At 60.5% G+C, this 109,260-nt stretch carries 119 protein-coding genes, 7 tRNA genes and 1 pseudogene (1 of these 127 only partly in view); 54 read left to right on the plus strand and 73 right to left on the minus strand.

What is annotated here, in order from left to right:
* The 3 genes from C1949_RS11170 to C1949_RS11180 all read right to left on the minus strand — a co-directional run.
* A partial coding sequence (locus C1949_RS11170; protein ID WP_146040313.1) for a toxin VasX occupies positions 1-2,296 on the minus strand: 2,296 nt, incomplete at its 3' end.
* Complete coding sequence (locus tag C1949_RS11175) at positions 2,280-3,164, minus strand: DUF4123 domain-containing protein (RefSeq protein ID WP_170063060.1); 885 nt, start codon at positions 3,162-3,164, stop codon at positions 2,280-2,282. The genes C1949_RS11175 and C1949_RS11170, both read right to left, overlap by 17 nt.
* Positions 3,165-3,462: 298 nt before the next feature.
* The gene (locus tag C1949_RS11180) at positions 3,463-3,747 is read right to left on the minus strand and encodes an antibiotic biosynthesis monooxygenase family protein (protein ID WP_104738569.1); all 285 of its coding nucleotides are present in this window, start codon (positions 3,745-3,747) and stop codon (positions 3,463-3,465) included.
* Positions 3,748-3,877: 130 nt separating this feature from the next.
* Between C1949_RS11180 and tusA the strand changes: the two genes are divergently transcribed.
* Positions 3,878-4,111 carry a sulfurtransferase TusA gene (gene tusA / locus C1949_RS11185; protein ID WP_104738697.1) on the plus strand — a complete coding sequence of 78 codons (234 nt, stop codon included), beginning with the start codon at positions 3,878-3,880 and terminating at the stop codon, positions 4,109-4,111.
* Between the two features lie 8 nt (positions 4,112-4,119).
* Here tusA and C1949_RS11190 read toward each other — a convergent pair whose 3' ends face one another.
* Positions 4,120-5,193, minus strand: coding sequence for a DUF3080 family protein (locus C1949_RS11190; RefSeq protein WP_104738570.1), 1,074 nt, complete (start codon positions 5,191-5,193; stop codon positions 4,120-4,122).
* Between the two features lie 14 nt (positions 5,194-5,207).
* A complete protein-coding gene (locus tag C1949_RS11195; protein WP_104738571.1) occupies positions 5,208-6,599 on the minus strand; it encodes an MATE family efflux transporter in 1,392 nt (463 codons plus the stop codon).
* 144 nt (positions 6,600-6,743) lie between these two features.
* Here C1949_RS11195 and C1949_RS11200 point away from each other — a divergent pair, with 144 nt between their 5' ends.
* Positions 6,744-7,277, plus strand: coding sequence for an elongation factor P hydroxylase (locus tag C1949_RS11200; RefSeq protein ID WP_104738698.1), 534 nt, complete (start codon positions 6,744-6,746; stop codon positions 7,275-7,277).
* Here the strand turns inward: C1949_RS11200 and C1949_RS11205 are convergent.
* Positions 7,274-8,170, minus strand: coding sequence for an alpha/beta fold hydrolase (locus C1949_RS11205; RefSeq protein WP_104738572.1), 897 nt, complete (start codon positions 8,168-8,170; stop codon positions 7,274-7,276). The genes C1949_RS11200 and C1949_RS11205 overlap by 4 nt on opposite strands.
* A gap of 416 nt (positions 8,171-8,586) precedes the next feature.
* Between C1949_RS11205 and pdxB the strand changes: the two genes are divergently transcribed.
* The gene (pdxB, locus tag C1949_RS11210) at positions 8,587-9,726 is read left to right on the plus strand and encodes a 4-phosphoerythronate dehydrogenase PdxB (protein WP_104738573.1); all 1,140 of its coding nucleotides are present in this window, start codon (positions 8,587-8,589) and stop codon (positions 9,724-9,726) included.
* Here the strand turns inward: pdxB and C1949_RS11215 are convergent.
* Positions 9,716-9,904: a PA1571 family protein gene (locus tag C1949_RS11215; protein WP_229744428.1), complete on the minus strand. Its 189-nt coding sequence runs from the start codon at positions 9,902-9,904 to the stop codon at positions 9,716-9,718. The two genes, pdxB and C1949_RS11215, sit on opposite strands and share 11 nt — an antisense overlap.
* 81 nt (positions 9,905-9,985) lie before the next feature.
* Here C1949_RS11215 and C1949_RS11220 point away from each other — a divergent pair, with 81 nt between their 5' ends.
* From C1949_RS11220 to C1949_RS11240, 5 genes are all read left to right on the plus strand, one after another.
* The gene (locus C1949_RS11220) at positions 9,986-11,143 is read left to right on the plus strand and encodes an ATP-NAD kinase family protein (RefSeq protein ID WP_104738574.1); all 1,158 of its coding nucleotides are present in this window, start codon (positions 9,986-9,988) and stop codon (positions 11,141-11,143) included.
* A gap of 97 nt (positions 11,144-11,240) precedes the next feature.
* The gene (locus C1949_RS11225) at positions 11,241-11,747 is read left to right on the plus strand and encodes a hypothetical protein (RefSeq protein WP_104738575.1); all 507 of its coding nucleotides are present in this window, start codon (positions 11,241-11,243) and stop codon (positions 11,745-11,747) included.
* A 13-nt stretch (positions 11,748-11,760) separates the two neighbouring features.
* Positions 11,761-12,462 carry an esterase/lipase family protein gene (locus tag C1949_RS11230; protein WP_104738576.1) on the plus strand — a complete coding sequence of 234 codons (702 nt, stop codon included), beginning with the start codon at positions 11,761-11,763 and terminating at the stop codon, positions 12,460-12,462.
* A 10-nt stretch (positions 12,463-12,472) separates the two neighbouring features.
* Complete coding sequence (locus C1949_RS11235; protein WP_170063061.1) at positions 12,473-12,727, plus strand: ribosomal protein L7/L12; 255 nt, start codon at positions 12,473-12,475, stop codon at positions 12,725-12,727.
* A 189-nt stretch (positions 12,728-12,916) separates the two neighbouring features.
* Positions 12,917-14,479: an outer membrane protein assembly factor BamD gene (locus C1949_RS11240; RefSeq protein WP_146040314.1), complete on the plus strand. Its 1,563-nt coding sequence runs from the start codon at positions 12,917-12,919 to the stop codon at positions 14,477-14,479.
* A gap of 104 nt (positions 14,480-14,583) precedes the next feature.
* On the opposite strand, the gene htpX is transcribed toward C1949_RS11240, so the two are convergent.
* The 3 genes from htpX to C1949_RS11255 form a co-directional block, all read right to left on the minus strand.
* On the minus strand, positions 14,584-15,477 hold the full coding sequence (gene htpX / locus C1949_RS11245; RefSeq protein WP_104738579.1) for a protease HtpX: 894 nt from the start codon (positions 15,475-15,477) through the stop codon (positions 14,584-14,586).
* A gap of 161 nt (positions 15,478-15,638) precedes the next feature.
* On the minus strand, positions 15,639-16,064 hold the full coding sequence (locus C1949_RS11250; RefSeq protein WP_104738580.1) for a hypothetical protein: 426 nt from the start codon (positions 16,062-16,064) through the stop codon (positions 15,639-15,641).
* Between the two features lie 5 nt (positions 16,065-16,069).
* Entirely contained in the window at positions 16,070-17,281 is a 1,212-nt protein-coding gene (locus tag C1949_RS11255) for a pyridoxal phosphate-dependent aminotransferase (protein WP_104738581.1), read from the minus strand.
* Positions 17,282-17,423: 142 nt separating this feature from the next.
* Between C1949_RS11255 and msrB the strand changes: the two genes are divergently transcribed.
* The 3 genes from msrB to C1949_RS11270 all read left to right on the plus strand — a co-directional run bounded on the left by msrB (position 17,424) and on the right by C1949_RS11270 (position 18,869).
* The gene (gene msrB / locus C1949_RS11260) at positions 17,424-17,822 is read left to right on the plus strand and encodes a peptide-methionine (R)-S-oxide reductase MsrB (RefSeq protein WP_104738582.1); all 399 of its coding nucleotides are present in this window, start codon (positions 17,424-17,426) and stop codon (positions 17,820-17,822) included.
* A gap of 94 nt (positions 17,823-17,916) precedes the next feature.
* On the plus strand, positions 17,917-18,399 hold the full coding sequence (locus tag C1949_RS11265; protein WP_373289812.1) for a glutathione peroxidase: 483 nt from the start codon (positions 17,917-17,919) through the stop codon (positions 18,397-18,399).
* On the plus strand, positions 18,396-18,869 hold the full coding sequence (locus C1949_RS11270; protein WP_229744431.1) for a MarR family winged helix-turn-helix transcriptional regulator: 474 nt from the start codon (positions 18,396-18,398) through the stop codon (positions 18,867-18,869). Before C1949_RS11265 ends, C1949_RS11270 begins: the two co-directional genes overlap by 4 nt.
* A gap of 1 nt (position 18,870) precedes the next feature.
* Here C1949_RS11270 and C1949_RS11275 read toward each other — a convergent pair whose 3' ends face one another.
* The gene (locus C1949_RS11275; RefSeq protein ID WP_104738583.1) at positions 18,871-21,213 is read right to left on the minus strand and encodes an ATP-binding protein; all 2,343 of its coding nucleotides are present in this window, start codon (positions 21,211-21,213) and stop codon (positions 18,871-18,873) included.
* 138 nt (positions 21,214-21,351) lie between these two features.
* On the opposite strand from C1949_RS11275, the gene C1949_RS11280 reads away from it, so the two are divergent.
* Entirely contained in the window at positions 21,352-22,239 is an 888-nt protein-coding gene (locus C1949_RS11280) for an ATP-binding protein (protein ID WP_373289813.1), read from the plus strand.
* Between the two features lie 25 nt (positions 22,240-22,264).
* On the opposite strand, the gene C1949_RS11285 is transcribed toward C1949_RS11280, so the two are convergent.
* Both C1949_RS11285 and C1949_RS11290 read right to left on the minus strand, forming a co-directional pair.
* Positions 22,265-22,924 (minus strand): glutathione S-transferase family protein, encoded by a 660-nt coding sequence (locus tag C1949_RS11285; protein ID WP_104738584.1) that lies wholly within the window; start codon positions 22,922-22,924, stop codon positions 22,265-22,267.
* Positions 22,925-23,074: 150 nt separating this feature from the next.
* The gene (locus C1949_RS11290; RefSeq protein WP_146040315.1) at positions 23,075-23,839 is read right to left on the minus strand and encodes a hypothetical protein; all 765 of its coding nucleotides are present in this window, start codon (positions 23,837-23,839) and stop codon (positions 23,075-23,077) included.
* A gap of 343 nt (positions 23,840-24,182) precedes the next feature.
* Here C1949_RS11290 and C1949_RS11295 point away from each other — a divergent pair.
* The 4 genes from C1949_RS11295 (at position 24,183) to C1949_RS11310 (ending at position 24,707) form a co-directional block, all read left to right on the plus strand.
* A tRNA-Glu gene (locus C1949_RS11295) sits at positions 24,183-24,258 on the plus strand.
* Positions 24,259-24,275: 17 nt separating this feature from the next.
* Positions 24,276-24,351, plus strand: a tRNA-Gly gene (locus tag C1949_RS11300).
* Positions 24,352-24,538: 187 nt separating this feature from the next.
* A tRNA-Glu gene (locus C1949_RS11305) sits at positions 24,539-24,614 on the plus strand.
* A gap of 17 nt (positions 24,615-24,631) precedes the next feature.
* Positions 24,632-24,707: transfer RNA gene (locus C1949_RS11310), tRNA-Gly, on the plus strand.
* Between the two features lie 107 nt (positions 24,708-24,814).
* Here the strand turns inward: C1949_RS11310 and C1949_RS11315 are convergent.
* From C1949_RS11315 to C1949_RS11325, 3 genes are all read right to left on the minus strand, one after another.
* Positions 24,815-25,216 carry a PA2817 family protein gene (locus tag C1949_RS11315; protein WP_104738586.1) on the minus strand — a complete coding sequence of 134 codons (402 nt, stop codon included), beginning with the start codon at positions 25,214-25,216 and terminating at the stop codon, positions 24,815-24,817.
* 103 nt (positions 25,217-25,319) lie between these two features.
* Positions 25,320-27,788 carry an acyl-CoA dehydrogenase gene (locus tag C1949_RS11320; protein WP_104738703.1) on the minus strand — a complete coding sequence of 823 codons (2,469 nt, stop codon included), beginning with the start codon at positions 27,786-27,788 and terminating at the stop codon, positions 25,320-25,322.
* Between the two features lie 246 nt (positions 27,789-28,034).
* On the minus strand, positions 28,035-29,345 hold the full coding sequence (locus C1949_RS11325; RefSeq protein WP_104738587.1) for a spinster family MFS transporter: 1,311 nt from the start codon (positions 29,343-29,345) through the stop codon (positions 28,035-28,037).
* Between the two features lie 237 nt (positions 29,346-29,582).
* On the opposite strand from C1949_RS11325, the gene C1949_RS11330 reads away from it, so the two are divergent.
* The 3 genes from C1949_RS11330 to queF are packed head-to-tail and all read left to right on the plus strand — an operon-like array spanning position 29,583 to position 32,181.
* A complete protein-coding gene (locus C1949_RS11330; RefSeq protein ID WP_104738588.1) occupies positions 29,583-30,515 on the plus strand; it encodes an ABC transporter ATP-binding protein in 933 nt (310 codons plus the stop codon).
* 2 nt (positions 30,516-30,517) lie between these two features.
* Complete coding sequence (locus tag C1949_RS11335) at positions 30,518-31,294, plus strand: ABC transporter permease (RefSeq protein WP_104738589.1); 777 nt, start codon at positions 30,518-30,520, stop codon at positions 31,292-31,294.
* A gap of 50 nt (positions 31,295-31,344) precedes the next feature.
* Positions 31,345-32,181, plus strand: coding sequence for an NADPH-dependent 7-cyano-7-deazaguanine reductase QueF (gene queF / locus C1949_RS11340; RefSeq protein ID WP_104738590.1), 837 nt, complete (start codon positions 31,345-31,347; stop codon positions 32,179-32,181).
* 43 nt (positions 32,182-32,224) lie between these two features.
* On the opposite strand, the gene C1949_RS11345 is transcribed toward queF, so the two are convergent.
* The 3 genes from C1949_RS11345 to C1949_RS11355 form a co-directional block, all read right to left on the minus strand.
* On the minus strand, positions 32,225-32,503 hold the full coding sequence (locus C1949_RS11345; RefSeq protein ID WP_104738591.1) for a DUF4404 family protein: 279 nt from the start codon (positions 32,501-32,503) through the stop codon (positions 32,225-32,227).
* A 74-nt stretch (positions 32,504-32,577) separates the two neighbouring features.
* Positions 32,578-33,132 carry a phosphonoacetaldehyde phosphonohydrolase-related protein gene (locus tag C1949_RS11350; RefSeq protein WP_104738592.1) on the minus strand — a complete coding sequence of 185 codons (555 nt, stop codon included), beginning with the start codon at positions 33,130-33,132 and terminating at the stop codon, positions 32,578-32,580.
* 66 nt (positions 33,133-33,198) lie between these two features.
* On the minus strand, positions 33,199-33,630 hold the full coding sequence (locus tag C1949_RS11355; protein ID WP_104738593.1) for an acyl-CoA thioesterase: 432 nt from the start codon (positions 33,628-33,630) through the stop codon (positions 33,199-33,201).
* Positions 33,631-33,734: 104 nt separating this feature from the next.
* On the opposite strand from C1949_RS11355, the gene C1949_RS11360 reads away from it, so the two are divergent.
* On the plus strand, positions 33,735-34,463 hold the full coding sequence (locus C1949_RS11360; protein ID WP_229744433.1) for an MlaA family lipoprotein: 729 nt from the start codon (positions 33,735-33,737) through the stop codon (positions 34,461-34,463).
* Positions 34,464-34,483: 20 nt separating this feature from the next.
* Here C1949_RS11360 and C1949_RS11365 read toward each other — a convergent pair whose 3' ends face one another.
* Positions 34,484-34,789 carry a PilZ domain-containing protein gene (locus C1949_RS11365; protein ID WP_104738594.1) on the minus strand — a complete coding sequence of 102 codons (306 nt, stop codon included), beginning with the start codon at positions 34,787-34,789 and terminating at the stop codon, positions 34,484-34,486.
* 229 nt (positions 34,790-35,018) lie between these two features.
* Here C1949_RS11365 and C1949_RS11370 point away from each other — a divergent pair, with 229 nt between their 5' ends.
* Both C1949_RS11370 and rssC read left to right on the plus strand, forming a co-directional pair.
* On the plus strand, positions 35,019-36,209 hold the full coding sequence (locus C1949_RS11370) for a PP2C family protein-serine/threonine phosphatase (RefSeq protein ID WP_104738595.1): 1,191 nt from the start codon (positions 35,019-35,021) through the stop codon (positions 36,207-36,209).
* A complete protein-coding gene (rssC, locus tag C1949_RS11375) occupies positions 36,209-36,697 on the plus strand; it encodes an anti-sigma factor antagonist RssC (protein WP_104738705.1) in 489 nt (162 codons plus the stop codon). The genes C1949_RS11370 and rssC overlap by 1 nt, the downstream gene beginning before the upstream one ends.
* Here the strand turns inward: rssC and tal are convergent.
* Both tal and dusA read right to left on the minus strand, forming a co-directional pair.
* Positions 36,686-37,636, minus strand: a complete 951-nt coding sequence (gene tal, locus C1949_RS11380) for a transaldolase (protein ID WP_104738596.1) — start codon at positions 37,634-37,636, stop codon at positions 36,686-36,688. The two genes, rssC and tal, sit on opposite strands and share 12 nt — an antisense overlap.
* 60 nt (positions 37,637-37,696) lie before the next feature.
* Positions 37,697-38,713, minus strand: a complete 1,017-nt coding sequence (gene dusA, locus C1949_RS11385) for a tRNA dihydrouridine(20/20a) synthase DusA (protein ID WP_104738597.1) — start codon at positions 38,711-38,713, stop codon at positions 37,697-37,699.
* Between the two features lie 406 nt (positions 38,714-39,119).
* Between dusA and C1949_RS11390 the strand changes: the two genes are divergently transcribed.
* The 5 genes from C1949_RS11390 (at position 39,120) to C1949_RS11410 (ending at position 42,970) form a co-directional block, all read left to right on the plus strand.
* Positions 39,120-40,073 (plus strand): endonuclease, encoded by a 954-nt coding sequence (locus C1949_RS11390; protein ID WP_104738598.1) that lies wholly within the window; start codon positions 39,120-39,122, stop codon positions 40,071-40,073.
* Between the two features lie 173 nt (positions 40,074-40,246).
* Positions 40,247-40,984 carry a GNAT family protein gene (locus C1949_RS11395; protein WP_104738599.1) on the plus strand — a complete coding sequence of 246 codons (738 nt, stop codon included), beginning with the start codon at positions 40,247-40,249 and terminating at the stop codon, positions 40,982-40,984.
* The gene (locus C1949_RS11400; protein ID WP_104738600.1) at positions 40,974-42,113 is read left to right on the plus strand and encodes a mandelate racemase/muconate lactonizing enzyme family protein; all 1,140 of its coding nucleotides are present in this window, start codon (positions 40,974-40,976) and stop codon (positions 42,111-42,113) included. Before C1949_RS11395 ends, C1949_RS11400 begins: the two co-directional genes overlap by 11 nt.
* A gap of 49 nt (positions 42,114-42,162) precedes the next feature.
* Positions 42,163-42,567: a DUF7079 family protein gene (locus C1949_RS11405; RefSeq protein WP_308421307.1), complete on the plus strand. Its 405-nt coding sequence runs from the start codon at positions 42,163-42,165 to the stop codon at positions 42,565-42,567.
* A 67-nt stretch (positions 42,568-42,634) separates the two neighbouring features.
* Positions 42,635-42,970 (plus strand): glyoxalase superfamily protein, encoded by a 336-nt coding sequence (locus C1949_RS11410; protein ID WP_211287131.1) that lies wholly within the window; start codon positions 42,635-42,637, stop codon positions 42,968-42,970.
* A gap of 28 nt (positions 42,971-42,998) precedes the next feature.
* On the opposite strand, the gene C1949_RS11415 is transcribed toward C1949_RS11410, so the two are convergent.
* On the minus strand, positions 42,999-44,066 hold the full coding sequence (locus tag C1949_RS11415) for an NAD(P)H-dependent flavin oxidoreductase (protein WP_104738602.1): 1,068 nt from the start codon (positions 44,064-44,066) through the stop codon (positions 42,999-43,001).
* Between the two features lie 74 nt (positions 44,067-44,140).
* Between C1949_RS11415 and C1949_RS11420 the strand changes: the two genes are divergently transcribed.
* The 3 genes from C1949_RS11420 to C1949_RS11430 all read left to right on the plus strand — a co-directional run bounded on the left by C1949_RS11420 (position 44,141) and on the right by C1949_RS11430 (position 47,908).
* Positions 44,141-45,028 carry a LysR substrate-binding domain-containing protein gene (locus C1949_RS11420; RefSeq protein WP_104738603.1) on the plus strand — a complete coding sequence of 296 codons (888 nt, stop codon included), beginning with the start codon at positions 44,141-44,143 and terminating at the stop codon, positions 45,026-45,028.
* Positions 45,012-46,142 (plus strand): YbfB/YjiJ family MFS transporter, encoded by a 1,131-nt coding sequence (locus C1949_RS11425; RefSeq protein WP_104738604.1) that lies wholly within the window; start codon positions 45,012-45,014, stop codon positions 46,140-46,142. Before C1949_RS11420 ends, C1949_RS11425 begins: the two co-directional genes overlap by 17 nt.
* Positions 46,143-46,546: 404 nt before the next feature.
* Positions 46,547-47,908: a spinster family MFS transporter gene (locus C1949_RS11430; RefSeq protein WP_104738605.1), complete on the plus strand. Its 1,362-nt coding sequence runs from the start codon at positions 46,547-46,549 to the stop codon at positions 47,906-47,908.
* A 71-nt stretch (positions 47,909-47,979) separates the two neighbouring features.
* Here the strand turns inward: C1949_RS11430 and pabB are convergent, their stop codons facing one another.
* From pabB to rloB, 3 genes are read right to left on the minus strand one after another with little or no spacing between them, the layout of a single operon-like run.
* Positions 47,980-49,326: an aminodeoxychorismate synthase component I gene (gene pabB, locus C1949_RS11435; protein WP_104738606.1), complete on the minus strand. Its 1,347-nt coding sequence runs from the start codon at positions 49,324-49,326 to the stop codon at positions 47,980-47,982.
* Positions 49,323-50,336, minus strand: coding sequence for an alpha-L-glutamate ligase-like protein (locus C1949_RS11440; RefSeq protein WP_104738607.1), 1,014 nt, complete (start codon positions 50,334-50,336; stop codon positions 49,323-49,325). Before C1949_RS11440 ends, pabB begins: the two co-directional genes overlap by 4 nt.
* Positions 50,337-50,345: 9 nt before the next feature.
* The gene (rloB, locus tag C1949_RS11445) at positions 50,346-51,872 is read right to left on the minus strand and encodes an osmotic stress tolerance membrane protein RloB (protein WP_104738608.1); all 1,527 of its coding nucleotides are present in this window, start codon (positions 51,870-51,872) and stop codon (positions 50,346-50,348) included.
* Positions 51,873-52,174: 302 nt separating this feature from the next.
* Between rloB and C1949_RS11450 the strand changes: the two genes are divergently transcribed.
* The 6 genes from C1949_RS11450 to C1949_RS11475 all read left to right on the plus strand — a co-directional run bounded on the left by C1949_RS11450 (position 52,175) and on the right by C1949_RS11475 (position 59,697).
* A complete protein-coding gene (locus C1949_RS11450; protein WP_229744435.1) occupies positions 52,175-52,882 on the plus strand; it encodes a GntR family transcriptional regulator in 708 nt (235 codons plus the stop codon).
* Positions 52,882-53,766 carry a methylisocitrate lyase gene (prpB, locus tag C1949_RS11455; protein ID WP_104738610.1) on the plus strand — a complete coding sequence of 295 codons (885 nt, stop codon included), beginning with the start codon at positions 52,882-52,884 and terminating at the stop codon, positions 53,764-53,766. The genes C1949_RS11450 and prpB overlap by 1 nt, the downstream gene beginning before the upstream one ends.
* A gap of 71 nt (positions 53,767-53,837) precedes the next feature.
* Positions 53,838-54,995: a bifunctional 2-methylcitrate synthase/citrate synthase gene (gene prpC, locus C1949_RS11460; protein WP_104738611.1), complete on the plus strand. Its 1,158-nt coding sequence runs from the start codon at positions 53,838-53,840 to the stop codon at positions 54,993-54,995.
* 1 nt (position 54,996) lies between these two features.
* Positions 54,997-57,609, plus strand: coding sequence for a Fe/S-dependent 2-methylisocitrate dehydratase AcnD (gene acnD, locus C1949_RS11465; protein ID WP_104738612.1), 2,613 nt, complete (start codon positions 54,997-54,999; stop codon positions 57,607-57,609).
* A 50-nt stretch (positions 57,610-57,659) separates the two neighbouring features.
* Positions 57,660-58,847 (plus strand): 2-methylaconitate cis-trans isomerase PrpF, encoded by a 1,188-nt coding sequence (prpF, locus tag C1949_RS11470; RefSeq protein ID WP_104738613.1) that lies wholly within the window; start codon positions 57,660-57,662, stop codon positions 58,845-58,847.
* Between the two features lie 61 nt (positions 58,848-58,908).
* The gene (locus C1949_RS11475; RefSeq protein WP_104738614.1) at positions 58,909-59,697 is read left to right on the plus strand and encodes an SDR family oxidoreductase; all 789 of its coding nucleotides are present in this window, start codon (positions 58,909-58,911) and stop codon (positions 59,695-59,697) included.
* Positions 59,698-59,764: 67 nt separating this feature from the next.
* Here the strand turns inward: C1949_RS11475 and folD are convergent, their stop codons facing one another.
* Positions 59,765-60,619 (minus strand): bifunctional methylenetetrahydrofolate dehydrogenase/methenyltetrahydrofolate cyclohydrolase FolD, encoded by an 855-nt coding sequence (gene folD, locus C1949_RS11480; protein WP_104738615.1) that lies wholly within the window; start codon positions 60,617-60,619, stop codon positions 59,765-59,767.
* 327 nt (positions 60,620-60,946) lie between these two features.
* Here folD and C1949_RS11485 point away from each other — a divergent pair.
* From C1949_RS11485 to C1949_RS11495, 3 genes are all read left to right on the plus strand, one after another.
* A tRNA-Arg gene (locus tag C1949_RS11485) sits at positions 60,947-61,023 on the plus strand.
* Positions 61,024-61,059: 36 nt separating this feature from the next.
* Positions 61,060-61,135 (plus strand) — tRNA-His (locus tag C1949_RS11490).
* A gap of 55 nt (positions 61,136-61,190) precedes the next feature.
* Positions 61,191-61,275, plus strand: a tRNA-Leu gene (locus tag C1949_RS11495).
* A gap of 126 nt (positions 61,276-61,401) precedes the next feature.
* Here the strand turns inward: C1949_RS11495 and C1949_RS11500 are convergent.
* The 15 genes from C1949_RS11500 to C1949_RS11570 all read right to left on the minus strand — a co-directional run bounded on the left by C1949_RS11500 (position 61,402) and on the right by C1949_RS11570 (position 70,618).
* Positions 61,402-62,571, minus strand: coding sequence for an Arm DNA-binding domain-containing protein (locus C1949_RS11500; protein ID WP_104738616.1), 1,170 nt, complete (start codon positions 62,569-62,571; stop codon positions 61,402-61,404).
* A gap of 92 nt (positions 62,572-62,663) precedes the next feature.
* Positions 62,664-62,858, minus strand: coding sequence for a DUF7696 family protein (locus C1949_RS11505; RefSeq protein WP_104738707.1), 195 nt, complete (start codon positions 62,856-62,858; stop codon positions 62,664-62,666).
* Complete coding sequence (locus C1949_RS11510) at positions 62,848-63,093, minus strand: hypothetical protein (RefSeq protein WP_104738617.1); 246 nt, start codon at positions 63,091-63,093, stop codon at positions 62,848-62,850. The genes C1949_RS11505 and C1949_RS11510 overlap by 11 nt, the downstream gene beginning before the upstream one ends.
* On the minus strand, positions 63,083-63,733 hold the full coding sequence (locus tag C1949_RS11515) for an HNH endonuclease signature motif containing protein (protein ID WP_104738618.1): 651 nt from the start codon (positions 63,731-63,733) through the stop codon (positions 63,083-63,085). Before C1949_RS11515 ends, C1949_RS11510 begins: the two co-directional genes overlap by 11 nt.
* Positions 63,726-64,103 carry an ASCH domain-containing protein gene (locus tag C1949_RS11520; RefSeq protein WP_104738619.1) on the minus strand — a complete coding sequence of 126 codons (378 nt, stop codon included), beginning with the start codon at positions 64,101-64,103 and terminating at the stop codon, positions 63,726-63,728. Before C1949_RS11520 ends, C1949_RS11515 begins: the two co-directional genes overlap by 8 nt.
* Positions 64,100-64,618: a hypothetical protein gene (locus C1949_RS11525; RefSeq protein WP_104738620.1), complete on the minus strand. Its 519-nt coding sequence runs from the start codon at positions 64,616-64,618 to the stop codon at positions 64,100-64,102. The genes C1949_RS11520 and C1949_RS11525 overlap by 4 nt, the downstream gene beginning before the upstream one ends.
* Positions 64,611-65,066, minus strand: a complete 456-nt coding sequence (locus C1949_RS11530) for a DUF2528 family protein (protein WP_104738621.1) — start codon at positions 65,064-65,066, stop codon at positions 64,611-64,613. Before C1949_RS11530 ends, C1949_RS11525 begins: the two co-directional genes overlap by 8 nt.
* A gap of 67 nt (positions 65,067-65,133) precedes the next feature.
* Complete coding sequence (locus tag C1949_RS11535; protein WP_229744438.1) at positions 65,134-65,505, minus strand: DUF7673 family protein; 372 nt, start codon at positions 65,503-65,505, stop codon at positions 65,134-65,136.
* Between the two features lie 157 nt (positions 65,506-65,662).
* Positions 65,663-66,034 (minus strand): hypothetical protein, encoded by a 372-nt coding sequence (locus C1949_RS11540; RefSeq protein ID WP_104738622.1) that lies wholly within the window; start codon positions 66,032-66,034, stop codon positions 65,663-65,665.
* Between the two features lie 12 nt (positions 66,035-66,046).
* Positions 66,047-68,842 (minus strand): toprim domain-containing protein, encoded by a 2,796-nt coding sequence (locus C1949_RS11545; protein WP_188656539.1) that lies wholly within the window; start codon positions 68,840-68,842, stop codon positions 66,047-66,049.
* Between the two features lie 14 nt (positions 68,843-68,856).
* Positions 68,857-69,165, minus strand: a complete 309-nt coding sequence (locus C1949_RS11550; RefSeq protein ID WP_104738623.1) for a hypothetical protein — start codon at positions 69,163-69,165, stop codon at positions 68,857-68,859.
* Positions 69,166-69,237: 72 nt separating this feature from the next.
* A complete protein-coding gene (locus C1949_RS11555; RefSeq protein ID WP_104738624.1) occupies positions 69,238-69,591 on the minus strand; it encodes a hypothetical protein in 354 nt (117 codons plus the stop codon).
* A complete protein-coding gene (locus tag C1949_RS11560) occupies positions 69,588-69,908 on the minus strand; it encodes an ogr/Delta-like zinc finger family protein (protein ID WP_104738625.1) in 321 nt (106 codons plus the stop codon). The genes C1949_RS11555 and C1949_RS11560 overlap by 4 nt, the downstream gene beginning before the upstream one ends.
* Positions 69,905-70,375 (minus strand): YmfL family putative regulatory protein, encoded by a 471-nt coding sequence (locus tag C1949_RS11565; protein WP_096005028.1) that lies wholly within the window; start codon positions 70,373-70,375, stop codon positions 69,905-69,907. Before C1949_RS11565 ends, C1949_RS11560 begins: the two co-directional genes overlap by 4 nt.
* Before the next feature lie 6 nt (positions 70,376-70,381).
* Positions 70,382-70,618, minus strand: a complete 237-nt coding sequence (locus C1949_RS11570) for a DNA-binding protein (RefSeq protein ID WP_096005029.1) — start codon at positions 70,616-70,618, stop codon at positions 70,382-70,384.
* Between the two features lie 84 nt (positions 70,619-70,702).
* Between C1949_RS11570 and C1949_RS11575 the strand changes: the two genes are divergently transcribed.
* From C1949_RS11575 to C1949_RS11600, 6 genes are all read left to right on the plus strand, one after another.
* Positions 70,703-71,056 carry a helix-turn-helix domain-containing protein gene (locus C1949_RS11575; RefSeq protein WP_229744440.1) on the plus strand — a complete coding sequence of 118 codons (354 nt, stop codon included), beginning with the start codon at positions 70,703-70,705 and terminating at the stop codon, positions 71,054-71,056.
* A gap of 92 nt (positions 71,057-71,148) precedes the next feature.
* Positions 71,149-71,298, plus strand: coding sequence for a hypothetical protein (locus tag C1949_RS19425; protein WP_170063063.1), 150 nt, complete (start codon positions 71,149-71,151; stop codon positions 71,296-71,298).
* A gap of 57 nt (positions 71,299-71,355) precedes the next feature.
* A complete protein-coding gene (locus C1949_RS11580) occupies positions 71,356-71,673 on the plus strand; it encodes a hypothetical protein (RefSeq protein ID WP_104738626.1) in 318 nt (105 codons plus the stop codon).
* A gap of 33 nt (positions 71,674-71,706) precedes the next feature.
* Positions 71,707-72,354 carry a BRCT domain-containing protein gene (locus C1949_RS11585; protein ID WP_188656537.1) on the plus strand — a complete coding sequence of 216 codons (648 nt, stop codon included), beginning with the start codon at positions 71,707-71,709 and terminating at the stop codon, positions 72,352-72,354.
* Positions 72,355-72,388: 34 nt separating this feature from the next.
* Positions 72,389-73,276, plus strand: a complete 888-nt coding sequence (locus C1949_RS11590) for an LAPAL motif-containing putative phage structural protein (protein ID WP_104738628.1) — start codon at positions 72,389-72,391, stop codon at positions 73,274-73,276.
* A gap of 241 nt (positions 73,277-73,517) precedes the next feature.
* The gene (locus C1949_RS11600; protein WP_104738630.1) at positions 73,518-73,910 is read left to right on the plus strand and encodes a hypothetical protein; all 393 of its coding nucleotides are present in this window, start codon (positions 73,518-73,520) and stop codon (positions 73,908-73,910) included.
* Here the strand turns inward: C1949_RS11600 and C1949_RS11605 are convergent.
* The 29 genes and pseudogenes from C1949_RS11605 to C1949_RS11740 all read right to left on the minus strand — a co-directional run bounded on the left by C1949_RS11605 (position 73,907) and on the right by C1949_RS11740 (position 92,893).
* Positions 73,907-75,103: a phage late control D family protein gene (locus C1949_RS11605; protein WP_104738631.1), complete on the minus strand. Its 1,197-nt coding sequence runs from the start codon at positions 75,101-75,103 to the stop codon at positions 73,907-73,909. The two genes, C1949_RS11600 and C1949_RS11605, sit on opposite strands and share 4 nt — an antisense overlap.
* Positions 75,100-75,531, minus strand: coding sequence for a phage tail protein (locus tag C1949_RS11610; RefSeq protein WP_096005033.1), 432 nt, complete (start codon positions 75,529-75,531; stop codon positions 75,100-75,102). The genes C1949_RS11605 and C1949_RS11610 overlap by 4 nt, the downstream gene beginning before the upstream one ends.
* Before the next feature lie 6 nt (positions 75,532-75,537).
* On the minus strand, positions 75,538-78,051 hold the full coding sequence (locus tag C1949_RS11615; RefSeq protein ID WP_104738632.1) for a phage tail tape measure protein: 2,514 nt from the start codon (positions 78,049-78,051) through the stop codon (positions 75,538-75,540).
* Complete coding sequence (locus tag C1949_RS11620; RefSeq protein ID WP_065335926.1) at positions 78,029-78,163, minus strand: GpE family phage tail protein; 135 nt, start codon at positions 78,161-78,163, stop codon at positions 78,029-78,031. The genes C1949_RS11615 and C1949_RS11620 overlap by 23 nt, the downstream gene beginning before the upstream one ends.
* An 8-nt stretch (positions 78,164-78,171) precedes the next feature.
* On the minus strand, positions 78,172-78,519 hold the full coding sequence (locus tag C1949_RS11625; protein ID WP_104738633.1) for a phage tail assembly protein: 348 nt from the start codon (positions 78,517-78,519) through the stop codon (positions 78,172-78,174).
* A gap of 66 nt (positions 78,520-78,585) precedes the next feature.
* Entirely contained in the window at positions 78,586-79,101 is a 516-nt protein-coding gene (locus tag C1949_RS11630) for a phage major tail tube protein (RefSeq protein ID WP_104738634.1), read from the minus strand.
* A 47-nt stretch (positions 79,102-79,148) separates the two neighbouring features.
* The gene (locus C1949_RS11635; RefSeq protein ID WP_104738635.1) at positions 79,149-80,321 is read right to left on the minus strand and encodes a phage tail sheath protein; all 1,173 of its coding nucleotides are present in this window, start codon (positions 80,319-80,321) and stop codon (positions 79,149-79,151) included.
* A 158-nt stretch (positions 80,322-80,479) separates the two neighbouring features.
* Entirely contained in the window at positions 80,480-80,716 is a 237-nt protein-coding gene (locus C1949_RS11640; protein ID WP_104738636.1) for a tail fiber protein, read from the minus strand.
* A complete protein-coding gene (locus tag C1949_RS11645; protein WP_104738637.1) occupies positions 80,713-81,000 on the minus strand; it encodes a phage tail protein in 288 nt (95 codons plus the stop codon). Before C1949_RS11645 ends, C1949_RS11640 begins: the two co-directional genes overlap by 4 nt.
* A 10-nt stretch (positions 81,001-81,010) precedes the next feature.
* Positions 81,011-82,411 (minus strand): phage tail-collar fiber domain-containing protein, encoded by a 1,401-nt coding sequence (locus C1949_RS11650; protein WP_104738638.1) that lies wholly within the window; start codon positions 82,409-82,411, stop codon positions 81,011-81,013.
* Between the two features lie 4 nt (positions 82,412-82,415).
* Complete coding sequence (locus tag C1949_RS19770; RefSeq protein ID WP_104738639.1) at positions 82,416-83,291, minus strand: glycine-rich domain-containing protein; 876 nt, start codon at positions 83,289-83,291, stop codon at positions 82,416-82,418.
* Positions 83,288-83,809: a hypothetical protein gene (locus tag C1949_RS11660; RefSeq protein WP_104738640.1), complete on the minus strand. Its 522-nt coding sequence runs from the start codon at positions 83,807-83,809 to the stop codon at positions 83,288-83,290. Before C1949_RS11660 ends, C1949_RS19770 begins: the two co-directional genes overlap by 4 nt.
* A 4-nt stretch (positions 83,810-83,813) precedes the next feature.
* Positions 83,814-84,467: a phage tail protein I gene (locus tag C1949_RS11665; protein WP_104738641.1), complete on the minus strand. Its 654-nt coding sequence runs from the start codon at positions 84,465-84,467 to the stop codon at positions 83,814-83,816.
* Positions 84,460-85,380 (minus strand): baseplate assembly protein, encoded by a 921-nt coding sequence (locus C1949_RS11670; protein WP_104738642.1) that lies wholly within the window; start codon positions 85,378-85,380, stop codon positions 84,460-84,462. Before C1949_RS11670 ends, C1949_RS11665 begins: the two co-directional genes overlap by 8 nt.
* Positions 85,377-85,721 carry a GPW/gp25 family protein gene (locus tag C1949_RS11675; RefSeq protein WP_104738643.1) on the minus strand — a complete coding sequence of 115 codons (345 nt, stop codon included), beginning with the start codon at positions 85,719-85,721 and terminating at the stop codon, positions 85,377-85,379. Before C1949_RS11675 ends, C1949_RS11670 begins: the two co-directional genes overlap by 4 nt.
* A complete protein-coding gene (locus C1949_RS11680; RefSeq protein ID WP_188656541.1) occupies positions 85,718-86,254 on the minus strand; it encodes a phage baseplate assembly protein V in 537 nt (178 codons plus the stop codon). The genes C1949_RS11675 and C1949_RS11680 overlap by 4 nt, the downstream gene beginning before the upstream one ends.
* A gap of 71 nt (positions 86,255-86,325) precedes the next feature.
* Positions 86,326-86,775, minus strand: coding sequence for a phage virion morphogenesis protein (locus tag C1949_RS11685; protein ID WP_104738644.1), 450 nt, complete (start codon positions 86,773-86,775; stop codon positions 86,326-86,328).
* Positions 86,768-87,283, minus strand: coding sequence for a phage tail protein (locus tag C1949_RS11690; protein WP_104738645.1), 516 nt, complete (start codon positions 87,281-87,283; stop codon positions 86,768-86,770). The genes C1949_RS11685 and C1949_RS11690 overlap by 8 nt, the downstream gene beginning before the upstream one ends.
* Positions 87,237-87,467: pseudogene (lysC, locus tag C1949_RS19670) on the minus strand (Rz1-like lysis system protein LysC); the annotation flags it as partial. The pseudogene lysC and the gene C1949_RS11690, both read right to left, overlap by 47 nt.
* Entirely contained in the window at positions 87,361-87,822 is a 462-nt protein-coding gene (gene lysB, locus C1949_RS11695; protein ID WP_104738646.1) for an Rz-like lysis system protein LysB, read from the minus strand. The gene lysB and the pseudogene lysC, both read right to left, overlap by 107 nt.
* On the minus strand, positions 87,819-88,034 hold the full coding sequence (locus C1949_RS11700; RefSeq protein ID WP_104738647.1) for a hypothetical protein: 216 nt from the start codon (positions 88,032-88,034) through the stop codon (positions 87,819-87,821). Before C1949_RS11700 ends, lysB begins: the two co-directional genes overlap by 4 nt.
* Positions 88,031-88,867, minus strand: a complete 837-nt coding sequence (locus C1949_RS11705) for an N-acetylmuramidase domain-containing protein (RefSeq protein WP_104738648.1) — start codon at positions 88,865-88,867, stop codon at positions 88,031-88,033. The genes C1949_RS11700 and C1949_RS11705 overlap by 4 nt, the downstream gene beginning before the upstream one ends.
* Positions 88,864-89,136 (minus strand): phage holin family protein, encoded by a 273-nt coding sequence (locus C1949_RS11710; protein ID WP_104738649.1) that lies wholly within the window; start codon positions 89,134-89,136, stop codon positions 88,864-88,866. The genes C1949_RS11705 and C1949_RS11710 overlap by 4 nt, the downstream gene beginning before the upstream one ends.
* A gap of 2 nt (positions 89,137-89,138) precedes the next feature.
* Positions 89,139-89,504: a putative holin gene (locus tag C1949_RS11715; protein WP_104738650.1), complete on the minus strand. Its 366-nt coding sequence runs from the start codon at positions 89,502-89,504 to the stop codon at positions 89,139-89,141.
* 11 nt (positions 89,505-89,515) lie between these two features.
* The gene (locus C1949_RS11720) at positions 89,516-89,722 is read right to left on the minus strand and encodes a tail protein X (protein WP_104738651.1); all 207 of its coding nucleotides are present in this window, start codon (positions 89,720-89,722) and stop codon (positions 89,516-89,518) included.
* Positions 89,722-90,183, minus strand: a complete 462-nt coding sequence (locus C1949_RS11725; RefSeq protein ID WP_104738652.1) for a head completion/stabilization protein — start codon at positions 90,181-90,183, stop codon at positions 89,722-89,724. The genes C1949_RS11720 and C1949_RS11725 overlap by 1 nt, the downstream gene beginning before the upstream one ends.
* A 99-nt stretch (positions 90,184-90,282) precedes the next feature.
* A complete protein-coding gene (gpM, locus tag C1949_RS11730; protein ID WP_104738653.1) occupies positions 90,283-90,990 on the minus strand; it encodes a phage terminase small subunit in 708 nt (235 codons plus the stop codon).
* Positions 90,991-90,992: 2 nt separating this feature from the next.
* Positions 90,993-92,003, minus strand: coding sequence for a phage major capsid protein, P2 family (locus C1949_RS11735; RefSeq protein WP_104738654.1), 1,011 nt, complete (start codon positions 92,001-92,003; stop codon positions 90,993-90,995).
* A 56-nt stretch (positions 92,004-92,059) separates the two neighbouring features.
* Positions 92,060-92,893 carry a GPO family capsid scaffolding protein gene (locus C1949_RS11740; protein WP_104738655.1) on the minus strand — a complete coding sequence of 278 codons (834 nt, stop codon included), beginning with the start codon at positions 92,891-92,893 and terminating at the stop codon, positions 92,060-92,062.
* Between the two features lie 148 nt (positions 92,894-93,041).
* Here C1949_RS11740 and C1949_RS11745 point away from each other — a divergent pair, with 148 nt between their 5' ends.
* The 8 genes from C1949_RS11745 to C1949_RS11780 all read left to right on the plus strand — a co-directional run bounded on the left by C1949_RS11745 (position 93,042) and on the right by C1949_RS11780 (position 105,608).
* Entirely contained in the window at positions 93,042-94,799 is a 1,758-nt protein-coding gene (locus tag C1949_RS11745; RefSeq protein WP_104738656.1) for a terminase ATPase subunit family protein, read from the plus strand.
* Positions 94,796-95,809, plus strand: coding sequence for a phage portal protein (locus tag C1949_RS11750; RefSeq protein ID WP_104738657.1), 1,014 nt, complete (start codon positions 94,796-94,798; stop codon positions 95,807-95,809). Before C1949_RS11745 ends, C1949_RS11750 begins: the two co-directional genes overlap by 4 nt.
* Positions 95,810-96,909: 1,100 nt before the next feature.
* Complete coding sequence (tig, locus tag C1949_RS11755; protein WP_104738658.1) at positions 96,910-98,256, plus strand: trigger factor; 1,347 nt, start codon at positions 96,910-96,912, stop codon at positions 98,254-98,256.
* Positions 98,257-98,343: 87 nt separating this feature from the next.
* Complete coding sequence (gene clpP, locus C1949_RS11760) at positions 98,344-98,985, plus strand: ATP-dependent Clp endopeptidase proteolytic subunit ClpP (RefSeq protein WP_104738659.1); 642 nt, start codon at positions 98,344-98,346, stop codon at positions 98,983-98,985.
* A gap of 156 nt (positions 98,986-99,141) precedes the next feature.
* The gene (clpX, locus tag C1949_RS11765; RefSeq protein WP_104738660.1) at positions 99,142-100,425 is read left to right on the plus strand and encodes an ATP-dependent Clp protease ATP-binding subunit ClpX; all 1,284 of its coding nucleotides are present in this window, start codon (positions 99,142-99,144) and stop codon (positions 100,423-100,425) included.
* 186 nt (positions 100,426-100,611) lie between these two features.
* The gene (gene lon, locus C1949_RS11770; protein WP_104738661.1) at positions 100,612-103,011 is read left to right on the plus strand and encodes an endopeptidase La; all 2,400 of its coding nucleotides are present in this window, start codon (positions 100,612-100,614) and stop codon (positions 103,009-103,011) included.
* A 215-nt stretch (positions 103,012-103,226) separates the two neighbouring features.
* Positions 103,227-103,499: a nucleoid-associated protein HU-beta gene (gene hupB / locus C1949_RS11775; RefSeq protein ID WP_065336085.1), complete on the plus strand. Its 273-nt coding sequence runs from the start codon at positions 103,227-103,229 to the stop codon at positions 103,497-103,499.
* A gap of 234 nt (positions 103,500-103,733) precedes the next feature.
* The gene (locus C1949_RS11780; RefSeq protein WP_308421309.1) at positions 103,734-105,608 is read left to right on the plus strand and encodes a SurA N-terminal domain-containing protein; all 1,875 of its coding nucleotides are present in this window, start codon (positions 103,734-103,736) and stop codon (positions 105,606-105,608) included.
* A gap of 260 nt (positions 105,609-105,868) precedes the next feature.
* Here the strand turns inward: C1949_RS11780 and C1949_RS11785 are convergent, their stop codons facing one another.
* Both C1949_RS11785 and C1949_RS11790 read right to left on the minus strand, forming a co-directional pair.
* A complete protein-coding gene (locus C1949_RS11785) occupies positions 105,869-107,086 on the minus strand; it encodes an OprD family porin (RefSeq protein WP_104738662.1) in 1,218 nt (405 codons plus the stop codon).
* Between the two features lie 213 nt (positions 107,087-107,299).
* Positions 107,300-107,899, minus strand: a complete 600-nt coding sequence (locus C1949_RS11790) for an NADPH-dependent FMN reductase (protein WP_104738663.1) — start codon at positions 107,897-107,899, stop codon at positions 107,300-107,302.
* Between the two features lie 191 nt (positions 107,900-108,090).
* On the opposite strand from C1949_RS11790, the gene C1949_RS11795 reads away from it, so the two are divergent.
* A protein-coding gene (locus C1949_RS11795; RefSeq protein ID WP_104738664.1) for a Na+/H+ antiporter family protein crosses the window boundary here: on the plus strand, positions 108,091-109,260 show its 5' portion. The gene runs 150 nt beyond the window's last position; 1,170 of the gene's 1,320 nt are visible here — the first part of the coding sequence; it begins with the start codon at positions 108,091-108,093; the stop codon falls past the right edge of the window.

A 109,260-nucleotide genomic window follows, 5' to 3' on the forward strand; every position in this document is an offset into this window, starting at 1 on the left:
TTGTGGCCAGGCTCGCCAGCATGCTGCTGGCGGCCGTGCTCACTGCTAACTGGTCTTGCCGGTTCCATTTGCCACTAGCGCCGGCTGCGGTCATGGCCTCGTGGAAGTTCCAGATGTTGAGGACGGTGACTAGGCCGGCGAGACCTTGGGCAGCGTTGTTTTTTGTCCATTCGTTTACCCGCTTGAGGTAGGCGCCATAGTCTCGTGCTTTCAGTTCCAGCTGTTGCGCCAGCTCCGCACGGACCAGGGTCTGTATGGAGTAGGTGCGGTGCTCGGTATGAGTACGTAGGGTCTGGGTATTGAGTTCGCCGCTGGCCAGAACCTTGTTTGGCATCTCCAGCATGAGGGAGTCGAGCTGGCGTTTGAGCTGATGGACGTCCCTTACCGCTGCCATACGGTCGTGGGCTCTGCCTATCCTCACGACACGGCTTTGAGCGTCAATGCGGCGAGTGAGCTGGGTGACCTTGCGCATCCAGGCGGCGTGTTTTTGCCGGTATTGACCGTCGATCACCAGAAACGGGTGGGTTTCGTTGGTCAGGCTATGTATGGATACCGAGATAGACGCATGGGCAATGGTTTTCCAGCGCGGTGCATGGCGGCTGCTGATGGCGGGAAGCAGCTTGAATTCGAATGCTTGCCAGGTCTTTTCGTAGTTGGCAGTTGCGATGCGCAGTAAGGTTTCGTAGGCTTTCTGCGCTGGCCTGCTCAGGCGCTGAAAGATCGCGCTGTTGCGGATGGTTTCGTTGCTGAGGACGTCGCTGATTTCCTGTGTGCGCTTGGCGACGGAGGCACTAGTCGCGAGGGATATGCCGTCCTCTTCGACGAACTCCTTGGCCAGTTGCTCGATACCTGAGGCGAGCTCTGCGTCGAAGTTGTAGTTCGCCAGACCAATCAGCGTTTTGGGAGTGGTGTAGTCTTCAATCACCCATTGCTGCGCTTGCTGATCGTGGGCGAGGAAGGACAGCCAGGCGTCAGCGTGGTTGATCAGGCTCAGGCACTGTTCTTCGTCCGTCTGATCGAGGAATAGCCCCAGTGGGTCAGGTCCCAGTCTCTTTAACCAGGTGATCAGGTCTTGCAGGCAGGGCGTCAGTCTGGCGTGTATATCCTCGAGTTCTTGCTCTTTTTCCAGTGCGAAGGTTTGTGATTCCTCAAAGCGCACCTGGTCGCGCAGGGTTTCCCGCGTGCCCCATTGTTCAACCAGACCGTCCAGTTTGGCCGGTGCGTCCTGACCGTATCCGCTAATTAGTTGCTGCTGGTGCTGTTCCAGCGTCTGGCCCGCGGTGATTGCGCTGATTCCATCCGTTGGTCTGTTCAATTCCTTCAGGTAGCGCGCCTTGGCAGTGAGATAGTCCTGCGCCTTCTGTTTGAATGCGTGAAAGGCTTCTGGTGACAGCCCCATCTCTGACTCCAGCGGAGAGAAATCAACACCGGCCAGCAGTTCGATATGTTGAGCTATGGTCAGCTTGTGCAGGTGTTGCTCTTCGAACTGGCTGAGTTCGAGCGCCGGTCCGGCGCTCTGCATGCTGAGGTCATCAAGGATGCCAAGATGATCGTCCAACGCGATGAACAGGGCGGAGTCCTGGTCGGGTACGCTGGCAAGCACGGTGTTGCTGCCCAGGGCCGGTTTGTATGTGGCGTCTTCACCTGTGGCCTGTGTGGGCAGCGTGGTGCTGTCGAAGCGCTGGCCGGGGACGGCTGTGCCGTTGTCGATATCGGCGACTGTCTCGCCCAAGTGCCTCAGCGGGGCGCAGTGGGGTGCCGAGAGCGTTTTGGCATAGGTGGCCAGATCGAGTCCACGCATCCATTTTTCCTGGTTCACCGGCTCCTGCATGCGCTCGTGTGTCCAGGCCGTCCACCGCTCGGCTGAGTAGGCGATATACAGCTGGTGTTGGCGTGGGTACAGCAGATGGCTGAGGCCATTTGAGCAGGCAAGTGGTTGACCTGCAGCACGGGCGCTGCTGGCGACTTTGCTGAAGCGAGCGCCGATTATCTGGTATTCGTCCCGGGTATTGGCGGTGCGGTCGATCACATACAGCCAACCGTCACGCAGTTGCCGCAGGGTATAGCTGCGCTGGTTTAGCACTGGCAGTGATTGGTGGCCCTGCCAGTGCGGTGGAATAGGATTGGGGCCGGGCTGGTCAGAACTGTCCGAGGCCTCATCAATCGCGTAACGCACCGGGAAGATGGCGAGCTCTTGCTGCTGGAGCGGGCACTGAGCAGCTGCACTGACGGGTTTGTCTTCGAAGATGGCCCAGAGGCTTTCCAGTAGTGCCTGTTCTCTATGCAGGATGGTCATGGTTCTCGGCATTCCTTGCGATAGCGCATACGCAGTTGCGGTAGTAGTGCTGCAGTTGTTGGTCGGGTGTTTGCGGGGGCTGCTGCTTAACCTGCGCAAGCCCGCGTTGGAACGCGCCCTGGGGGGCGACTGCAAAGTCGCTGCCATCACGCAGGCTGAGGTCGCACCACACCGCGATGCTGCGCTCGGTGCTGAGACCAAAGGCTTCGGCATCCGCGAGGCGTGCGTCGAACCAGGCATCCAGTGCATGTTTGGGAATCGCCGCAAGGGCTGTTTTTCGGTTTTTTTGCAGCCAGCAGTAAAGGCGCTCTTTCAACTGGTGTTGATAGGCTTGCTGCAGGGCTGACAGCTGCGGGTGCCCGAGTGGTAAGACGGGAAGCGCGTTTTCGGTTGCTCGCGGGGCGGGGCTGAAATCGTGCCAGCACGACGGTTGTTGCGGGAGCAGTGCGCTGGATGGCGCAGCGATACGCCAGCGCGTGATTGGTCCCATAACCGCGCGAAGGGTGTCGGCGTCGTAGCTGTGCAGCCAGAACCAGGCGACCAATGGATCGGCATAACGCAGCAGGGTTTCTCCGCCGGTAACGTCGGAGACGTGATTAAAGCGGCGCAGGTGAATGGCGACAGCGTTCAGGCCCAAGTGACTGCTGAGCTCGGCGGCGCTTGAGTGCAGCGCTACGTCGGTTTCGAATTCAAGGAAAAGACCGGAAGCGGGATCGGCGCTTACCAATAGCGGGCCAAGATCGGCTGCGCCGTGCCAGGGGGTATCGAAATAGAGCGGTTCGACTTCCAGCACTTCATTGCGTTCATACAGGCGCGCGAGCGCATCGGGGTAGCGCGCGCCATCGATCAGCAGGTATCGACGCATCATGTCCTGATACCCGCTGTTGGCGCATTGTGCGCTCGGTCGATGCTGTCCGGGTACAGAGCATGCTGTACTGCGGTAAATAGGGCGAACATCCGTGTTCCTTACTGTGCGATCCATGCGGCGTTCGAGCGATAGCGCTCAGGCCGTGGAGCAAAGCTTAGGGGCGTCGCCAGACAATGGCTGTGAAAAGCTCGGAAAAATTGGAGGCAGTGCGCATTTGCTGACAAAAATGCGCTGATTCAGGCATCACGCCAGAGTCGCCGGATGCTCTCTGGCGTGGTTGGTCGCTACGCTGAACGGATTACAGCGGCTCAAGCAGGGTGATGCGCTCTTCTTCAAGCAGAATGGGAGCGAAGTTGCTGATGGCGTCGCGGCGGGCTTCCGACTCTTCCCAGCGCTGCCAGGAGTGGATGTTCTGCCAGGTCACCATAATGACCCGCCGGTTAGGATGTTCCAGATCCCGGAACGACTCACCCGAGATGAACCCAGGCGACTGGATGGCCGCCGACAGTACGCGCCGGGCTACCTCTTCGTAGGGTACTTCCAGACCTTCTGCAATATCCCTTTCAATCAACACCTTGATCATGCTTTTTCCTTACCCGTTTCGGGGTGTTGCGTCTTGACGACTTTCCCTTCCAGTGTCGGTCGACAGGCTGCGTCTGGCAAGCACTGCGGCATTTCGGGATAATCGTCGTTTTCTGCTGCGGGACCTGCCCATGTCTGATGCCACCGCTACTCTCGATACCCAGGGCTTGATGTGCCCCGAGCCGGTCATGATGCTGCACAACGCGGTGCGCGACATGGCCGCCGGTGAGCTCCTGCAGGTGCTCGCGACGGACCCTTCTACCCAGCGCGATATCCCGCGTTTCTGCAGCTTCCTCGGCCATGAGCTGGTTGAGCAGAACGAGACGGATGGCGTTTTTCATTACCTGATTCGCAAGGTAGGCTGAGCGGCGTCTCAGGGCGTCTGCCAGCCGGCTTGCCCGGGGGCTGACTGGCAGGTACCAAGCACGTCCTGCCAGGCCTGAGTGTGTTCATCCACTGCCTGCCGGTAGCTATCCCACAACGCCTCTGGAGTACCCGCCAAGCGATCCAGCGCCTGCGCTGTGGCAGGTGGGATATGCGCAACAGCACGTAATTGCTCGATCTGCGCGGCCCAGGGTTCGCCGAGCCGTTGCAGTTGCGCCAGATAGGGTTGGATCTCGCCGGCGTAGAACAAGACAAAGACGTTGAGCAGAATCTTCGACCGCTCTGATGGCTGGTTCATCGGGCACAAATAGGTTGCTGGTTGTGCTCGCAGCATCGCGGTGGCCTGCTGCAGGCCGTGACGGGTTTGTGCCAGGGCGGTAATCAGTTGGCTGCTGCGTTGACTGCGTTGCAGGGCCTGGAATAGCGGGTCCAGTTCGCTTACCGGCGGGGGGAGTCGGGCGGGCAGGGCGCTGCCAATCGCCGTCAACTGCTGCAACGCAGGCAGTCCCGCGTCGGTCAGGGCGTCGCTGGAGACGGGCAACGGCTCGGTTGCGAAGCGCAGGTAGTGCTCTGTCTCGCTGCTGGCGTTGATCGCGTTCCAGAACACCTCCGGTAACTGGCTGCGCTTGCGCTCGGCGATGTCGCTCAGTTCGGTCAGCAGCTCCTGCTGCTGCGGATCGTCTGCAAGGCTTTGCCGACAGCTGTCCAGTGCGCGCAGCAGCTCCCCCTCGTAGCCCAGGCGGCTACTCCAGGGCATGACCTTGCCGAGCACGCTGTTACGTTCGGCAATGCGCTGTTGCAACGGCTTGCACTGGTTTACGTCGATCAGCAGGTCCAGCAGGCTGATGCGTTCGGCGGGGATGTCATAGAGCCGATCACGCCGTTCGGGCAGTCGATATTGACTGAGTTGGTCGGGATTGAACGGGGTGAACTGCTGCCTGAGTACGCGGGCGACGCGATCCAGATAATTGTCCATCTGCCGCTCTGCGTCGGGCGTTGGCTGGCAGCCGACACATAGCGCGGTGATGGACAACAGGGCGAGCAGAACGGGCAGTGAGCGCATGGCGCCAGTATGCCCTAGTGGTGAAGCCCGCGCTGGTGAATGGGTTTACGGCTGACGTTGCGCAGCCGCAAGCCGAGAAACAGTGCTGCGCTGCTCAGGCCAACGATCAGTCCGAGCCAGAAGCCGGCAGGGCCTCTAGCCGGCCCCAGCCAGTCGGTCAGGCCGAGTAGGTAACCGGTCGGCAGACCGATCAGCCAGTAGGCGACCATGGTCAGCAGCATTGGCAGGCGGGTGTCCTGGAAGCCGCGCAGCGCGCCCGCGCAGGCCACCTGCACCGCATCCGAGAACTGGTACAGCGCAGCGAGGACGAACAAGCTGGAGGCGAGGGCCAGTACCTGCGGGTCCTGGGTGTAGATCAGCGGGATCTGGTTGGCCAGGGTGAACATGATGATGGCAGCGATGGCGGCAAACAGCAGCGCCAGGACCAGCCCTACCTTCGTCGTCAGCATGGCATCACGGGCGCCGCCGCGCCCCAGGTTGTGCCCCACGCGGACGGTGATGGCCAGCCCCAGACTGAAGGGCACCATGAACGCCAGCGAGGTGAAGTTGAGGGTGACCTGGTGGGCGGCTACCACGATGGCACCGAGACTGCCGATCAACAGCGCGATCACCGCGAACATACTGGTTTCGGCAAACAATGCGATGCCGATCGGGAAGCCCAGGCCGATCAGCTCGCCCTGGGTTCGCGCCTTCGGCCAGTCAAACCGTTCGAACAGGCCGCAGGGCTGATAGAACGACGCGCGCTTGAGGTGCACCAGCAGGCAGCCCAGCATCGCCCACATGACGATCGCCGTGGCGACGCCGCAGCCGACCGCGCCCATGGCCGGGAAGCCGAATTTACCGTAGACCAGCACGTAGTTGGCGGGGACGTTGATCAGCAGTCCGATGAAGCCGATGAGCATCGCCGGCTTGGTGCGCGAGAGACCGTCGCTTAGCCCGCGCAGAGCCAGCATGACACCGACCGCCGGGAAGCCGAGGGAGATGGCCAGCAGGTAGTTGAGCGTCACCGGGATCAGCAGTGGATCGACCTCCATCCAGCCCAGCACCGGTCGCATCAGGTTGAGAAACAGCATGCAGCCGCAGCCGATCATCAGCCCCAGCCAGGCGCCCTGGCGCACCAGCGCACCGGTTTCACTGATACGGCCGGCCCCATTGGCGGCAGCAACCTTGGAGGTGACGATCATCATCACCCCGGTGAGAAACAGCAGGGTCGGAATCCAGAACGAGTTACCCAATGCCACGGCTGCCAGCGCTTCGGCGCTGACGCGTCCGGCCATGGCGGTGTCGACAAAACCCAGCAGGGTATGTGCCAGCTGCGCCGCGATGATCGGGAGCACCAGCGCAATCAGCGCGCGCAGTTCTGTTACAATGCGCGCCCGAGCGGGTAGGGGAGGAGTGCTGGTCATTCTGGCCGGACCTGACGTCAAAACCGCCCATGCTAGCAAGTTGCGGCATATTGTCCAGCTGCACCGTCACGCTGCTTGCTGGTGTTTCGCCCGGGGCCGGTTCGAGCGCTGGCGCTCAGTCATTCAGCACCCATGGTTTTCAGCATGCATCACGACTGTCAGGACCTGATTCGCCTGTTCGACGAGTGTTTTCTCGCCGACCTCAACACCTGTCTGCGGGGCGGCTATCCGGAGCCCGAATACCTGCCGGCCGATGCAGCGCATCCGCGCCACCGTATCCTGTTTACCCGTGATTACTTTCGCAGCGCATTGCATGAGGTTGCACACTGGTGTGTTGCCGGGCCGGAGCGTCGGCTGTTGCCAGACTTTGGTTACTGGTATGCGCCGGATGGGCGCACCGCTGAGCAGCAGCGCACCTTCGAGCAGGTTGAGGTCAAGCCGCAGGCGTTGGAGATGATCTTTTGTCTGGCTGCCGGGCACCGTTTTGACGTGAGTACCGATAACCTGAGCGGCGAGCAGACCGACGCCTCACCCTTCCGGGAGAGGGTGCACGCGCAGGCGCGGGTTTATCTGCAGCAAGGCATGGGCGAGCGGCCAACCCGGTTCGCACACGCCTTGCTCGACGCCTATCAGCCGGGTCGGGCGCTCGATGTCGGCCTGCTGGAGCCGCTGGTCTAGACCGTCATCGGGATGACCTGCGCACCGCGCGGCCTGTGTTGCTCAACTGGCTCAGGGGCGACGAGGGCATCCGGTGCAAGGTACTGCAGCACCGCATCGCGAGTCTGAATCCAGGCTTCGCGGCTCTCCATATCCAGAAAATGTCCGGCGCCCTGTATCGTGGCAAAACTGCTTCGGCGTACGTAGCGGTTGAAATCGCGGGCGTCCTCGACGCTGGTATAGCGGTCCCGGTCGCCGTTGATGAACAGGATTGGCACGTCAATATCGGCGCTGCCGCGTAGATAGCATCGCGTATCCTGGGTCAGTACCTGACTGACGTGGAACGCCATCTGATGGTATTCGTGTTCTTCCAGACTGATGATGTGACGGAAGTTGAAGCGTTTGACCAACGATGGCAGGTATTCACCAATGGTTGAGTTGAGCAGCTCGCCCAGTTGGCGGCGTTCGGCATTGAGCAGCAGGTCGATGCCGCGTTCCAGATAGGCACGCATGGCCGAGTTGATGACCGGCGAAAACGCCAGCACGATAGCTTTTTGCAGCCGCTTTGGGCGTTGAGCCAATGCCAGCAGAGCCGAGGCGCCACCCCACGAAAAGGACATCAGGTGATCGGCTTGATAGTGCTCAATCAGCTCCAGCAGGATTCCGGCTTCCTGCTCCTTGGTAATCGGCCGCCGGTTGCTGTTGAGCGGCTTTGACTGACCCGCGTACGGCTCATCAAATAACACCACATTGAAGTGCGGCTGCAGGTAGCGCACCGTCTGCGCGAACGAGGCCGTGGTGGCCAATGAGCCGTTGACCAGAATGACCGTACCGCGCGGTGCCGGGCTGGCGTAATAGTGGGTGTGGATGCGAAATAGCCCCAGTGTTTCTACAACATCGTGTTCTGCTTTCATGTTCCCTGTCTCCGGAATTGGCTGGACCCGGCCGCCGCTGGCGGGTCATACAGGGCAGTTGCAGGCAAATGGCCGTAAACAAGCAAAATCGCCAGGCAGGTCGATGCGCGACCGCTGTGATTGTGGTTATGGCGACAGGGGTGGTGAGGACAGTTCCGGGGGCGGCGCAGTGGGCAGTGCGTCGATGCTCCCGTTACTCAGGCAGGTCCTGCAAGGTGAGGCAGTGCCTCAAAAAACGCTTGGAATCATTATCAGACCGAAAAGTCACATTCGGACTGTGGGTTTCAGTTAAGCAGCGGCGTTGTCTCGGTGCAAGCGGTTGTTGCAACAAAGCGACAAAATGCGCAGCCGGGTGGACAGCGCTGCCACCGACGCTCGACAATGTTCCGCGTTCCTTCTGCCAAGTGACCCCCCACATGCATATCGTTGCCGACGAAAATATCCCCCTGCTGCAGGCCTTCTTTGCCGATCAAGGTCGGCTGACGACGTTGCCCGGTCGTAGCATCCGCCGTGAGCATCTGCTGGACGCCGATGCGCTGCTGGTGCGTTCGGTAACGCGGGTTGACCCAGCGCTGCTCGAGGGCACGCCGGTACAGTTTGTCGGTACCTGCACCATTGGCACGGATCACCTGGATTTGCCGGGGCTGGCGACGGCAGGAATTACGGTTGCCAGCGCACCGGGCTGCAACGCCCGCGGTGTGGTCGAGTATGTGCTCAGTTGTCTGTTGACCCTGTCGGAGCGAACCGGCCTGCCGTGGCGTGAGCGCCGGGTGGGTATCGTCGGTGTTGGCGAAGTGGGTAGTCGGCTGGCGGCAACGCTTGGTGCGCTGGGCGTGGAGTGCGTGCTGTGCGATCCGCCGCGGGCCGCTCGTGGCGAGGCCGGTTTTGTCGAGCTGGATGCGCTGCTGGCGCAGGTCGACGTGGTCAGTTGTCACGTCCCGCTGACCCGCAACGGCCCGGATGCAACCTGGCACCTGCTGGATGCGCCTCGGTTAATGGCGCTGCAGCACGGGACCTGGCTGATCAACAGTAGCCGGGGACCGGTGATCGACAATCATGCATTGTCTGTGCTGCTGGCTGAACGCCCCGATGTGCAGGTGGCGTTGGATGTATGGGAGCTGGAGCCGCAGGTCGATACCGCATTGCTCAAGCTGTGTGCGTTGGGAACGCCGCATATTGCCGGCTACAGTCTCGATGGCAAGCTACGCGGTACCGAGCAGATTTATCAGGCCTGGTGTCGGCACCGTGGTGAGCAGCCTCGGCTGACACTGCAGGCGCTGGCGCCGGAGGCGGGATGTGCGCAGCTGCAATTCAGCGCCGAGACGCCGGCCCAGTGGATGTTGGAAAAGGCGCTGCGTCAGGTGTATGACGTGCGTGATGATGATGCCCGGTTTCGGGCGATGATGATGCCGCTGGCCGGTCAGAGCACCGGGGCTGCATTTGATACGTTGCGCAAGGACTATCCGTTGCGTCGTGAGTGTCCGCAGGTGCGGATTCTGCACGCGGATGGGGAAGGGCAGGCCGCGCTGATGGCGGCCGCCGGATTCAATGTTTAAAGCGCGGTTGCGCAGCCACCCACTGACGGTCCAGTTGTTCGCAGGCGTGCTGGATCATCTGTTCAGTGATGGCGATTTCACGGCCGTGTTCGTCGATGATGTGGCCACCGACACAGTGAGCCGGGTGAACCAGAATCTCGGCGGTTTCACGACAAGGTTTAAGGGCAGGCACGTTCATGGTTGTCTCCCGTTATCAGTCAGGTTCAGCCGCGTTGGCAGCTGAACGCAGGATATGGCATTGCCATGACGGATTTGTGACATGGAAAACCCGATAGCAGAGCATCACAACACCCGTTTTCGTCTGGGGTTGATTATCAACCCGCTGGCGGGGGTAGGCGGCCGTGCGGCGCTCAAGGGCTCCGATGGCGTGGCCGAGCAGGCGTTGGCCATGGGCGTTGAACCGCAGGCGCACAGCCGCGTCAGGCAGGCGCTGGCATCGCTGCTGCCGCTGCGCGATCGCATCCGATTGCTGGCTGCCCCTGGGGTGATGGGGGCTGATTTGCTGGCCGACATGGGCTTTGAGTGCGAGGTAGTCGGGGCGCTGTCTTGCCCACCGGAAACATCTGCTGAAGACACTGAGACCATTGCTCGGCAGATGAGTGATCAGGGTATTGATCTGTTGCTGTTTGCCGGTGGCGACGGGACCGCGCGTAACATCTGCAACCAGCTCGACGAGCGTCAGTTGGTGCTGGGTATTCCGGCGGGGGTCAAGATTCATTCCGGCGTGTATGCGGTCAATCCGCGGGCGGCCGGCGAGCTTGCTGCGCTGCTGGTGCAGGGCGAGTTGATTCGTCTGCGCGAGGCGGATGTGCGTGACATCGACGAGCAGGCCTTTCGTAATGGCCAGGTGCGCACCCGGCATTATGGCGAGCTCTCGGTGCCGGAGGAGGGGCGTTTCGTCCAACAGGTGAAGCAGGGCGGGCGGGAAGTGGAAACCCTGGTGCTCGACGACATCGCCGCCGGTCTGCAGGAAGAGCAGGATGACAGTACTGGCTGGATTCTCGGCCCCGGCTCTACCACCCTTGGGTTGCTGGAGGCGATGGGGCTGGAAGGGACGCTGCTGGGTGTCGATGTGTTGCTCGACGGTGAGCTAATCCTGCGCGATGCGACCGAGCAACAGCTCTGGGAGCTGGTCCGGCAAGGAGGGGACTGGCGCATTCTGGTTACCGCTATCGGTGGCCAGGGTCATATTCTCGGGCGTGGCAATCAGCAGTTGTCACCGCGCGTCATTCGCGCTGTCGGGCTCGAAAATTTGTTGGTGGTGGCCACCAAAACCAAGCTGCGCAGTTTGTCCGGACGCCCGTTCCTGGTCGATACCGGTGACAGCCAGCTGGACAGCGAACTCAGCGGTCTGCGTCGGGTACTCAGCGGATATCGAGAAGAAATGTTGTATCCGGTCAGCTGGAAGGCGGAGTGAAGCAGGGCAGTCGTCGCCCGATTAGGGTAATTTGCTGATAACGCTCCGCTGAAGACATCGGTCCGCGGGTATTGTCATCTTCCGCTACAAGGCAGCAATGAACAGACGCGATATCAAGAAGGCCCATGAGCAAAGTGTGATTCGTTCCTTCAAACATTACCTGGAACGTGCTGGACGAACGTTGTCGATTGTCGGTTATCCGGACCCGCCGGATGCAGTTGTCGTGCTTGATGGCACGCCCAGCTGGATCGAGATTACCGATGCGTTTATTGGTGCTGACTTTGCCCGTAGCCTGACCAGTTTTGCTGCCGATGATGTGGAGTACATTCCCGTTGGGCGCGGAGTCGCACTCAACCCGGACGAAAGCTTCATCGAGGAGGTCGTTGCGGTGGTTGAGAAGAAGTACGCCAAGGCGTCCATTACTGAGGTGTTTGAGTCCAGCGGTGCGGGTATTTTGCTGGTGGGGCTGTATTCCCCCTTTGTATTTGAGCGAGAGGTTGAGCATATTGTCGGGGTTTTATCAGCCATCAGGCAGCAGCACGATGATCGCTTCAGCGAACTCTACGTCTACAATGCGGCGCATGACTTTTTCCCGGTTCCGTGAGCCCGGTGGCTGCATGAGGTGGCTGCTGTTGGTCCTGTGCGTGCTGTTTCCGGCCGTGAGCAACGCGGATTGCGTGGTGTTGCTGCATGGCCTGGCAAGAACACCTGACTCGATGGATGCGCTGCAGGAGGCATTGGTCGAAGAGGGGTATGCGACCATCAACGACGGCTACCCTTCACGCGACTACGCCATTGAGCCGCTGGCCGAGATGGCCATTGCCCCGGCTATTGCCAGGTGCCCCGCAGACGGACAAATTCACTTTGTTACCCATTCCCTGGGCGGGATTCTGGTTCGCCAGTATCTGGGTACCCATCAGCTGGAACGCCTCGGCAGGGTGGTGATGCTGGGGCCGCCCAATGGCGGTAGCGAAGTGGTCGATGAGCTGGGCGATGTGCCGGGTTTTCACTTCCTCAATGGCGATGCGGGTATGCAGCTCGGCACGGGGACAATGAGTGTCCCTAATACCCTTGGCAAGGCCGATTTCGACGTTGGCATCATTGCGGGCACCCGTAGCGTGAATCTGTTCCTCTCAACGCTGATTCCGGGGCCAAACGACGGCAAGGTGTCCACGGAAAACACCAAGTTGGAGGGGATGCGCGACTATATCGAGCTGCCCGTTACTCATACCTTCATGATGAGCAACCAGAAGGTCATCGCGCAGGTCATTGCTTTCCTTGGGACTGGCAGCTTCGAGCACGTGGATGCGGCGGAATGAAGGCACAAGTATGAAAAGGGAACTGGATGTCCAGGTTGTGAGCGCGCTGCAGGACGGCCGTAAAATCGAGGCAATCAAGCTGCTGCGAGAGCAGCGCGGGATCGGCTTGAAAGAGGCTAAGGAGGTCATTGAGGAGTACTGTGAGCAACATGGACTGAACAGCTCCTCACGGGTGCCGGAAGGAGGCGGTGGGCTGGTGCTGATAGGTGTGTTGGTGGTGCTTGGCTATCTGATCTATCGCTATGTGTTTGGGTCGGCGGTCTGAGCTGGTGGACTATCAAAACAACAAGCGGCTTTTGCAGAAGTGCTTCGTTGCTGTCGAGCCATTTTGTGCACTTTCATCGCCCTGGTTGGTTCTGCACTAGCTAAACGACGGCGTTCACGCGGTCAGGGAGAATCAGGCTTACCATTCCTGATGGGCAACGGTGGTGAGCGCACGCAAGGGAGTGGCTTCATGAGAAAAATCATTTTGGCGGCAGTGCTTTTGTCGCAGCTGGCCGGTTGTTCCAACTCGGAGGAGGAGGCCCGCACGCTGCTCAATCATGCTATTCAAGATTGGGATAGAGGCGAGTTGGCGTCAGCGGTTCAGGCGTTCGACCAGATAGAAGAGCAGTATCTGCATACCGCTGCAGCTACCGATGCCTTGAAGGAGCGAGCAGCGCGGGTTGATAACTACCGCCTTGGGTTCGGCCCGGAAGCAAATCAGCGGCGCAACCAGGGGATGGTGTCACGTGATGTTCTCCAGCACCTTGAAGCGGTACACCAGCGTAGCGGACGTTACCCGGCCGGGTTAAGTGAAGGGGAAGACGCCTATCAGGGCCAGTTTGCCGCGTATCTTGAGCACTGCAGCTACCAGAGCAGGTTACCGCAGTACGGCTACCAGCTTGATTGCAGCAAGGCGGATGTTGCCTATCAACAGGAGCAGATGCGCAACGCGCGGTCCGTCGGTGGTCGGCACCTGCGTCGATCCGGTGATGCTGGGGCGGGCGAAGCCATCAAATTTGCTGGTGATCTGCTGCCCGCAGCCAGCACCTGGGGCTCACGCCTTAACCCCTCTGGAGACATCCCCACCGGGCAGTTTCAGGCTTTCTATATCAATACCAAGCAACCGCAGCAGGTGATTGCCACAGAGACCGTGGATAACATCGCGATCAACTATGTTCGGGACGATTTTCACGGCATCGAATCGGGCGACTTCGGTGGCTATTGGGTAGGCAACCTCATGTTTGAGGAGCCGACTGTGAAGCGGATTTCGGTCAGTCAGAGCTGGGCCAAGTCACGCGTTCTGATTGATGGTCGGGTGCTCTATGAGGGCGGCTCCGATCAGTCGATGCTGTATCGCTTTGAACCGGGTGTGCACAAACTGGAGGTCGAGTACGTCAACAACTGGCATACCACCGAGTTCAACGTGGATATCGGCAGCGAACAGACCTATCTCGAGGTCAGTGAGGTTCGCGCACGCCTGGGTGAAGCGCTGCCGGCGGACGTGACCCTGTATTACGCTGGGGTCTATGAGAGCAGTGCGCAGGACCTGTCCATCGTGCTGAATCTGGAGCGCACAGAAGGGCCGGTCGCGCTGGTCCTGAGCTCCTACAGCCCGGTCAGGTGGTACCTGTCCAATCCGTTTGGTGTTGACGTCAGAGCAGTGGTGTACGGCGCCTACAAGCCGGGCTCCAGGCTGGACGGCGACCTGCCCGAGTCACTGCTCAGATTGCCGGCTAAATCCCGGATCGGCTCCTACCGCGTGCGTGAAGACTGTAGTTGTACTGCTGGTACATTCCATTGTTCCGGCGGAAGTTTGGGGCCGACGCTGAGTGCGCTGAAAGGATTGACGGGCGTGTCGCTGAGCGGATTTTCCGGTAGCTATTCGGCATCCGCGTTGGCGGTTCCAGCCACCCGGATTGACGAGGCGTTTCTGGCTCAATTGGCGGCTGATGAAGGGAACATTGCTTCGCAGCGTGCCGCTTGCAAGGCAGAAAATGACCCTGATTTCGAGACGCTGCTGGGTGAGCCCTGAACGGGGTTGTCATTGGACGAAACGCTTCAGACAGCGCGGGTGGTTTGAAACAAAAAAGGGATCAGGTGAAGCACCTGATCCCTTTCTTTTAGCCGTTCAACAACTCAGCGGTAGTTGCCGGCACGCAGCGCGGCGATGCGCTCATCTAGCGGCGGGTGGCTCATCAGCAGGCCCGCGAGGCCGTTCTTCAGGCCACCGTTGATACCGAAGGCAGTCATCTCGCCGGGCAGCTCAACCGGAATGCCTTGCTCGGCTTTCAGATGCTCCAGCGCTGCGATCATGGCACCGGCACCGGCCAGCTGGGCGCCGGCGGCATCGGCGCGGAACTCACGCTGACGGGAGAACCACATCACAATGATGCTGGCCAGAATACCCAGCACCAGCTCGGCGAAGATGGTGGCGATAAAGTACCCGATGCCGGGGCTGTCACTCTCGTTTTTGAATACCGCGCGATCAACGAAGTTACCGATGATGCGGGCAAAGAACATGACGAAGGTGTTTACCACGCCCTGGATCAGCGACAGGGTGACCATGTCGCCATTGGCTACGTGACCGATCTCGTGCGCCATAACGGCCTTCACCTCGGCCGGGCTGAAGCGCTGCAGCATGCCTTCGGAGACAGCAACCAGCGACGCATTCTTGTTCCAGCCGGTCGCGAAGGCGTTTGGTGCGCGGGAAGGGAAGATCGCGACTTCCGGCATGCCGATACCGGCGGTGCGCGCCAGCTCTTCAACAGTGCTCACCAGCCAGCGCTCCTGCTGGGTTTGCGGCTGTTCAATCACGCGGGCACCGGTGCTGCGCTTGGCCATCCACTTGGACAGGAACAGCGAAACGAAGGAGCCGGCAAAACCGAATACGGCACAGAAGATCAGCAGCGACTGAAGGTTCATGCCGCCCTGGCCGTCGTGGACGCTGCCGACGCCCAGGAGACTGAGAGTGACACTGGCGACCAGGATTACAGCCACGTTGGTAGCCAGAAACAACAGAATTCGCATCATGAGGGTATCTATTCCTATCGAATGAAAACAGGCAGTTGCAGCCGTCTGGCAGAGCCGCTGGCCGCATGCATGGGGCTTATATTGGGCGAAAGCCGGCGTCTTTCAACGGCGACTCTATGACAAAACGTGTCGTACTGAGGTTCCGCAAGAAACGGCTGTGATCAGCGCCGAAAGCACTGCTGCACTGCGTCAAAGATTTCGTTGCTGGAGCCACTGCGCAGGGCGTCGCGCAGGCGTTGGGCAAGGGTTGCCTGTTGGCGCGCGACACTGGCTGGCAAGTCTGACTGTAAACGCTGTGGGTCAGGCGCGGAGAGGAGGGTAAAGGCACGCTCGGTCAGGCAACACTGGTCGATTGCTTCCTGGCGGATGGTGTCGGTGTAACGCAGGAAGCCTTCGTTGGCCAGCCATATCATGGCGCTGAAACAGGCCATGTGGCGTGGTGCGGGAACGCCGAAGGCATCGGGTTCATGCTCGCCGATCAGGTCAACGACAAACAGGCTGCCGGGCTGAGGGAAACGGTTGTAAAGCGCCACCAGGATGCGGGCAACATCCTGGTGGAAGTCCTCGATATGAAGGTCGGCGGCCACAGAGGTTACTGCCGGTAACTCTTGAGGAAGTTGGCGATACGACCGATAGCCATTTCCAGATCATCCTTGCGCGGCAGCGAAACGATACGGAAATGGTCAGGCCACGGCCAGTTGAAGGCGGTGCCCTGGACGATCAGGATCTTTTCCTGCAGCAGCAGGTCGAGCACCATCTTCTCGTCGTTGTGGATCGGATACACCTTCGGATCAAGGCGCGGGAACAGATACAGCGCGCCCTTGGGTTTGGTGCAGCTGACGCCGGGGATGTCATTGAGCATTTCCCAGGCGGTGTCACGTTGCTCCAGCAGGCGGCCGCCCGGCAGGATCAGATCGTTGATGCTCTGGTATCCGCCAAGTGCGGTCTGAATGGCGTGCTGTGACGGTACGTTGGCACACAGGCGCATGGAAGCGAGGATTTCCAGACCTTCCAGGTAGCTGGTGGCGTGCTGCTTCGGACCGCTGATGATCATCCAGCCAGAGCGGAAACCGGCAACCCGGTATGACTTGGACAGACCGTTGAAGGTCAGGCAAAGCACGTCGGGGGCGACGGAAGCCAGCGACTCGTGGACGGCGCCGTCGTACAGGATCTTGTCGTAGATCTCGTCGGCGAACAGGATCAGGTTGTGCTCGCGCGCGACCTGGGCGAGTTGCTCCAGCACTTCACGCGGATAGACTGCACCGGTCGGGTTGTTCGGGTTGATCACGACCATCGCCCGGGTGTTGGGGGTGATCTTGCTGCGGATATCGTCGATATCCGGGTACCAGTCGGACTGCTCGTCGCACAGGTAGTGTACGGGCTTGCCGCCGGACAGGCTGACCGACGCGGTCCACAGCGGATAGTCCGGTGCCGGGATCAACACCTCGTCGCCGTTGTTGAGCAGGCCCTGCATGGACATGACAATCAGCTCGGATACGCCGTTTCCGAGGTAGATGTCGTCAATGCCCACGCCTGGAATATTCTTGGTCTGGGTGTAGTGCATGACAGCCTTGCGGGCTGAGAATAAGCCGCGCGAGTCGCTGTAGCCCTGGGCGGTAGGCAGGTTCAGAATCACGTCCTGGAGAATTTCCTCCGGCGCTTCAAAACCAAAGGGTGCAGGGTTGCCAATGTTCAACTTGAGAATGCGGTGGCCTTCTTCCTCGAGGCGCTTGGCGTGCCGCAGAACGGGCCCGCGAATGTCATAACAGACATTGGCCAATTTGTTGGACTTGCTAACCTGCATGGTGCTTACCTTGTCGATCCAGGGCTGAGTAGGGTGTGTCGGGGAGGCGATTGAAGACTTCCCTGAGCGCGCGTAAAGCGCCCATCATACGTGCTGCGTGGGCGAGTGGGAAAGCCCGATTATGGTTATCCGGAGTGATTTGATGAACAAGATCAGCAAGAGTGAATCCGAGTGGCGCGAACAGCTGTCTGATACCCAGTTTCAGGTGTGCCGCCTGAAGGGAACAGAACGGCCGTTTACCGGCGCCTACTACCGCAACAGTACCCCCGGTGTGTACCACTGCATCTGTTGCGATGCGGCATTGTTCGATACCGATACCCAGTTTGATGCCGGTTGTGGCTGGCCGAGTTATTACCAGCCGGTGCGTCCGGAGGTGGTTGAGGAGCACGAGGACTTCAGCCATGGCATGCACCGCACCGAGGTAACCTGCTCCCAATGTGACGCGCATCTGGGGCACGTCTTCCCGGACGGGCCGCCACCGACCGGGCTGCGCTACTGCATCAACTCGGTCTGCCTGCGACTGGAGCCTCGAGACGGGTAATTGATTGCGCGCAATTTTGTTGACATAAATGTATTTGCGGCTAGGCTGGCTGGGTGATTATTTAATTTCAGCCATGTCTTTTAAGGAAGCCATCATGAGCAAGTTGCTGGATATTCCGTGCACCACCATCGATAACCGCGAGTCGTCCCTGGCAGAGCTGGGCGGTAAGGCTTATCTGGTGGTAAATACCGCCAGCAAGTGCGGTTTTACCCCCCAATACAAGGGCCTTGAGGCGCTGTGGCAGGACTACCGGGATCGTGGCCTGCAGGTCACCGGTTTCCCGTGCAATCAATTTGGCGGCCAGGAGCCTGGCAGCAGCGACGAGATTAGTCAGTTCTGTGAGCTGAACTACGGCGTCAGCTTCCCGCTGTTCAAGAAGGTCGATGTCAATGGCAGCAATGCGCACCCGCTATTCGTTGAGCTGAAGAAGCAGGCACCGGGCCTGCTGGGCAGCAAAGGCATCAAATGGAACTTCACCAAGTTTCTGGTTGATGGTCAGGGCAAGGTGATCAAGCGCTATGCGCCCACCACGGCTCCTGAGGAGTTGCGTGCGGATATCGAGGCGTTGTTATCGTGACTACAGCGCGCAACCCGGACGAGCTGGATGGGCTGCTGGCGCTGGATAATCAGCTGTGCTTTGCCCTGTATGCCGCTTCGCGGGCGTTGATGAGGACCTATCGTCCTCTGCTTGATCCGCTGGGCCTGACCTATCCGCAGTATCTGGTGATGCTGGTGCTCTGGGAGTGGCAGCGCAAGCCGCCCCAGCACCCGGGGGTCAAGGCACTCGGTGAGCGCTTGCAACTCGATTCCGGTACCCTGACCCCGCTGCTCAAGCGGCTGGAAGCTCAAGGTCTGGTCCAGCGAGAGCGAGTCAAGGGCGGCGATGAGCGTCAGCTTCAGGTTAGCCTGACCGCTGCCGGCGAGCGTTTGCGAGAACAGGCCGGCGATGTGCCGAGAGCTTTGATGTGCAGCACGGGCATGAGCAAAGAGCAGGTTATGGTGCTGCGCAGCGGGCTTGATCAGTTGTTGCGGGAGTTGCAGGAGTAACTTATTCGGCCGGTTTTAGCCAGCGCTGCAGTATTGCCTGCAAGTCCTCTCGCTTGACGGGTTTTGCCAGGTAGTCGTCCATGCCTGCGTCCTTGCAGCGCTGGCGATCCTCGTGCAGCGCGTTGGCGGTCAGCGCGACGATTGGCAAGTTCTGCCAGCGGGGGTCGGCGCGCATGCGGCGGCTGGTTTCGTAGCCGTCCATTACTGGCATGTTGCAGTCCATCAGTACCAAGTCATAGTCATGCTCAGCGAGCTTGGTCAGTGCGATTTCGCCGTGCTCGGCCAGATCGACATTGTAACCAAGCCGGCTAAGCATGCCTTTGGCCACCATCTGGTTGACTGCGTTGTCCTCTACTAGCAAAAGCCGCTGGCCATTGCCCATTTGCTGCTGAGCGGAACTCGCCTCGCTGCTTGGCTGGGCTTCAAACAAATTGTCGATAGCGCGCGCGAGACGGTGGCGCGGTGGTGGCGTGGCGACTTGCTGTCTGACGTGGCAGGCTTCGGCGCGGGCTTTGTCGAGCTGCTGGCTGTAGCTGCAGATCAGCAGACGTGGGATCTCCGGCACTCGTTCGCGCAGCTGCTCGGCCAGTTTAGGGCTATCGATCAACCAGCAGCGAGCAGCTGGCAGATTGTCAGGCGGGGCCTGATCAGGAGCGTAGTCGATTCGCTTGCACTGCATCTGCCAGCTTTCCAGCAGGCGCTGCAGGGTACCGCCTTGCAGGTGCCCGCGTTGATTCCAGATTAGGACGGAGCAAGGTTGCGGGCGGGCGTAGCGGGGCGCCTGTTCGTGGCGCAGCAATGGCAGGCGCACGCTGAAGGTGCTGCCGCGGCCCTGGGTAGACTCTACGCTCAATTCACCGTGCATAGCGTCGGTGAGGCTCTTGCACAGCGTCAGGCCAAGGCCGGTACCGCCGAATCGGCGGGAAATCTGGGCGTCAGCCTGAGTGAATGGCGAGAAAATGTCGTTGATGGCCTGTTCGGGGATGCCAATGCCGGTGTCGCTCACACTGATGCAGACGTGCTGCTGTTCGCCCTCGCTGCGCTCCAATGTCAGGCGCAGGGCGACATGCCCATGCTCGGTGAACTTGAGTGCATTGGAGAGCAGGTTGCTGATGATTTGACGGATACGCGTTGGGTCGCCCAGCAGGAGCCCGGGCAGTGCGGGGTCGATCTCGCAGATCAGCTCGATATCCTGTTTTCCGGCGTTCTGTGAGAGCAGGCTGGCGGTTTCTTCCAGCAGGGCACCCAAATCAAACGGAATTTGTTCAAGCTGCAGCTTGCCGGCTTCAAACTTGGACAGGTCGAGAATATCGTTGAGCAGCGCTACCAGAACCTTGCCCGAGTCGTAGGCGATCGACAGCTGCTGGCGCTGCTCATCATTCAGGGTGCTGTCCAGGGTCAGGCCGATCATGCCGAGCAGGCCATTGATTGGTGTACGGATCTCGTGGCTCATGTTGGCCAGGAATGCCGAGCGCGCCCGGGCCATGTCGAGCGCGGCCTCACGGGAGGCTTCCAGTTCGCGATTGGATTCGCGCAGCTGACCGTTGGTGTGCTGCAGCTCGGTCGTGCGTGCTTCGACGATGCTTTCCAGCTCCTCCAGGTACTTGCGCAGACGCTCTTCGGCACGCAGCTTCTGTCGCAGGTTGACGTCGATGCTTTGCAACTGGCGGTTGATCACCTCAACCAACGCGCCGATTTCATCTCGCTCGTGTCCTTCGGGGCAAGGCAGGCGGCTGCGCTCGCCCTCGGTCTTCATGTGCAGCAGATCGTTGATCAGGTGCACGAGCGGCTTGGTCAGCATGGCGTAGAACAGCACCATGAGTATCAGTGACAGCACCAGGCTGAGGACAAACCCGGACAGCATAGTGAGGCCGGCGCGGCGCAGAAAGCTCGCACCTTGATAGAAGGTGTCAACCTCGATGACCAGATGCCCAAGCAACTCGTTCGGGGCATGATCGACGTACAGGGGCTGGGAGTAGTCGCGTCGCCTGCCGAACAGGGCATCACTCACTGCACGGTAGCCGCTGTCTGCCATCGGTCGGCTGACGCTGGCGAGGGCAATGCCATTGTTGTCGATGATTTCGGCACGTACTACTTCCGGTGCCTCAAGTAATCCGTTTACCAACTCCAATGCCAGCTCTGCATCGATGTTGTAGGCGATACGTGAGGCAGGACTCAGGCTGACGTTGATTTGTGCCTGGACCTCCTGATCGATTAGCGCGTCTTCGGAGCGATAGTCGACGATTACCTGAATCAGACTGAGCAGAGTGCCGAGAATAAAGGCAGCGAGAACGCTGAGGCGCGCCTGCTTGAATGACAGTCGGTTGGTAAAGCGAATATCCATGATGGGGCGTCGAATCCGGTGGCGTCCTTTGCAGAGCTTAGCGCAATTGTGGGCAGCGTGATGGCTATTCGCTGCGATGGTGGTGGCAGCTGCGCTGGCGTGGCATTCTTGCACGTTTGATAGTCATAGGAGAAACCCATGTCAGGCGTCAGTAGCGAGCAGTTTATGCAGCGGGTTGTTGACTTCATCGAACGCTTCGAGCGGACCTTGCCTGCAGCGCCCTTGGCGGTCGATTGGGGCAGCACCTTCGCCGCGCGCTGGAGCATGGAAGGACAGCAATGTCAGTTGCGCCCGCTGCAGGTCAGCCTTAGCCTGCGACTGGATGATTTGGTGGGTGTGGAGCGGCAGAAGCAGCTGTTGCAGGCCAATACCGGGCAGTTTGTGCGCGGGTTGCCAGCCAATAATGCGTTGCTTTGGGGGGCTCGCGGTACCGGCAAGTCATCGCTGGTCAGGGCGCTGCTCAGTGAGTACGCGCAGGCGGGCATGCGCCTGATTGAAGTGGACAAGGCCGATCTGGTGCATTTGTCTGCACTGTTGCCGCTGCTGGCCGGTCAACCCTGGCGTTTCGTGCTGTTCTGTGACGACCTGGCTTTCGAGGCGGATGACAGCGGCTACAAAGCCCTGAAGACGGTGTTGGACGGCACCGTGGAAGCCAGTCCGGAAAATATCCTGCTGTACGCGACTTCGAATCGTCGACACCTGCTACCGGAGCACAATAGCGACAACCTGTCTGCCAAGCAGGTTGATGGCGAGATTCACCCGGGCGAGGCGATTGAGGAAAAGATTGCCCTGTCTGACCGCTTTGGGTTGTGGGTATCGTTCTACCCATTCAGTCAGGAGCATTATCTGGCGGTGGTTCAGAAGTGGCTCGGGCAACTGGCTGATGAGCATGGCCTGCAGTGGCAGTGGAATGACGCGCTGCAACTGGAGGCCGTTCGCTGGGCGACTGGGCGGGGTAATCGAAACGGGCGCTGTGCTTATCAGTTTGCCCGTTCCTGGGTCGGGCGTCAGCTGCTGGTGAGCTGACGCGCTCTGTTGGCGGCGGCCTGGCCTAGATTCGGCCGCTGAGCCTGGCGACCAGTTGATGCTCGGCGGGTAGCAGGGCCGAGACGCTTTCGCGGGCGGTAACGCGGCTCAGCAACGAGGACAGCCCAGGCCAGCGCTGTTCGTCGATCAATTCGCCGCCGTGCGCCATGTTGATCAACTGACAGACCACGGCGATGTCGGCTATGCTGAATTGCTCTCCGAGGAAGTACTTACGGTCGCCCAGCTCACCCTCCAGATAATCAAATAGCGGCGGCAGGTGTTTGATCAGCGCGGTCTGCGCCCTGCTTTCGTCTGCCTGCTCGCCGACGCTACAAGCCACAATGCGTGTAAAGAACACGGCGAAGGTGCAATGCGGTGCGAGCTCGTAATCTGCGTACTTCTCAATCCAGCGCACGCGAGCGGCGTCTTCCGGCGTGGTGCCGTAGAGCGAGGGGCCGCCGCGGCTGTCCTGCAGGTATTGGGCGATGACTGCAGAGTCCGCCAGCTTGACGTCGCCATCGACCATCGCCGGGATGCGTCCAAGCGGGCTGATGTCGTAATACCAGTCCGGCTGGCCGCGAGGGGGAATAAAGGTGTGCTCGTAGGGGATCTGGTGCTCAGCCAGCAGGATGCGCACCTTGCGCACGAAAGGCGACAGAATGGCGCCATAGAGAGTCAAGGCCATGTTGTGGCTCCGGAGCTGTTGGGTAATAAGATTGTCAGGGCGGCATTCGCGCGCAGCAGCGAATGGTAGGGGAAATCGCTGCCGCAGTCCCGTGTGTCAGCATACGAACTGTGCAGGCTGCGGTTGCTGGTTGATTCGCGCGCGAATCGATCAGTCGTCGTAAACCGCTTTTTTCTGCCAGTCGGCGTCTTCGGATTCCAGTTCGGCAAGGCCGGCTGTCAGTTCGCTGGGTTGACCTTCGTCGGCACGGTTCTGCTCAACAACTGCAGCCTCGGCACGCTGCATCAGGCGCTTGTATTGTTCCAGATGCTGGGCAAGTGCCGGGTTGTTAAGCCGGGTCAGGAAGGCGATGGCGCGCTCGTACTGTAACTTGGCTATGCGCGGCTTGCCCTGTTGCATACCGAGCTTGGCCGTGGCGTTGAAGGTCTCAAGGGTGGCTGTTATCAGGAAGCGGCGAACCAAGCCCCCGGCCTGCTTAAAGGTGGCAGCGTCGATCAGGCGGTCCTGCTGGGCCAGCTGCAACTGCTTGAGCAGGTTCTCCAGCTGGACACGCGCTTCTTTGCCCTTGGCTTCGTTGTCGAGCTCGACGACGGGATTGCTCGGCAGGTTTCCCTCGGCAATGGCCGCCCGGGTTTGCGCTAGTCGTTTTTCGATATCCGGTGTCTTGCTGATGTTGTAGAGCCGGTCCAGCAACGCTGCTTCAATCTGCATGACTACGCTGACCAGCTCGGGCGGCAGGAACTGGCCGGGAATGCTGCCCATGGCGTGACGGCTAAGCTTGATGCGCGCGCTCAGCTCCGCAGCTTGTCGAGCACGTTCAAGCCGACTGCGCTCCAGGCTATGGCTGATAAATCCTACGCAGACGAGAACGGTTAAACCTCCCGCCAGCAAACCGCCTATAAGTAGTGGTGACACGATTATTGTCTCTCTTATGTAAGTCGGAGCTTTTCGGTAGTCGTTGCCAATACTGGCCTGCATCGCGCCTCAGACCAGTGTCACTTTCGCATCATGGCCGACTCAAATCGGTGGGACAAGCGTTTTTTCCTCCTGCGGAGCGGGGAGGGGGCCGTTGGAGTGTCGTCCTGTGTATTGATTTGCCTTGGTCGTGGCAGGCTGGGAAAGCCAAAAAAACCAGAAAAAATATCAGCTTGAGGGGTTGACGGTGGTTCGGGTGCTGCATAAAATGCGCGCCACTTACAGCGAACAACACGTTGCAGGTAGCCAGAGGTAACACCTCGGCATAGAGAAGTCCGGATACGTCCCCTTCGTCTAGTGGCCTAGGACACCGCCCTTTCACGGCGGTAACAGGGGTTCGAGTCCCCTAGGGGACGCCATTTTCGGCGTCAGATTTGCGGGAATAGCTCAGTTGGTAGAGCACGACCTTGCCAAGGTCGGGGTCGCGAGTTCGAGTCTCGTTTCCCGCTCCAGATTCATCAAAGAAACCGTCCGAGTGGCGGTTTTTTTGTGCCCGCAAGTAATTCGGGTTTTGTTGAAGATGCTGCATATTAGTTGTTGACGAGGTGGCAGGTGGCGCATAAAATGCGCGCCACTTGCAGCGAACAACACGTTGCAGGTAGCCAGGGGTAACACCTCGGCATAGAGAAGTCCGGATACGTCCCCTTCGTCTAGTGGCCTAGGACACCGCCCTTTCACGGCGGTAACAGGGGTTCGAGTCCCCTAGGGGACGCCATTTTCGGCGTCAGATTTGCGGGAATAGCTCAGTTGGTAGAGCACGACCTTGCCAAGGTCGGGGTCGCGAGTTCGAGTCTCGTTTCCCGCTCCAGATTCAACAAAAAAACCGTCCAAGTGACGGTTTTTTTGTGCCCGAAATTCGGGCCAGAATGGAAGCGAGGCAGGCTGCGCTTCTGCGGTCTGCCTCGTGGTCTTGGCTCAGCGGGTCTGCAGCAGCTGCCGAGCCTGTTCCCAGTCGAAGGTTTCGCCGCGCTCTTCAGCTTCAGCGCGATGCTCGTCGAGCAACTGGTACTGGGTGATTTCTTCGTCGGGCATGTAGTGCAGGCAATCGCCGCCAAAGTACCAGAGCAGGTCGCGAGGAATCAGGTGAGCGATCTGCGGGTAGCGGGCGATGATCTGACAGAGAATGTCTTGCCCCAGATAGAGGTCGTCATGATCGCCTTTCTGCAGCTGCGCCAGCAGCTCGTCAAAGCGTTCCATGAACAGCTCGTTGCTTTCCTCTTGCAGTTGCTCAAGCAGCGCAGTCTGTGCGCGGATGGTGTCGTAGAGACTCTGCAGTAGGGCGAGATGGTATTCGTGGTAACTGGGTGGGGTGTTCATGGGGACTCCTGATGTTGCCAGGGCGGGAGTCTATCAGGTTGTGGGCGCTGTCGCGCGGGGAGCCGGTTGAGCGGCCGGCCAGCCTGGCCGGCCGCTCAAGGCATCATTCACTCTCTGATTTTGCCGTCTTGCTGCGGCGTGTTTTGCGTGGCGTCATTTCCTCCTTGGAGAAGTCGTCCACGGTGATGACGGCAAGCCGCGCAGCCCTGGCATCGCGCACCAGTTCGGCTTCCTCCGGGCTGATCACCCCGCTTTCCGCGGCAACAGCGAGGGTGTCGGCATCGCTGTCGTGCTCCAGCTCACCTGAGCGGACAGCCTTGTGAAGCCGCGCCTCAATCGGATCAGCCTGGATTACCTTGGCAAGCGTGCTGTTGAGCAGGCCGGTCACGTCAGTTGGGTCATCGCTCTGATAGCAGCCTTCCAACAGGCGGTCGCGTGCGGCGCCGGGACGCATCAGCCGGCGTGCGATCTCTGCGCCAGTTGCATCGCTGGGTGGTGCGAGTCGGCGTCCAAGCGGAAATACGATCACCCGCAGCAGGCAACCGAGATGCCGGTTCGGGAAGTTGAGCAGCACTTCATGCAGGCTGGTTTCGATGCGGTACAGCAGGTCTTCTAGCCCCCACCGGACAAAGGGCAGATCCTCTTCCGGGCGGCCCTGGTCATCAAAGTGCTTGAGGGTGGCGCTGGCTAGATAAAGGTTGCTCATGATGTCGCCCAGACGAGCAGAAAGACGTTCGCGGCGTTTCAGCTCACCGCCCAGCATGAGCATGGTGCAGTCGGTCAGCGTCGCGAAGGCAGCGGAAAGACGCGTGAGCTGCTGATAGTAGCGGCGCGTTTCCGGGTAGTCTGGCGCGCTGGCAAGCTTGCCGGCGCTGAGGCCAAGCAGCAGGCTGCCAGCTGCGTTGCTGAGCGAGTAACCGATGTGCTCAAACAGCAGGCGGTCAAATTGCTTCAATCCTTCGTTCCGGTCTTCCAGGCCGGCAGCCTGCATCTCCCGCAGCACATACGGATGGCAACGGATGGCTCCCTGACCGAAGATCATCATGTTGCGGGTGAGGATGTTGGCACCTTCAACGGTTATCGAAATGGGTACCGATTGGTAGGCACGACCGAGGTAATTACGTGGCCCCATGCAGATGCCCTTGCCGCCGTGCACATCCATCGCATCATTGATGCACTGGCGCATGCGTTCGGTCAGGTGGTATTTGACGACCGCCGACAGCACCGAGGGCTTCTCGCCCAGATCTACCGCGCCGGCGGTCATGGTGCGAGCGGCGTCCATCACGTAAGTGTTACCACCGATCCGGGCCAGTGCTTCCTGAATGCCTTCAAACTCGCCAATCGGCAGATTGAACTGTTGGCGAATGCGGGCGTAGGCGCCGGTGGTCATGCTGGCCATCTTGGCGGCACCAATGCTGCCGGCTGGCAGCGAAATGGATCGGCCGACCGAGAGGCAGTTCATCAGCATCATCCAGCCCTGACCAATTCGCTCCTGACCGCCGATCAGATAGTCCATTGGGATGAACACGTCGGTACCGGAGTTGGGGCCGTTCATGAAGGCCGCGTTGAGCGGGAAGTGACGTCGCCCAATGTTGACGCCTTCCGTGTCGGTCGGGATCAGTGCAAGGGTAATGCCGAGCGATTCTTCATCGCCGAGCAGGTGATCCGGGTCGTAGGCCTTGAACGCCAGGCCGAGCACCGTGGCAACGGGGCCGAGGGTGATATAGCGCTTTTCCCAAGTGACGCGCAGGCCGATGACTTCTTCGCCGTTCCACTGGCCCTTGCAGATGATGCCCTTGTCGGGCATGGCACCCGCGTCAGAGCCCGCTTCAGGTGCGGTGAGCGCAAAACAGGGAACTTCTTCGCCGCGAGCCAGGCGCGGCAGATAATATTGCTTCTGCTCCTCTGTGCCGTAGTGCATCAGCAGCTCGGCAGGGCCTAATGAGTTCGGCACCATGACAGTGGAGCCGAGGTCGCCGCTGCGACTGGCCAGTTTCATCGCTATCTGTGAGTGAGCGATTGCGGAGAAGCCTTTACCGCCATATTCCTTGGGAATGATCAGGCCGAAGAAGCCATTGTCCTTGATAAAACGCCAAACTTGGGGAGGAAGATCCTGCAGCTCGGTGGTGACCTCCCACTCGTTGGTCATCTGACAGAGTTGTTCCACCGGGCCGTCGAGGAAGGCCTGTTCCTCCTCGCTCAAGCGCGGAGTGGGGAAGTTGTGCAGCTTGCCCCAGTCAGGACGGCCGCTGAACAGCTCGCCATCCCACCAGACCGTGCCGGCGTCGAGCGCTTCCTGTTCGGTATCGGATAGCGGGGGCAGCACCTTGCGAAACCAGCCCAGCAACGGGGCGCTGATGCTCTGTTTGCGCCAGTCGGGTAGGTTGACCGGTATGGCGATACCAAGAAACAGGGCCCATAACAACAGGTCGATTAACCAGTGAACCGGGCCGAGCAGTGTCATTACTGCCAGGTAGGCTGCTACGCCGAGGGTGGCGTTGAGCAAGCTAGTTCGGATGTAGGCAAGACCGCTGATGCAGAGCAGCAGTCCAACCAGCCAAAGCAGGGTCATCATATTGCGCACTCCTTTTCGGTACATCTCTCCAGACCAGAGGATGTGCTGAATAATTCCGTTTGATCTCCGATTTTGCAGCAGGCAGGGCGCGGGTGCCTTTAGGGGCAGGCCGTTGCAGGGCGACTCAGAGGTGGGATCGGAATTGTTCAGTACCCTGTCAGCATAGCTGTTCTGGGCGGCCGAGGTCGTGCGCGTGCAGTGACATGGTGTTACGGGCGCCAGTTGGCGCCCGTAACAGACGCGTCAGGCGTCGACGGTGTCGAGGTCGTAACGGATGGTGCGGCCAGCGAGGTAGTAGTGCGCACAGGCCCAGATATTGACGAATGCTGCGCCGATAAGCGCGTAGCGCAGACTGTCGGAACCGAACGGGCCGCTGACGAGGTCGCTGACGATGCCGATCAGTTGTGGACCGAGGCCAAGCCCCACCAGGTTCAGTACCAGCAACATGATGGCCGATGCCAGCGCGCGGCTGCGCAGCGGGGTCAGGCTCTGGATCATGGCGAAGCTGGGGCCGAGGTAGAAGGCACCGAGAAATACGGCCGGGCAGTAAGCGAGCAGCGCCCAGAAGGTGCTGTCGATCATATAGAAGGCAATAATGAACGGAATTGTCAGCAGCTTGGCCAAGCCCACGATCCAGGCGTTCCAGCTGGCATCACGGGCGGCCAGCTTGTCTGCCAGCATGCCGCCGATCCAGGCACCAAGGCCACCGATAATCCCCATCAGGGGGCCGAGGAAGAGTCCGACCTGGCCTGGGGTCAAACCGTGGCTACGAATCAGGAACGCCGGGTTCCAAACAATGGTGCCGTAGCCGACCAATGCGGTCAGGGTGACCCCGAGAACGACATGGCGGGTGGTACGGACACGCCAAAGTACGGCAAAGCCGGCCTTGACGTTGACTTTGCCCATAGGCGGCGGCTTGACGCCGTCGGCAAAGCCGCGCGGTGGTTCGATCATGGTGAAGCGCACCAGCAGGGCGATCAGGATGCCCGGCAGGCCGACAACGAAGAACGCTGCGCGCCAGCCCCACCATTCGGCAACAAAACCGCCGACGATGAAGCCGATCATGATGCCCAGGTAGACGCCAAGCGCGTAGATGGACATGGCGCTTGAGCGCTTTTCTTTCGGGTAGAGGTCGGCAAGCATGGAGTGCGACGGCGGGCTGGACCCTGCTTCACCGACACCAACGCCGATCCGGGCGATCGCCAACTGCCAGAAGTTCTGGGCCAGGCCGCACATGGCGGTCATCACGCTCCAGATAGCAATGGACCAGGCGATGATATTGCGGCGGTTGGAACGGTCGGCAAAGATCGCAATCGGAATGCCAAGAGTCGCGTAGAACAGGGCGAAGGCGATGCCGGATAGGAAGCCCAGCTGGGTGTCCGACAGCAGCAGATCTGCCTTGAGGGGTTCAATCAGGATCCCGACGATATTGCGGTCGACGTGGCTGGACGTATACGCCAGAACCAGAATCAACAGCGCGTAGCGTCGATAGGCGGGGGTGATGCGGTGACTGACGTCGTTCTGGTCAGCCGTGTTTTCTGGCGTTTGGGCCATTTATTGTCTCCGGCGTTTGTTGTTCTGCAGCGAGAATACGTTGTCCCGTTGTTCGTCACAATCGACCGGCCGCGCGCAATTGTAGCAAAATTGTAAGCCCGTGGTTTCGCACAGCGGTATTATTATTCGCATAAACCATGTCTCAGTATTGATACAGGGGAGTTTCGGTGGCTGACCTTGATTCCTGTCGATCCGCCCTCATAGTTAGGCCTCAACTTCCAAGACGTGAGGCACGGCATGACTGCAGCTATACGTATCCGGGGGCTTGAGAAGACCTATGCAACCGGAATGCGTGCTCTCAAGGGCATTGATCTGGAGGTGCGCGAAGGGGACTTCTTTGCTCTGCTGGGACCCAATGGGGCGGGCAAGTCCACGACCATCGGCATCCTGTCATCACTGGTCAACAAGTCGGCAGGCGAGGTCAGCATCTTCGGTCACGACATCGACCGCGAGCTGCTTGCTGCAAAGCGCTGCATCGGGGTGGTGCCGCAGGAATTCAATTTCAGTCAGTTCGAGAAGGTTATCGATATTCTGGTCAGCCAGGCCGGGTATTACGGCATTCCGCTGGCCCGTGCGCGGGAACGCGCCGAGCATTACCTGAAGCGTCTTGGCTTGTGGGAAAAACGCGATGTGCCTTCGCGGATGCTGTCTGGCGGTATGAAGCGCCGGTTGATGATCGCCCGGGCATTGATTCACGAACCCAGGCTGCTGATTCTGGATGAGCCCACTGCGGGTGTGGATATCGAGATCCGCCGCTCGATGTGGCAGTTCCTGCAGGAGATCAACGCGCAGGGCATTACCATCGTGCTCACCACGCACTATCTGGAAGAGGCCGAGCAGCTGTGCCGCCACATCGCGATTATCGATGAAGGCCGGATCATTCATAACACCAGCATGCGCGCTCTGTTGAAAGAGCTGCATGTCGAAACCTTCCTGCTCGATACGCGCCAGACCCTGACCGACGCGCCAGTGCTGACAGGTTACACGGCGCGACTGGTCGACGAGCATACGCTTGAGGTGCAGGTGGATAAGGCTCAAGGCCTGAATGCGCTGTTTGCGGCGCTCAGTGAGGCGGGAATCGATGTGGTGAGCATGCGCAACAAAAGTAACCGGCTGGAGGAGTTGTTTCTTACGCTGGTCGACGAAAACGCCGAGAAGAAGGGAGCCTGAGCATGCAGTACTGGCAACAGGGCTGGGTGGCCTTTACGACCATCCTGACCAAGGAGATTCGCCGCTTTACCCGTATCTGGGCGCAGACACTGCTGCCGCCGGCGATCACCATGACGCTGTATTTTGTCATCTTCGGCCATCTGATCGGCAGCCGCATCGGCGAGATGGGCGGATTCCGGTACATCGATTACATCGTGCCGGGCCTGATCATGATGTCGGTGATTACCAACAGCTACTCCAACGTGGTCTCGAGTTTTTTCAGTACGAAGTTTCAGCGTTCCATTGAGGAACTGATGGTGGCACCGGTGTCGCCGCATGTAATCCTGCTTGGTTACACCTTCGGCGGTGTTGCCCGTGGGCTGGCGGTGGGGCTGATCGTGACGCTGACGTCGCTGTTCTTCACCAAGCTGCGTGTGGAGCACGTTTGGCTGACCATTGTGGTGATCTTCTTTACCTCGCTGGTGTTTTCGCTGGGCGGCTTCATCAACGCGGTATTCGCTCGTACCTTCGATGACATCTCGATCGTGCCGACCTTTGTGCTGACGCCGCTGACCTATCTGGGCGGGGTGTTTTACTCGATCAACCTGTTACCGCCGTTCTGGCATGCGGTGTCGCAGGTCAACCCGATTCTGCACATGGTCAATGCGTTCCGTTACGGCATTTTGGGGGTGTCCGATATTCCAATCGCGACTGCCCTTATCATCATGGCTATTTTTACCGTCGCGCTCTACAGCGTGAGCTACTGGTTGCTGGTCAGAGGCACGGGTATGCGGCAATAATGGGCGCGGGCCGTCAGCCGGCGGCCCGTTGTCGATTCCCGGGGTATTCCATGACTGATCATCCTGCGACCGAGTCGCCGCTGGGCAAGTCCAGTGCCTACATCAGCGTTTACACGCCGTCGCTGCTGTATCCAATCTCACGACTGCCGAAATGGCAGGAGTTGGGGCTGGATCCGCAGCAACTGCCGTTTCACGGCGCTGATATCTGGAACTGCTTCGAGCTGTCCTGGCTGACACCTTCTGGCAAGCCCGTGGTGGCTGCCGCAGAGTTCGTCTTCCCGATCAAGGCGGCGCGGATTGTCGAGTCCAAGTCGTTCAAGCTGTATCTGAACTCACTCAATCAGACGGTTTTCCGGGATCGTCATGACCTGCTGAAGACGCTGGAGACCGACCTGTCGGTTGCGGCGCAGGGGCCGGTGATGGTGCGGCTGCTAAGTATGCAGCAGCTGCATCAGGCGGGGCTGTTCATGCTGCCCGGGACCTGTATCGACGACCTGGATGTCGAGGTGTCGAGCTACAGCTATGATCCTTCGCTGCTGAGTCTGGCGGCCAGCGCGGGGCCAGTGACCGAGGTACTGCACAGTCACTTGCTTAAATCCAACTGCCCGGTCACGGGGCAGCCGGATTGGGGATCAGTGCAGATCAGTTACAGTGGCCCGGCACTGGATCACGCGTCTCTGGTACGGTATCTGGTCTCGTTCAGGCAGCACTCGGATTTCCACGAGCAATGCGTGGAGCGCATCTTCCTGGATATTCTCAAGCTATTGGGGGAGGGGGCGACGCTGACTGTGTACGCGCGCTATGTTCGTCGTGGCGGACTGGATATCAATCCCTGGCGGTCCACGCAGCCGGGCATGCCGGAAAATCTGCGACTGGCGCGCCAATAGGGTAGATGGGCGACGCTCCACCAGCGGCGGAGCGTCCGGACAGTCAGATTCCCATGTCGGCCAGGCTCTGCATGACGCTGCGCAGTGTGGTGGCAAGGGTGGGATGCCGAGCTTCGAACTGCTCAGCCATCAGGTTGACCCCATCGACAAGGCTTGGGTCTTCCTCTACTTCGACGTCGCTGGCTTCGTTCAGCAACTTTGCTTCCAGGCTGGTTGCCAGCGCCTGTAGTGCCTCGCGCTCTTCGCTGCTGAGTGGTGAGTCGCTTTCATTCAGGGTGTTCTGCAGCGACTCCAGCTGCGACTTCAAACGATCAGTGGGCATGTAACTCTCCTGTCCATCCAGTGTGCTTTTACTATACCTCTAGATGGACAACACGTCCGCTGGTTTTACGGCATTCAAACTTTGGCCTGCCGTAGCTCAATGTCGCGCAGGCAGCTGTCTAGTTCGGAGACGTTGTCGATGACGTAGTGGGCGCCTGCATTCATCAGCGTCATGGTGGCCTGCAGTCGAATACGGTCCTGCTCCTCGGAGCCAAGAGCAGGCCAGTGTGCGTTGCCGTGTTGGTCCAGTGCACCACTCAGCGCGGTGCCGATGGTCCAGAGGCCTGCGTTGAGCCCGGCACGGATTCCATCGGAGGTGCCGCTGACCAGAACGCAGTGTTTAAGTGTGTGCACTTGCAGGCGCAGCGCCAGAGTAACGGGCAGGTCCGGTGCAGGTAGCGGTCGCAAGTGGGGTTCGGTGCAGATTGTCGCGCTGATCAGCGACTCGATCGGCGTAAGTTGGCGGTCATGGCGGTCCAGCAGCAGGCCCGCGCAAATGCCGCTGTGCTGCAAACGTTGGAGTGCTGGCAAAGCCTGTGGCAGCAGAGCCGGTTCGTCGGCTGTCGGTCGGGCTGCAGTCAGGGTGCCGGCAAGATCGAAGAGAACTGCCTCGATCTGATGTGCGGTCATGGTCCGTGCTCCTGGTCGGAAACGCGTGTTGACCGCACATCATCGTATCAAGGTGTTGCAGATTTATTACTGTGCTTCGTCCAGAGGTTCTGCACCCATGGCGACGCGCACACTGTTGGGAACCGGGATTGGTCGCTGATTATTCACCGTAATCCACACCATCTTCACATCACCGTAGCCGATTAGGTCGGGTTGGCCCTTGACGTAAAGCTTGTGTTCCAGCGTCAGGCTGGTTCGACCGACGACGCCCGCGTACAGCTCGACGACGATGGTGCCGGGGTGAAAGGCGGGCTTCAGGAAGTGATGGGTGCAGGTCAGCAGTACCAGGCCCTGGCCAACTTCCCGTCGTGGTGCGCCCAGGCCATCAAGCCATTCGATGCGGGCATCTTCCAGATACTGGTAGTAGCGGGTGTTGTTGACGTGCTGGTTGCTGTCCATGTCGCCATAGCGGATGGGTATTTCGGTGGTGTAGAGCAGGGTTGTGGAACGGTCTGTCATGGCAAATTTCGCTGAAATTGACGGAAGTTATGCATTACACTGACGGGCCGGCAGAGCCCGCGGGCTGCTGCACCTATCAAAAGCGAAGAATGGAGAAACCGCTGATGAATCTGCTGAATACAGGAGCCTTGGCAATGGTGTTGTCGGCGCTGTCGCTGGCCTGTATTACACCTGTTTTTGCTGCCGATGACTACGACGATTACGACTCGGCGTATGTTGACCCCGACCCGTGGGAGACGTTTAACCGCGCTACCTTCCGGTTCAATGACACGGTAGACCGCTATACGCTCAAGCCGGTTGCCAAGGGGTATAAGTCGGTGACTCCGCAGTTCATGCGTGATGGGGTAGGCAACTTCTTCAATAACCTTGGAGAGCCGATGAACTTCCTGAACAACGGATTGCAGGGCAAGTTCAATCGGGCAGGGGTGGATATGTCGCGCTTTCTGTTCAACACCCTGCTGGGTGGCGGGGGCCTGGTAGACGTGGCAAGCCGCATGGGGCTAGAACGCAGTGACGAGGATCTGGGGCAGACTCTGGGGTACTGGGGAGTGCCGAGCGGTCCTTACGTCATGCTACCGTTCCTCGGACCGAATACGGTGCGTGATACCGGCTCAAAACTGCCTGAAAACTTCCTCAATTACACCTATACCGGCTACCTGAATGACATTCGTGCGCGTAACCAGCTGTTTGCGCTGGAGACGGTAGATATCCGGGCCGGCCTGCTGGATCAGGAACGCCTGATCACCGGTGACCGTTACACCTTTATCCGTAACGCATACCTGCAGAATCGCGAGTACAAGGTACGCGACGGAAACGTCCCCGACGAGTTCTGATCGTCGGGGTGTTGGTCGCTTCAGCTCAGGCTGTCAAAGCGCAGCCCGATGCTGAAGCGACCGTCGCTCTCGGCTTGACAGCGCACCACTTCACCCTTGGCCTGCAAGCCCTGCATACCCGGAGTCGGTGAGGGGATGGACAGGGTCGCGACAGTACCCTCCGCCACTGCCTCACTGGCCATTACCTGAGCCCCCTGGTTGGATAGATCGCGGCACAGTACATCGCAGGTGTGATTGTCAGCACCAAAGGTAAGTGTGGCGGCGGTTTCCACTGTCATGCGCATGAAATCACGCTTTTCGCTGTACTGCTGGTCATGAAACGACATCGGCGACTCCGGCTTCGGCAGATACGTCTGTTTTTTGGTTTTCTACTGGTCATCGTAGTTCCGAGTTGGGCCTCCGACAAGCATCCTTCCAGCCTTCTGCAACGGTTGCTTGCAGCAGCGGATGGGAGTAGTGTTTCCCCCTTGAAAACGCCGGGTTATTTCCGGCTCGACTCAGCCACCCTGTGGTCGCCGCGAAAGATGCGCGCTGCGACAATGACGTAGGGATTTTATGCAGCCTCCAGGCACCACACTGCTGGTGATTGACGACGACGACAAGGTTCGCCAACGTCTGTCAGCACTGTTGGAAGGTAATGGTCATGACGTAATCCAGGCCGCTGATGCGGGGGGTGGTCTGGCCCTGTTCGAGAAGCAGCGTCCCGAGCTGGTTCTGTGCGACCTTCACCTTGGTGACAGCCAGGGTTTCGAGCTGGTGCGTCAAATTACCGAATCTGGTCTGGACGTGCCGGTCATCGTGATGTCGGCCGAGGGGGCGATGACCGATGTGGTTCAGGCGCTGCGCCTTGGAGCCAGCGACTTTCTGCTCAATCCGTTAAATGATCCCGAGGTGCTGGAGCACTCGGTGCGCAGGGCGCTGGACCGTTATCGTCTGCGGCTTGAAAACCAGCGTATTCGCGAGCGTCTTGAACGGGCCAACCGCGAACTCGAGATGCATCTCAAGGAACTGCGCGATGATCAGGCTGCGGGCCATCAGGTTCAGCTCAACATGCTGCCGGTCACCCCTTGGACCAGTGGTGAGTACAGGCTTGAGCACAAGCTGATTCCCTCACTGTATCTGTCTGGCGATTTTGTCGATTATTTCCGCGTCTCCGACTCGCAGCTGGCGTTCTATCTGGCGGATGTATCCGGCCATGGCTCGTCGTCGGCATTCGTCACTGTACTACTCAAGTTCATGACAACCCGGCTGATGTACGAGCAGCGCAAGGTCGAAGGGCAGGGGCGTATCGAGTTCAAGCCTTCCGATGTGCTGGGACATATCAATCGCAGTCTGATCAGTTGCAAGCTGGGCAAGCATGTAACCATGCTCGGTGGCGTGATTGATGAACAGGAAAAGACGCTGACCTACAGCATCGGAGGTCATTTACCGTTGCCGGTGATTTACGCCGATGGTGAGGCGCGTTATCTGCCGGGTAAGGGGCGGCCGGTCGGGTTGTTTGAGGATGCCGATTATCAGGACGAAACCATCCCGCTGCCCGAGCACTTTACTCTGACGCTGTGTTCCGATGGTGTGCTGGACTGCCTGGAAGGGACTACGCTGAAAGAGAAAGAGGCGCGACTTCCCGCGCTGATTGCTGAGCAAGGTGGCTGCATGCAAGGTATCATGGCCGCCCTGGGGCTGGATCCCAATAAAACGATGCCCGATGACATATCCGTGTTGGTGTTGAGCAGGAACGCAGAATGATGACGACTGGAAAAATCCAGTTTGCGGAAGCGCAAGGCACCTTTGTGCTCAAGTTCATTGGTGATGTGCGCCTGACGCTATGTGCAGCGCTGGATGCCTATATCGAAAAGATCTTCAGTGTCCTGACGTTCAAGGCCATTGTGATTGATCTGACAGAGACCGAGTGCATCGACAGCACCTCCTTGGGGCTGCTTGCCAAGCTCTCCATTCTGTCGCGCCAGAAGGTTGGCTTTCTGCCGACGCTGGTGTCCAATCATGAAGATATGAACCGGCTGCTGCAAAGCATGGGGTTCGATCAGGTCTTCAATATCGTGCCGGAATCGACGCCGACCTGCGAAGAGCTGCAGGATCTGCCGGCTCAGATGTTGTCCGAAGACAAGGTCAAGCATAAGGTTCTTGAGGCCCATCGCATTCTGATGGACCTCAACGACAGCAATCGCGAAGCCTTTCGCGATCTGGTCAGCGCCCTGGAAGGGTCAGGCAACTGACCCCAGCTTCGCTGCGACCAGCTTCTCCAGCTTGAGCTGATCTGCTGCAAATGCCCGAATTCCCTCCGCCAGTTTCTCCGTCGCCATGGCATCCTCGTTGTGGGCCCAGCGGAACGCGATCTGATCCAGTTCAATGCGCTCGTCGACCACGCCCTGACGCAGTATGGTCGATGGCTGCAGTGTACCTGGCTGCTCCTGCAGGCTTTGCAGCAATTGCGGGCTGATGGTCAGGCGATCGCAGCCGGTTAGTGCTTCGATCTGGCCGGTATTGCGGAAGCTTGCACCCATTACGACTGTTTCGTACATGTGCGCCTTGTAGTAGCGGAAGATGCGCGCCACCGATTGCACGCCCGGATCATCAGTCCCGCTGAAGTCTCTACCCTCGTGCTGTTTGTACCAGTCGTAGATGCGGCCCACGAATGGCGAGATGAGGTAGACCCCGGCATCCGCGCAGGCGCGAGCCTGGGCGAAGGAAAACAACAGTGTCAGGTTGCACTGGATGCCTTCTCGCTCCAGCGCTGCAGCGGCCTGAATCCCTTCCCAGGTGGCGGCAATCTTGATCAGCACCCGATCACGGGTGATGCCAGCGCGTTCGTATAGCTCGATCAGTTCGCAGGCCTTGCGAAAGGTGGCGTCCTGATCAAAGGACAGACGGGCATCGACCTCAGTAGAGATACGCCCCGGGATCAGGCCGAGGATTTCGCTGCCGACGGCGACTGCAAAGCGATCGCAGGCGTTGCTGACTGGTTCTGTACCGCCTGCTGCTTCGCCGATGGCGCGCTCCAAAAGCGGCTCGCAGCTGGTCAGCTCGGCGGCCTTGAGTAGCAGTGACGGGTTGGTGGTGGCGTCGATTGGCTGGTGCTGGCGGATGGCATCGATGTCGCCAGTGTCGGCAACGATCAGGGTGTGTTGTTTCAGACTATCCAGTTTTGAGGTCATGTTACGGCGGTACTCCCTAGTATCCCTCCGACCTTACCTCATAGGCTTTGACAGTCGCAATCAGCCGACGCGTGCCTGCATCTGTTCCAGCAGCTGGTCGTACAGTGCCAATGGCTCATTAGTGCGGTGGATGGTGGTGCTCAGCTCGCGCCGGAAGTGGCGTGCGCCGGGTAAGCCCTGGAATAGCCCCAGCATGTGGCGGGTGATGTGATGCATCTGGCCGCCAGCGTTGACGTGCCGCTCGATGTACGGCCGCATCAGCGCCATCACCTCGATACGTGAAGGCCGCGGATGGTCGTCGCCGAAGAAACGACTATCCACCTCGGACAGCAGCCAGGGGTTGTGGTACGCCTCGCGTCCTACCATCACCCCATCAACATGGGACAGCTGCGCTTGCATGACATCCAGGTCGGTCAGGCCGCCGTTGAGGATGATCTCCAACTGCGGGAAGTCGCGCTTGAGCTGATGTACTACCTCGTACTTCAGCGGCGGTATCTCGCGATTTTCCTTCGGCGATAGCCCTTCCAGAATGGCGATGCGCGCGTGAACAGTGAAGCTGGTGCAGCCAGCTTCGTGAACCGTGCCGACGAAATCGCATAGCTCGGCATAGCTCTCCCGACCGTTGATGCCGATACGATGCTTGACCGTGACCGGCGTGCTGCAGGTATCCTGCATCGCCTTAACGCAGTCACCCACCAGCGCCGGGTGCGCCATCAAGCAGGCGCCAATCATATTGTTCTGCACCCGATCGCTGGGGCAGCCGACGTTCAGGTTGACCTCGGCGTAGCCGGCTTCTTCAGCCAGCGCCGCGCACTGGGCCAGCTCCTGCGGATTGCTGCCGCCCAGCTGCAGTGCCAACGGCTGCTCTTCGGCGCTGTAACCCAGAAAACGCTCACGGTCGCCATGCAGCACCGCGCCCGTAGTGACCATTTCCGTATACAGCAGCGCACGCCGGCTGATCAGCCGCGCAAAGTAGCGATAGTGGCGGTCAGTCCAGTCCATCATCGGCGCAACGCTGAAGCGGCGATTGGGCTCTGGGCGCGAGGTGTTGTTGGGCGAGGAGGCTTGCGGGTTCATGGCTGACTGTCTGCGTGGTGCTAGGGCTATTGGTCCGCCACAGAGTAGCGGTTGTATCGCGCGGCCAGAGCAGATGAGCAGATAACAGCACTGACGCTCGGACTGGATTGAAAGCCGAGCTGCGCGCAGCAGGGGCTGGGGCACCTGGCTGGGTTGGGTATTTTATCAGGAAACACGGGCTTTCGAACGGGGGAGCGGTAAAGCTTAAAAAGGCACCGGCTGCCAGCTTTGCCCGCGGCGACTAGGGTTGCCTGTCGCAGTGTCCTTCTTTGCGTGAAAGCTCGTCAGTCGGTCGCCCTGGTGTATCTTGTTTGCCTCTCTAAGGCCCGTGCTTGAGCCTTAGGCGCTATCGGTAACCGGCGAACATCCCTACAATGCGCGCTTTTTGCCGAGAAAGCTCCGCGTTATGAAGTCGCTGGCTGATCTGTCTGTCGTTGTACTGCTGTGCCTGTTTGTTTCCACCTCCTTTGCTGACACGCCGTCGAGCTTCTCTGCTGCCAAGGCGATTGCCAAGCGAGAAGTCTTTTTTGATGAGCGGGCCGTCAGGCAGGGCGATCTGTATTGTGGGTGCCGCTGGGATTGGGTTGGGCGGTCCGGAGGTCGGGTCGATGCGCGCTCCTGTGGTTATCAGACGCGCGCCCAGCAGACGCGGGCAGAGCGGATCGAGTGGGAGCACATTGTGCCTGCCTGGGTGTTTGGCCATCAGCGCCAGTGCTGGCAGAACGGCGGGCGGCGCAATTGCGTGATGAACGATCCGGTGTTCCGGGCGATGGAGGCTGATCTGTTTAACCTCTACCCGTCCGTGGGAGAGGTCAATGGCGATCGTAGCAACTTCCAGTACGCAATGGTCGGCCGAGCGCCTGCGCAGTACGGTGCCTGTACTTCAAAGGTCAACTTCCAGCAACGGGTGGCCGAGCCTCGGGATGAAGTGAAGGGGCTGGTCGCGCGGATTCACTTTTACATGTACGACCGCTACGGCTTATCGATGTCTCGTCAGCAGCAACAACTGCTGATGGCGTGGAGTCGTCAGTATCCGGTTAGCGAGTGGGAACGGGAGTGGAGTGACCGCACTGCGCGGGTGATGGGCCACAATAATCCCTTTGTCATGGGCGAGCGATCCTGGACGCTTGGGCACAGGCCTACACGCGATGGTGTTGTATCTTCAGTGCCCGCGGTCAGGCACGAGCCAGCCGCTGGCAGCACTGGCGGCATCATCGGTAATCGGAACAGCAAGGTTTATCATCTGCCCTCAGGCTGTCCGAGCTATGACCAGGTCGCAGCACGCAACCAGGTACATTTTGAATCCGAGACCGCCGCGCTGGCGGCCGGGTTCAGGAAAGCGGGTAACTGCAGCGATTGACGTGGCGCTCAGCTTTATCTGGTCGCTGGGCGCAGCGCAGCTGACTGGGTACACTCGCGGCATATTGCCGTTGCCTTCGACTGCAATGGCTGACCAATGGGGAAGGGCAGCACGCTGCCGTGATAGACAGTACGCAAAAATGAGCTGCGCCGGCGCAAGGTGGTTGAGGGATCATGTTTTCAATTCAGGCTCGCTGTTTGGACTGCGCGGAGATTGCTCCCTCGCTGAACGAGGAAATCTGGGCGCTGTATGGCCAGGCGCACACTATCGCATTTGAGCAATTCAGCGAGCGCTGGCAACGGCTGGACAAGGTGGTGCTGTTTCGCCACCGCGCTTCCGGCCGGCTGGTCGGGTGTATTGGCGTGCGTTTCCATGACTTCTTGATTGGCGGCAGCAAGCCAATGCCGACACTGTACTTTGGTCAGGTCTATATCGATCCCGCATATCGCGGACGGATGCTGGTTCAGCGTACGGTGCTTCGGTTCATGCTGCAGGCGAAGTGTCGTCACCCGCTGCGCACCTGCTATTTCTGGACCGATGCTCTGAGCTACAAGCCTTACCTGGTCATGGCCAACAACCTAGCCGACTACTTCCCGCACCCTGACCTCGAAACGCCACCGGAGATACTGAGTCTCAAGGCAGCGATAGGGGAGCGCTACTATCCCGACACCTTTCAGGCGTCCACCAGAACGGTGAGAAAGCCGTCCAATCTCTTGAGCGACAAGAGCGTCATGATTGCCGAGCAGGATTTACATAACCGTTTTATTCGCTTCTATGCGCAATGCAATCCAGGGCACGCCAACGGCGACGGCTTGTTGCTGGTGTGTCCGATGAACATCAGAAATGTAACGTACTTCGTGCGTCGGCTGATTGCCGGAAAGCCGCGCAGGAGTGCTCGTCATGCAGGTTGATAGCGCACAGCTGTATCGCATGCGGCTGCCGTTTCACCAGTCGTTCAAGCATGCCTTGGCCGAGCGTCAATCGTCCGAGTCCCTGCTGCTACACCTGACGGCCAGCGTTGACGGTGAGGTCGTTTCGGGGTTTGGTGAGGCCTTGCCGCGGGCCTATGTATCCGGCGAGACGCTGGAGCAGACTGAGGCAGCAATCCGCCAGTTTCTGCCGGCGCTGAGCCAGGTGGCGTTTCAGTCAGTGGGCGATATCGCACGCTTCTGCGAGGCTTTCGAGTCGCGCTTCGAGCAGCAGCAGTGCGCACGTGCACTGCTGGAGTTGGCGCTGCTGGACCTGCTCAGCAAGGTACGCAAAACGCCGCTTGCGGACTGGTTTGGCGGGTTGCAGGCTGGCCGTATTCAGTATTCGGCAGTGGTATCTGATGAAGCGCCGACGGCGCTCGCCAAGTTGGTGGAGCAGATGCGCGGGTTTGCCGTGGGCCCGCTGAAGCTCAAGGTGGGGCGTGATCTGAAACGAATCCACCAGCAACTGGAGCTGCTGCGCACGGCCTACCCGGACAACGATATTCGTCTCGACGCCAATGGCGCCTGGGAAGACGTGCCCGCCGCTGACGCTGCCCAGATCATCGAGCGTTATGCCATCTCTTGTCTGGAGCAGCCGGCTATCGTGACGGATACCCAGGCCCTGGTCACGGTGCATGGACGGATCAAGAGCCGCTGCGATGTTCGTATCGTGCTGGATGAGCAGGTGCGTTTGCGACCGGTTTTGCAGCAGCTGATCCAGGCCCAGGTGCTCGATTGCCTGAACATCAAGATATCCAAGGTGGGCGGGCTGCTGAATGCACTGCAGTTTCACCAGATGGCGTCTGCGGCCGGCCTGCAATGCCAGTTGGGCGCTAACGTAGGTGAGAGCTCGCTGATGACCAGTGCAGCGCAGTTGTTTGCCGGGTTGACCGGGGATCTGATCTACCACGAGGGAGCCTATGGCACTCTGTTGCTGGAGCAGGACTTGTGCGAGCCCCCGGTGATGTTTGATGCAGCGCTGCAGGCGGACGTGTCGCGTTTCGCCACGGCGCTGGGCTGGGGCGTCGGTCCTCTGGACCTCGCGCATCCGGGCTTGCAAGCGTTATAGCCACCGCGCTGCCCGGGTTGGGGCTGCGACTCACGAGGGAGAGCGTTCGATGTTCAGTTTTTTGCGACAAAGGCTGATGCCCGCACGTGCCGCGCCGGTGTCCATGCCGCCGGTGGATGAGCGTCGCCTGGCCCTGTGGCGAGCGCTGTCCGAGCTTTTTCTGGATACCGAGCCAGATGGCACAGCCTTCGACTATATCGCCCGAGTGGTGTTGGAAAGCGGCTACTTGCCCATGCAGGTTAAACAGGTGCTTTGGGCCGAGCTGTTTCCAGTGCTTGCCGGCAATCTGCGCTCGGTGGCGGGGGAGTGGGCAGGCTGGTCGGATGACTGGTTACTGGCCCATATCAAGCCGGTGACCCAGCTGGCGCGAGTTGGCGGCCGGGGCGGGGTGGCGCGGGAGATCCGGCGCTGCTGGCAGGCGGTAGCGACGCGGCTGCCGCCAGACTTCGGTTAGTATTCCTCATTATTGGTCATCACCGTGACCTGAGGACATTGGCTTGGACTTTCAGACTATCCCGATAATGCGGATTTTCGATGAACAGAAAGCGAGGGACTTCTACCTCGGTTTTCTCGGTATGACCTTGGATTGGGAGCACCGTTTCGAGCCGGGTTACCCGCTGTACATGCAGGTATCGAAGGGGGCACTGGTGCTGCACTTGAGTGAGCATTCGGGCGATTGCTCGCCGGGTAGCAAATTGTTTGTCAATGTCAGTGATGCGCGTGTGTTGCTGGCGGAGCTGCAGGCCAGGAATTACGCATACTGTCGTCCCTCGCTGGAGTTGGCAGCGTGGGGCGACTATGGCTTCCAGGTGGTTGATCCGTTCTCCAATCGTATCTGGTTCAATCAACCCGAATGATCGGCGCGCCAGGGCGCTGATCAACGGATCAGACGCTCTCGCGCCATTCGCGTGCCAGCACGGCAACCAGCTCCGCCGCCGGTAGCTGACGGGCCAGCGCGGCGCCCTGGCCGGCCCAATGCGCGGCAAAGGCGTGATTACCCTGTTGGCTGGCGGCGGCGTGCAGCTGTTTGGCGGCGTCGTAGGCGATGGGGTAGCCCGGCGGCACGGGCGTGTCGGCGCCATCACAGAACCGTATCAGCTCGTTGACGATACCGCGTGCCGGGCGGCCGGAGAACGTGCTGGTCAAGCGGGTGTTCCGGGCATGTTCGCTCGACAAGTTGGCGCGGTAGGCCGCTGGCGCGCAGGACTCCGGGCACAACACAAAGGCGGTGCCGAGCTGGGCTGCAACAGCGCCTTGGGCTAGGGCGCTAGCGACCTGCTGGCCGTTCATGATGCCGCCGGCGGCGATAATGGGCAGCGTTATGTGTTGGCCTAGCTGCGCAAGCAGTGCCGAGGTGCCCAGCTGCTCATCGTCTGCGGAGGGATCAAACATGCCCCTATGACCGCCAGCCTCGATCCCCTGAGCGACGATGGCGTCGATGCCGGCTTGCTCGACCAGCTGCGCTTCGTGCAGGTTGGTCGCGGTCGCCAGCAGGCAGATACCGGCGTCTTTCAGTGCCTTGATGCGCTCGGCAGCAGGCAGGCCGAAGTGGAAGCTGACGACCGCCGGCCGCTGCTCCAGCAACAACTCCAGCGTCTCGTCGTCCTCTACAAAACTGCGGTAGATCTCGCTTAGCGCTTCAGGGGGCTGCGCCCCGACGCTGTGAAACAGGGGCGCAAGATACTTCAGCCAGGCAGCCTCACGCGCCGCGTCGTGCACGGCAGGTGCGTGGCAGAACAGGTTTACGTTGAAGGGCCGAGAGGTCAGGGCGCGGGTTTGCGCCAGTGCGCTGCGGGCCTGCTGAGCGTTGCCGGCACCGATGGCGATGGAGCCCAGACCGCCGGCATTGGATACCGCTGCTGCCAGCTCCGGGGTGGATACGCCTGCCATAGGGGCTTGAATCAGAGGCAGCTCGATACCGAGGCGCTCCAGCAGAGGTGAGGTAGGGCGCATATTATCTCCCGGGTTGTTGATGTGTTCTTTTTTGGAGAATATTATTTAATAAATATTCTTTCAATGAGAATTATATGGACAGCGAAACCCTGCGTATTTTTTCTGCCGTTGCCGCCGAACTGAGCATTACTCGCGCAGCGGCGCGTCTGGGGCGTGCGCCCTCCAACGTCAGCACGCGGATTCAGCAGCTAGAGGGTGAGTTGGGCATCGAGCTGTTCAGCCGTGCTGGTAAGCGCATGTCGCTGTCGGCCGCTGGCGAGCGCTTGGTCGAATATACCGCCCGATTACTGGCGCTGGAGGAGGAGGCGCGACATGTTGTCAGCGCCGGCGGACACGCCGGCGGCTTGCGCATCGGCAGCATGGAGAGCACCGCGGCTGCGCGCTTGCCGGCGGTGTTGGCGAGCTATCATCGGCAATATCCGCAGACGCACCTGCAGCTGCAGACGGGGCCGTCGCGGCCATTATTGGAAAAGGTGCGCAACGGTCAGCTGGACTGCGCCTTCGTTGCTCTGCCGGCGGACTTCGGTGGCCTGGACGGCCTGTCTGAGCTGGGGCTGCAAGGGTGTGCAGTATGGCGTGAACAGCTGTTGCTGGCGCTGCCGGCCGATGCGCTACCAGCGGAGGGCGTGGGTGCCATCGCGCTGCGTTCGCTGGCGGCGTTTCCTCAGGGGTGTACGTATCGCGGCATCGCCGAGCAATTGCTGGGCGTGCCGGGCTCGCTCGAGTGGCGCGTGCAGGAGATGAATTCCTATCACGCGATGATTGCCTGCGTGGCGGCAGGCACCTGTGTCTCGTTGTTGCCTGAGAGTGTGTTAATGCTCAGCCCGGCCCATGGTCAGCTGCAGACGCTGCCGGTGGTGCAGGCCGATACCCTGCTGGTCTGGCGACAGCACTACGCCACGCCCGCATTCGAGCGACTGCAGGCGTTGTTGCCGGAGGTCCCTGATGCACCGACAGTCTGATTTGCGCAGCGCGGCTGAGGCGGCGCTGATTTTGGTGATCGGTATGGGCTTCGGTCGCTTTGCCTTTACCGCGCTATACCCACTGATGGTCGAGGAGGGCGTGCTGACGTTGCAGGGCGGAAGTCTGGCCGCCTCGGCCAACTACGCTGGCTACCTGCTCGGTGCGCTGCTGCTGATGTGGACGCGCAGTCATCGGGCGCACCTGCTGTGCGTCGTGGCCATGCTGGGGACATCGGCTTGCCTGGCGGCGCAGGCCGTGGTCACCGCGACCTGGGGCATCGTGGTTGTGCGACTGCTGGCGGGTGTGCTGAGTGCGGTGGCGATGGTGGCTGGCTCGCTTTGGTTGTTTGAGCATCGCCGGCAGTTTGCCGGTGCGCCGTTGCTGTATGCCGGGGTCGGTCTGGGTATTGCTGTGTCTGCCGAGCTGCTGGTGTTGGGTGGCGCGTTTGGCTTGCACAGCGCAGGTTTATGGTTGCTGCTGGGCGTAGTTTGCTTCGCTTTGAGCCTGCTGGCGTTGCCTGGTCTGCTGCTCGATCGGGCTGTGGTCGCTGCCGCCCCGGGTACGGCGTCAGGGCAGAGCGCCGCGCCGGTCGCAGCCTGGCCCCTGGTGGTGCTCTACGGTTTGGCGGGGTTGGGCTACATCGTGACGGCAACCTATCTGCCGGTGCTGGTGCGCGACAGCTTTCCGGACCTGAACGCAGCCCATGTCTGGGCGGTTTTCGGGTTGGGTGCGGCACCGTCCTGCTTTATCTGGCACCGGGTCCATCAGCGACTGGGATCGCGCGCTGCACTACGGGTAAATCTGCTGATTCAGGCCGGTGGCGTCGCGCTGCCAGCCATGTTGCCGACGACGACTGGCTTTTTGCTGAGCGCCTTGCTGGTCGGGGGCACCTTCATGGGCACGGTTACCATCGCCATGCCGGCCGCGCAGCAGGCTGCCCGTCACGCGAAGCTCAACCTGATGGCCGTCATGACCCTGGCCTACGGGGTTGGCCAGATTGCTGGCCCCTTGATGGCCGACCGGCTGCACACCCTTTTTCTCAGCTTTAACAGTGCGTTGCTGGCCGCAGCGGGGGCGTTGATTGTGGCTGCGCTGTTGACGTTACGCCTTTGAGGTATGACCTGTCAGGCTGTGCTTTCTTGCCCTGAGAGCGCTCGGCCCGGCTGCTGGCGCCTATCGTATTGAGCAACGGGTCGAACAGCCGGTCGACAGTCCGAGCGCCGCGCTGGCGCAGGGCTTCGTCGTTGGGGAGTGCAGCCCAACCGTCAGCTCGTCTTCCTGCGAGGGTATTGAACAGCTTAGCGACGGCTATCGGTGCTACTTAACCTGCGCGTCGTCACAGGGGCGATACGGGCAAGGGGGCGACAGAGACGGCCATTCAGCTAATTGATAGCGCTGTGATCATATGACGCTTATTGGTTTCGGTCCCTGTCGGGATCGGTGAGACTGGTCGAAATGCCCAATCCAGAGGCTCTTCCCTTGCTCTGGCAAGGTTGAATAACAAGAGAGGTCAGCTCATGCAACAGCCACAACAGGCGAAAAACGCCTGGCGGGTACTCTTCCTGCTGTTCCTGGCGAACATGTTCAATTTTTTCGATCGCACCATCCCGGCCATCATTATCGAGCCGCTGCGAATGGAGTGGGATCTGAGCGACTTTCAGCTTGGGCTGGGGGGAACCGCCTTCACGGTGATCTATGCGCTGGCCGGCATTCAGTTGGGGCGTATGGCTGATATTGGTTCGCGCCGCAAGATCATGGGCTGGGGGCTGGCAGTCTGGAGCGGTTTTACGGCGTTGACCGGCGCTGCCTGGAACTTCTGGAGTTTCCTGATCATTCGCATGGGGGTCGGCGTGGGCGAGGCGAGCTATGCGCCTGCTGCAAACTCCCTGATTGGTGATCTGTTCCCGGCGCACAAGCGGGCCCGGGCGATGGGGATATTCATGCTTGGCCTGCCGCTTGGCCTGCTGTTGGCATTCTTTACTGTGGGCGCAATGGTGGAGGCGTTCGATAGCTGGCGCGCGCCATTCTACATTGCTGCTGTGCCGGGGCTGTTGCTGGCCGTGTTTGTCTTCATGATCAAGGAACCGGCACGTGGCGCCGCCGAAGTGGTGCGGACCAGCACCCAGCCGGTCGACAAGCCGATGCGCAAGATTTTTGCTGTACGCACCTTCTGGTGGCTGACGCTGGCCGGTCTGGCTTACAACTTCGCGTCTTATGCCTGTAACTCGTTCATGGTGCCGATGCTGCAACGTTACTTCCATCTGTCGCTGCAGCAAGCGGCTGTTTCTACCGGGGTAATTGTTGGTGTCACTGGCCTGATCGGCCTGACCACCGGTGGCTGGATTGCCGACAAGGTGCATCAGCGCTGGGCCACTGGCCGACTGATGTTTGGCGCGATCAGCATGCTGGTTTCGGCGCTGGCAACCGGTTATGCGCTGCTGCAGGACGAGATTGCGATCAGTCTGTTCATTACCGTATTCGCGATCGGCTGGCTGTTCTCCTACAACTACTTCACCAGCGTTTACACCGCGATTCAGGACGTAATTGAGCCACGTCTGCGCGGTACCGCGGTGGCCCTGTTCTTCGCCTGTCTGTATCTGCTGGGTGGCGGTATGGGCCCCGTTGTGGTTGGTCTGCTGTCGGATCAGTTTGCCGAGGCCGCACGGGTTGCGGCGGGTGCTGCAGAAATGAGTGAGGTCTTCAAGGCGCAGGGTCTGCACGACGCGATGATCTCTATCCCGGTTGCGCTGCTTGCGGCGATGCTGGCCCTGCTGATGGGCGCGCGTCACTTTGTGGCGGACTCGCGGCGAATGGAGGCGGCGATGGCGTCCGATGCCGAACTGGCTGATGCCGAAGATGAGGCGGTTGCTCCGGCGTGATGTGAGCATTGGCAGACAAAGAAGCCCGGTTCAGACCGGGCTTCTTTTTGTCCTTCAACAAGGGGGGCGCTTTACTGGGCTTGGTGCAGGGCATCCAGCAGGTTGCCAACCTTGGTCAGGGTTTCCTGGTATTCGGCATCCAGTTCGGAGTCGGCGACGATGCCGCCACCGCCCCAGCAGTAAATGTGGCTGGCATGACACACAAGGCTGCGAATGGTGATATTGAAGTCCATCTGGCCTTCGCAGCCGAGGTAGCCGACGCTGCCGCAATACAGGCTGCGGCGCACCGGTTCCAGTTCCTCGATGATCTGCATGGCCCGTATCTTTGGCGCACCGGTAATCGAGCCGCCGGGGAAGGCGTGCATCAGCAGGTCGATGGCATCACAGTCACTGCGCAGCCGTCCGGTGATGCTGCTTACCAGGTGGTGCACGTTCGGGTAGCTTTCCAGGCTGAACAGTTCCGGCACCCGGATGCTGCCCGGCTCGCAGCTGCGGCCGAGGTCATTGCGCAGGAGGTCGACGATCATAAGGTTTTCTGCCCGGTCCTTCTCACACTGCTGCAGTTCGTCGGCCAGGGCTCGATCTTCTTCCGGTTCACCGCTGCGCCTGCGCGTGCCCTTGATTGGTCGCGTTTCGACGCGGCCGTCGCGCATCTCGATAAAACGCTCGGGTGACAGGCAGAGCAGCGCACCTTCGGTCGTTTCCAGGTAGGCGGAGAAGGGGGTTGGGCTGCGTTCGCGCAGGGCGCTGTAAGCCGTCAGCGGATCTCCGGTATAGCGACTGCTGAAGCGCTGCGCCAGGTTGATCTGATAACAGTCGCCGGCCTGGATGTAGTTCTGAATGCGGGCAAACGCGTGGGCGTATTGGGCCTTGTCTTGCTCGGCCGAAAACGGGCTTTTGAGTTTGAAAGGGCCACGAGCCGGCGGGCTGCTCTGCAGTCGTGCCAGCAGTGCTTGTTGCCGCACGAGGTCAACCTGCGGGTGGCAGACCAGCCAGCAGCGCTGACGCTGATGGTCGCTGACTAGACACCAGTCATAGAGGCCAAAGTTCAGATCCGGCAGAGCGAGGTCGTGACGGGCATGGCTGGGGAGGGTTTCCAGCTGGCGGCCGTAGTCGTAGGCGAGATAACCGACCAGTCCTGCGCCAAACGGCAGATGCAGGTCATTAGGCCAGCGGGCAGGCCCTAGCTGTTGCAGAGCCGCACGCAGGTGCTGTTGCACCTGTGCGGGAGGCTGGTCGTCGACAATCTGCAGCAGTGGCCCCGCGCACAGCAGGCTGTAGCGGCCCAGTTGGTTGCGCCTGTCTGCCGAGTCGAGCAGCACCGGCGCGCCAAGCGCCCGGACAGCCTCCAGCCGAGGGATCGGATTGGCCTGATAGGGCAGCTCGTGCAGGCGGTACTCGGGAGTGTCTCCGGTCATGCGGTGCTGGCGTTTGCCTCATCGCTGGACATTGGAGCCCCCGGCAGTTTGCCAAAATGCTGCTGGGAGAAGGCAACGCGTTCCTCGGCGGACTCCTCGCGACCCTCCTTCTTGAGCTGTGCGACGTGCCGTTCGACGATGTGGGCACGGGTGGTCAGGCCCGCGTCGTTGGCGATCTGGATGTTGAGACCGGGGCGCGCGTTCAGCTCAAGAATCAGCGGCCCCTTGTCCTGATCCAGCACCAGATCCACGCCGATGTAGCCCAGGCCGGACAGTTCGTAACAGGAGGCGGCCAGGTGCATGAAGCCGTTCCAGTCTGGCAGTTGCACGCCGTCCACCTCGTTGGTGGTGTCCGGGTGCTTGCTGATGATCTTGTTCAGCCAGGTGCCCTTGAGGGTGATGCCAGTGGCCAGATCGACACCAACGCCGATTGCGCCCTGGTGCAGGTTGGCCTTGCCGCCGGACTGACGGGTCGGCAGACGCAGCATGGCCATCACCGGGTAGCCCATCAGGCAGATGATGCGGATATCCGGCACGCCCTCGTAGCTGATGCTTTTGAAAATCTGGTCCGGGGTGACGCGATATTCGATCAGGACCCGGTCACGGTGGCCACCCAGCGAGTAAAGCCCCGACAGGATACTGGAGATGTGGTGACCGATCTCGTCGCGGCTGATGATCTTGCCGCCGACGGTTTTGTACATCCCTTCGAAGCGGTCGGCGATGACAATGATGCCGTCGCCGCCAGCGCCCTGCGCCGGCTTGATGACGAAGTCGCGGTGCTCGGCGACGATGCTGTCGAAGGTGTCAAAGTCCTTCTCGGTTTCGATGATGCCGTACAGTTCGGGCACATGAATGCCGGCGGCGATGGCGCGCTCCTTGGTCAGGATCTTGTCGTCCACCACCGGGTACAGGTGACGCTTGTTGTACTTGAGTACGTAGTCAGCGTTGCGACGGTTAATCCCCATGACGCCCGCGTCGGACAGCGCTTTCCAGGTTTTCCAGAAGAACATGTCGTTTCCTCAGCTCTTGGTCAGCGCCTTGAAGCGCATCAACTCGGTGAGGCGGTAGCCGCGGTAGCGACCCATCGCCAGCATGAAGGCCACCAGAATCAGCAGCACAGCCGGGAAGGTGAAGACGAAGTAGGTCAGCTCCGGAATGGTCATCAGCAGGTGTGCCAGCGTTGCGGCAATTAGGGTGCCGATGGCGGCCTTGAGTGACTGCGCGCCGCCCCGTTCTTCCCAGGTGATGGACAGGCGCTCGATGGTCATGGTCAGGATCACCATCGGGAACAGCGAAACGGCCAGTGCCTTTTCCATCCCCAGTTTGTGGCTGAACAGGCTGATGGCGGCGATGACCAGTACCACAAAGGTCAATACCACTGACAGGCGCGGCAGCATCTGCAACTTGAGGTGTTCAAGATAGGAACGCAACGACAGACCCAGCGCGGTGATCAGGGTAAACAGCGCAATACCCCAGCCGAGTTCGGTCTCGCGGAAGGCGAGGGCGATCAGTACCGGGGTGAAGGTCCCTAGGGTCTGCATGCCGATCAGGTTGCGCAAAATCAGAATGACCAGTACGCCAACCGGGATCATGATCATCACCTGATACACGCGCTGGGCCTGCAGCGGAAGGCCGTACAGCGAGTACTCCAGCAGGGCGGAAGCGCTGTTCTGAGTGGTCAGCTTGGCCAGCCGAAGGGCGTTCATCTCGCTGTTGCTGACGGTCAGGGTGACGTTGGCCTGACGGCCGCCTTCCAGCGCCAGCAGTGGGTCGTTGCCGGTCCACCAGACCAGGCGGTTGTCAGGGATGCCCTGTTGGCCAGTTTCGGGATGGAAATACAGCCAGCGTTCGCCGTTATAGCTGCGCAGCCAGAGTTCCGGGGTCTGGGTGTCGGCGTTTTCCAGGCGAATGGTGTGAACCAGTTCCAGCGGGATGCGCGCGTTAGATAGCAGCAGATCAATGACTCGGGCCTTGTCCATGGCAGTGGTGCCGCCGGCCAGCAGCAGCTTGACGTTATCGTCGGTAATGTCGTTTACCCGGCGAATGGTTTCACTGATGAAGGTCTCGATGTCGGCCGAGTGCTGGCGAATCGGATTGATCAGCGCGTCAGCCGCAACCTGCTCCGGGCCTTCCAGCTGAATCGGTTGCGGTGTTGGCGGCGGCGCTGCCTTGGCTTGCTCTTCGCTGTAGCGTTGGGTCAGCACCAGACGGTAATACAGCGTCTGGGTACCGCTGGCACGACGCGATGACCAGGTAACCCGACGGTTGCCTTTCTGATTGTTGACGCTGACGCCATAGTTGTTGGAGATAAAACTCTCATTCAGGCTGACGTAATCCTGATTGAGCGGTGGAATAAAGAACTGCGCCTTGATCGGGGTGCCGGGTGTTGCGCGAAACTCGACTTTTGCATCCAGGCTCCAGATATCGTCGGTTTCATCCTCGGTAACCGGGATGTCGAGGACGTAGATCTGGTAACCGGTAATAAGTACGCCGAGTGCCACCAGTGTGGCGATCAGGATCTTCAGGTGCAGATTTATTGATTGCATAGTTATCTCAACAACTGTTTTAGGTCGGCCTGACTGTAGAGCACTCCGGCAGGCGCGGCAGGCTGGCGGCATCTTAGCATGTGCGCACGGCGCCTCGTAGATACCCCGCAGAGCCTTTTTTTTGGCCCTCCGGCAGACCTGCCTGATGTCGAGGGGTTCCCTCGGTGTTGCCGACAATGTTGGTGCAAAACGGCTGTTTCAGCATAGAACAAAGCCCGGCTGCTGATGGATTGTTGACAATTCTTGTTGATGGGGCGCAAAATTCTCCTTGTTTCCAACTCCGCAAACAGGATTGTAGACAATTGGCTGAAGCTACTCTTGACGGGCCCACCCAGACACTGTCCGATGGTGCCTTCGAACGTATCCAGGCGGCGATCGTCAAAGGCGAGATCGCACCCGGCACCCGTATTAGCGAGCAATACCTGTCGACCACCTTCGGTATTGGTCGCGGCCCGTTGCGTGAAGCTATCCGCCGGCTTGAAGGGCGACGTCTGGTCGTACGCATTCCCCATGCTGGCGTACGGGTGGTGTCGCTGGACTACGCTGAGCTGATCGAGCTGTATCACGTGCGTGAAGCGCTGGAGGGTATGGCCTGTCGGCTGGCTGCGCAGAATATGACTGAGGATGAGATCGCCGCACTGCGCGACGTGCTCGCCATGCATGAGCAGCACAGTGGTCTGAAAGCCAACAAGTCCTACTATCAGCAGGAAGGCGATCTGGATATCCACTATCTGATCGTGCAGGGGAGCAAGAACCGAACCCTGAGTCACATGCTCTGCGATGAGCTCTATCAGCTGGTGCGCATGTACCGCTACCGTTTCTCGACTACCCCCAAACGGCCGAAGCAAGCCTTTGCCGAACACCACAACATTATTCAGGCCATTGCCGATCGCGATGGCGAGCTGGCGGAAATGCTGATGCGTCGTCATATCAGCGCATCACGCCGCAACATCGAGCGTCGACTGCAGGAGCAGGGCGATGCTGTCACTTCCTCAGGAGGAACAGTCTGATGTCGAAAACCCCGGGTAAACGTTTCCGCGAAGCACTTGCTGCCGAAAGTCCGTTGCAGGTCATTGGTGCCATTAACGCCAACCACGCACTGCTGGCCAAGCGCGCCGGCTTCCAGGCTCTCTACCTGTCTGGCGGTGGTGTCGCCGCCGGTTCGCTGGGTCTGCCGGATCTGGGTATCAATACTCTGGAAGACGTACTGATCGATGTGCGCCGCATTACCGATGTCTGCGACTTGCCGCTGCTGGTCGACATCGACACCGGCTTTGGTCCGAGCGCGTTCAATATCGAGCGTACCGTCAAGAGCCTGATCAAGGCCGGCGCTGCCGCAGCTCACATTGAAGATCAGGTGGGTGCCAAGCGCTGTGGTCACCGTCCGGGCAAGGAAATCGTCTCCACCGAGGAGATGGTCAACCGCATCAAGGCGGCAGTTGATGCCAAGACCGATCCGGACTTCTTCCTGATTGCCCGTACCGATGCCATTCAGGCTGAAGGTGTGGATGCGGCGATCGAGCGTTGCAAGGCGTACGTTGAGGCAGGTGCCGACGGCATCTTCGCCGAGGCCGCCTACGACCTGCCGACGTACGAGCGTTTCGTCAAGGAACTGAACGTGCCGGTCCTGGCCAACATCACCGAGTTCGGTGCCACACCGCTGTTCACCCGCGACGAGTTGGCGTCGGTTGGCGTCGCCATCCAGCTCTACCCGCTGTCTGCCTTCCGCGCCGCCAACAAGGCCGCTGAGAACGTATACAACGCGATCCGCACCGAAGGTCACCAGCAGAACGTGGTTGACACCATGCAGACCCGTGCGGAGCTCTATGATCGCATCGGTTATCACGCGTTTGAGCAGAAGCTGGACGACCTGTTTGCCGCCGGCAAAAAGTAAACCTTGGCACTGGCCCCGCTAGACGAGGCCAACATTCATTTATAAGAACGATCCGTGAGGAGACCAACGCCATGACGTCCAACACCGAGACCCCAACTTTCAAGCCGAAGAAGTCCGTCGCCCTGAGCGGCACGGCTGCCGGCAACACCGCGCTGTGCACCGTCGGTCGCAGTGGTAACGATCTGCACTACCGTGGCTACGACATCCTGGATGTGGCCACCACCTGCGAATTCGAAGAAATCGCTCACCTGCTGGTCCACGGCAAGTTGCCGACCATCGCCGAGCTGACGGGTTACAAGGCCAAGCTGAAGGCGCTGCGCGGCCTGCCGGCTGCGGTCATGGCCGCCCTTGAGCAGCTGCCGCCGTCTGCTCACCCGATGGATGTGATGCGTACCGGTGTATCGGTTTTGGGTTGTGTGTCCCCCGAGAAGGACGATCACAATCACCCGGGCGCCCGTGACATCGCCGACAAGCTGATGGCGTCGTTCGGCTCCATGCTGCTGTACTGGTACCACTTCAGCCACAACGGCAAGCGTATCGACGTTGAGACCGACGACGACTCTATCGGTGGTCACTTCCTGCACCTGCTGCATGGCGAGAAGCCGCGCGAGTCCTGGGTGCGTGCCATGCACACCAGCCTCAACCTGTACGCCGAGCACGAATTCAATGCCTCTACCTTCACCAGCCGCGTGATCGCCGGTACCGGTTCCGACATGCACTCGTGCATCGCTGGTGCGATTGGTGCCCTGCGTGGTCCTAAGCACGGTGGCGCCAACGAAGTCGCCTTCGAGATCCAGAAGCGCTACGACAACCCGGAAGAGGCTGAGGCCGACATCCGCGCCCGTGTCGAGAAGAAGGAAGTGGTCATCGGTTTTGGTCACCCGGTTTACACCGTGTCTGACCCGCGCAACAAGGTGATCAAGGACGTAGCTCGCGAGCTGTCTGTCGAGCAGAACAACACCAAGATGTACGACATCGCCGAGCGCCTGGAAAGCGTGATGTGGGAAATCAAGAAGATGTTCCCCAACCTCGATTGGTTCAGCGCTGTGAGCTACCACATGATGGGCGTGCCCACCGCGATGTTTACGCCGCTGTTCGTGATTGCCCGTACCGCCGGCTGGTCCAGTCACGTGATCGAGCAGCGTATCGACGGCAAGATTATCCGTCCGAGCGCCAACTATGTTGGCCCAGAAGATGTGCCGTTCGTGGCACTCAAGGATCGCAAGTAAGATGAATACCCAATTCCGCAAAGCCCTGCCGGGTACCCAGCTGGATTACTTCGACGCCAAAGAGGCGGTTGAAGCGATCCAGGCCGGTGCTTGGGCCAAGCTGCCCTATACTTCCCGCGTGCTGGCCGAGCAGCTGGTACGCCGCTGCGATCCGGCAGATCTGACCGCATCGCTGGAGCAGCTGGTTTACCGCAAGCGCGATCTGGACTTCCCTTGGTATCCAGCTCGTGTGGTCTGTCACGACATTCTCGGTCAGACCGCACTGGTCGATCTGGCTGGTCTGCGTGACGCCATCGCCGAAAAGGGCGGTGACCCGTCCAAGGTCAACCCGGTGGTGCCGACTCAGCTGATCGTTGACCACTCGTTGGCGGTAGAGGCGGCCGGCTTCGACCCGGATGCGTTCGAGAAGAACCGTGCCATCGAAGATCGCCGCAACGAAGACCGCTTCCACTTTATCGAGTGGACCAAGACTGCGTTCAAGAACGTCGACGTGATCCCGGCCGGCAACGGCATCATGCACCAGATCAACCTGGAGAAGATGAGCCCGGTGATTCAGGCGCGGGGTGGTGTTGCCTTCCCCGACACCTGCGTCGGTACCGACTCGCACACCCCGCACGTTGATGCGTTGGGCGTCATCGCCATTGGTGTCGGCGGTCTGGAGGCCGAAACCGTGATGCTGGGTCATCCGTCGATGATGCGCCTGCCCGACATCGTCGGTGTCGAGCTGACTGGCAAGCGTCAGCCCGGCATCACTGCGACCGACATCGTCCTGGCCATCACCGAGTTCCTGCGTCAGGAGCGCGTGGTGGGGGCCTACGTCGAGTTCTTTGGCGAAGGTGCAGACAGCCTGACCATCGGTGACCGCGCCACGATCTCCAACATGTGCCCCGAGTACGGCGCCACTGCCTCGATGTTCTACATCGACGGCCAGACCATCGACTATCTCAAGCTGACTGGGCGCGAGCCCGAGCAGGTGGCGCTGGTCGAGACCTACGCCAAGGAGCTGGGGCTGTGGAGCGATGCGCTGAAAACCGCCGAGTACGAGCGCGTGCTGCGTTTCGATCTGGGCAGTGTCGTCCGTAACATGGCGGGTCCGTCCAACCCGCACCGCCGTTTGCCGACCTCGGCGCTGGCCGAGCGCGGTATCTCCGACGAGGCCAAGTGGGAGGCAGGTAAAGAGGAAGAGGCTCACGGCCTGATGCCCGATGGCGCTGTAATCATTGCCGCCATTACCAGCTGCACCAACACCTCCAACCCGCGCAACGTAGTGGCAGCCGGTCTGTTGGCCAAGAAAGCCAACGACCTGGGGCTGGTACGCAAGCCGTGGGTAAAATCCTCGTTTGCGCCTGGTTCCAAGGTCGCGAGGCTGTATCTGGAAGAAGCCGGCCTGCTGCCGGAGCTGGAGAAGCTCGGCTTCGGTATCGTTGCTTACGCTTGCACCACCTGTAATGGCATGTCCGGTGCGCTGGACCCGAAAATCCAGCAGGAAATCATCGACCGCGACCTGTACGCCACTGCGGTGCTGTCCGGTAACCGCAACTTCGATGGTCGTATCCATCCGTATGCCAAGCAGGCGTTCCTGGCCTCGCCGCCGCTGGTAGTGGCCTACGCTATTGCCGGTACCGTGCGCTTCGATATCGAGCGCGATGCACTGGGCACCGACAAAGAGGGCAACCCGGTCACCCTGAAGGACCTGTGGCCGAGTGACGAGGAAATCGACGCCATCGTGGCCTCCAGTGTCAAACCGGAGCAATTCCGTCAGGTCTACATCCCGATGTTTGATCTGGGCAGTGTGCAGGAAGCCGAGAGCCCGCTGTATGACTGGCGTCCGATGTCGACCTACATTCGTCGTCCGCCGTACTGGGAAGGCGCGCTGGCGCGCAAGCCGGCGCTCAAGGGCATGCGTCCGCTGGCGATCCTGCCGGACAACATCACCACCGACCACCTGTCGCCGTCCAATGCGATCCTGATGGATAGCGCGGCGGGTGAATATCTGCACAAGATGGGCCTGCCGGAGGAGGACTTCAACTCCTACGCCACCCACCGCGGCGATCACCTGACCGCACAGCGCGCCACCCTGGCGAACCCCAAGCTGTTCAACGAGATGGTGCTAAACGAAGACGGCAGCGTGCGTCAGGGCTCATTGGCTCGGGTCGAGCCGGAAGGCAAGGTCATGCGCATGTGGGAGGCTATTGAGGCCTACATGGAGCGCAAGCAGCCGCTGATCATCGTTGCCGGTGCCGATTATGGTCAGGGCTCGTCCCGTGACTGGGCGGCCAAGGGCGTGCGCCTGGCGGGTGTTGAAGTGATCGTGGCCGAAGGCTTCGAGCGCATTCACCGTACCAACCTGGTGGGCATGGGCGTGCTGCCGGTCGAGTTCAAACCGGGCACCACACGCCTGACGCTGGCGCTGGACGGCACCGAGACCTATGACATCAAGGGTGAGGTGTCGCCGCGCTGCGATCTGACGCTGGTGATCAATCGCCGCAATGGTGAGGTGGTAGACGTGCCGGTGACCTGCCGTCTGGATACCGCTGCCGATGTCAGTGTGTACAAGGCGGGTGGGGTGCTGCAGCGCTTCGCCAAGGACTTCCTTGAGTCAGAACAAGGTTGATCCAGAACCGGGGCGCTTGCGCCCCGGTGTTCTTTTCAGGAGACGTTTTCATGGCTCATGCAGCCCAAGTCAAAATTCCCGCTACCTACATTCGTGGCGGTACCAGTAAAGGCGTGTTCTTTCGCCTTCAGGATCTGCCCGAGCGCTGTCAGGTGCCGGGCGAGGCGCGTGACAAGCTGTTCATGCGCGTGATCGGCAGCCCCGATCCGTACAGTGCGCACATCGACGGCATGGGCGGCGCCACCTCGTCGACCTCCAAGTGCGTGATTCTTTCAAAAAGCAGCCAGCCTGAGCACGACGTCGATTACCTGTACGGTCAGGTCTCGATCGACAGTGCCTTCGTTGACTGGAGCGGCAACTGCGGCAACCTGTCGACCGCTGCGGGTGCCTTTGCCATTCACGCCGGTCTGGTTGATCCGGCGCGAATTCCGCAGAACGGCACCTGTGTTGTTCGCATCTGGCAGGCCAACATTCAGAAAACCATCATCGCCCATGTGCCGATCACCAACGGTGAAGTGCAGGAAACCGGTGATTTCGAACTGGATGGCGTGACCTTCCCGGCGGCTGAAATCGTACTGGAGTTCCTTGACCCGTCCGACGACGGTGAAGAGGGCGGCTCTATGTTTCCCACCGGCAATCTGGTCGATGATCTGGAGGTGCCCGGTGTTGGTACCTTCAAGGCGACCATGATCACTGCAGGCATCCCGACTGTGTTCGTCAATGCGGAAGATATTGGCTACCAGGGCACTGAGCTGCGCGAAGACATCAACAGTGATCCAGCCCAGCTGGCCCGCTTTGAGCAGATTCGTATCGCCGGCGCGCTGCGTATGGGATTGATCAAAACTGCGGAAGAAGCAGTCAAGCGTCAGCACACACCGAAGATCGCCTTTGTCTCGCCGCCGAAGAGCTATCAGGCCTCCAGCGGCAAGCAGATCGAGGCGTCTGACGTAGACTTGCTGGCCCGTGCGCTGTCTATGGGTAAGTTGCACCACGCCATGATGGGGACCTGCGCGGTCGCCATCGGCACGGCGGCGGCAATTCCCGGTACGCTGGTCAATATCGCGGCTGGCGGTGGTGAGCGCGAGGCTGTGCGCTTTGGTCATCCCTCAGGCTCGCTGCGGGTCGGTGCCGAGGCCAAGCAGGTTGATGGCCAGTGGGTTGTCACCAAAGCGATTATGAGCCGCAGTGCGCGTATCCTGATGGAAGGCAGCGTCCGGGTGCCCGGCGACGCGTTCTGATGTGTTGACTCTCATCGCGTGCTAGGCTCGGTCGACTCTGGTAACGCGATGGGGGAATGACATGAATCTGGATCTGTCGGGTCGGCGTGCGCTGGTCTGTGGTGGTAGTCAGGGGTTGGGCGAGGCTTGCGCCCGTCAATTGGCAGCGCAGGGCGCAGAGGTTGTGGTGCTTGCGCGCTCGCTCGACAAGCTACAGCGGGTCCGTGACAGCCTGCCGGCAGAGCACGGACAGCGCCACGATGTCCTTGCTGTCGATGCAACCGATCGCGCTGCCCTGGCCTTGGCGCTTGCCGGTGAGCTGGAGCGCGGTGGTCCGTTTCACATCTGGCTAAACAATACGGGTGGGCCAGCGCCTGGTCGGGCCAGTGATGCGCTGCCGGAGGCCTATGCCGACGCCTTGATGCAGCATATGGTCAATGCGCAGGCCATCCTCAAACAGTTGCTGCCTGGTATGCGCAGCGCCGGGTACGGCCGCATCCTTAATGTGCTGTCCACCTCGGTCAAGCAGCCGCTTGCCAGTCTTGGCGTTTCCAACACCGTGCGGGCGGCGGTCGCGAACTGGGCCAAGACTCTGTCCAGTGAGCTGGCGGCTGATGGCATTACGGTCAACAACGTGCTGCCGGGGTTAACCCAGACCCCCAGGCTGAACAGTCTGATTGCCAGCACAGCCACCAGCAGCGGGCGCTCAGTCGAGCAGGTGGCGACAGGTATGGCGGCCCGCGTACCGGTAGGGCGCTTTGCTGAACCGGCTGAGCTCGCCAATGCGGTCGGCTTTCTCGCCTCGCCAGCGGCCTCCTATATCAACGGCATCAATCTGCCGGTGGATGGCGGCATGACCGGCTCGCTCTGACCGTATGCGCGAAAACAAAAACGCCCGGCACTGGCCGGGCGTTTTTATGTCTGCAGCGGCAGCCTGCTCAGCTGTGCAGATGCTCGCAGGCGTGCAGGGTGTTTTCCAGCAGGCAGGCGCGGGTCATCGGGCCAACGCCACCCGGCACCGGCGTGATCCAGCTGGCGCGCTCGGCGGCTGGACCAAACTCAACATCACCAACCAGGCGGCCATCGTCCATGCGGTTGATGCCTACGTCGATCACAATCGCGCCCGGTTTGATCCACTCGCCCTTTACCAGTCCGGGCTTGCCGGCGGCAACTACGACCAGATCAGACCGGCGGACATGGTCTTCCAGGTTTTTGGTAAAGCGGTGAGTGACTGTCGTGGTGCAGCCTGCCAGTAGCAGCTCCAGTGCCATCGGCCGGCCAACGATGTTGGAGGCGCCGATCACGGTGGCGTCCAGGCCGTAGAGATCAACGCCGGTGCTCTTCAGCAGGCGGATAATCCCCATCGGTGTGCATGGGCGCAGCAGCGGCATACGCTGGGCCAGGCGGCCAATGTTGTAGGGGTGAAAGCCGTCAACGTCCTTGTCAGGGCGGATGCGCTCCAACAGCTGGGAGGCTTCCAGGTGTGCCGGCAGGGGCAGTTGAACCAAAATGCCGTCGATTTCCGGATCATCGTTGAGGTTGTCGATCAGGTCGAGCAGCTCCTGCTGGCTGGTGGTAGCCGGCAGGTCGTGCGAACGGGACAGGAACCCGACTTCTTCGCAGTCCTTGCGTTTGTGCGACACGTACACTTGGGAGGCAGGATCGCTGCCGACCAGAATGACAGCAAGACCAGGGAGGCGCAGGCCGTTATTCTTGCGTTCGGTGACTTTGCTGGCGATTTCCTTGCGGAGGTTGGCGGCAATCTGCTTGCCATCGATGAGTTGGGCGTTCATGGGGTTCCTGACGCAGAAAAAAGTGGCGCTATTGTGGCATGCCGGACCCTGCGGAAAAAGGGCGAGTGGGGCAGGTTGTCGGAAAACCCCGAAGACTGTGCTGAATTGTCATACGGCTATTGATGGTTAGTGCAGGGAATCAGGATAACTTCCTCATGTGATTAAATTTTTTTGTTCTGAGCGTTGACGTGGTGGGCGTCGCTCAGTATTATTCGCCCCGCTTCACAAACACAGCGACACCGGTTTGGAAGGCGACCAGGTAGCACCGGATTAGCGTCACAAGTTGATCTGGACGTCTTAGCTCTAACGGGCGAAAGAATGCACAGGGCGCCCGTAGCTCAGCTGGATAGAGCATCCGCCTTCTAAGCGGATGGTCGCAGGTTCGAGTCCTGCCGGGCGTGCCATTCAGGCAAGGCTGTGTGAACGAGAAGTATGTAGTGGTGGGCGTAGCTCAGTTGGTAGAGCACAGGATTGTGACTCCTGTTGTCGTGGGTTCGATCCCCATCGTCCACCCCACTTATTTTAGAAAATGCCAGGCACTGCCTGGCGTTTTCGTTTGAAGCGCTACAAAGCGGACGTGGTGAAATTGGTAGACACACCAGATTTAGGTTCTGGCGCCGCGAGGTGTGGGAGTTCGAGTCTCCCCGTCCGCACCATATAAGCTGTTGTTTTCATTGGTGAACGCAAGAGGTGCCCCTCTAAAGGGGATCGTTTTGGGAACACTTTGGGAATAACAGGCACGAAAAAGCCGCCTCTTGAGGGCGGCTTTTGTCGTTTTTGGTTCAGAGTTTCAGGGCTGCGGCGATTATGTCGAGCTGGTCGTGCGCACGCCGTGGTATCCAGGTGCCGTAGTGGCGGTGGATCATCGCGGTGGTGGTGTGGCCCATGTATTCGGCGATCCATTCCACCGGTGCAACGCCGGTGCTCAGCACTTGGCTGGCGAAAGTGTGCCGGCAGTTTTTTGGGCTGCGGTACCGCACGCCATGTTTCTCCAGATGACCTACCCACCAATTTTTCAGTAGCACGTCTGAGCTGGTCCAGGCCGCTCGCGTGGTTGTTTTGTGGAACACAAACCGCAGCCGGCTTTTGCGCACGGTACGGTTGTCCCGTTCGGTGACGGCCACCTCAACGGGCGGCAAGTGCCCTGTCAGCTTGAACTGGGCGAGTAGGGCGTCGTGGGCTGGTTTGAGCAGCTTGAGCTCGCGGTTTGAGCGCCGGGTTTTGGTTACCTTGTAGTGGCCGCGTACCTGGGCGCGACGGAACCGGACGATACCGGCCTCCAGATCGATCACGTCTTCCCACGCCAATGAAATGGCCTCAGACACGCGGGGGCCGCTCCACAGCATGAACTGGGCGAGGTTGATCTCCTGCTGTAGGTCAGGGTCTGGGGTGAGGATCTTCTCGATCTCTTCGCGGTTGAACGGGTCCACCTCTTCGGTATCTGGCAGCTTGATGGTGATGCCGGTGGTGGGGTCGTGTGCTGACCTGTTGCGCGAGCGGTAGAGCGTGTAGGTCTGGTGCATGATGTTAACGATGTCGCGGATGGTCTTGTTGTGCAGCTTTGCCATCAGCTCCTGTTGCACCCAGGCGGTTACCTCGATGTGTTCAATGCTCTCGGCCTGCCGGTTGCCCCACTTGGGCCTGATGTGGTTTCTGACCTTGCTGGCGTGCCCCCTGTAGCCCGATGCGGACATTTCATTGCGCTTGATGTCGAGCAGCAGGTCCAGGTAGTAACCCAGCGTGCTGGTTTTCACCTTGGGTGAATTGGGGAAGTGCCGGGCATAGTCGAAGGTGCCCTGTTGAATTTCGTAATTGATGGTGCCCGCCAGCCGCTGAGCGTTGGCGATATTGGCGGGTGTTGCATCACCGCTCACCGCTTCTCGGCACAGTTCCCCTTGATACCTGAAATACACGCGCACGCGGTTACCGCGCACCTCTACACCGTCTGCCATAGCGTCCCCACGCTGTGATGAATCGTCGCCAGAATAACCGCCTGGCAAAAAAACGGCCCCCGCAGGGGCCGAGAAACTGCACTGCTGAATTCTTATTGCATCCACTCGGCCCGGCGGGTCCACTGCCGGCGCATTTCTTCCAGCAGACGCTTTGCCGCGGCGTTGCCGCGTTTGCTGGCGATCAGCTCCTGCAGCTCGGCCACGCGCTGGCTATTGGTGTAGCCTCGGCGCAGCCAGTCGCGTGCCTCGGTTTCGAGTAGCTGGCGGCTTACCTTGTCAGTGCTCACGGCCAATGCCTTTTCCTGGCGCAGGCAGCTCCGGCTTGGACTCAATAAAGCCGGTGCTGTGCTTTCCGCCGGCGGCGTTTATGAACTGGACTTCTACCTTGGCGGAGTCCACCAGCACCTTGCTGATCTCGGTCATGGCTTTTACGCGCTCCAGGTCCACTTTGGCTTCCGGGTCGGACAGGCTCTCCAGCTGGGCGAACAGGTGGTTTCTGAGGTCTTGCATCTTATTCTTCATCTGCCAGCTCCCTAACTTTGCGCTCCAGCTTGCGTTGCAGGCGGATGACCTGTTTAACGTCGGGCGGGTAGCGGTGAATGGTGTTGCGGCTGGCCAGCTCGGCGCGGGTTATCAGCTCCAGCCGATCGATGGTGATGTTTTCGTGCTTGGGCAGGGCGTCTTTGAATACGACGACGTGGCCGGCGGGTATCTCCCCGTGGTGCTCGATCCAGACCAGGCGGTGCACGGCCTGGTAATCGCGCCGAGTGCAGCCGGTGTCCGTCACTTTGCGTTCCAGGTAACCATCTTGGGTGATGCGCTCGGCGCCAACCGGTTGCCAGGTGTGCGGCTTGTGGCCGGGCTTGAACTGCGTTTCTTTGGAGCGACCGCCGACGGTCATACCCTTTTTGCCCTGGTTCCATGGCTTTCGCCCCGGGGCGAATCGACCGGCTTCGCCCTGTGTGCCATTCAACCGGCCGGACAGGTCGCTTGCCTTGAACGCCTCAGACTTGGACAGCCCAAGGCGGCTGGCCAGGCTGTAAACGTGCTGCAGCGGGCGGCCAAGGTCAGCAGCGATGTCCTTTGCCCGCTCGTTGGGGTAGCGGCGGCGCACCTGGTCTACTTCGGCGTCAGTCCATGTTCTGGCTTGATACTTACCCATGTGCCACCCCCTCAATCTCAAATAAGCCCAGGCGCCCAGGGCAGGGCGTGAACGGTAGCGGCTGCGGATTGCGCAGTACCAGGGCGGTGTCGCCGGTGTACCACGGGGAATCAGAGCGGCTAAGGCAGTCTGCCAGCTCAACGCTGCCCACGATGCCGCCGCGCGGCAGCTCGTCGAACTCCGGCAGGTTGTGCACGCCGTTGAGCGCGGCAAACTGCTTGGCGTCCTGGTACTCGCGCTGGGTCATGCCCTTGGCTGCATGCACAAGGAAGCGCCCCCGGTAGTTGGTGCACCAGGTGCGGTTTTCTACGTCTTTGCCGGCGTGGATGATCAGCCACGCCCACGGCTGGCGAATGCTGAGTGCTTTCATAGCGGCGCCTCCGGGTCTGCCAAGCTGGCAAACAGCTCATCCAGCTCCTGGATCATGCTGGCGGACATCCAGAGACAGTCGGTTCTGATCAGCTCCCACTCTTCTTTGGTCAATGCCATTTCGCTTGCCAGGGCGAAGAGGTCGTGTCCGCTGCGTGCATGGAGAAAGCCCTGCAGTCGCTGCTTGGCTTTTTCGATGGATGACAGATTCACGTGTGGGCTGAACTTCCGGTTGACCTCGTTGATATCGGATATCCACTCCGGGGGATAAAAAGAATCTTCCAGTTCGCTTTTAGTGAGCCGCATCACTCGGCCAGCATCAGTCAGGCAGACGTAGACGGTTTTGGCTTCATCCCATCTGGCTTTCTCTGTTGCGATGATGTGGGCATTGCCACAGCGTCTACCGTCGCGGGTTGGTAGGTGCGCTCCGAGAACGTACTCGCCTTTAGCATGGCCGGTGGCCCATTCGGGGAGGTGTTCGTACAGTTCCAGATCGCTGCTATCAGTTTTATCCACGGGCCACCTCCTTCAACTCGAAATCATCGAAGCCGGGCATTTCTACGTCAGCGGCTATAATGCGGATCCCGCACCAGCCAAATGGGGTGTCTTCCTCTCCGCCCCAGCCTTCCTGGGCACGGAATTGCTTTGACCAGATTTCGCCGGCCTCGGGCCTGCCAGAGCCAAAGCTGGCGCCGCCCCAGCCGTCGCTGATGATCATTGCGGCTGCACGTGAGCCGGCCAAGCGGATGACGGCTTTGACCTCGTCGCCTTTCTCTGCGGCAATCCGATCTTCCGGGCTTCCCCAAAATTCATTTATCTCCTTGGCGCGAGCGGGCGTCAGGATGCTGTGGTCTACTTCGAGCCTGACCTCGAACTCGCCGAACGTCTCGCTAACCTTGTATCGCTTGATGTTGCCGTCAGTGGTAGCCTGCTCGGTACCGCTGTTGGGTTGAGTTGCTTGCATGGTGCTCTCCTTTCTGTGGTTAGCCCCGCTGAGTTGCCGCTCACCGGGGCTTTTTTGTGGGTGGGCGTTAACCCCAGCGCGCCACCAGGCTCTGGAAGATGTGGTGCCCGCCCTCGATCAGCTCATGCACCTCTTGCTCGGGTGCCCAGTCCATCATCAGCACGGCCATGCAGTCGCTGTGGATCTCTTCGTCCAGGGCGCGCAGGTCGGTGAGGGGGAAGGGGTGCTCCGGGCCGTTGTACAGCCCCAGCAGAAAGCGGGCGACCACGGCGCTTTGGCCGCTGCTGCGTTGGGCTATGGTGACCAGCCGGCGCAGGGCTGGCAGGCCGGATGCCTGCACGGCCTGGCGTTGGCGCTGCATGGCCTGCAGTTTTTTGTACAGGTGTTCTGCTGTGCGCTGCTGGTCGAGCTGGTTGGTGTAGGTTGCAGTTGCTTGCATGGTGCTCTCCTTGGGGGTGCCGGCGTTGCCGCGCCGGCGGTGTGTTACTGGTGCGCCAGGGCCATGAGCGCGTCAGGGAAGAAGTGGGCCACGGCCAGGCCCAGGCAGATCAGTACGGCGCTGCCGGCCAGGGTGGCGATGTCTTGGGTGCGGTGGCTCATTGCAGGGGCTTCCCGAACAGGCCGCTGAACAGTGCCGCCCGCACGTCATCGTCATGGGTTTGGCGTTTGGCGATGTAGGCCACCCACTCTGGCGGATAGAACAGCTCTTCCAGCTCTGCGCCACTGAGCCAGCGCGAATTGCCCCCGTCGGTTTTCACCAGGTAGTTGGTTTGGCTGGGCGTGCCGTCGGCGTAGTCCACGCCGCAGGTGGCCATGATCTTTGCATTGCCCGTGCGCCGCCCGTCGCGGGTGGGCAACACGGCACCCAGCACGTACTTGCCGTTGGCTGGGCCTGACGCCCAATAGGGCTTGCGCAGGTCCGTGATGGTGAAGTCGTGAAAAAATCCGATGTACGGTTTGCCTTGCATGGTGCTTTCCTTTCAGTTGGTTTCGGCGTTGCCGCGCCGGTTGGGGTTCTCAAACACCCAGCACCGGACGGTGATGGGCTTGAGGTTGTCGAAGCCGCGTTGCTGGTTTTGCCGCTCGCGGATCCGGCTGTTTACTGCGCGTTGGCCCAGGTACTTGCGGCTGCTGCTGTCGGGCAGCCAGGTGCGCAGGTCGCTCGCGCTGGGTAGCTCCTGGCGGTGCTCGGCCGCCAGGCGCACAAAGTCGTTGATGTGGATGGCAATGAGGTTGGGGTCGCGGCTGTGGTTGACTACGCCGTCGTCGCGCTCGGCCTCCAGGTAGTCGTACACCTCCCAGAACTGCGCCACGCCCGGGTGATCTGCGCTGATGGCAAACTGGCGCTCGATGGCCATGCTCACCAGCTCCGCGCGGCACTCGTTGACCTGCTGCTGAGTGAGGGGGCAGACCATTGCCAGGCAGTCGATCAGGGCCATCATCTGCGCGTGGTTTTTGATGATGCGTTCCACGCGGATCTCTTTAACGCCACGCAGGGTGGTTTCGTGGCCCTTGAACGCCTTGAGAAAGCATTCCATCAGCCCGGCCTCTTGGGTCATTACCTTGACCATGAAGTGGCTCAGCTGCTCCACCTGCATTTGTTCCAGCTCTGCGATGGCAACGCGGCTCTCTGGCGTTGTTTCCGCGCGCATCAGTATCACTTTGACCAGACGGGTCAAAATTGCCTCATGCGCGCTTACGGCCGCGTTCTGGCTGATGACGATGCTGCCGCGAAAGGGTGGCTCGTAGGTTTCGTTGCCGGCGGTCTTTACACCGGTCACGCCCAGGCTGCCGCCGTTGTACAGCGGTTTGAGCTCGTCCCAGTCGTAGGCTTTTTTGGGGCGTCCGCCGGCGGCGGCGCTGGGGTCGTTGCGGTCGGCCTCCAGCAGCACCACGGGTTGGTTGGACACTTGCCCCATCCACCGCCGGCGGCCTGACTGGGTGCCCTTGGATGGATCTTTGCCTTCGTCGTCGGCCCGGCCGAACATTTTCCAGATGAAGTTGATCAGCGTGGACTTGCCCGCGCCGGGCTCGCCGGTGAACTCCAGAAACGGGAAGCTCTTGTGCACGCCCCGGATCTGCTCGGCCAGTGTCGAGCCCAGCCAGAACGCCAGCACAATGGCCCCTTTTGCGCCAAAGCACAGCCACAGCTTGGGCAGCCAGTCTGGGTTGTAGTGGCTGGGGCGCGTTTCAATGTGAAGCTGGATAGAGCGCTGCAGCGTCTTGAGGCGGGTTTTGCCCATGTCGAAGTAGTCTTCGTCGTTGGCGTGGTAAACCTGCCCGCCCTTGACCGCAACGTCGGCAAACACATAGGCCTGGTGCTCTTTGCTGTAGCCCATGTAGTCGATGGTTTCGACCACCTTGAGGCCGTACAGCTGCTTACGCATGAGGTGATCGAGCTGGCCACCGCTGCCGGTATACATGGCGCCGGTGGCCACGTGCAGCAGGCGCTTTTTGAACTCGGCCGCAGCGGCCAGTTGGCCGCTGGTGAAGGTGGCTTTGACGGTGCCGCCGTCATGCGGAAAGTCGATGCGCAGGTAGTACCAGGCCTCATCGGTGATCAGGTTGCGCTGGTAGTACAGGGCCTCAAATGCGCAGTTGGCCAGCTCGACAACACCGCCGGCCAGGCGCAGGGCTTTGTCGCGCTTTTGCTTCTCGGTCATGAGGCGGTCTTCTTGCCGCTCGCTGCCGTCCAGCGCTTCGCGGGCGGCGTTGTACTTGTTCAGGTCCAGCTTGAACCAGTAGAGGCAGTTCTCGTAGACAAAGGGGAACTCCTGGCGCTCGTGCCAGGTGTACATGAGCATGGCGTAATCACTGGCGCTTTCAGCCAGCAGCAGGTCGCCGTAGTGGCGCGCCTCATGCAGGTCTTTATCAATACGCTCCTTACGCTTGGCCTCGTCATCGATGTTGGCCCAGCGCAGTTGGTGCAGGTCATTCCAGTCCACCTTGCGGCCGCGCTGCGGGATCTGCGCCGCGCTGCTGCGATAGCCCAGCTCAGCGGCGCGGGGGCCGTACTTGCGGATGCCGGCGCGGGCCGATGGCTCGTTGTCCAGCGCCCAGACCAGGGCGGGCAGTTTAGGGGCTTTGCCGTCTTTGCCTTCCTGCGCCAGGCGCTGGGTGGCCAGCTCCTGCAAAAAGGCCTCGGGGTAGGGCGCGCTGCTCATCATGGAGACGGCGGCGATACCGTGGTGTAGCAGGGCGATGGCGTCGAATATGCCCTCGACGATCCATAGCTCTTTGACCTCCAGCAGATCCACGCACGGCGGCACCCAGCATTTACCCCGGTAGCTCCAGCCGGGTTTGAAGCGGGCTTTCTTGCTGCCAAAGCGGCTGGGCCGGTCGATCAGCCGCTCCCAGTAGCCGCCATCGGGCATGGTGAACCGCACGGTGGTGCTGCCGATGTCCAGAGTTTGGTCCCAGTAGTTCTCCTGGGTGTACCAGCCGCGGATCTGCTGCAGGTCAAAGCCGCGGTTAAAGCTCAGGTACGCATCTGCGCTGGCGGCGGGGTTTTCCGGGGTGGCCGGGTGGTTGCGGCTGACATCCTCGAACAGATCAGAGTAGATGTCTTTGATGTGGATCTGGTGCCGGCATGAGCCTCGGCCGCACATAAGCACCCAGGGCGCTGCGTGGTGGGCGTAGAGCGACGGCTCTTTGCTTTTGCCGCCGTGGCACTCCGGGCACATGCCCTTGCGCAGCCAGCCTGTGCTGCCGGCTGGCACCAAATTGTATTGCTCTTTCAGACGGTGCAGCACCGTTTGGTGCAGGGCTGGCGGCATTTCACGTACTGCACTCACTGGCCGGCCTCCGCTGACAGGCGGCGGCACAGCTGGCCCAGCTCCAGCAGCTCACCGGTAACGCCGCGTTTGCTGTTAAAGCTCAGGCCCAGCAGATAACCGTCAGCACGGGAGGCGTACCAGCTCAGCATGACCTGGTTGCGGGCTGCTGCCTCGGTCAGCATGTGCTGGAGCCAGTCCTGCAGCATGGGGTGGTTGCTGGCGGTGTGTTGCAGCGCCGGCAGGCTGCTCAGATGCTCGCGCAGGGTGGCAGCACAGCGGGGCGCCTGTGGCGGTTGTGGGGGCTGGTGCGTCAGGTTTTGCATGTAGTTCACCGTGCTCTGGGTGCAGCTGCCCCCTACCCACGCAAGGCGGGCAAGGGCTGGGGTGTTTGGGGGTCAGTTGACGGCGGTTAGCCGTTTTCGCTTGGGCGTGGCAATCAAATAGCGCGCGATCAGCTCGGCCGGTATGGCGTGGGTCAGACCGGTGCGGGTGTCCACCAGGGCAAGGGTGTGGGCGCTAGTTGCCTCAAGGTCTACCCGGTAGGGCTGCTCTGCGCTATGCAACTCACCGTAGGCGCGCAGCACCAGCTTTTCTGCCAGCGGGCGGGTTACGCCGAGGGCGCACTCCAGGTGGTCTGCCGCGCGGTTGATCAGCGCCTGGCTTGCGCCCAGGTGCTCTGCCTCGTGCCGTTGCATGTAGGTCAGTGCAGCGGCCTGCATATCGTCCTGATAATCCTGTAAGGCGTTCATGCGGTGGCCTCCTGGTCGAGCTGTTCAAGGAATGTGAGCTGGTCTTTGTTGGCGCTGGGCGCCAGATCGCGCATGGCCTGCAGCCGTTCTTTGGCTGGAGACAGCGGCAGCGTTGCTTGTGGGTTGGGCAGGCCAGAGGGCGACAGGGTGTAATCCCACGTCAGCGAGCCCACATAGCTGGCCCCACACACCAGGTTGTTGCAGCGGCCATACATGGTCTGGAAGGTGGGCGTTTGCTTCTCCGACTTGCGGATAAACATCGGCTCACCGCAGGCCGGGCACAGGCAGCGATAACCGCCGTGGTTTGGGGCAGTCATGGTTTCACCCGGCTGTGCAGCGTGATGGTGGCCAGCACTTGGCCGTGCCGCTCTGACAGGTGCTTGGCGTGTAACGCGAGGATCTCGCGCTTTTCTGCGCTGCTGATCTCGCCGTCGTCCAGTGCTTTGGCAATGTACTGGTCAACCAGCCCCCGCTTGCTGGAGGTGCGCAAGCCGCGTTGGTGCAGCTCGATGTTGTCCAGCAGCTCGGCGGCAGGCATGGGCACATAAAAGCCTGCGTACTGCTGGCAGATGTACTCAGCCAGGTAGGTGGTTTTGGTCACTGCCTCAAGCTGGATGATCTGGCTGTCGTCCAGCGGCCGGTGGCCGTTGTTCTCGTAGGCGTGGTTGTCGAACTGCTTGAGGGTTAGGCCCAGCAGGCCTGCAGCGCCCTCACGGCCACCGGGGTAGGCACGGATAACAGCGCTGACAACCTGGCGGCGGGTTTCAAGAATCTCGCGGTTCATCTTCTGTTACCCCTCTGCTAGGGCGGCGGGGTAGGGTTTCACCGTGCCCCGTTTGATACCCAACAGCACGGCGGCACGATGCGCGTCACCGCGCAGGCACTTCTGCTGGCCGTTGAGCACCGCGTACACGGTGGATGGTTTAAAGCCGTGCAGCTCTGCCCACTCTTTCGATGAAAGACCTTGGGCGATGAGCCTTGCGCGGGCGGCTTTGCGGGCTTGCTCTGTGGGGTAGGCGTTGGGCATAGTGTAAATTCGTGCAATTTCATGTGATGACAGCGCAAGGATGATGCACGAATCTGCATCAGTCAATAGTAGGGATGAAAATATTTGCATCATTCGAGAGCGCAGATAGGCGCCCGCCTGCAAGAAGAGCGGCAGCGGGTAGGCCTGACGCAGGGTGAATTTGCCGAAAAAATCGGCGTCGCCAAGCGCACATTGGCTGGTTATGAAGCCGGTACGGGCGAGATTGGCGCCACAGCGCTGGATGCTGCCCGCCTGGTGGGTGTTGACGTGCTGTATGTGGTCAGCGGGATCCGCGCGCCCACGCCAGAAAGCTCGCTGAGCGAGCCGGAAGCACGGTTGGTTGAAGACTTTCGCAAGATGCGCAGCGCTGACCAAGGGGCTGCACAGCGCATGGTGAGCGCGTTGGCGGAGACATCAGCGGGATGTGATGCCAATTAGCCATCGCGCCCGGAGCGCATTGCTTTGACACTCCCTGCAGGGTGTGTGGTCGGTGCCAAGGTGGCGCCGGACACCCTGACAAGGAGCGAAATATGGAGTACCAGGAAAACCCGAAAACGTCCGTATCTCTGCCGTTGAGCGCACAGGAAGCGGCGCTGCTACAGGGATTTCGCCAGCTAGATGAGCAGGCGCAGCAGGATGTGTTGCGGGTGGTAAGAGCGTTGCTAGGCTTGCCGGCTTAGCGCGCCAGAAAGAGCACCGCCGTTTGGTGGTGCTCCGAAGCAAGGGAGAGCTACGCATTGGAGTTTCTGAAGAACACTCTGGCAGCAGTATTGGTTGCTGTCGCATTCACCTCATCAGGCCACGCCGCCAGCCTGAAAGACGGTGGCTATGTTGGCTGTGTGAGCGAAGAGCACCTCGATCAGTTCATTACGGCGGCGGTAAGCGATGACGCCCGCGCTATGGACTACCTGCTGAACAATATGTTCTGCGTACCGCTCAGCAGCCAGTACCAGATAAGTGTCCTAGATACCGGTTTCACCCAGGTGCAATTCCGGCTCTATGTCGGCAACGACGCTGTTGATCTCTGGACCGTTCGAGAGGCTATTCAGCGGTAGCCCCGCTAATCGACCAAAAACATGGAGGTTGCTGTGCCTGACCTGCACAACGAATTTGCTAAGAGCCGTTTTTTCAACCAAGCCCGGATGGACCGTCGATCAGCCGACGCGCTGGTCGGGCTCGCTGCCGGGATTGTGGCTGATGGTGTAGTGAGCCAGTCAGAGGCGCTGTTTCTGCGTGACTGGCTGGAAGCCAACCTGGTGCATTTGGATGACCCTGTGGTGAATCTGTTGTACCAGCGTCTGAACCTGATGCTTGCAGATAGCGTGTTGGACGCTGAAGAGGCGAGTGAACTGCTGGGCATGCTGCATAGCTTTGCCGGGCTTAGCCTTGAGAAGCCCCTACCTACCGAACACACCTTTACTGCCCCCAATGACTTGCCGCTTTGCGACCCCGCCCCTGATTTGATCTGCGCTGGCCGGTCTTTTGTATTTACCGGCGTCATGGCGTTTGGCCCCCGCAAAGAGTGCCAGCAGATTGTGCTGGACCTGGGCGGCGAGATCGCCAAAGGCGTGAGCAAAAAGGTGCACTACCTGGTTGTGGGTAGCGTTGGTAACGAGCAATGGCGGCACAGCAGCTACGGGCTGAAGATCATGAAGGCGGTGGAACTGCGGGAGGCTGGGGTGCCGATCGCTATTGTGGGTGAGGATCATTGGCAGCGGGTGCTGTTCGGCAGCTAACGCCTATCGTGATTATTTAAATGGATAGTTATTTATGGCTAAGCTTTTCAGCGAAACATTTTCTATTTCTTACGATGACGAAAACGGCGACTACAGTCGTCACGAGATTGACGCGGCTGTACTTGGCAAGGCAATTACTGGGGTGAGCGAATCGGTAAACGCAGTAAACAAAGAGCTGAGCGGCGAAGTGCTTGAGCTGAAGGTCACCACTCCAGCGCGCGAGGGTTCAGTTGAAGTGGTATTTATGGCTGTTGCAACCAGCCCTGCCGCGCTGGCTGCTTTGAAGGTTCTTGGCATTACCGGGGTGATCGGAACAGTCGGCGCGGCTTCTGTGCTGGAAATTGTGAAGCAGATGAAGGGTAAGCGTGTTACCCGCATTGATTTCGATGAAGATGCTGACGAAGCTACCATTGAAGTTGAGGGCGAGCCGCCTATAACCACAACAGCCAAAGTAGGTCGAATGGCGGTTGACAAGAAAGTACGAGCGTCTATTCACGACTTTATTCAAGCGCCAATAGCAAACAATCCCACTGGTGTGGTGCAAGTGCTGGATGCTGCCGAGCTGCCTATGCTTCAGTTTAAGTCAGATGAAACTAAATCATTCAACCCGCTGCCGGAAGGGTCGCTTGAAAGCGAAGAAACAAAACAGTTCGAAACAACCTGTCATTTCACTCAAGTTAATTTTGAGTCGTCTAAAGGTTGGAGAGTAAAGCTAGGGAATGGAGAAGAGCACCCAGTTGAACTGATCGATGAAGCTTTTATGGAACAGGTAAAGCAAAGTAAAAAGTCGTTTACAAAGGATGATCTGTTCGGGATTCTTTTGGAAGTGCATACTCTGCGTAGGCAAACCAGATCAACGCACACTTATACCGTTGTTGATGTGGTGAAACATTACGCACGCGAAGAAAATAGACTAATATAGTTGTTATGGCTGAGTATAAGGCGGTTTCGGAGTTCTTGTTTTGGGTCTCGATGATTATGTTGTTACCGGGGCTGTACTACTTTGTGCGAGCCGCTATCAGATATGTTTTTTTTAGGTTTGTATCGAATGAGAAAGTTGTAATCACTGTCAGGCGCGGCGGTAAGGTCGTGCAGTCGGTTGAGGTTGACTCTACGGGGTATGTTGTTGACCAAATAAGAAAGCGCTTTGAGGCGGGTGAAGTATGAGTAAGTCTCAAACGACACAGGCATACTTTACAGCGGGCATGTCTACTTTGCTCACTTCGATTGGGCTCTACTTCTGTAAGGGTGATGTTGATTTGATGAAGATGGTCGTACCTGCAGGTGCAGTGGTGGCGCCTTTTCTTACGCTGTTTTTGGTGAAAGTTTTTGCATTTCTTAATGTGGATACAAATTTGATCAAATATAAGGCAGCTTTGGCGAGCGATCTGAGGAAGCAAAGAAAGATATTAAAAGATCCGCTAATTGATGAGGTGACGAAAGAAGAGGTGCGCAAGGCGTATGCTCAAACTTCACTGCTGCTTTCATCTGCAAGCCAGGATGTTTTGAATGGCGTAATCACTATTAAGTCGCCTGAAGATAAAATTACGGGTTAATCTGCGCCCTGCAGCCTCCCAAACTCCCGCTTCACCGCCCGCTCTGCACTGGCCTGGCTCGCATACAAGTGAGTCAGGCGCAGAGGGCTGGTCTGATCCCCTTCTGTTACTGGCTGCTGGTTGCCGTCTTTGTCGCGGTACCAGGCAATCACCCCGGTGTATTGCGTCTCTACCAGGGCGGCCAGGTCTTCATCTTCTGCCAGTTGGTTTTCCAACTCCAGGGCAACGGTGTAGCCGCTTTCATTCACCTGGTGCATTACCCGCCGGCACAGCCACACCACCGCGCTGATCTCCGGTTTGATGCCGCTGAGGCCAAAGGTCATTTCCGGTATCAGGTCGGCCCGGCCACGGGCCAGGGTGTAGCTGAGTGTGGCTGCGCCGCGTTGCAGCCTGCGCCACTCACTGCGCACGGCCTGCAGGGCGCTGGCCTGGTCTGCGTAGACGTGGCGCAGGGTTTTGACATTGTCATCTGTGCCGATCAGCGCTTCCAGCCGCTCTGCGCTGTTGGGCTGGTAGTAGTGGGCACGCACGCCGGTGTAGGCATCGCGGTCTGCTTGCAAAAAGCGGTGGTTGTCGCCGCTGGTGCGGGTGAACTGCACGTGGGGCAGGGGCAGGCCGCTGGCGGTTTTGGCGGCGCCCACGGGGGTGACCAGCAGGTGCCCGGCCTTGATGGTGGCGATGGCGTCGTGCTCTTGCGCCAGGCGGGTGAGCAGGTTGGCGTCTGACTCGTTGGCCTGGTCCTGATGGGCGAGGGGGAGGGCGGCCAACACCACGTCTATCACCGGTTTGAGGCTGTAGGCCTCGGCGATGGTGTGCAGCACGTCGCCCAGGGTGACGCTGTGCCAGCTGCGCTCGCGCTTGCGGCTGAGCTCGGCGCGCAGGTCCGCGCTGCGGGCGCGGATGCTGAGTGTGTCTGGTGCGCCGCTATGCTCGGTTTCGTCTACTACGTAGCTGCCTTTGTACACCAGCCCGGTATCTGACCAGCCCAGCCACAGATCAACCTGCGCGCGCCGGGGCGGTATGGCCAGCTGGCCGTCGTGGTCTGACAGGGTGATGTCCAGCTGGTCTGCTTCCAGGCCCCTGTTATCGGTCAGGGTGAGGCTGATCAGCCGCGGGCTGATCTTGCTGGTGATGTCTTGCCCGTTGACGACCACGCGATACGCGGGGGCCGGGTGGCTGCTGAGGTTGATCATCGCAGGATGTTGCCGAGGGTGCTGAGCAGGCTGCCGAGCAGCTCGATCTGGCTGTCATCCACGCGCTGCAGGGTGAGCGTGAACTCAATGCGCCGGGGCGCGCCATCGCGGAAAAACAGGGTGTTGGTTTCTTGCAGGTTTTCGATGATCCATAGGCCGTAGATGCGACCGGTGCCCTCGACAAGGGGCCACGCTTTGCCGCTGTCTGCCATGAGGCGTAGGGCATCCAGCGACAGCCGTTGGCCGCTGATCTCGGGCAGTATGAGCCCGCTCAGGGTGATGGTGTCGTCGCCTTTGCCAACGAACTGGCGCGCGGGCAGAGCGCCTACGCGCGGGTTACTGGGGTGGCGCCAACCGGTTTGCCGCTGCAGTTGTTGGTAGGCGGTGGTGGTGAGGCTGAACACGTAGAGTCCGAGGGCCATCATCATGGGGCGTTACTCCTGGTCATACAGGCTGCTGCGCGCGCGGGCGCCGGCGGCGCGCTCGCGGCGGTCCAGCTCGGCGGCGACGGCGTGGGCGATGGCTTGCGGGCTCATGCCATCAGCGGCGTGAATGTGGATCTCGTAGCGGCTGCCGGTGCTACCGGCGTAGGCCGGGCGGGCCGACAGCGGGCGGCGGCTGTCAAAGCGAATGCCACCAGCGGCGCTGGCCATGCGTTGCGACACGCCCGCCACGGCGGCCAGCGGCTCACCCTGCTGGCGTTGAATGCCCTGGGCCAGGCCCTGCATGGTGAAGCCGCCCAGCTCGGCAAATACACGGCTTGGGCTGTGGATGCCCAGCACCCGCTTTACGCTGGCAGGCAGCATGGATGCGATTTTGCTGAGCGCAGAGACAAGCCCGGGCGCCAGGCGCTTGAGGCCGGCTACCAGCCCGTCAATCAGGTTGCCGGGCAGCTCTACGCCAAACCAGCTCATGACGGCGGCAAAGGCCTTGTAGAACATGCCCAGCGGTGACCAGTTGGCAATGAGCTGGCCCACGCCCAGAATACCGCCGTCAAAGGCGGTGGTGATCTCGACCCAGATGGCTTTTGCGCCCCTGCCCAGATCTGCCCACAGGGCTTTCAGCCCGCCGATGACGCCGTCCCAGTTTTTGTACAGCAGCCAGCCGGCGGTCACCAACAGGGTGATGGCCAGGCCAATGGGGTTGAGCAGCAACGCGCGGCCGAGCCACATGAAAGCGGTGCCGACGGCCTTGAGAATGGGCAGCAGGCCCATGGCTTTGACGCCGAACAGGCTCAGACCCAGACGGATCATGGCGAAGGGGCCGAGGATGGAAGCCAGGGCGATGGTCAGCGCGCCAAACAGCGTAATGAGCGCTGCCAGGCCAATGGCGATTTTGATCAGCGCGCGGGCCAATAGCGGGTTCTCGACCATCCACTGGCGAATGCCACGCACCATCTCAGCCAGTGCTTTAATCATGCCGCGCAGGTCGCTGTTGGCGGTGTCCTGCATCTGGATGCCCAGGTCTGCCCAGACGCTTTTCAGCGCGGCGATATCGCCGCCGAGGTTGTCGCCCATTACCTGGGCAGTGCGAGCGGCTTCGCCCTGGGCGGTGCGCAGCTGACCGATCAGCGTCTGCAGGCCACCGTTGCCGGCCTGCTGTGTGAGCACGGTGAGCGCGCTGCCTGCCTCTTCGCCGGCAATGGCCTTGAGAATGGCGCCGCGCTCTGTAGAGCCCAGTGCGGCGGTGCGGTCGTGGATCTCTTTGAGCAAGTCGGGCAGGGGGCGCATGTTGCCCTCGGCGTCTGCTACCTGCAGTCCTAGTTCGGCAATGGCGTCTGCCGCCATCTTGGGGGGCGCGGCCAAGCGGCTGAGAATGGCGCGCAGCGCGGTACCGGCCATGCCGCCCTGAATGCCGGCGTCGCCCAGCTTGCCGGCTGCTGCTGCCATGATCTCGATGTCTTGCCCGTAGGCCGCAGCGTTGGGGGCGGCGTACTTCATGGTTTCGCCGAGCATTTCCAGCGAGGTGTTGGAGCGGGTGAACGCGGCGGTCAGCACGTCGCTTACGCGCGTCATGTCGCGGGCTTGCAGGTTGAAACCGGTGAGGATGTTAGACGCGATATCCGCCGTGGTGGCCAGCTCCACGTTGCCGGCTTTGGCGGCATCGAGCATCGCCGGCATCGCATCCATGATGGCCTGGGGGGAGAAACCAGCCATGGCCAGAAAGCCTTGGCCCTGTGCAGCCTCGTTGGCACTGAACTGGGTAGCAGCCCCCAGCGCACGTGCCTGGGCTCGCAGCGCTGCCAGCTCGGCGCTGTCGCGCTCCAGCCGGGCCAATGCCTGCACCCGACTGACGTCTGAATCAAACTCAATGCCCGGCGCCAACAGCCGTGCCCCGCTGTACAGCATGGCGCTGCCGGTGGCCAGGCCTGCGGCACCGGTACCGGCCATGGCACCAGTCATTGCCTGGGTGCGCTGGTACTGCTGTTTGGCGCGTGCCAGGCGCTGCTGCTGGGCCGTGACGGCCTTGAGCCTGCGCTCTTGCTCTTGCAGCTGGTTGTTGGTGCTGTCGATGCGTTGGCGCAGGGTGCGCTCATGCTCACCCAGGTTGCGGGTGCTGATGCCGGCTTCATTCAGCTTGCCGCGCAGCCCCTGCAGCTGCCGTTGCTGCTCCTGGTGCTTTTGCTTGAGGGCGTGGGCTTCGCGCACGGCGCGGCGAAAATCGTTGCTCAGTGCACGGGTGGGCGTGCTGGTTTGCGCCATTTGACGCGACAGCTCGCGCACGCGGTCGCGGTTGGCGCTGATGGCTTGCGTGGTTTGCTTGGTGGCGTTGTTCAGGGTGCGCCAGCTGCTGATGTCGCCCTGTTGGCGCTGCAGCTGCTTGAGCTGGTCGCGGGTGGTCTTGAGCTCACGCCCCAGCCCCACGCTGCCCTGGGTGATGGCGCGGATCGGCTTGGTTGCGCGGTCGAGCGCCTGCAGCACGACCTCAAGTTTCAGCTTTTGCGCCATGCACCTGGTTCCATTGCTTGATTGCGCGGTTGCGCCAGTCCATCAGCTCTGGCAGGCCGAGGCGGTCCATCTCGCTCGGCCCCCAGTGATACACCAGGGCGATATCGCCCATGGCTTCTTCTACGCTTCGAGGGAGGCCTGCCGCGCTTTCTTCGTCAGCAAAAAACTGGCCACGGCGACCCCGCACTGCATCAGGTCTGCCGGGTCCATGCGGCCGACCTCAACGTCGGTCAGGCTTGGGGTGCTGATGCGTGGCAGCACTTTGCGCAGGGCTTGCACGTCCATCTGGGCCAGCTCCATGAGGTTCACGCCGCGCAGCTCGCCGGATACCGGCTTGCGCAGGGTTATGCTGGTGATATCGCTGTTGCCGCGCTTGATGGGCTCGTCCAGCTCGATGACCTGGTTGTTGTCGTCAGCGGTGGTGGGCTGGGCTTGCGCCTCGGCCTTGGGGTGTTCTGGGGTGTCCATGGTGCGTTCCTTTGTTGAGAGCGGCCCCGGCATGCGCACCGGGGGTGTGTTGTTGTGGCTCAAGGGTTAGATGCCGAGGGCGGCGCGCTGGTCGGCGAGGATGTCTTCACCGTTGACGATCTCGACCATGTTGAGAATGTCGATCTCGACCAGGACCTCACCGTCCACACTCAGCTTGTAGTAGGTGCAGGTGGTGGTGATGCTGTGCTCGGTATCGCCACCGGGCTCTGCGTTGCCGAAGTCGATCTCTTCATGCCGGCCGCGCATGACTACCTCAACGGCCTGAGTGGCGCCGGTGTCGTCTTGTTGCACGGCGCCGGTAAAGCGCAGGGCCACGGCACTGGCGCTGGTGGCGCCCCACTGGCGGATGGCGAGCAAATCCCAGCCGCCGAGGGTCCATTCCACCTGAATGCCATCGTCGGACAGGCCCAAGTCGGCCTTGACCGGGCCGTTCATGCCGCCGCCCCGGTAGGCCTCCATTTTGCGTGCCAAGGCGGGCAGGGTGATGTTTTTGGCGATGCCCTGGTAGCTGTTGGCATCGTTAAAGATGTTGAAGTTCTTGAGCTTGCGCGGCATGGCCATTGGGGCGCTCTCCAGTAGTTAGCCCCGGTGCGGCCGGGGCTGGGTGATCAGGCGTTGATGCGGCTGGCAAAGTCCGCCAGGTAGCGGTCAGTGATGCGCTGGCGCAGCGTGAGGTTCTCCAGCGGCGGTACCGGCGTGTAGTCGTAGTCGATCAGCAGCTGGCCATCTTTGAGGGTGGCGGCGCTGTTGGCGGCTTCGTCGTACCAGGCGCTGGCGTCAATGATGTAGCCACCGGCCTTGAGCTCGCGGAACTTGGCGTTGATGCCCTCCAGAATGTCGCGCACCAGACTGGGGTGCATGGGCTTGTCTACGGCCCAGAGGTGCGCCTCGGCGATGGTGTCGGCCAGTACCTGGGCGGTGCGGGTGCTGGACTCAAAGGCGAACAGCGGGTCATCGCTGCAGGTACGCGAGCCCCAGAAGCGGAAGCCGTCAGCGCGCACCAGGGTGGTGATGTCGTTTTCGTTGAGGTAGCCGGCGTCGGTGGCGGGGTTTTGCAGATCCCAGTAGACCGGTTTGCTGATGCCGGTAACGCCGTTAACACCGACGTTGGACAGGGTCTTGTGCCAGCCGGTTTGTTGGTCGATTTTGGCGCGCAGACCGAGGGCGAGCGCCACAGCCGGAATGGTGACCTCGGCGTTGGCGTCGGTATCCCAGCCGGTGAAGTCGGGCCAGACGAGCATCAATTCGCGCGCGCTGAAATTCTCGCGGTAGGTGACCGCTTCCTCTTTGGTTTCGCAGCCAGAGCAGCTGGCGTAGGCCATGGCGCGCAGCTGCTGGGCAACGCTGACCAGCTCGGTTGCTACCGGCAGGGTATCCAGCCCCGGTGCGCCGATAATGCGCGGGGTAACGCCCAGCTGGGTTTTGGCAGCCAGCAGCGCCTTGAGGCCGGTGAACTCGCCGCCGGCGGTGACCGTGCCGATGACGTTGCTGTTGGTTTCTGCCTCGTCTGCACCTTCAGCCACGCGCACCACTACGGTGACGGGGCTGGCGTTGGCGGCAATGGCCTTGAGGGCAATGGCCAGCGTGCCCTCGGTACCGGCGCTGCCGATGGCGCTGAGCACGTCGGTAAGCAGTACGGGCTTGTTGAGCGGGAAGAGGGTGGCGTCGGCGTCGTCGGCAGTGCACACCAGGCCGAGCACAGCGGTGCTGACGGTGCGAATGGGGCGAACGCCCTCGTTGATCTCGACGACGCGCACGCCGTGGTGATAAGCGGCTGGCATGGGTGGCTCCTGCAGTACGTTGACCTGTGAGCCTTGAGGGTGACGCGCGGGCGAGAGGGGAGCCAGTTAGCGGCGGTGGTGCGGGGGGCGTTACACGGCGGGCGAAGAACCCCGCCGAAACGGGGGCGCTTACTTCGACCTAAGCGCTGGTGATGCTATCAGGCTTTGATGATGTAGGGCAGTGATTCGCCGCTGCGATCTGGCAGTAGCGGATCTACGCCCGATACGCCAAAGGGGTTGCCTTGGGCGATCAGCAGGTCGCGCAGGTTGTCGGCGGTGCCGGCGGCCAGTGCTGAGCCGTCGCACAGCAGCCAGCCGGGTGGCGGTGTGGCGCTTACGGCATAGACCACTTCAACGCCGGGCATGTGCTCCCACATTTCCAGAACTTGGCTCATTGCTGTTGCTCCTCGATCAGGGCTTGTACGTCTGGGTTGTCCGCCAGAAAGGCGGCCAGCTTGGCGGCGGGGCTGGGTTGCTCGGTTTGCTGTGGGCGGTTGACCAGCGCCCAGGCGGCGCCCGTCCAGCGGGGCCACTTGTCGTCCGGCCATTCACCCGGTGGCGGGATTTCTACCGCGCCGGCGGGCAGCAGGTAGACGCCGGGTTCCAACGGGGATTCGTCGGCCTCAACAGGCCCCAGCAGCAGGCCGGCGCGGTTGGTTTGGTAGACGGTTTTGGTCATGGTGGTTGCCTCAATACTTGATGCAGGCGAGCAGCGCGACGTTGCGCGGGCGGGTTTCGCCGGCGCCGCTATGCACTCCACCAGACTTGCCCATGCTCGGTTTCTGCGCGGTGAGTGAGCGTGTCATGCGGTAGGCCGGATCGTTCGAGGAAGATCCGTAAAATGTCACATAGTCGTTAGCGTCACGCACCGGGTAGCTATTCATGTGGACGATTTCATTTGTGAACAGGATGTGCTCGTGCTCACCAACAGCACCCTGCTGCACGGTGCCAAATACACGCCCGATGTCCACGCCCCGTCCGTTGTCATGCCCTCGGATAAACTCGCCGCGCAGATCCGGCAGTTTGAAGGTGTTGAAGCCATCACCGGCGCCCCAGCTCTCGCCCAGGGCAGCGAATAGGCGAGCATACGCAACGCGGCTGACCAGTGCGCCGTTGGCTTTGAGCCAGCCATTCGGCGGCGTGGGCGTGGCGAAGTACGCGACCTGGCCCGCTGGGGCGAGCAGATCGGATTCCTCTTTGCTGTACACGCCCAGGTGATTACGGCCTGCATCCTTGTCTGGCACGTCGGCCAGGTTGCGGTCGCGTTCCAGCGGGGGCGAGGCCATATTGCTGGGCTCATTCTGCGCCATCAGCACTTTGGTGCCGGCGGGCCAGCTCTTGCCGAGAATGATTGATGCGTCCTCGTCTGCGGGGTTCTTCTCCCACTCGGCCGCCAGCGCGCCCTGGTTGATGCGGACGCCTTCGATGTACACCGCCAGCCCGCGTGTGGTGCAGACAGCCAGGTCGATTTGCGTTTGGCCTGCTGCGAGGGTCTGGCGCTCTTCGATCATATCGACTGTGACGTTGGCGGCGTCGGGATCCTCCCAGTCAACATCGCCGTCAGCGTTGCTCTGTTTGGTGAGCACCTGGCCCGTGTTGCCGCCGGGCAGCAGCTGGGCGCTGGTGAAGTTGTTCATGATCCAGGTGCGGGTGGCAACGATGGCAGAGGGGTCAATCAGGAAGGTCACGTCTTCCGCGTTGGTGACCAGAAACTCCATGCGCACCACGGTATCGCTGTAGGCGCCGTCGGCCTCGGCCGGTTTTTGCGCGTCTGGCAGGTTAGCCACGGCAAACAGAGTGCCGTTGCTGTCGAAGACGCCCACTTCACGCATCACAAAACCGCCAACGCTGACTGGGATAACTAGCTCAACCGTCCAGCGGTTGGGCTCGCCGGGGTGCTGAGTTGCGCTGTTGATTGTTGCCCGGTAACGCTCGCGCACCAGGCCGGTGGTGAGGACTTCGGGTGCAACTGGGTTGCCGTTGCCATCACCCACGGCCATTTCTACCAGGTTGATGGGCGAGCCGCTGGCTTGCGCTGCGGCCATCATGGCCAGGCCGGCGGGGGTGTGTACTGTGCGGTATGCGTTCATGGTGTTAGATCCTGTATCTGATGATTACGATGCCGCTGCCGCCGTTTCCGCCCTTGGGGTTGGTGTCTGATCCGCCACCGCCGCCGCCGCCGGTGTTGGGTAAACCGGCTCCTGCAAACCAATCGCTCCCGGTGTATCTCGCTGCACCTTTACCACCACCGCCTAGTCCGCCAGCCGCACCGCCGCCGCCGTTAGTACCACCACCACCGCCACCAGCGAAATATTCCGGGGTGCCTCTGATAGAAGAGCTTAAACCATCACCACCATAGGAAAGCGGGCTGTTAGTTGCATCGTCCCCGGCCTCACCAGCGCCACCACCACCGCCACCAGTTCGGTAGTTTGTTCCAACTGACTGGGCTAGCGTCCAAATTCCGCCGTCATTACCCTGTCCGCTGGTTCCGGTAGCTCGCACTGGCGGACTAGATTCAGTCCAACGGCCACCACTGCCACCACCGCTGCCGCCCGACAGGCCAGCAGCTGAACTGATTTGTGAGCGACCACCGCCACCGCCACCGTCGGCAATCAAGCCGCCCAAAGCTGAGCTTTCACCATTGACGCCGATACCGTAGGTTGCCGAAGCTATGCCACCAGCCCCCACAACTACCGCATGGCTCCCGGCAGAAATCATGGTTGTGCCTTGCAACATTCCACCGGCACCGCCACCACCGCCGGTATTTGCTCCCCCTCCAGACCCGCCGCCAGCCACGACCAGATAGTCAACCTCGACCGCTGCCCCGGTAACCTCAAAGCTGCCTGATTCGGTAAAGGTGTGAACCCTGTATGCGATGCCGCCAACGTCGATATCCGTGACCGTGCCGCCGGTTGCCGCTGCCCCGGTAGCGGCTGGTGCATTGGCGCTGGCTATGACCCCCCGAATCACGCTGCAGCCTCCAGCGAGCCAAACAGCGTCCACAGATCCGCTCCCAGGCGCTTGAGGGTGACGGGGGAGCCCTTCTTGCGAGTGGTCAATGTCTCTTCGGTGATGATGGTGACGGCGCTGGCGGCGATGGTGACTTGGCCGTCGCCGATCTGCTGAATGTAAATCTCGGTGTTATCCGGCCAGGCGACGGTGGCCTGGGCTGGCAGGGTGAGGGTGACGGCTGCGGCGCTATCCACGGCCAGGTATTGGCTGGCGTCGGCCAGTACCAGGGCGCGGCTGGCGGCGACGGTTTGCACCGGCACCGGGGCGGGTTTGGCCTCCAGCGCGCTGAGGCGCTGCAGGATGGCGGCGGTGTCGAACTCGTCACCCACGGCGGCGCGCAGTTCGGCCATCAGCTTGGCGAAGCTGTCGACGGGGCCGCCTTCGGTTTCTGCCGTGGCGTTCTCGTCGCCGTGGACTATCAGATGCGCCAGGGTGACGTCTGCCTCGAATTGTTCAACGCTGTTGTACAGGCTCATGTGGTTACCAGTAGCCCGGTGCGGGCAGTGTTGTGTGAATGAGGGTGTGCAGCCGGTTGGTAGCGTTTTGCGTCTGCGCTTGGCCGTTGGCCTGCGCCTCCATGAGCAGCGCCAGACTACTCACGGCGTAGGTGACGCCGACGTCGTGCCCGCTGACGCTGACAGCAGCACTGCGCAGCGTGGCCACGGTGGTGGCGCTGAGCTGGGCTAGGGTCATGTGGCTGCGCAGGTTTTTGGATTGCTCCAGCACGGCGATGACACGGTGCAGGTTCTCCAGGGTGACCGGGTACTGGCTCGCGTTGATCAGAAGATGGAAGGTGCCGGGTTCGCCCTGCGGGATCTGCGCGAACCACTCTTGCACGCGCACGTTGATGCCGATGCCGGCCAGCCCAGCGCGTACCGCGCCAATGGTTCCTTTGTGCCGGTGCACGGCAATTGCAGCGGCAATAGCGCCGCGCCGTTGGTCTTCTGCCCAGTTGGTGTCCCACTCGTCTACCGAATACTCCCAGGCCAGCCACGGCAGCAGGGCCTCGGGGGCGGTGTCTGCGTCGTGTAGGGTGCGGTGCGGCACTGGCAGCGCGGTCAGCCGCGCAGCACTGGCTGCCAGCGCACGCTCGGCGGCGCTGGCGTTGGGCGGTAGCAGCGAGGCATCAGACATCAGGCACCTCGGCCAGGGTGATGTTGATGGCAGTGCAATAGGCGGCCTCGGCATCGCTGATGGCCAGCAGCCTGCCCTCGGCATCAGCCGCCGGCGTGGCGCCGATCAGGCGCACGCGCTGAGCGCCAGGCTTGTGCAGTGCGGCCAGCACGCCGGACAAGGTCACGTCGTACCCCAGGCGGTGAACGCTATCCACGTAGGTTTGCAGGGCGGCATGCGCAGCAGCCACAACCAGACCGGCGTCGGGGCCTGGGTAGGGGGTGAGCTCTGCCTCTATCTGGTATTCAACGATGGAAGCCGACAGCACAGTGACCAGGTCTGTCATGGGCCGCACTTGTTCTGCGTTGAGCGCGGCCAGCACGTCTGCCAACAGAAACTCATCAGCAGTACCGTCAGCAGTGCGGGACAGCACATAGACGGTGACCTGCGTAGGTGCGGGGCTGGTGGCTGAAGCGTCGCGCACCTGCCCGCTGGCTGACAGCGCGTGATAGATGTAACTGCCGGTTGAGCCTGCCGTTGTGAACGCCTCAAAGCTGAGCTGGATGCGCCGGCGGAAATCGTCGTCTGGCTCATGGGTGGCGGGCACCGGCGGAATGGCGGCGGCGTCACCGGGGTCTACGACCAGGCGCTCGACATCGTAGCGGGCGCCGATGTGGTCCAGGTCGGCATCGTCGGCAAAGGCCAGCATGGTTGCGAGGGCAGACTCATTAATGCGTTGACGCAGGTGCAGCTCACGATAGGCCAGCACCTCGGCGACTTTATAGGCCGGGTCAGACTCGACCAGGGCGTCGAACTCTGGATACACCCCCTGCAGGTCCGCAAGCACGTTGGCCAGTATGGTCTCAAAGTCCAGTTGCTCGATGACGTCTGGCGGCGGCAGCTGCGACAGATCAACCCCTGTAAACGCGCTCATGCGGCCCCCAGTTGCAGCGGCACTTGCAGACTGACTGCGTTGCCGGTTTCGGTGTTCTCGCCTTCCAGGTCCAGCACGGCGGCGCCGGCGTCGGTATGCGTGATGGCCAACCGGCTCAGGCGCAGGCGCGGTTCCCAGCGCATCAGGGCGCTGGTGATGGCGCTGTACAGCCGCACGGTGGTGGCCGGGTTTTGCGGTGAGTCGATCAGCGACGGCACCAGGCTGCCGTAGTCGCGGCGCATGACGCGGGTGCCGATGGGGGTGGTGATGATGTCGGCGATGGATTGGCGCAGATGCTCCAGCCCGCTGATGGCCTTGCCGGTGGTGCTCATGCCGTTCATGCGGGCGCGTCCGTTAGGCTGTTGCCGCGTTCCACGCCGGTGTGAACGTGGTGCACTAGGCTTTTGCCGCTGGCGATCACGTCTTCGCTGACGGTGACGGTGCCGGTGATGGTGACATCGCCAGTGATCTGCACCCCGGCCGGGGCAGTGATGGCGGCGCTGCCGCCAGCGGGCAGTGTTGCGGTCAGGGTGTGGGTTTCGCGGTTGTAACTGATGACCGCGCCGTCGCTGAAATGGCTGCTGTGCAGGGCCGGGTTGCTGTGCGGGGCGGTGAACTGGTCAGAGTTGATGCCCACCAGTACCAGGCCTGCGGCAATCACGCCGCTCGGGCTGAGTACCAGGCACTGTTCGCCGGCTGTTGGGTGCTCGACATCGCGGCGGGATCCGGCGCGGTGCACAAAGTACGGCAGCCAGTCGGTTAGCAGCTCGCCAGATTTGACACGGCAGCGGGCCTGCGATGCGTCCACGGCGTAGATGGTGCCCGGGCGCAGCAGGTTATCGAGACGGCGGTGCAGTTCGGCGATGGGGTTCATGCGGGCCAGAATTGCCCACCCGCGCGCGCGGCGCACGGGTCGGGTGTCTGAGCGGGGGGCGCGTGACGTGGTTACGTCAGGTGGTCGAGCAGGCGGGTGCGAATCATGTCCAGGTCATCGGCGGTTAGGCCGAGCAGCACGCGCTGGGGGTAGTCGATCTCTGGGCCACCTTTGGCTGCGGTGTCGCGCAGGCCGCGTTGATGCACGCGGGCAATCCAGGCGGTGCGCCCAACAAAGCCGGTGCTGAGGCCGTTGGCGGTGGCGTGGGCTTTGAGGTGCTTGGCTTGGCTGAGGCGGGTAAACATCTTGCGCTGACGGATGCGGCCGGACTTGCTGCGCAGCTGCTTTTTGCGGGGGGCGTAGGGTGTGCCGTCGGGGTTGCGTTGCGCTCTGATGCGTTGCTGCTGGCTGCGGCGCAGGTCACGGGCGATGCTTTGGCAGAGCTGGCGGCGGGCTTTGGGCTCCAGCCGGTTGAGAAGGGCGCCGGCCCAATCTTCCAGGGCTTGCAGGTTGTCAGTCATCTACGGTGCTGCCGTAGCCCGGTGCCGGGGCACCGCTTTGCCACTCGGCCAGCAGCTCGTTGCTGGCGTCGCGCAGCTGATAGGTGCCGGCGGGCAGGAAGGGCTCCTGCTGTGGCTCTGGCGGGTGGCTAACGCTGAGTTCGCCGCCTGGCTCGGCCCTGACGATGGCGCGCTCGGTCAGCGGCAGGCTGATCTCGATGTCTACCAGGTCATTGGCGAGCACCTCGGCATTGAACGCGATGGCGTCCTGGCGCTGCTCATAGTTGTCCAGCAGCTCGCGCTGGTGTTCGCCCACCCAGGCCAGTAGGGGGATGAACACGCCGTCAGGCTGGCCGGCAAAGTCGGTGATGATCAGTTTGAGGGTGTAGCGGTACTCAAACGACAGGCCGGGGGCGCTGGAGCACACCACGTTGCCGTCGTCCATAAACACCAGCACCTTGTCTGGGCTGAGCTGCAGCTCTTTAACGCTGCTGATCAGGTGTTGCTTGAGGCTGCTGGGCTTGTACACGCTGTTGCTCCTGGTGCTGGTAAACCATATCGACCTTGGCGGCGCACTCGGCCCAATCGGCCTCTGTTACGTCTACGTCAGTCAGCAGGTGGCCGTTGGTCTGGGGCTCGGTTGGTGACAGGGTGCAGGGCGTTACGGCGGGACAGCCAAGCGCGATAGTCTGCGGCGCCGGTAATGGCGGGGCGGGTGCGCAGGCGGCGAGCAGTATCAGGCAGCTCAGTGCTAGCCCACTTGCGTAGCTCTTCGTTTTCACGGGTTAGTGCCTCGATCTGTTGTTGGCTGGTGCGCAGCTGCTGCCGGATGCCGGCGTGCTCCTGCTGCAGCTGTTGCTGGGCGCTGCGCTCGCTGGCCAGCGCGCTGTTGAGAGCGGTGATTGTTTGCTGGCGGGCGGTGCTCTGCTGCTCTGCCGTCTGGGCGCGCTCGTTTGCGAGCTTGGTGGCGCCCTGGGCGATCTGCACGCGCTGGTGCTGCATGTACAGCAGGCCGGCCAGCGCCGCGAGCAGGGCGAGGCCGTAGAGGCTTTGGCGCAGGGTGGTCATTTGCGGTACCAGCCGGCGGCGTTCATGTCCGCCTCGGACAGTTTGTCGAGCGGCCCAACAATCACCATTACACGCTGTGGCGGCGTGGCTAGCTCTCGCAGGGTGTCCATGAATTGGTTGATGTCGGACGGGCTTACGTCTTGGGGGAGCACCAAGATATCGCCATCTTCGATCTTCAGTTTGCGGATTGCGTCCAAATGAGCTTCGGTCATGCGGGCACCTCTGCGGTTTGTTCCTGGTAACGCTGATAGGCGCGGGCCAGCTTCACGTCGTACAGGTTGCGGGCGTAGGCGGGGCCGTTATAGCGGCGGGCGAACTCGGTCCAGCGTTTGGCTTTGAGTGCTTTGTGCAGGGCCGGGTCTGCCTCGATGAAGCGGATGAAGGCTTCAAAGTGCTCGTTTTCATCCTTGGCCATGCGTTGGGTGAAGTCGTCAATGCTGGCGTAGCCAAGGCGCTCGGCGTGGTAGCCCATGATCTGGAAGGTGCCCCAGCTGGCGGACTCTGGCGCGCACAGCGCATCGATCATGCAGGCCTGGGCCAGGCGCTGATGTTCTGCGGTACCGCCGGCGTAGCCGCCTGCACGCGGGTTGACCAGGTTGGGGTATAGGGTGGCCAGCTCATCGGCGTGGGCCTTGAGGGCGGCGGCGTCGTCGCTTTCGTGACGCTGCAGGCTGAGCCGCTGGTGCATGACGTGCCGCTCAAACAGAATCTTGGGCTTGCCGTTGCTGAGAAACCCCTCACCCAGGCTTTCTACTTCTGTCACGGCGTAGATGGCTGCAACATCCGCACCCAGCCGCGTGGCGGCCGCCAGTACGGCGTTGTTTTGCAGCAGCCGGCAGCAGTCACCGCCGCCCAGGGCGCGCAATGTGCTGGGGCCGGCAATGCCGTCGGCGACCAGGCCGGCGCGCAGCTGGTATGTCCGCACGGCCTGTTCAGTCAGGGGGCCGTAATGCCCATCAGGAAACAGCTTTGCACCGGCAGCATTGAGCTTGTGCTGCAGCTGCAGGACGGCGCTACCGGTGCTGCCGTGTTTGAGTACGGTCATGGGGTGGCCCTCAGCAGGGCGGCCAGGTTGCCGCGTGAGCGATACACCAGAATGAGCAACAGGATGGCCAGCGAGCCCTGCCAGAGGGTGACCGGCTGGCGGTAGATGATGATTTCCACCGCGTTGCACAGCAGGGTGCCGATCAGCAGCGCGGCCAGCAGTGAGATACCCCGGCGGATCCGCGCGCCGCGCCGGCGGTAACACACCAGGCGCAGTGCGGTGATGATGTGGGTGGCGGCTACCAGGGTGGCGAACAGGGTGCTGAGCATGGTCATTCTCCCTTGCCCCTTTTGAGCCAGCCGGGCACCAGGCTGGCAAAGTCGGTTTTCTCGATGACTTCCAGTGCCTTGAGTGCCACGGGCACAACGAGGACGGCGCCGATAAATGCGGCGGGGGCAGTGCGGGTAATAGGGGTTTGGGTGACGATTTCAGCGGCGCTGACGTAGCCGGCGCCGATGGACACCAGCAGGCCGAGCAGGCGCTGCCAGTATTTCATGTCGCGTTGATTAACGGCGATCAGTGCGGCGCCGATGATGGCGCCAAACAGGGCGTTGCCGTCCAGCTGGGGGATGAAGGCAGACAGGCCAACGCCGGCTACGGCGGTGGCAACGACGGTGCTGGTTGTGGGCTCGGCCATGATGCGTCCTTTCAGTCCCAGAGGTTGAGCGTTTGGGTTTGGTTGGTAGCGGGTTGGTCTGGCAGCTGAATGAGCGTGCCGGTGGCAATGATCGGGCCTTGGTCGGCCAGGCCCGGGTTGAGTTGCAGCAGCTGCTCGACCACGCCGGCGGTGCGGCCAAACTGCCGCCATGCGATGGCGTCCAGGGTGTCGCCTTGCTGGGCTCGGGCGGTGGCCATCAGATGAGCTCGATGGTGGCGTGGCCGGTGCCGAGCAGATCGCGCAGGGCGTGGCGATAGTCGCGGCGGTAGTCGTCGGCGGTGGGCAGCTGCTCTGCATCCTCTCGCACACCGCTGGCGGTGGCGTCGTAGCCGCGATAGCGCTCGGCATGCTCCGCGGCCACCAGAGCTTGCACGGCACGGGTGTACAGCTGCTCAAGGGCGTTGCGGTTGGCGATGGTTGCAGGGTCAACTTGTGCCAGGGCGGTGTGGCCAGCGGCGAGCCACTCAGCCTTCTTGTCTTTGAGCTCGCGGTTGGTGGTGAGCATGGCATCGACGATTGCGGTTTCGAGGCGCTTGTCTGATACGTCGCCGGACAGACGCACGGAGGCCCGCAGGTCAGTGGCGTCGATCTCAGGGAAGAAAGGGTCGTTGCTGAGGACGAAAGGCTGGGTGGCCGCTTGGCCGATGAATCCGCTCATGGGGCTGCCCTTATAGTCGGCGGTGGTCGGGGCGTCACAGCAGGAAAGGAACAAACCGCTGATCAGCCCCGAGCCGCCGGTGCGTGGGGAGACGCTCTGTTAGCCGTTGTTGCCGGCGTGTTTTTTCAGAAGACGGGTGACGCCTTCCAGTGTTTTTTTGCCACCGCACTTGTCGTGCAGTTCGATGGCGCGGGTGAGGTGTTCGCTTGCGCTTTCCAGCAGCTCTGCCTGGTCTTCGGTGAGCTTGTCGCCTTGGATGCCGTGGGCCTGTGCGCTGCCGATGGCTAGGTGCAGTTTGGCGCGTGCCTGGTCTGGCATGTCGTGCCCTTGGGTAATGCGCAGGGCGTCGAGCAGCGGCGCAACCGGGAAGCTGTGGCCAGCCTTGATGGCGCGCAGGGCCAGCTCTGCGGGCTCTTCTGCGATCAGGCAGGCGGCGCTACGGTTGAAGCGGTCGGGCATGGTGAGGTTGTGCTCGAGCACGTATTCACCGATGCGCATGCCGGCGGCGTAATCACCGGCGTCAAAGTGCCAGAGCATGACAGTGGTGAGCACTTCGTCCTGGGCACCTTTGCCGGCGCTGACTACGCCCTCAATGTAGGGGGCGTAGTCAGGCAGAATGCGGCGCTTGAGCTCGGCTTTCTGCTCTTGGCTCTGCACCTGCTTGAGCTGCTGCCGGTGCTGGTGCAGCTGGGCGAGTTGGAGCTCGTAGGCGGTGGCGCCTTCCATGGTTTGGTTCGGGCCAGTCGCAGCGGCCGCGAGTGCGGCGCGCTTGCGTTGCTGTGACCGTTGGGCGGGTGACAGCGGCATGGTTATACCTCGGTGATGTTCTCGACCAGAGCGACCAGGCCGAAGTCTTCGATGACGTAGGCGTCGTTGGAGGACTGATAGTCCGCAACGCGGTCGTATTCCGGTTCATCTTTGATGTGCCGGCGGCGGCCACCTTCCTGCCAGTAGATCGACAGGTTGCTCAGGGTGGTGACCAGCACGGTGTTATCCGGGAAGTAGGGGGCGTCATACGGGCGCAGACCACCCAGGCGGGCCTTGCTGACGATCTCGTCAGCGGCCAGCTCTTCTTCGTTGGACTCGGCACCACGCTCAACGGCTTTCAGCAGCTTGCCGTGCAGCAGGTTGCGCGAAACCATGACTACAAGGTCTGGATGGTTGCGGTGCCACGGGTCGAGCATCTGCACTGCGTCGTACACCAGAGCATCCAGCGACTTGTAGTCACCGGTGGCGCCGATGGTGACTTCGCCGGATGCGTCGACCACTTCATCCATCACGCGGTCCGGCGCGCCAAGGCGGATTTTCTCCAGCCAGCCGATGTTGATGTCCTGCCCCAGCGGGTTGGCGTCGATGTCGGTGGTGACCGCTGCGCTGGTGCCGTTGAAGCCGACCATGATGCGGTCCAGCCCTTGGCGCTTGGCGATAGCGCTGCTCAGTCGTGCCTGGAAGTCTTTGAACTTGGCCCATTGATCCAGCAACTGGTAGGGGAAGGCCGAGTCATAGTCGGTCTTCTTACAGTTGTAGGTGTCTTTGGTCAGGGCGCTGCGATCCTTGGGATTGCGGCGGGTACCGCCAGCGGTGTTGGTGCGGCTGGCAATGGGGCCGTTCACACCCAGCAGCAACGCTTCGCCCGATTGCTCGGTAACGCCGAGGATGTTGATCCGGCCGAGCATGTCGGTGGATTCCTGAATCCCGGTTTCCAGCGATTGCTGGATGGTGGGCTCTACGTTGAACTTCTGCACTGCCTCTGCCACGCGGTTGAGCTTGGCAATCTGGCCGCAGTAGGCGTTGAAGGCAATTCGGGTTTGGTTGCGCATGAGGTGCTCCGTCCGTGCGTCAGGGTTGGTCTGGCAATGTCAGCGTTAGGTCAGGCTCAGTAAGTGGCCAGGATCTGGCCCTCTCCACCAGTCGCCGGCGGGCGCTGGGTGTAGTCCTGATCGGGTTCGTTTTCGAGCTTCTTGAGTTGCTCGGATGCACTCTTGAAGTCGGTGCGCAACGTATCCAGCTCAGCCTTGAGCTGGGTTACCTGTTTGTCCTGGTTCGCCAAGTGCTGGGCGATCTCTTCGACGCTTTGCCCCAGCTCGTTGAAAAGGGTGGCGTCCTTGCCCTCTTTGTCCTTTTGCTTGCCGAGAGCTTCTCGCACACGGGCGAAGATGCCTTCGGCTTTGCTCGGCTCGGCGGGGGTGACGTCTTCGAAGTCGAGCTCGACTTCCAGCGCCTCGGTAAACAGGTTGTCCTTGTGCTGCTTGCGGCCGGCCAGCGGGTTAACGTCAGGGTTCTGAGCGGAAAAGGTCAGCATTTCGGTACCCAGGCTGGCGGGGCTGTCGGTGACTGCCAGGCCTTCCATATACGCCTTGCCGGTATCGGAGAAGCGCGGGTTGATCTCGATGCTGGTGAACAGCTTCTGGCGCTTTTTGTTGATGGCGATCAGCTCGTCGGTGGGCTCGATCTGCGCGAACAGCGCCAGGCGCTTCTGACCGGCAACCTCGACCTCTTCAGTCTTGAGGGCTACCACGTCGCCGTAGGCGCGGAAGGGGCCGTCTGCGGTGATGCTGCGAAAGTGCTCCATCCAGACACGCGCACTGTAGGTGTTGGTGTTGTAGTTGGCGGCGGCATCTTCGAGCCACTGGCGCTCGATCTTGCGACCGTCGGTGGTACCGCCTTCAACGGCGACGCGGAAGAACTTCGAGCGAGATTTGGTTGCCATGCCTTGCGTCCTCAATCCTGAAACCAGATAGGTGTTGAGGGCATGGTCGGCAGTGGGCGCGCTGCCAGCAACGCAGCACAGGTGGGGCGGGGGACGCTACACCGTGGCGGGTGAGCGCAGTACGCGCGCGGGCGTCAGCATCTGCTGCATGAACGCTATCGCACCGCCCCAGATCGACAACCGCCGGCACGCTCGCTTCCTGTACTGGACGGGCTGGCGCGTGTGCGATATCGCCGACTACCTGAACGAAAACGCCAAGACCATCCACAGCTGGAAGGACCGCGACGCCTGGGACCGCGCCGATACTGTAGAGCGGGTGGGCGGTGCATTGGAAGCCCGTTTAGTCCAGCTGATTCTGAAAGACCCGAAGACCGGCGGTGACTTCAAAGAGATAGACCTGCTGCACCGCCAGCTTGAGCGCCAGGCGCGGATCCAGCGTTATCAGGGCGGCGGTACCGAGACCGATCTAAACCCGAACATCGCAGCGCGCAACGCGGGGCCGAAGAAGGCGCCAACGCGCAACGAGCTGAGCGAAGAGCAGATCGAGCAGCTGGTCGATGCCTTCCGCGAAGGGTGCTTCGATTACCAGCTGGACTGGTACCGCGCGGGCAATATGCGCACCCGGATGATTCTCAAGTCTCGGCAGATCGGTGCTACGTACTATTTCGCACGGGAAGCGCTGATCGATGCCATCACCACCGGCCGCAACCAGATTTTCCTGTCAGCCAGCAGGGCCCAGGCGCACCAGTTCAAAACCTACATGCAGGCGTTTCTCAATGACGTGGTGGGCGTCAAGCTGACAGGTGACCCCATCGTCCTGTGGAACGGGGCGGAGCTGCACTTTCTGGGTACCAACTACCGGACGGCTCAGGGGCGCAGCGGCAACTTCTACTTCGATGAGTTCTTCTGGGTGCACGGCTTCCAGCAGATCAACAAGGTGGCGTCGGGTATGGCGCTGCACAAGAAGTGGCGCAAAACCTATTTCAGCACACCATCCACCATGGCCCATGAGGCCTACCCGATCTGGACCGGTGAGCAGCGTAACAAGCGCCTGCCGGCTGACAAGCGGGTGCGCATCGATGTGAGCCACGACGCCCTGGCGCAAGGGCGGCTGTGTGAAGACCGCGTGTGGCGGCAGATCGTCACGATTCTGGATGCTGAGGCGCGTGGGTGTGACCTGTTCGACCTCGAAGAGCTGCGCGAGGAATACGACGCCGACGCTTTTGCCAACCTGCTGATGTGTCTGTTCATCGATGACGGCGACTCGATATTCCCGCTCAAGCTGCTGCAGCCCTGCATGGTCGATACCTGGGAAGTGTGGGACGACTATAAGCCGTTTGCGCCACGGCCAGTGGGTGAGCGGCCCGTCTGGGTAGGGTACGACCCATCGGAGAGCGGCGACAGCGCGGGGTTGACTGTGGTTATGCCGCCGCTGGTTGCGGGCGGGCACTTCCGGGTGCTGGAGAGACACCAGTTCAAAGGTATGGATTTTCAGGCCCAGGCCGAGTTCATCCGCAAGGTGACGCAGCGCTACCGGGTGACCTATATCGGGCTTGATACCACGGGCATGGGCACCGGCGTTGCCCAGCTGGTGCGCCAGTTCTTTCCAGGGCTGACCACGTTCAGCTATTCGCCCGAGGTCAAGGTGCGCCTGGTGATGAAAGCCATGGACGTGATCCGCAACGCGCGCCTGCAGTTTGATGCCGGCTGGACCGATCTGGCCGCCAGCCTCATGGCGATCCGCAAGACGATGACCCCCAGCGGGCGGCAGATGACCTTTGTCGCCGGCCGCACAGATGAGACCGGCCACGCGGATCTAGCGTGGGCGCTTTTCCACGCACTACACAACGAACCGCTGGAAGGGCGCACCGGCGCCAATACAGCGCGCATGGAGATTATTGGATGAGCAACGAGACACCCGAAACCGGCCCGAAGGATGGCATCCAGGCGTTCACCTTTGGCGACCCTATGCCGGTGCTCGATAGCCGTGAGCTGCTCGACCACCTTGAATGCTGGATGAATGGGCGCTGGTATGAACCGCCGCTGTCCTTGGCCGGGCTGGCCAAGGCGACCAGGGCGTCGGTATTCCTGCAATCCGGGCTGATGTTCAAGCGCAACATGCTGAGCCGTTCGTTTGTGCCGCACCCGCTGCTGACCCGTCAGCACTTCGAACAGTTCGCGCTTGATTTCCTATGGAGCGGTAACGGGTACCTGGAGCGCAAAGAGAATCGGCTGCGCGAACCCATGCAGCTGCTGCCGGCGCTTTCCAAGTACACCCGGCGCGGGGAGGACCTCGACACCTACTACTACGTCCGCGGCTGGCAGGATGAGCACGCTTTCAAGAAGGGCGCCGTTTTTCAGCTGCGTGATGCCGACATTAACCAGGAGATTTATGGCGTGCCCGAGTGGTACGCGGCGCTGCATAGCGCGCTGCTGAATGAGTCCGCCACGCTGTTCCGCCGCAAGTATTACCAGAACGGATCGCACGCCGGCTTTGTGCTGTATATCAACGACACGGTGCACGATGAGAAGGACATTGCAGCCATCAGCGATGCCATGAAGCAAAGCAAAGGCCCGGGCAACTTCCGCAACCTGCTGGTGTACGCACCAGGTGGCAAGAAGGACGGCCTGCAGGTGATCCCGATCAGCGAGGTGGCAGCGAAGGATGATTTCGGCTCAATCAAAAACGTCAGCAGAGATGACCAGCTGGCGGCACTGCGGGTGCCGCCGCAGCTACTGGGGATTGTCCCGGTGAACGCCGGCGGCTTTGGTTCACCCAAGGACGCGTCAGACATCTGGACCGCCAACGAGCTGCTGCCCCTGCAGGCGCGGTTTACTGCGCTCAATGAGTGGCTGGGCGAAGAGGTCATCACCTTCGACAACGACCAGGCCCCACCCACGGCACGCCTCAGCTGACCCACCAGCGCATCACCCAAAGCCGCCCCCGAGGCGGCTTTTTCATGCCTGCACCCAAAACCACAGCACGCGCCAGGGCCCAGCGCCACCCCCACGCCCACCACCGCTGGCGCGCGGTCTTCTCCCCACCTCACCTGCGGGCTAAACGTGTGGCATTTTCTGCACCCCTGCAGCGCGCTCAAGCGGCCCAAGAGCAGCGCCGGCGCGCAGGCTATGGTGGGGGCTTGGATTCTTCGGAATTCCGCGCCGTAGGGGGATCTGGCGGCATTCATGAGGTAGCGGAGCAGGGGATGGGACAGGGTTGGATTTTCAAAAAAGGTAATTTCTGTAATCGGTGATCGAAAATGGCCTGTAGCTCCCGTATCTGCTGGGCTGCGCGGATTACAAAGGAGTGTCACTTTACGTAATGTGAAATGTAATTTTTTTGCAAGCTACTGATTTTAAAGGGTTTGTGTTTTCCAAAAGGTTGCATCCTGAAAAGGTAACTTGGTTACGTGAAATTGCGATTTAATCACCTTTAGGTTTGTTGCTTAACTGTTTGATATTGATAGATATTAGGTATGATCAATCTGTGAATTACAAAAATTACCTTTTATTGAAGCCTCAACCTAAATCGAAGCTAGGCCACCCCGGCTGAGCCTCTCAGGAAACCGACACGTTCCCGTTGGGAACACTCTGGGAACAAACGAACACCTCCGGTCGGCGCTAATCAACGGTAGAATGCTGCCTCCAGCGGCGGCCGCTGTGAGTTGGTGGGTTCGAGTCTCCCCGTCCGCACCATCCTTCAGTCGGATTGATGTATGTCCGATGGCTTCAACAAAAACCGCCTCGTAAGGGCGGTTTTTTGTTTTTGGCGTTCGTGGATTTCGCTCACTGCCTTGTGATTGTTTTTATTTCGCTGTTTGCGTTAGCCGGGTCGCTGGAATATGACGGCCGAACGGTCCGTTTTTTTCAGTTGTGGGGTTGTATTGGGGGGCAAGGAGGCGTTGTTTTGCGCTTTATCGCTACGGTGATGACTTCTGCTATTCAAGCGACTAGAATGTCGTCCCTTTGGAATCTACCAATAATCATTTTCTTTGTCTGTTGAACGAGGACTATCCATGCAAGTTTCGGTTGAAACCACTTCCGGCCTCGAGCGCCGTATGACCGTAGGCATTCCTGCCGATCGTATTGAAAACGAGGTCAACAAGCGTCTGCAGCAGACCGCCAAGCGCGCCCGCGTTGATGGTTTCCGTCCTGGCAAGGTGCCGATGAGCGTTATCCGCAAGCGCTTTGGTGCTTCCGCTCATCAGGAGGTTATCGGCGAAGTGATTCAGTCCTCCTTCTACGAAGCTGTCATGCAGGAAAAGCTGAACCCGGCTGGTGCGCCGAGCGTTGAGCCCAAGTCCATGGAAGCAGGCAAGGATTTCGAGTACATCGCTACGTTCGAAGTCTACCCGGAAGTCACTCTGGCGGGTTTTGAAACCATCAGTGTTGAGCGTCCCGAGTCGGAAGTAACTGACGCTGACGTCGACACCATGCTGGAAACCCTGCGTAAGCAAAACACCCGTTTTGAAGCGGTTGAGCGTGCTGCCGAAAACGGCGATCAGGTCACCATCGACTTCGTTGGCAAGATCGACGGCGAAGTTTTCCAGGGTGGTACTGCCAATGGCACCAACCTGGTGCTGGGCTCTGGCCGCATGATTCCAGGCTTTGAAGAAGGTCTGGTCGGTGCCAAGGCGGGCGACAGCCTGACCCTGAACGTCACCTTCCCTGAGGATTATCAGAACCTGGATCTGGCTGGCAAGGCCGCCGAGTTCGAAACTACCGTTCAAGCGGTTGCTGCACCGGCTCTGCCGGAGCTGAATGACGAGTTCTTCGCTCAGTTTGGTGTGAACGAAGGTGGCCTGGAAGGTTTCCGCGCCGAAGTTCGTAAGAACATGGAGCGTGAACTGCGTCAGGCGATCAAGACCAAGGTCAAAGGCCAGGTCATGGACGGTCTGCTGAACACCAACACTGTTGAAGTGCCGAAGGCGCTGATCAGCACTGAAATCGACCGTCTGCGTGAGCAGGCTGTGCAGCAGTTCGGTGGTGCCAACATTCAGGCCAGCCAACTGCCGGCTGAGCTGTTCGAAGAGCAGGCCAAGCGCCGTGTTAGCCTGGGCCTGATCGTGGCTGAAGTCGTCAAGCAAAACGACATCAAGCCGGACAACGATCGCGTTCGTGCGATGGTTGAAGAGCTGGCTTCTGCCTACCAAGAGCCGGAGCAGGTCATCAACTGGTACTACCAGAACGAACAGCAACTGGGCGAAATCCAGTCGGTTGTGCTGGAAGAACAAGTCGTGGATACTGTGCTCCAGAAGGCGCAAGTGACTGATAAGAAAGTCGCTTATGAAGAGGCTGTGAAGCCGGCACAACCTGCTCAGGTTGAAGCTGGTGAGGCCGAGGAAGCACAAGCAGGCGAGTAATTCGCTGCCGCTTTCCGTAAACGCAAGCCAGCCTTCGGGCTGGCTTGTGCGTTTTTGCGACTAGCACATTCGGAGTGACAGGAATCCATGACCCAAAACAGCTTTATGCAGTTGCCCCCAGACGTGAAGGCCGCAGGCGGCCTGGTCCCGATGGTGATCGAGCAGTCTGCTCGGGGTGAACGCTCCTACGATATTTATTCGCGGCTGCTGAAAGAGCGCGTGATCTTCCTCGTGGGTCAGGTGGAAGACTACATGGCCAATCTGGTTGTAGCGCAGCTGCTGTTCCTTGAGTCGGAGAATCCGGACAAGGACATCCACCTGTATATCAACTCCCCGGGCGGTTCAGTGACCGCTGGCATGGCCATTTACGACACCATGCAGTTCATTAAGCCGAACGTCAGTACCCTGTGTATTGGTCAGGCTTGCAGCATGGGTGCGCTGTTGTTGGCTGGCGGTGCTGCCGGCAAGCGATTCTGCCTGCCGCATGCGCGAATGATGATTCACCAGCCGCTGGGTGGTTTCCAGGGGCAGGCGTCTGACATCGAGATTCATGCCCGCGAGATCCTGTTCATCCGTGAGCGTCTGAATAAGGTGCTTGCTGACCACACCGGTCAGCCGCTGGACGTGATTGCGCGCGATACCGATCGTGACCGTTTCATGAGCGGTGCCGAGGCGGTTGAGTACGGTCTCATCGATCAGGTTCTGGAATCGCGTACCAGCGCCGAGTAAAGGTTGTTTAACGCCGGCGTGCCCTGTGCGCCGTACCTTGGCCGTTGGCGGGTATGGTGCTGTATAGCCGGTGCAAGTTGATCGGGTCGCACTTGCAAAGTGGGAATAATGCCCCCATCTTTGTATTTGAGAGCGATTCAAGAGTAGGGGTTTTCGATGACCGATATGACTGGGAAGGGCGACGACAACGGCAAACTGCTGTATTGCTCCTTCTGCGGCAAGAGCCAGCATGAAGTGCGCAAGCTGATTGCCGGCCCCTCCGTGTTTATCTGCGATGAGTGCGTTGATCTGTGCAACGACATCATTCGCGAAGAAGTGCAGGAAAGTCAGATTGAGAGCAGTCAGCAGAAGCTGCCGACGCCGGTCGAAATTTGCTCGATTCTGGACCAGTACGTGATTGGTCAGCAGCGGGCTAAGAAAGTGCTGTCTGTTGCGGTCTACAACCACTACAAGCGTTTGAATCAGCGTCAGGGCAAGGACGACGTTGAGCTGGGTAAGAGCAATATTCTGCTGATCGGTCCGACAGGGTCAGGTAAAACTTTGCTGGCCGAAACGCTGGCCCGGTTGCTGAACGTACCCTTTACCATCGCTGATGCCACCACCCTGACCGAAGCGGGCTATGTCGGTGAGGATGTCGAGAACATCATTCAGAAGTTGCTGCAGAAGTGCGACTACGATGTCGAGAAGGCCCAAATGGGTATTGTCTACATCGACGAGATCGACAAGATTTCGCGCAAGTCTGACAACCCGTCCATCACCCGCGACGTATCGGGTGAGGGTGTGCAGCAGGCGCTGCTGAAACTGATTGAAGGCACCGTTGCCTCGGTTCCGCCGCAAGGTGGCCGTAAGCACCCGCAACAGGAGTTTCTGCAGGTCGATACCCGCAACATCCTGTTTATCTGCGGCGGTGCGTTTGCTGGTTTGGAGAAGGTCATTCGTGATCGCTCCGAGAAAAGCGGTATCGGTTTCAACGCGACCGTGCGCAGCAACGATGCCGGCAAGAAGGTGGGTGACACCTTGAAGGATGTCGAGCCGGACGATCTGGTGCGTTTTGGTCTGATCCCGGAATTCGTTGGCCGTCTGCCGGTGATTGCGACGCTGAATGAGCTGGACGAGGATGCCTTGATCCAGATTCTGACCGAGCCGAAAAACGCGCTTACCAAGCAGTATGCGCGGCTGTTCGATATGGAAGACGTGGAGCTGGAGTTCCGCACCGATGCGCTGAAGGCAATTGCTTCCCGTGCACTGGAGCGCAAGACCGGCGCCCGTGGCCTGCGTTCCATTCTGGAGAGCGTGCTGCTGGAAACCATGTACGAAATCCCCTCTGCTGAGAACGTCAGCAAGGTGGTCATCGACGAGAACGTTATCAGTGGCGATGCCAAGCCGCTGCTGATCTATGAGACGCCGGAGCAGCCGCCCAAGGCGGTCCCCGAAGACTGATCGTCGATGTTGCAACGCCGCCCTCGGGCGGCGTTGTTGTTTCCGGGCTGCCATTGTGCAATCTGTTTGTCATTGATGCTGTTCCCGCGCTTGTAATTTTCCGCAGCAGCCCCCATGTTGAAAACATGACATCTTCAAGTATCGGTGCCGCATTGCAGGGTACCCTTCACCGAGCGAGCCTCTGCCATGACGACTTCTAGCGAATTCCCGCTCCTGCCACTGCGTGATGTGGTGGTGTATCCCCATATGGTCATCCCGCTGTTTGTCGGGCGTGACAAATCCATTCAGGCGCTCGACGCGGCGATGTCGAGTAATAAGCAGGTGCTATTGGTCGCCCAGCGGGATCCGGGTGACGACGATCCGGGTCGTGATGGCCTCTACGAAATGGGCACCCTGGCCACCATTCTGCAACTGCTGAAACTGCCCGACGGCACAGTGAAGGTGCTGGTCGAAGGTGAGCGTCGTGCCCGTATTACCGAACTGGACGACACCGGCAATTATCAGCGCGCAGAGGTCGACCTGCTGGACGACTCCGCACTGGATGAGCGCGAGTCCGAAGTGCTGGTGCGCAGCCTGATGAGCCAGTTTGAGCAGTTCGTGCAGCTCGGCAAGAAAGTGCCGGCCGAAGTCGTCTCTTCACTGTCCAGCATCGACGAGCCCGGCCGTCTGGTCGACACCATGGCGGCGCATTTGTCGCTAAAACTGGATGAAAAGCAAAAGATTCTGGAAGTCCTGCCACTGCGTGATCGGGTTGAGCATGTGCTCGGCGTGCTCGATGGTGAAATCGATCTACTGCAGGTCGAGAAGCGCATCCGTGGCCGGGTCAAGAAACAGATGGAGCGCAGCCAGCGCGAGTATTACCTCAACGAGCAGATGAAAGCCATCCAGAAGGAGATGGGGAATCTGGAGGACGGACACAGTGAGTTCGATGACCTGCGTCGCAAGATTGACGATGCAGGGATGACCGAAGAGGCGCTGGCCAAGGCGAACGCCGAGTTGAACAAGCTGAAGATGATGTCGCCCATGTCGGCAGAAGCCACGGTGGTCCGCTCCTACATCGATTGGCTGACGGGCGTGCCGTGGAAGAAGGCGACCAAGGTCAAGCATGACATCCAGCGCGCCGAGAAGGTACTGGAGACCGATCACTATGGCCTGGAAGAGGTCAAAGAGCGCATTCTCGAGTATTTGGCGGTGCAGAAGCGGGTACGCAAGCTGAAAGGCCCTGTGCTGTGTCTGGTGGGCCCTCCGGGCGTTGGTAAGACGTCTCTGGGTGAGTCACTGGCGCGTGCGACCAATCGCGAGTTTGTGCGCATGGCGCTGGGTGGCGTGCGTGATGAGGCCGAAATTCGTGGTCACCGTCGTACCTACATCGGTTCGATGCCGGGCAAATTGATTCAGAAAATGACCAAGGCCGGGGTGAAGAACCCGCTGTTCCTGCTCGATGAGATCGACAAGATGGGGCAGGACATGCGCGGCGATCCGTCCTCAGCCCTGCTCGAAGTGCTCGACCCGGAGCAGAATCACGCCTTCAACGATCACTATCTGGAAGTCGATTACGACCTGTCTGATGTGATGTTCATCTGCACCTCTAACTCGATGAACATTCCCGCCCCGTTGCTGGACCGGATGGAAATTATCCGCATCCCGGGTTACACCGAAGATGAAAAGATCAATATTGCCCAGCGCTATCTGGTGCCGAAGCAGACCAAGAACAACGGTCTGAAAAAAGGCGAGCTTACCTTCACCCTTGAATCGCTGCGTGACCTGATTCGCTACTACACCCGTGAAGCGGGTGTGCGTGGCCTGGAGCGCCAGATCGCCAAGGTCTGCCGCAAGGTGGTCAAGGAGCAGGCAACTGAACGCAAGCCCAAGCCGGTAGTGCTGGACGAGGCGCTGCTGGAGCATTATCTGGGCGTGCGCAAGTTCAAGTACGGCCTGGCCGAGGAGAGCGACCAGGTCGGTCAGGTAACCGGTCTGGCGTGGACCCAGGTTGGTGGTGAATTGCTCAGTCTGGAGGCGGTTGTGGTGCCGGGCAAGGGTCGTCAGATCAAGACCGGTTCGCTGGGTGACGTCATGCAGGAATCCATCAGCGCGGCGCTGACCGTGGTGCGGAGTCGCGCTGCGAGTCTTGGTATCGCGGCTGATTTTCACGAGAAGAACGACATCCATATCCACGTGCCGGAAGGCGCGACGCCGAAGGATGGTCCGAGCGCTGGTATCGGCATGTGTACCGCGTTGGTATCCGCGTTGACTGGTATCCCGGTGCGGGCAGATGTTGCCATGACCGGCGAAATTGCGTTGCGCGGTCAGGTTCTGCCGATTGGTGGTTTGAAGGAGAAGTTGCTGGCTGCGCACCGCGGCGGCATCCGTACCGTGATCATTCCACATGACAATTTACGTGATCTGAAAGAGATTCCTGAGAAGATCCTCCAGGATATCGAGGTTAAACCGGTAAAATGGATTGACGAAGTGTTGGCTATTGCGCTGCAATACTCGCCGGAGCCCTTGAAAGAAGGGGTTGAAGAGATGGTGGCAAAGGATGACAATCGCGAGACTGATGAAAAGGGACGCATCAGTACTCACTGATAGGACCATCAGAGTTTGGTGGGTGATGGATTCCGCTGTGGATGCTTTCACTGACCCGTCCAGAGTGCCATTGGCACTCCTTGACACGGTTTTTGACCGCTTGCTATAAAGCGGCTTCGACCTATGCAGGTATGCTGACTGGCCACAGCTTTGCTAAGACCAAAAGCTTACATAATGACTAACAACTCATTGAACTAGATATAAGGGGACTTAGAGTGAACAAGTCTGAACTGATTGATGCCATCGCCGCATCTGCCGATATTCCGAAAGCTGCTGCCGGTCGTGCTCTGGACGCCGTCATTGATTCCGTTACCGGTGCTCTGAAAGACGGTGATTCGGTTGTTCTGGTAGGTTTCGGTACTTTCGCAGTCAAAGAGCGTGCCGCTCGCACTGGTCGCAACCCGCAGACTGGTCAGCCGATCGAGATCAGCGCAGCCAAGATCCCCAGCTTCAAGGCTGGCAAGGCTCTGAAGGACGCCGTTAACTGATCGCGTCCCTGATCTGATGTGACGCATCCCGGTTGTTGGGATGCGCTTCGGGACCGGTAACCAGACTGCCAGCGATGGCTTCTCCAGCTGGTCTCGACAGTTAGCAGAAAGGCGCATCAATGTGATGCGCCTTTTTTGTTGGACAAATAAAAAAGCGACGCCGGAACCATTTCGGAGGCCGAAGGCCTTAAAGTCGTACTCTGCAGACGCTTCGGGGGCATGATGCTGCAAACAATGAGGGACAATGCACAGAGCTGGGTCGCCAAGGTGATCGTCGGCATCATCGTGCTGATTTTTGCGCTGACAGGATGGGAATCCATCAACCGCTTTACCAACAAGGCGGATGAAGCAGCCGAGGTCAACGGTGAGCCGATTTCGAAGCTGGAGCTTGAGCAGGCCGTTGCTCTGCAGCGCCGCCAGTTGATGCAGCAGCTGCAGCAGATGGGCAGTCAGTTTGATCCGAGCATGATCGATGAAGCCTTCCTGCGCAGCACCGTGCTGGACGGCATGATTGAACGCTCTGTATTGATTCAGGGAGCTCAGGAAGCGGGTTTCCAGATTTCCGATCAGATGATCGATCAGTTGATCCTGAGTACGCCGGACTTTCAGGTTGACGGCAAGTTTGACGCCAACCGTTTTGATGTGGTGATTCGCAACATGGGGATGCCATCGCGTATGGCCTTCCGTGACCTGGTGCGTCAGCAGTTGCTGATTACCCAGTATCGCAATGGATACGAGGCCACCTCCTTTGCCACGCCGCTGGAGAGTAAGCAGTTAGCTGCGCTGGAGAACCAGACTCGTGATTTTGCTGCGTTGGCAATGCCGGTCGACGATGTTGACACCGAAGTAACTGATGCCGAGGTGGAAGCCTATTACGCTGCTAATGCGCAGCAATTCATGACCCCTGAGCGAGTAGTGCTGAATACGCTGACACTGTCACGCAAGAGTTTCTTCGACCAGGTCGAGGTCGATGACGAGGCTGTTCAGCAGCTCTACGAGCGTGAAATCGGCAATCTTGCCGAGCAGCGTCGCGCCTCGCATATTCTGGTTGAGATCGGCGACGACGAGGCTGCTGCCAAGGCACGCATCGATGAGGCTGCAGCGCGTATTGCGGCTGGTGAGGACTTTGCCAAGGTCGCTGAAGAAATGTCAGATGACACCGGCAGCTCCCGTGATGGCGGTGATCTGGGCTACATCGTTAAGGGTAGCTTCGACCAAGCGTTTGATGACGCGCTGTTTGCGTTGCAGCCGGGCGAAGTGTCCGCGCCAGTGCGCACCAGCTATGGCTTCCAATTGGTCAAGCTGACCGATCTGAAGGCGCCGGAAGTGCCTTCGTTGGACTCCATGCGTGATCAACTGGTCCAGGAACTGAAGACCGAGCAGGTCGAACGCAGCTTTGTTGATGCTTCCCAGCAACTGGCCAATCTGGCTCATGAAGCCCCAGACCTGGCAGAGCCTGCCGCTGCGCTTGGCCTGACTGTTGAGACGCTGGGGCCGGTCGAGCGTCTCGGTGGTGAAGGCCTGGCGGCCAACCCGAAGGTGATGAACGCAGCGTTCAGCGATGATGTTCTGAACAACGGATTCAACAGTGATCTGATTGAGCTGGACGCTGACACCGTGGTGGTCATTCGGGTGAAGCAGCACCTCACGCCGGAGCAGCGCCCACTGGCGGACGTTAGTGCAGACATCCGTACCCAACTTGCCCATACCAAGGCTGAGCAAGCCGCTGCTGAGAAGGCTGATCAACTGGTTGAGCAATTGCGTTCGCAGGCGCTGACCGTTGACGCGGCGGCTGAGCAGGCGGGCCTCGAGTGGCAGCAGCACGAAGCGGTTGGTCGTGGTGAAAACCAGATTGACCAAGCCCTGCTACGTAATGTCTTTGCCATGCCGAAGCCTGAGGCCGACAAGCCGGTCTACGCCAGCTTCAAGCGTGCGGCAGGCGGCTACTGGCTGGTCGTGCTGAACGGTGTTTCGGTTGCTGAAGACGTGCAGTCGGCGGAAGGTGGCGCGGATCAGTATGGTCTGTTTGTTGCCGGTCAGTCGGGACAGCAGGACTTTGCCGCAGCCCAGCAGCAGTTGCGCAGTGAAGCCGAGGTTGAGCGTTACTGAGCAGGCGATTGTCCGCATTGAAAAAGGCGCTTCGGCGCCTTTTTTCATGGCTTGGATGTGGGGCTCGAGAGCGCAAGGCAGAGGACCGGGGGCGCAAGGCAGGTCTTCACAGGTTGGAGGGCAGGTGTCCCTGCGGTGGACCGTTTGCTTTCAGCTTGCACTGATGTCCGTGCTGAGCAAAAAAAACCGCTGCGACCAATCGGGGATGGCGCAGCGGCAAAATTCCAGGCAATCGTGTGGGGGGCCTGGATGGAGCAGTATTACTTCAGGGCAATGCTGTAGCTCAGGATCAGGCGGTTCTCATCGATGTCGCGGGTGGCGTCGGAACGCACCATGGCGTTACGCCAGCGTACGGCCAGATTCTTGAATGTGCCGCTCTGGACGGTGTAGCTGACGTCGATATCGCGCTCCCACTCGCTGCCATCATTGCCGGCTACCTGGAAGTTGTCACCGCTGACATAGCGGGCAAATGCGCTCAATCCGGGGACGCCTAGCGATGCAAAGTTGATGTCGTAGCGCGCCTGCCAGGACTGCTCATCGGCGCGGGTGAAGTCGAGGATCTGCACATAGTTGACGATGTACGGATCGGTCTCGGCCAGGTATGGGAAGGCGGTATCCCCGTCACTGTCCTGATAGCCCAGTCGGAAAGTGTGCGGGCCGGTGGCTGCGGACAATGTCAGTGAGGTCAGTTGGTGGTCAATGTCGATGGGCTGGTTGCCATCGTCACTGCTATCAAACCAGGCAAGGTTGACGCCGAGCTTCCAGTCTCCCACCGGCTGGGTGTGAATCAGGTTGATCAGGTTCTGGTTGTAGACGTCCTGCAGTTCCGCACGCCAGAGCCCAATGGTGGTGTTTTTACTGTTGAAGGCGTAGCTACCGCCCAGGTAGTTGAAGCGGTCAGAGGCGCCGCCAACGGTGGCGCGTATGTCTTCACGGTTGCTGCTGTTGCGGTAGTTGACCTCACGCAATTGTCCGGCCTGAACATCGAGATTCTCGATTTCGTTCATGGACAAACTGGCGCCAGTGAAACTCTGCGGGAGAAGGCGGGAATCGCCGGAGCTGACGACTGGCAGTTTGGGCATCAGGCCGCCAACCTTGAGGACGGTGTTGGACAGGCGCGCCTTGAGCGCGGCGGTGGCTTCGCTATAGCTGTCCTTGCCTTCATCACCATAGCTGTTGGCCAGCAATCCTGAGCCGGCGCGCTCGTCATCGGAGTCCAGCTTCAGACCGAGGCCAGCGTAGACGTCGACACCGAATCCCAGTGCGCCAGGGGTGTAGCCGGATTCTGCTTTGAAGATGAAGCCTTGGGCCCATTCCTCGGCCTTGGACTGTGCACCGGGGTCTCTGAAATCGCGATTGAAGTAGAAATTGCGCAGTTGCAGGGACGCGGTGGCGTCGTCTGCGAATCCCGCGGCCTGGGTGTTGCCGCAGGCAATCGCCGCGGTAACGGCGAGCGCTAGGGGAGTCACATGCTTCATTGTTATTCTCCTGATGTGAGGTGTGGCATGGGTTACGCCGAGGAAAATAAAGCACGCGACTGCACGCCTGACTTTACGACCATCGTCGAACTGTCATGCGAGTGTCTTGAAAATGCAGTGAATCAGCAGGCGTGATGGCTCTGTTCCGAGCCTTGCAGGCCGCCGCCCGGACGGTAGGATGACGGCCTGTACTTTAGTCTAATGCGGCCCTGATCAGGACATGCCGTTGGCAAAGGCGGGGTTGCTCATGTCAATCAAGGGACGGATGCTTGCCAGCGCGCGGGTGTAATGCAGCAGTACATCGAGATTGTAATCGAGTCGCTGACGCAAGCGCTCGTCGGCCTGGGACTCTGGCGTTTCGCCGTTCATGACATGGTTAACGTCACGTACGATCAGGTGCTCCGGGATGTAGCACAGGCGGCAGTTCTTGTAGCTGGAAGCGCGCAGTTCGCTGATCGGGAATGCGCCACCGACACTCGCGGAGATGGCACCCAGCATCGCGGGTTTGTGGGCCAATTGTGCCTTGCTGGCGTAGAGGAAGAAGTTCTTGATCGCCGGGCAGGCCATTCCGTGCCATTCCGGCGCCAGAATGATCGCCGCATCCGCAGCGCTTAGTTGTGCTTCGTATTCAGGCCATCGGCTGTCCTCATCACTTGGCCACAGCGGCAAAGGCCCTTTGCCCAGATCAATAACTGAAACCGCCTCGGCGTCCAGGTTATGGGTGCTGATCAGTGTTTGACGGATAAAGGCGGCGACCTTGGCGGTCTGGCTATCGGTGCGGCTACTGCCGGCGACAATGGCGATGCGTTGCATGACGGGCCTCAATGACGTGATGGGGGCCTTACTGTACCTGATCCTGGCACGTTGGTGCCTTTGGTCAGCGTTCTTTGACAGTGGCAGGGGAGTGGGGCAGAGTACGCGGCCTTCGGGGTGCCTCGTTTGGCGCCGGGTTGTGGGGCTTGCTGCAAAGGGGCGGCAGGCGACATGAAGATGGGGAGTCAGAAATGAATGCAGTAGTAGCGGCTGTCGCCGTGATGCTGGTGCTCAGCCTGTGCCGCGTGCATGTGGTGGTCGCCTTGATTTTCGGTGCGTTGACCGGCGGTCTACTGGGCGGTCTGGGTTTGGAAACCACCCTGAGCACCTTCCAGTCCGGGCTAGGCAAAGGGGCCAATATTGCGCTGAGCTACGCGCTGCTGGGGGCGTTTGCCGTGGCGATTGCCAAGTCTGGTCTGGCCCATGCGCTGGCGGACAAGGGGCTTGGTCTGGTCGACAGTCGACGCGACGGTGGCGGCGGCGTGCTCAAGCTGATGCTGTTGCTGGTGCTGCTGGCCGTTGCTATCTCCTCACAGAACATCCTGCCGATTCACATCGCGTTCATTCCGCTGCTGGTGCCGCCGTTGTTATTCGTGATGGCGCGGCTGAAGCTGGATCGTCGAGCCGTGGCCTGCGTGCTGACCTTTGGTCTGATCACTCCCTACATGTTCCTGCCGGTCGGTTTTGGCGGCATCTTCCTCAATGACATCCTATTGGCAAACGTGGCGGAAAGCGGCGCCTCCGTTGAGGGTATCAACGTCATGCACGCGATGGCCCTGCCGGCGCTGGGCATGCTGTTTGGTCTGCTGGTGGCAGTGTTTGTCAGCTACCGCAAACCACGGCATTACGATGAGCAGCGAATCAGTGAAGTGGAGCGCGCGGAAGCCAGCTACAACCCGATGTCGCTGCTGGCTGCGCTGGGCGCAGTGGTCGCCGCGTTCGTCATTCAGCTTTGGCTGGACTCCATGATCATGGGCGCGCTGGCCGGCTTCGTTATTTTCTCGGTATCGGGTGTCGTGCGCTGGCGTGAGGCCGACGGGGTATTCACCGAGGGCATGAAGATGATGGCCATGATCGGCTTCATCATGATTGCTGCTGCCGGCTTTGCTGAGGTCATGCGTGCGACCGGTGCGATTACTACGTTGGTTGACAGTTCTGCGGCGATGATTGGCGACAACCGGGCGCTGGCAGCACTGCTGATGTTGCTGGTCGGGCTGCTGATTACCATGGGCATCGGCTCATCTTTTTCGACCATACCGATCATTGCAGCCATTTATGTGCCGCTGGCGATGCACCTTGGCTTCAGTCCGGCGGCGATCGTTGCTCTGGTTGGTACCGCCGCGGCGCTGGGTGATGCCGGT

Origin of the sequence: Halopseudomonas oceani, assembly GCF_002903165.1 — a bacterium.
In the GTDB taxonomy this organism is placed as follows: Bacteria; Pseudomonadota; Gammaproteobacteria; order Pseudomonadales; family Pseudomonadaceae; genus Halopseudomonas; species Halopseudomonas oceani.

Bases quoted from the DNA above. Each gene is read 5' to 3' on its own strand.
- C1949_RS11540 (WP_104738622.1), bottom strand. From the start codon at position 66,034: ATGCAAGGCAAACCGTACATCGGATTTTTTCACGACTTCACCATCACG.
- queF (WP_104738590.1), top strand. From the start codon at position 31,345: ATGACTGATCATCCTGCGACCGAGTCGCCGCTGGGCAAGTCCAGTGCC.
- C1949_RS19425 (WP_170063063.1), top strand. From the start codon at position 71,149: ATGGAGTACCAGGAAAACCCGAAAACGTCCGTATCTCTGCCGTTGAGC.
- C1949_RS11635 (WP_104738635.1), bottom strand. From the start codon at position 80,321: ATGCCAGCCGCTTATCACCACGGCGTGCGCGTCGTCGAGATCAACGAG.
- C1949_RS11725 (WP_104738652.1), bottom strand. From the start codon at position 90,183: ATGAGCGGATTCATCGGCCAAGCGGCCACCCAGCCTTTCGTCCTCAGC.
- prpF (WP_104738613.1), top strand. From the start codon at position 57,660: ATGGCTCATGCAGCCCAAGTCAAAATTCCCGCTACCTACATTCGTGGC.
- C1949_RS11190 (WP_104738570.1), bottom strand. From the start codon at position 5,193: ATGCGCTCACTGCCCGTTCTGCTCGCCCTGTTGTCCATCACCGCGCTA.
- C1949_RS11750 (WP_104738657.1), top strand. From the start codon at position 94,796: ATGAGCAACGAGACACCCGAAACCGGCCCGAAGGATGGCATCCAGGCG.
- C1949_RS11225 (WP_104738575.1), top strand. From the start codon at position 11,241: ATGAACAGACGCGATATCAAGAAGGCCCATGAGCAAAGTGTGATTCGT.
- C1949_RS11345 (WP_104738591.1), bottom strand. From the start codon at position 32,503: ATGCCCACTGATCGTTTGAAGTCGCAGCTGGAGTCGCTGCAGAACACC.
- C1949_RS11230 (WP_104738576.1), top strand. From the start codon at position 11,761: ATGAGGTGGCTGCTGTTGGTCCTGTGCGTGCTGTTTCCGGCCGTGAGC.
- C1949_RS11280 (WP_373289813.1), top strand. From the start codon at position 21,352: ATGTCAGGCGTCAGTAGCGAGCAGTTTATGCAGCGGGTTGTTGACTTC.
- gpM (WP_104738653.1), bottom strand. From the start codon at position 90,990: ATGCCGCTGTCACCCGCCCAACGGTCACAGCAACGCAAGCGCGCCGCA.
- C1949_RS11360 (WP_229744433.1), top strand. From the start codon at position 33,735: ATGAATCTGCTGAATACAGGAGCCTTGGCAATGGTGTTGTCGGCGCTG.
- clpP (WP_104738659.1), top strand. From the start codon at position 98,344: ATGACCCAAAACAGCTTTATGCAGTTGCCCCCAGACGTGAAGGCCGCA.
- C1949_RS11255 (WP_104738581.1), bottom strand. From the start codon at position 17,281: ATGCAGGTTAGCAAGTCCAACAAATTGGCCAATGTCTGTTATGACATT.
- acnD (WP_104738612.1), top strand. From the start codon at position 54,997: ATGAATACCCAATTCCGCAAAGCCCTGCCGGGTACCCAGCTGGATTAC.
- C1949_RS11615 (WP_104738632.1), bottom strand. From the start codon at position 78,051: ATGGCGCAAAAGCTGAAACTTGAGGTCGTGCTGCAGGCGCTCGACCGC.
- C1949_RS11550 (WP_104738623.1), bottom strand. From the start codon at position 69,165: ATGCAAAACCTGACGCACCAGCCCCCACAACCGCCACAGGCGCCCCGC.
- C1949_RS11680 (WP_188656541.1), bottom strand. From the start codon at position 86,254: ATGAACCCCATCGCCGAACTGCACCGCCGTCTCGATAACCTGCTGCGC.
- C1949_RS11650 (WP_104738638.1), bottom strand. From the start codon at position 82,411: ATGAACGCATACCGCACAGTACACACCCCCGCCGGCCTGGCCATGATG.
- C1949_RS11620 (WP_065335926.1), bottom strand. From the start codon at position 78,163: ATGGGCGATATCGCCCTGGTGTATCACTGGGGGCCGAGCGAGATGGAC.
- C1949_RS11735 (WP_104738654.1), bottom strand. From the start codon at position 92,003: ATGCGCAACCAAACCCGAATTGCCTTCAACGCCTACTGCGGCCAGATT.
- C1949_RS11625 (WP_104738633.1), bottom strand. From the start codon at position 78,519: ATGGACACCCCAGAACACCCCAAGGCCGAGGCGCAAGCCCAGCCCACC.
- C1949_RS11610 (WP_096005033.1), bottom strand. From the start codon at position 75,531: ATGATGATGGCCCTCGGACTCTACGTGTTCAGCCTCACCACCACCGCC.
- C1949_RS11420 (WP_104738603.1), top strand. From the start codon at position 44,141: ATGGACAGCGAAACCCTGCGTATTTTTTCTGCCGTTGCCGCCGAACTG.
- C1949_RS11425 (WP_104738604.1), top strand. From the start codon at position 45,012: ATGCACCGACAGTCTGATTTGCGCAGCGCGGCTGAGGCGGCGCTGATT.
- C1949_RS11570 (WP_096005029.1), bottom strand. From the start codon at position 70,618: ATGCCCAACGCCTACCCCACAGAGCAAGCCCGCAAAGCCGCCCGCGCA.
- C1949_RS11685 (WP_104738644.1), bottom strand. From the start codon at position 86,775: ATGACTGACAACCTGCAAGCCCTGGAAGATTGGGCCGGCGCCCTTCTC.
- rssC (WP_104738705.1), top strand. From the start codon at position 36,209: ATGACGACTGGAAAAATCCAGTTTGCGGAAGCGCAAGGCACCTTTGTG.
- C1949_RS11370 (WP_104738595.1), top strand. From the start codon at position 35,019: ATGCAGCCTCCAGGCACCACACTGCTGGTGATTGACGACGACGACAAG.
- C1949_RS11785 (WP_104738662.1), bottom strand. From the start codon at position 107,086: ATGAAGCATGTGACTCCCCTAGCGCTCGCCGTTACCGCGGCGATTGCC.
- C1949_RS11560 (WP_104738625.1), bottom strand. From the start codon at position 69,908: ATGACTGCCCCAAACCACGGCGGTTATCGCTGCCTGTGCCCGGCCTGC.
- C1949_RS11545 (WP_188656539.1), bottom strand. From the start codon at position 68,842: ATGCCGCCAGCCCTGCACCAAACGGTGCTGCACCGTCTGAAAGAGCAA.
- C1949_RS11205 (WP_104738572.1), bottom strand. From the start codon at position 8,170: ATGAAAGCAGAACACGATGTTGTAGAAACACTGGGGCTATTTCGCATC.
- C1949_RS11715 (WP_104738650.1), bottom strand. From the start codon at position 89,504: ATGGCCGAGCCCACAACCAGCACCGTCGTTGCCACCGCCGTAGCCGGC.
- lysB (WP_104738646.1), bottom strand. From the start codon at position 87,822: ATGACCACCCTGCGCCAAAGCCTCTACGGCCTCGCCCTGCTCGCGGCG.
- C1949_RS11355 (WP_104738593.1), bottom strand. From the start codon at position 33,630: ATGACAGACCGTTCCACAACCCTGCTCTACACCACCGAAATACCCATC.
- C1949_RS11405 (WP_308421307.1), top strand. From the start codon at position 42,163: ATGTTCAGTTTTTTGCGACAAAGGCTGATGCCCGCACGTGCCGCGCCG.
- C1949_RS11600 (WP_104738630.1), top strand. From the start codon at position 73,518: ATGAGTAAGTCTCAAACGACACAGGCATACTTTACAGCGGGCATGTCT.
- C1949_RS11215 (WP_229744428.1), bottom strand. From the start codon at position 9,904: ATGAACGTGCCTGCCCTTAAACCTTGTCGTGAAACCGCCGAGATTCTG.
- C1949_RS11320 (WP_104738703.1), bottom strand. From the start codon at position 27,788: ATGACCCTGCTTTGGCTGGTTGGACTGCTGCTCTGCATCAGCGGTCTT.
- C1949_RS11565 (WP_096005028.1), bottom strand. From the start codon at position 70,375: ATGAACCGCGAGATTCTTGAAACCCGCCGCCAGGTTGTCAGCGCTGTT.
- C1949_RS11640 (WP_104738636.1), bottom strand. From the start codon at position 80,716: ATGAGCCAAGTTCTGGAAATGTGGGAGCACATGCCCGGCGTTGAAGTG.
- C1949_RS11520 (WP_104738619.1), bottom strand. From the start codon at position 64,103: ATGAAAGCACTCAGCATTCGCCAGCCGTGGGCGTGGCTGATCATCCAC.
- htpX (WP_104738579.1), bottom strand. From the start codon at position 15,477: ATGATGCGAATTCTGTTGTTTCTGGCTACCAACGTGGCTGTAATCCTG.
- msrB (WP_104738582.1), top strand. From the start codon at position 17,424: ATGAACAAGATCAGCAAGAGTGAATCCGAGTGGCGCGAACAGCTGTCT.
- C1949_RS11275 (WP_104738583.1), bottom strand. From the start codon at position 21,213: ATGGATATTCGCTTTACCAACCGACTGTCATTCAAGCAGGCGCGCCTC.
- C1949_RS11780 (WP_308421309.1), top strand. From the start codon at position 103,734: ATGAGGGACAATGCACAGAGCTGGGTCGCCAAGGTGATCGTCGGCATC.
- C1949_RS11415 (WP_104738602.1), bottom strand. From the start codon at position 44,066: ATGCGCCCTACCTCACCTCTGCTGGAGCGCCTCGGTATCGAGCTGCCT.
- prpC (WP_104738611.1), top strand. From the start codon at position 53,838: ATGACGTCCAACACCGAGACCCCAACTTTCAAGCCGAAGAAGTCCGTC.
- C1949_RS11410 (WP_211287131.1), top strand. From the start codon at position 42,635: ATGCGGATTTTCGATGAACAGAAAGCGAGGGACTTCTACCTCGGTTTT.
- C1949_RS11745 (WP_104738656.1), top strand. From the start codon at position 93,042: ATGAACGCTATCGCACCGCCCCAGATCGACAACCGCCGGCACGCTCGC.
- C1949_RS11475 (WP_104738614.1), top strand. From the start codon at position 58,909: ATGAATCTGGATCTGTCGGGTCGGCGTGCGCTGGTCTGTGGTGGTAGT.
- C1949_RS11330 (WP_104738588.1), top strand. From the start codon at position 29,583: ATGACTGCAGCTATACGTATCCGGGGGCTTGAGAAGACCTATGCAACC.
- C1949_RS11515 (WP_104738618.1), bottom strand. From the start codon at position 63,733: ATGGGTAAGTATCAAGCCAGAACATGGACTGACGCCGAAGTAGACCAG.
- clpX (WP_104738660.1), top strand. From the start codon at position 99,142: ATGACCGATATGACTGGGAAGGGCGACGACAACGGCAAACTGCTGTAT.
- C1949_RS11670 (WP_104738642.1), bottom strand. From the start codon at position 85,380: ATGAGCGCGTTTACAGGGGTTGATCTGTCGCAGCTGCCGCCGCCAGAC.
- pabB (WP_104738606.1), bottom strand. From the start codon at position 49,326: ATGACCGGAGACACTCCCGAGTACCGCCTGCACGAGCTGCCCTATCAG.
- C1949_RS11335 (WP_104738589.1), top strand. From the start codon at position 30,518: ATGCAGTACTGGCAACAGGGCTGGGTGGCCTTTACGACCATCCTGACC.
- C1949_RS11285 (WP_104738584.1), bottom strand. From the start codon at position 22,924: ATGGCCTTGACTCTCTATGGCGCCATTCTGTCGCCTTTCGTGCGCAAG.
- C1949_RS11390 (WP_104738598.1), top strand. From the start codon at position 39,120: ATGAAGTCGCTGGCTGATCTGTCTGTCGTTGTACTGCTGTGCCTGTTT.
- C1949_RS11705 (WP_104738648.1), bottom strand. From the start codon at position 88,867: ATGACCGTACTCAAACACGGCAGCACCGGTAGCGCCGTCCTGCAGCTG.
- C1949_RS11605 (WP_104738631.1), bottom strand. From the start codon at position 75,103: ATGATCAACCTCAGCAGCCACCCGGCCCCCGCGTATCGCGTGGTCGTC.
- C1949_RS11740 (WP_104738655.1), bottom strand. From the start codon at position 92,893: ATGGCAACCAAATCTCGCTCGAAGTTCTTCCGCGTCGCCGTTGAAGGC.
- prpB (WP_104738610.1), top strand. From the start codon at position 52,882: ATGTCGAAAACCCCGGGTAAACGTTTCCGCGAAGCACTTGCTGCCGAA.
- C1949_RS11555 (WP_104738624.1), bottom strand. From the start codon at position 69,591: ATGAACGCCTTACAGGATTATCAGGACGATATGCAGGCCGCTGCACTG.
- C1949_RS11195 (WP_104738571.1), bottom strand. From the start codon at position 6,599: ATGACCAGCACTCCTCCCCTACCCGCTCGGGCGCGCATTGTAACAGAA.
- C1949_RS11350 (WP_104738592.1), bottom strand. From the start codon at position 33,132: ATGACCGCACATCAGATCGAGGCAGTTCTCTTCGATCTTGCCGGCACC.
- C1949_RS11395 (WP_104738599.1), top strand. From the start codon at position 40,247: ATGTTTTCAATTCAGGCTCGCTGTTTGGACTGCGCGGAGATTGCTCCC.
- C1949_RS11530 (WP_104738621.1), bottom strand. From the start codon at position 65,066: ATGCAAGCAACTCAACCCAACAGCGGTACCGAGCAGGCTACCACTGAC.
- C1949_RS11720 (WP_104738651.1), bottom strand. From the start codon at position 89,722: ATGGCCACCGCCCGAGCCCAGCAAGGCGACACCCTGGACGCCATCGCA.
- C1949_RS11235 (WP_170063061.1), top strand. From the start codon at position 12,473: ATGAAAAGGGAACTGGATGTCCAGGTTGTGAGCGCGCTGCAGGACGGC.
- C1949_RS11645 (WP_104738637.1), bottom strand. From the start codon at position 81,000: ATGACCAAAACCGTCTACCAAACCAACCGCGCCGGCCTGCTGCTGGGG.
- C1949_RS11240 (WP_146040314.1), top strand. From the start codon at position 12,917: ATGAGAAAAATCATTTTGGCGGCAGTGCTTTTGTCGCAGCTGGCCGGT.
- C1949_RS11535 (WP_229744438.1), bottom strand. From the start codon at position 65,505: ATGCAAGCAACTGCAACCTACACCAACCAGCTCGACCAGCAGCGCACA.
- C1949_RS11180 (WP_104738569.1), bottom strand. From the start codon at position 3,747: ATGATCAAGGTGTTGATTGAAAGGGATATTGCAGAAGGTCTGGAAGTA.
- rloB (WP_104738608.1), bottom strand. From the start codon at position 51,872: ATGCAATCAATAAATCTGCACCTGAAGATCCTGATCGCCACACTGGTG.
- C1949_RS11660 (WP_104738640.1), bottom strand. From the start codon at position 83,809: ATGAGCCTGTACAACAGCGTTGAACAATTCGAGGCAGACGTCACCCTG.
- C1949_RS11440 (WP_104738607.1), bottom strand. From the start codon at position 50,336: ATGTTCTTCTGGAAAACCTGGAAAGCGCTGTCCGACGCGGGCGTCATG.
- C1949_RS11200 (WP_104738698.1), top strand. From the start codon at position 6,744: ATGCATCACGACTGTCAGGACCTGATTCGCCTGTTCGACGAGTGTTTT.
- folD (WP_104738615.1), bottom strand. From the start codon at position 60,619: ATGAACGCCCAACTCATCGATGGCAAGCAGATTGCCGCCAACCTCCGC.
- pdxB (WP_104738573.1), top strand. From the start codon at position 8,587: ATGCATATCGTTGCCGACGAAAATATCCCCCTGCTGCAGGCCTTCTTT.
- C1949_RS11220 (WP_104738574.1), top strand. From the start codon at position 9,986: ATGGAAAACCCGATAGCAGAGCATCACAACACCCGTTTTCGTCTGGGG.
- tig (WP_104738658.1), top strand. From the start codon at position 96,910: ATGCAAGTTTCGGTTGAAACCACTTCCGGCCTCGAGCGCCGTATGACC.
- C1949_RS11510 (WP_104738617.1), bottom strand. From the start codon at position 63,093: ATGAAGAATAAGATGCAAGACCTCAGAAACCACCTGTTCGCCCAGCTG.
- tusA (WP_104738697.1), top strand. From the start codon at position 3,878: ATGTCTGATGCCACCGCTACTCTCGATACCCAGGGCTTGATGTGCCCC.
- C1949_RS11630 (WP_104738634.1), bottom strand. From the start codon at position 79,101: ATGGCCATGCCGCGCAAGCTCAAGAACTTCAACATCTTTAACGATGCC.
- C1949_RS11700 (WP_104738647.1), bottom strand. From the start codon at position 88,034: ATGACCGAAGCTCATTTGGACGCAATCCGCAAACTGAAGATCGAAGAT.
- C1949_RS11325 (WP_104738587.1), bottom strand. From the start codon at position 29,345: ATGGCCCAAACGCCAGAAAACACGGCTGACCAGAACGACGTCAGTCAC.
- C1949_RS11710 (WP_104738649.1), bottom strand. From the start codon at position 89,136: ATGCTCAGCACCCTGTTCGCCACCCTGGTAGCCGCCACCCACATCATC.
- C1949_RS11175 (WP_170063060.1), bottom strand. From the start codon at position 3,164: ATGATGCGTCGATACCTGCTGATCGATGGCGCGCGCTACCCCGATGCG.
- C1949_RS11675 (WP_104738643.1), bottom strand. From the start codon at position 85,721: ATGAACGGCATGAGCACCACCGGCAAGGCCATCAGCGGGCTGGAGCAT.
- dusA (WP_104738597.1), bottom strand. From the start codon at position 38,713: ATGAACCCGCAAGCCTCCTCGCCCAACAACACCTCGCGCCCAGAGCCC.
- lon (WP_104738661.1), top strand. From the start codon at position 100,612: ATGACGACTTCTAGCGAATTCCCGCTCCTGCCACTGCGTGATGTGGTG.
- C1949_RS11315 (WP_104738586.1), bottom strand. From the start codon at position 25,216: ATGAACACCCCACCCAGTTACCACGAATACCATCTCGCCCTACTGCAG.
- C1949_RS11400 (WP_104738600.1), top strand. From the start codon at position 40,974: ATGCAGGTTGATAGCGCACAGCTGTATCGCATGCGGCTGCCGTTTCAC.
- tal (WP_104738596.1), bottom strand. From the start codon at position 37,636: ATGACCTCAAAACTGGATAGTCTGAAACAACACACCCTGATCGTTGCC.
- C1949_RS11500 (WP_104738616.1), bottom strand. From the start codon at position 62,571: ATGGCAGACGGTGTAGAGGTGCGCGGTAACCGCGTGCGCGTGTATTTC.
- C1949_RS11430 (WP_104738605.1), top strand. From the start codon at position 46,547: ATGCAACAGCCACAACAGGCGAAAAACGCCTGGCGGGTACTCTTCCTG.
- C1949_RS11790 (WP_104738663.1), bottom strand. From the start codon at position 107,899: ATGCAACGCATCGCCATTGTCGCCGGCAGTAGCCGCACCGATAGCCAG.
- C1949_RS11665 (WP_104738641.1), bottom strand. From the start codon at position 84,467: ATGTCTGATGCCTCGCTGCTACCGCCCAACGCCAGCGCCGCCGAGCGT.
- C1949_RS11365 (WP_104738594.1), bottom strand. From the start codon at position 34,789: ATGTCGTTTCATGACCAGCAGTACAGCGAAAAGCGTGATTTCATGCGC.
- C1949_RS11265 (WP_373289812.1), top strand. From the start codon at position 17,917: ATGAGCAAGTTGCTGGATATTCCGTGCACCACCATCGATAACCGCGAG.
- C1949_RS11590 (WP_104738628.1), top strand. From the start codon at position 72,389: ATGGCTAAGCTTTTCAGCGAAACATTTTCTATTTCTTACGATGACGAA.